The 115343-nt window shown below is 33.3% G+C and carries 89 protein-coding genes, 13 tRNA genes, 9 rRNA genes, 1 other RNA gene, 1 pseudogene and 1 riboswitch (2 of these 114 only partly in view); of the genes and pseudogenes, 25 read left to right on the top strand and 88 right to left on the bottom strand.

All coding sequences use genetic code 11. The features are described from left to right. The 3 genes from CC89_RS15065 to CC89_RS15055 all read right to left on the bottom strand — a co-directional run. Positions 1–912, bottom strand: partial view of a biotin--[acetyl-CoA-carboxylase] ligase gene (locus CC89_RS15065; RefSeq protein ID WP_035293388.1) — the 5' portion only. The gene continues 78 nt to the left of window position 1, outside the view; the window shows 912 of its 990 coding nt (coding positions 1–912); the start codon lies at positions 910–912; its stop codon lies beyond the left edge, outside the window. Between the two features lie 15 nt (positions 913–927). After that, positions 928–1359, bottom strand: coding sequence for a dUTP diphosphatase (gene dut, locus CC89_RS15060; protein WP_035293387.1), 432 nt, complete (start codon positions 1357–1359; stop codon positions 928–930). A gap of 249 nt (positions 1360–1608) precedes the next feature. Continuing rightward, on the bottom strand, positions 1609–2289 hold the full coding sequence (locus tag CC89_RS15055; protein WP_051931822.1) for a CPBP family intramembrane glutamic endopeptidase: 681 nt from the start codon (positions 2287–2289) through the stop codon (positions 1609–1611). 116 nt (positions 2290–2405) lie between these two features. Between CC89_RS15055 and CC89_RS15050 the strand changes: the two genes are divergently transcribed. Further along, the gene (locus CC89_RS15050) at positions 2406–3599 is read left to right on the top strand and encodes an MFS transporter (RefSeq protein ID WP_035293386.1); all 1194 of its coding nucleotides are present in this window, start codon (positions 2406–2408) and stop codon (positions 3597–3599) included. A 272-nt stretch (positions 3600–3871) separates the two neighbouring features. Continuing rightward, positions 3872–4243 carry a hypothetical protein gene (locus tag CC89_RS15045; RefSeq protein ID WP_035293385.1) on the top strand — a complete coding sequence of 124 codons (372 nt, stop codon included), beginning with the start codon at positions 3872–3874 and terminating at the stop codon, positions 4241–4243. Between the two features lie 274 nt (positions 4244–4517). Here the strand turns inward: CC89_RS15045 and CC89_RS15040 are convergent, their stop codons facing one another. The 9 genes from CC89_RS15040 to CC89_RS14995 all read right to left on the bottom strand — a co-directional run bounded on the left by CC89_RS15040 (position 4518) and on the right by CC89_RS14995 (position 15659). After that, positions 4518–4886 (bottom strand): nucleotidyltransferase family protein, encoded by a 369-nt coding sequence (locus CC89_RS15040; RefSeq protein WP_035293384.1) that lies wholly within the window; start codon positions 4884–4886, stop codon positions 4518–4520. 388 nt (positions 4887–5274) lie between these two features. Continuing rightward, on the bottom strand, positions 5275–5931 hold the full coding sequence (locus tag CC89_RS15035) for an HD domain-containing protein (protein ID WP_286161362.1): 657 nt from the start codon (positions 5929–5931) through the stop codon (positions 5275–5277). 147 nt (positions 5932–6078) lie between these two features. After that, a complete protein-coding gene (locus CC89_RS15030; RefSeq protein ID WP_035293382.1) occupies positions 6079–7032 on the bottom strand; it encodes a zinc-binding metallopeptidase family protein in 954 nt (317 codons plus the stop codon). A 319-nt stretch (positions 7033–7351) separates the two neighbouring features. Then, the gene (locus CC89_RS15025) at positions 7352–8350 is read right to left on the bottom strand and encodes a M42 family metallopeptidase (protein WP_035293381.1); all 999 of its coding nucleotides are present in this window, start codon (positions 8348–8350) and stop codon (positions 7352–7354) included. Then, entirely contained in the window at positions 8341–9381 is a 1041-nt protein-coding gene (locus tag CC89_RS15020; RefSeq protein WP_035293380.1) for a M42 family metallopeptidase, read from the bottom strand. The genes CC89_RS15025 and CC89_RS15020 overlap by 10 nt, the downstream gene beginning before the upstream one ends. 251 nt (positions 9382–9632) lie before the next feature. Next, the gene (locus CC89_RS15015) at positions 9633–10829 is read right to left on the bottom strand and encodes a mechanosensitive ion channel family protein (protein WP_286161361.1); all 1197 of its coding nucleotides are present in this window, start codon (positions 10827–10829) and stop codon (positions 9633–9635) included. Positions 10830–11203: 374 nt separating this feature from the next. Then, a complete protein-coding gene (locus CC89_RS15010; protein WP_035293379.1) occupies positions 11204–12700 on the bottom strand; it encodes a glycine betaine uptake BCCT transporter in 1497 nt (498 codons plus the stop codon). Positions 12701–13010: 310 nt separating this feature from the next. Continuing rightward, the gene (gene grdH, locus CC89_RS15000) at positions 13011–14321 is read right to left on the bottom strand and encodes a betaine reductase selenoprotein B (RefSeq protein WP_081897065.1); all 1311 of its coding nucleotides are present in this window, start codon (positions 14319–14321) and stop codon (positions 13011–13013) included. A 12-nt stretch (positions 14322–14333) separates the two neighbouring features. After that, positions 14334–15659: a glycine/sarcosine/betaine reductase component B subunit gene (locus tag CC89_RS14995; protein WP_035293376.1), complete on the bottom strand. Its 1326-nt coding sequence runs from the start codon at positions 15657–15659 to the stop codon at positions 14334–14336. A 725-nt stretch (positions 15660–16384) separates the two neighbouring features. On the opposite strand from CC89_RS14995, the gene CC89_RS14990 reads away from it, so the two are divergent. Continuing rightward, the gene (locus CC89_RS14990; RefSeq protein ID WP_035293375.1) at positions 16385–17038 is read left to right on the top strand and encodes a TetR/AcrR family transcriptional regulator; all 654 of its coding nucleotides are present in this window, start codon (positions 16385–16387) and stop codon (positions 17036–17038) included. Between the two features lie 224 nt (positions 17039–17262). On the opposite strand, the gene CC89_RS14985 is transcribed toward CC89_RS14990, so the two are convergent. The 6 genes from CC89_RS14985 to tsaA form a co-directional block, all read right to left on the bottom strand. Beyond that, positions 17263–17338, bottom strand: a tRNA-Lys gene (locus CC89_RS14985). Between the two features lie 10 nt (positions 17339–17348). After that, positions 17349–17465: ribosomal RNA gene (gene rrf / locus CC89_RS14980) — 5S ribosomal RNA — on the bottom strand. A gap of 155 nt (positions 17466–17620) precedes the next feature. Beyond that, positions 17621–20525, bottom strand: a 23S ribosomal RNA gene (locus tag CC89_RS14975). Positions 20526–20938: 413 nt separating this feature from the next. Next, positions 20939–22449, bottom strand: a 16S ribosomal RNA gene (locus tag CC89_RS14970). The 16S, 23S and 5S rRNA genes sit together here with 1 tRNA gene alongside, the layout of an rRNA operon. A 508-nt stretch (positions 22450–22957) precedes the next feature. Next, positions 22958–23701, bottom strand: coding sequence for a peptidylprolyl isomerase (locus tag CC89_RS14965; RefSeq protein WP_035293374.1), 744 nt, complete (start codon positions 23699–23701; stop codon positions 22958–22960). 81 nt (positions 23702–23782) lie between these two features. Then, positions 23783–24187, bottom strand: a complete 405-nt coding sequence (tsaA, locus tag CC89_RS14960) for a tRNA (N6-threonylcarbamoyladenosine(37)-N6)-methyltransferase TrmO (RefSeq protein ID WP_035293373.1) — start codon at positions 24185–24187, stop codon at positions 23783–23785. 571 nt (positions 24188–24758) lie between these two features. Here tsaA and CC89_RS14955 point away from each other — a divergent pair. Next, positions 24759–25700 (top strand): N-acetylmuramoyl-L-alanine amidase family protein, encoded by a 942-nt coding sequence (locus CC89_RS14955; RefSeq protein WP_051931820.1) that lies wholly within the window; start codon positions 24759–24761, stop codon positions 25698–25700. Between the two features lie 65 nt (positions 25701–25765). On the opposite strand, the gene CC89_RS14950 is transcribed toward CC89_RS14955, so the two are convergent. The 8 genes from CC89_RS14950 to CC89_RS14910 all read right to left on the bottom strand — a co-directional run bounded on the left by CC89_RS14950 (position 25766) and on the right by CC89_RS14910 (position 35784). Further along, complete coding sequence (locus CC89_RS14950) at positions 25766–26080, bottom strand: YbjQ family protein (protein WP_035293372.1); 315 nt, start codon at positions 26078–26080, stop codon at positions 25766–25768. A gap of 449 nt (positions 26081–26529) precedes the next feature. Further along, positions 26530–26605 (bottom strand) — tRNA-Lys (locus CC89_RS14940). Between the two features lie 10 nt (positions 26606–26615). Further along, a 5S ribosomal RNA gene (gene rrf, locus CC89_RS14935) occupies positions 26616–26732 on the bottom strand. Between the two features lie 169 nt (positions 26733–26901). After that, positions 26902–29806: ribosomal RNA gene (locus CC89_RS14930) — 23S ribosomal RNA — on the bottom strand. Between the two features lie 413 nt (positions 29807–30219). Beyond that, positions 30220–31730: ribosomal RNA gene (locus tag CC89_RS14925) — 16S ribosomal RNA — on the bottom strand. Between the two features lie 380 nt (positions 31731–32110). Next, complete coding sequence (locus CC89_RS14920; protein ID WP_035293370.1) at positions 32111–33544, bottom strand: MATE family efflux transporter; 1434 nt, start codon at positions 33542–33544, stop codon at positions 32111–32113. A 120-nt stretch (positions 33545–33664) separates the two neighbouring features. After that, positions 33665–34603 (bottom strand): GNAT family N-acetyltransferase, encoded by a 939-nt coding sequence (locus tag CC89_RS14915; protein ID WP_502685634.1) that lies wholly within the window; start codon positions 34601–34603, stop codon positions 33665–33667. After that, positions 34603–35784, bottom strand: coding sequence for an MFS transporter (locus CC89_RS14910; protein WP_035293368.1), 1182 nt, complete (start codon positions 35782–35784; stop codon positions 34603–34605). Before CC89_RS14910 ends, CC89_RS14915 begins: the two co-directional genes overlap by 1 nt. Before the next feature lie 516 nt (positions 35785–36300). Here CC89_RS14910 and CC89_RS14905 point away from each other — a divergent pair. After that, entirely contained in the window at positions 36301–36969 is a 669-nt protein-coding gene (locus CC89_RS14905) for a DUF4230 domain-containing protein (RefSeq protein ID WP_035293367.1), read from the top strand. A 224-nt stretch (positions 36970–37193) separates the two neighbouring features. Here the strand turns inward: CC89_RS14905 and CC89_RS14900 are convergent, their stop codons facing one another. The 4 genes from CC89_RS14900 to CC89_RS14885 all read right to left on the bottom strand — a co-directional run bounded on the left by CC89_RS14900 (position 37194) and on the right by CC89_RS14885 (position 42549). Beyond that, positions 37194–38477 (bottom strand): TraB/GumN family protein, encoded by a 1284-nt coding sequence (locus CC89_RS14900; RefSeq protein ID WP_035293366.1) that lies wholly within the window; start codon positions 38475–38477, stop codon positions 37194–37196. A gap of 255 nt (positions 38478–38732) precedes the next feature. Continuing rightward, the gene (gene purF, locus CC89_RS14895) at positions 38733–40091 is read right to left on the bottom strand and encodes an amidophosphoribosyltransferase (protein ID WP_035293365.1); all 1359 of its coding nucleotides are present in this window, start codon (positions 40089–40091) and stop codon (positions 38733–38735) included. Between the two features lie 37 nt (positions 40092–40128). After that, positions 40129–41442 carry a phosphomethylpyrimidine synthase ThiC gene (gene thiC, locus CC89_RS14890; RefSeq protein ID WP_035293364.1) on the bottom strand — a complete coding sequence of 438 codons (1314 nt, stop codon included), beginning with the start codon at positions 41440–41442 and terminating at the stop codon, positions 40129–40131. 115 nt (positions 41443–41557) lie between these two features. Beyond that, a riboswitch (TPP riboswitch) is annotated at positions 41558–41665 on the bottom strand. A 140-nt stretch (positions 41666–41805) separates the two neighbouring features. Continuing rightward, a complete protein-coding gene (locus CC89_RS14885) occupies positions 41806–42549 on the bottom strand; it encodes a tRNA threonylcarbamoyladenosine dehydratase (protein ID WP_035293681.1) in 744 nt (247 codons plus the stop codon). A gap of 194 nt (positions 42550–42743) precedes the next feature. Between CC89_RS14885 and CC89_RS14880 the strand changes: the two genes are divergently transcribed. Then, entirely contained in the window at positions 42744–44078 is a 1335-nt protein-coding gene (locus CC89_RS14880) for a phenylacetate--CoA ligase family protein (protein WP_035293363.1), read from the top strand. Positions 44079–44187: 109 nt separating this feature from the next. On the opposite strand, the gene CC89_RS19620 is transcribed toward CC89_RS14880, so the two are convergent. The 7 genes from CC89_RS19620 to CC89_RS20635 all read right to left on the bottom strand — a co-directional run bounded on the left by CC89_RS19620 (position 44188) and on the right by CC89_RS20635 (position 49329). Further along, positions 44188–45036 (bottom strand): permease prefix domain 1-containing protein, encoded by an 849-nt coding sequence (locus CC89_RS19620; protein ID WP_051931818.1) that lies wholly within the window; start codon positions 45034–45036, stop codon positions 44188–44190. 3 nt (positions 45037–45039) lie between these two features. Continuing rightward, positions 45040–45372 carry a PadR family transcriptional regulator gene (locus tag CC89_RS14870; protein WP_035293362.1) on the bottom strand — a complete coding sequence of 111 codons (333 nt, stop codon included), beginning with the start codon at positions 45370–45372 and terminating at the stop codon, positions 45040–45042. Between the two features lie 129 nt (positions 45373–45501). Beyond that, a complete protein-coding gene (locus tag CC89_RS14865; RefSeq protein WP_035293361.1) occupies positions 45502–46572 on the bottom strand; it encodes a pyridoxal-phosphate-dependent aminotransferase family protein in 1071 nt (356 codons plus the stop codon). A 203-nt stretch (positions 46573–46775) separates the two neighbouring features. Continuing rightward, positions 46776–46973: a hypothetical protein gene (locus tag CC89_RS14860; RefSeq protein WP_051931816.1), complete on the bottom strand. Its 198-nt coding sequence runs from the start codon at positions 46971–46973 to the stop codon at positions 46776–46778. 91 nt (positions 46974–47064) lie between these two features. After that, positions 47065–47250: a hypothetical protein gene (locus CC89_RS14855; protein ID WP_035293360.1), complete on the bottom strand. Its 186-nt coding sequence runs from the start codon at positions 47248–47250 to the stop codon at positions 47065–47067. A gap of 327 nt (positions 47251–47577) precedes the next feature. Next, positions 47578–49077: a carboxypeptidase M32 gene (locus CC89_RS14850; RefSeq protein ID WP_035293359.1), complete on the bottom strand. Its 1500-nt coding sequence runs from the start codon at positions 49075–49077 to the stop codon at positions 47578–47580. Positions 49078–49155: 78 nt separating this feature from the next. Then, positions 49156–49329, bottom strand: a complete 174-nt coding sequence (locus CC89_RS20635; protein ID WP_035293358.1) for a hypothetical protein — start codon at positions 49327–49329, stop codon at positions 49156–49158. A gap of 255 nt (positions 49330–49584) precedes the next feature. On the opposite strand from CC89_RS20635, the gene CC89_RS14840 reads away from it, so the two are divergent. Next, the gene (locus CC89_RS14840) at positions 49585–50838 is read left to right on the top strand and encodes a DUF1576 domain-containing protein (RefSeq protein WP_035293357.1); all 1254 of its coding nucleotides are present in this window, start codon (positions 49585–49587) and stop codon (positions 50836–50838) included. Between the two features lie 3 nt (positions 50839–50841). Beyond that, complete coding sequence (locus CC89_RS14835) at positions 50842–51183, top strand: hypothetical protein (protein ID WP_035293356.1); 342 nt, start codon at positions 50842–50844, stop codon at positions 51181–51183. Positions 51184–52221: 1038 nt separating this feature from the next. On the opposite strand, the gene CC89_RS14830 is transcribed toward CC89_RS14835, so the two are convergent. From CC89_RS14830 to dnaX, 18 genes are all read right to left on the bottom strand, one after another. After that, positions 52222–52761 (bottom strand): NAD(+) diphosphatase, encoded by a 540-nt coding sequence (locus tag CC89_RS14830; RefSeq protein WP_035293355.1) that lies wholly within the window; start codon positions 52759–52761, stop codon positions 52222–52224. Between the two features lie 123 nt (positions 52762–52884). Beyond that, the gene (gene sfsA, locus CC89_RS14825) at positions 52885–53580 is read right to left on the bottom strand and encodes a DNA/RNA nuclease SfsA (protein ID WP_035293354.1); all 696 of its coding nucleotides are present in this window, start codon (positions 53578–53580) and stop codon (positions 52885–52887) included. 348 nt (positions 53581–53928) lie between these two features. Further along, positions 53929–54004 (bottom strand) — tRNA-Gln (locus CC89_RS14820). 27 nt (positions 54005–54031) lie between these two features. Next, positions 54032–54103: transfer RNA gene (locus CC89_RS14815), tRNA-Glu, on the bottom strand. Between the two features lie 201 nt (positions 54104–54304). Then, a tRNA-Gly gene (locus CC89_RS14810) sits at positions 54305–54380 on the bottom strand. 48 nt (positions 54381–54428) lie between these two features. Then, positions 54429–54504: transfer RNA gene (locus CC89_RS14805), tRNA-Gln, on the bottom strand. A 5-nt stretch (positions 54505–54509) separates the two neighbouring features. Continuing rightward, positions 54510–54586 (bottom strand) — tRNA-Arg (locus tag CC89_RS14800). A gap of 15 nt (positions 54587–54601) precedes the next feature. Next, a tRNA-Gly gene (locus tag CC89_RS14795) sits at positions 54602–54675 on the bottom strand. Positions 54676–54685: 10 nt separating this feature from the next. Further along, positions 54686–54769 (bottom strand) — tRNA-Leu (locus CC89_RS14790). Between the two features lie 12 nt (positions 54770–54781). Next, positions 54782–54856: transfer RNA gene (locus CC89_RS14785), tRNA-Glu, on the bottom strand. A gap of 5 nt (positions 54857–54861) precedes the next feature. Next, positions 54862–54978: ribosomal RNA gene (gene rrf, locus CC89_RS14780) — 5S ribosomal RNA — on the bottom strand. A 226-nt stretch (positions 54979–55204) separates the two neighbouring features. Beyond that, positions 55205–58109: ribosomal RNA gene (locus CC89_RS14775) — 23S ribosomal RNA — on the bottom strand. Positions 58110–58421: 312 nt separating this feature from the next. Next, positions 58422–59932: ribosomal RNA gene (locus tag CC89_RS14770) — 16S ribosomal RNA — on the bottom strand. Positions 59933–60437: 505 nt separating this feature from the next. Further along, positions 60438–60692, bottom strand: a complete 255-nt coding sequence (locus tag CC89_RS14765; protein ID WP_035293353.1) for a pro-sigmaK processing inhibitor BofA family protein — start codon at positions 60690–60692, stop codon at positions 60438–60440. Between the two features lie 158 nt (positions 60693–60850). Further along, complete coding sequence (locus tag CC89_RS14760) at positions 60851–61123, bottom strand: DUF2508 family protein (protein ID WP_035293352.1); 273 nt, start codon at positions 61121–61123, stop codon at positions 60851–60853. Between the two features lie 104 nt (positions 61124–61227). Further along, positions 61228–61824 carry a recombination mediator RecR gene (gene recR / locus CC89_RS14755; protein ID WP_035293351.1) on the bottom strand — a complete coding sequence of 199 codons (597 nt, stop codon included), beginning with the start codon at positions 61822–61824 and terminating at the stop codon, positions 61228–61230. Between the two features lie 536 nt (positions 61825–62360). After that, entirely contained in the window at positions 62361–62702 is a 342-nt protein-coding gene (locus tag CC89_RS14750) for a YbaB/EbfC family nucleoid-associated protein (RefSeq protein WP_035293350.1), read from the bottom strand. A 178-nt stretch (positions 62703–62880) separates the two neighbouring features. Next, positions 62881–64524 carry a DNA polymerase III subunit gamma/tau gene (dnaX, locus tag CC89_RS14745; protein WP_035293676.1) on the bottom strand — a complete coding sequence of 548 codons (1644 nt, stop codon included), beginning with the start codon at positions 64522–64524 and terminating at the stop codon, positions 62881–62883. 229 nt (positions 64525–64753) lie between these two features. Here dnaX and CC89_RS14740 point away from each other — a divergent pair, with 229 nt between their 5' ends. Further along, positions 64754–65017, top strand: a complete 264-nt coding sequence (locus CC89_RS14740) for a metal-sensing transcriptional repressor (protein ID WP_035293674.1) — start codon at positions 64754–64756, stop codon at positions 65015–65017. A gap of 174 nt (positions 65018–65191) precedes the next feature. Then, the gene (locus CC89_RS14735) at positions 65192–67630 is read left to right on the top strand and encodes a heavy metal translocating P-type ATPase (RefSeq protein ID WP_035293349.1); all 2439 of its coding nucleotides are present in this window, start codon (positions 65192–65194) and stop codon (positions 67628–67630) included. Between the two features lie 271 nt (positions 67631–67901). Here the strand turns inward: CC89_RS14735 and ffs are convergent. Continuing rightward, an RNA gene (gene ffs, locus CC89_RS20055) (signal recognition particle sRNA large type) lies at positions 67902–68164 on the bottom strand. A 3-nt stretch (positions 68165–68167) separates the two neighbouring features. Continuing rightward, a tRNA-Ser gene (locus CC89_RS14730) sits at positions 68168–68257 on the bottom strand. 145 nt (positions 68258–68402) lie between these two features. On the opposite strand from CC89_RS14730, the gene CC89_RS14725 reads away from it, so the two are divergent. After that, a complete protein-coding gene (locus CC89_RS14725) occupies positions 68403–69881 on the top strand; it encodes a transposase (protein ID WP_035289274.1) in 1479 nt (492 codons plus the stop codon). 372 nt (positions 69882–70253) lie between these two features. On the opposite strand, the gene CC89_RS14720 is transcribed toward CC89_RS14725, so the two are convergent. Then, complete coding sequence (locus CC89_RS14720; RefSeq protein ID WP_035293348.1) at positions 70254–70934, bottom strand: Crp/Fnr family transcriptional regulator; 681 nt, start codon at positions 70932–70934, stop codon at positions 70254–70256. Positions 70935–71243: 309 nt separating this feature from the next. On the opposite strand from CC89_RS14720, the gene CC89_RS14715 reads away from it, so the two are divergent. Continuing rightward, positions 71244–71969, top strand: a complete 726-nt coding sequence (locus tag CC89_RS14715; protein ID WP_035293347.1) for an ATP-binding protein — start codon at positions 71244–71246, stop codon at positions 71967–71969. 233 nt (positions 71970–72202) lie between these two features. On the opposite strand, the gene CC89_RS14710 is transcribed toward CC89_RS14715, so the two are convergent. After that, positions 72203–72889 (bottom strand): TIGR00266 family protein, encoded by a 687-nt coding sequence (locus CC89_RS14710; protein WP_035293346.1) that lies wholly within the window; start codon positions 72887–72889, stop codon positions 72203–72205. Positions 72890–73233: 344 nt separating this feature from the next. Continuing rightward, the gene (locus CC89_RS20630; RefSeq protein ID WP_180964001.1) at positions 73234–73377 is read right to left on the bottom strand and encodes a hypothetical protein; all 144 of its coding nucleotides are present in this window, start codon (positions 73375–73377) and stop codon (positions 73234–73236) included. A 366-nt stretch (positions 73378–73743) separates the two neighbouring features. Between CC89_RS20630 and CC89_RS14705 the strand changes: the two genes are divergently transcribed. Beyond that, positions 73744–74400 (top strand): ABC transporter ATP-binding protein, encoded by a 657-nt coding sequence (locus tag CC89_RS14705; protein ID WP_035293345.1) that lies wholly within the window; start codon positions 73744–73746, stop codon positions 74398–74400. Further along, positions 74397–75161, top strand: coding sequence for an ABC transporter permease (locus CC89_RS14700; protein WP_035293344.1), 765 nt, complete (start codon positions 74397–74399; stop codon positions 75159–75161). Before CC89_RS14705 ends, CC89_RS14700 begins: the two co-directional genes overlap by 4 nt. Positions 75162–75260: 99 nt before the next feature. Here the strand turns inward: CC89_RS14700 and CC89_RS14695 are convergent, their stop codons facing one another. Beyond that, positions 75261–75950, bottom strand: coding sequence for a Crp/Fnr family transcriptional regulator (locus CC89_RS14695; protein ID WP_035293343.1), 690 nt, complete (start codon positions 75948–75950; stop codon positions 75261–75263). A gap of 108 nt (positions 75951–76058) precedes the next feature. Between CC89_RS14695 and CC89_RS14690 the strand changes: the two genes are divergently transcribed. Genes CC89_RS14690 through CC89_RS14670 form a run of 5 tightly spaced genes read left to right on the top strand, consistent with a single transcriptional unit; the run spans position 76059 to position 80315 of the window. Further along, positions 76059–77216 carry a 2-hydroxyacyl-CoA dehydratase gene (locus CC89_RS14690; protein WP_035293342.1) on the top strand — a complete coding sequence of 386 codons (1158 nt, stop codon included), beginning with the start codon at positions 76059–76061 and terminating at the stop codon, positions 77214–77216. Between the two features lie 25 nt (positions 77217–77241). Beyond that, a complete protein-coding gene (locus CC89_RS14685; protein ID WP_035293341.1) occupies positions 77242–77559 on the top strand; it encodes a hypothetical protein in 318 nt (105 codons plus the stop codon). Continuing rightward, on the top strand, positions 77556–78260 hold the full coding sequence (locus CC89_RS14680; RefSeq protein WP_035293340.1) for a 4Fe-4S binding protein: 705 nt from the start codon (positions 77556–77558) through the stop codon (positions 78258–78260). Before CC89_RS14685 ends, CC89_RS14680 begins: the two co-directional genes overlap by 4 nt. A gap of 11 nt (positions 78261–78271) precedes the next feature. After that, entirely contained in the window at positions 78272–79501 is a 1230-nt protein-coding gene (locus CC89_RS14675) for a 2-hydroxyacyl-CoA dehydratase subunit D (protein WP_035293339.1), read from the top strand. 4 nt (positions 79502–79505) lie between these two features. Beyond that, on the top strand, positions 79506–80315 hold the full coding sequence (locus tag CC89_RS14670; protein WP_035293338.1) for an acyl-CoA dehydratase activase: 810 nt from the start codon (positions 79506–79508) through the stop codon (positions 80313–80315). 259 nt (positions 80316–80574) lie between these two features. Here the strand turns inward: CC89_RS14670 and CC89_RS14665 are convergent. The 11 genes from CC89_RS14665 to CC89_RS14620 form a co-directional block, all read right to left on the bottom strand. Beyond that, positions 80575–80665 (bottom strand) — tRNA-Ser (locus tag CC89_RS14665). Between the two features lie 452 nt (positions 80666–81117). Next, positions 81118–81462, bottom strand: a complete 345-nt coding sequence (locus CC89_RS14660) for a cupin domain-containing protein (protein WP_035293337.1) — start codon at positions 81460–81462, stop codon at positions 81118–81120. A 230-nt stretch (positions 81463–81692) separates the two neighbouring features. Next, positions 81693–82142: a nucleoside deaminase gene (locus tag CC89_RS14655; protein WP_035293336.1), complete on the bottom strand. Its 450-nt coding sequence runs from the start codon at positions 82140–82142 to the stop codon at positions 81693–81695. Between the two features lie 381 nt (positions 82143–82523). Further along, positions 82524–82682, bottom strand: a complete 159-nt coding sequence (locus CC89_RS20050) for a Spo0E family sporulation regulatory protein-aspartic acid phosphatase (RefSeq protein WP_081897064.1) — start codon at positions 82680–82682, stop codon at positions 82524–82526. A 315-nt stretch (positions 82683–82997) separates the two neighbouring features. Further along, on the bottom strand, positions 82998–83573 hold the full coding sequence (locus tag CC89_RS14650) for an ArsR/SmtB family transcription factor (protein WP_051931814.1): 576 nt from the start codon (positions 83571–83573) through the stop codon (positions 82998–83000). 63 nt (positions 83574–83636) lie between these two features. Beyond that, positions 83637–84905: an MFS transporter gene (locus CC89_RS14645; RefSeq protein ID WP_035293334.1), complete on the bottom strand. Its 1269-nt coding sequence runs from the start codon at positions 84903–84905 to the stop codon at positions 83637–83639. A gap of 355 nt (positions 84906–85260) precedes the next feature. Beyond that, on the bottom strand, positions 85261–85503 hold the full coding sequence (locus CC89_RS14640; protein ID WP_035293332.1) for a hypothetical protein: 243 nt from the start codon (positions 85501–85503) through the stop codon (positions 85261–85263). Positions 85504–85620: 117 nt separating this feature from the next. Then, positions 85621–85986 carry a DUF3990 domain-containing protein gene (locus CC89_RS14635; RefSeq protein WP_207641510.1) on the bottom strand — a complete coding sequence of 122 codons (366 nt, stop codon included), beginning with the start codon at positions 85984–85986 and terminating at the stop codon, positions 85621–85623. Continuing rightward, a complete protein-coding gene (locus tag CC89_RS14630) occupies positions 85983–86198 on the bottom strand; it encodes a DUF3791 domain-containing protein (RefSeq protein WP_035293331.1) in 216 nt (71 codons plus the stop codon). Before CC89_RS14630 ends, CC89_RS14635 begins: the two co-directional genes overlap by 4 nt. A 183-nt stretch (positions 86199–86381) precedes the next feature. Then, a tRNA-Arg gene (locus tag CC89_RS14625) sits at positions 86382–86458 on the bottom strand. Positions 86459–86774: 316 nt separating this feature from the next. After that, a complete protein-coding gene (locus CC89_RS14620) occupies positions 86775–89351 on the bottom strand; it encodes a cation-translocating P-type ATPase (protein WP_035293329.1) in 2577 nt (858 codons plus the stop codon). 725 nt (positions 89352–90076) lie between these two features. Between CC89_RS14620 and CC89_RS14615 the strand changes: the two genes are divergently transcribed. Then, the gene (locus CC89_RS14615) at positions 90077–90781 is read left to right on the top strand and encodes a stage II sporulation protein P (RefSeq protein WP_035293327.1); all 705 of its coding nucleotides are present in this window, start codon (positions 90077–90079) and stop codon (positions 90779–90781) included. A 124-nt stretch (positions 90782–90905) separates the two neighbouring features. Here CC89_RS14615 and CC89_RS14610 read toward each other — a convergent pair whose 3' ends face one another. Continuing rightward, positions 90906–91358, bottom strand: a complete 453-nt coding sequence (locus CC89_RS14610; protein WP_035293325.1) for a metal-dependent transcriptional regulator — start codon at positions 91356–91358, stop codon at positions 90906–90908. 454 nt (positions 91359–91812) lie between these two features. On the opposite strand from CC89_RS14610, the gene CC89_RS14605 reads away from it, so the two are divergent. After that, positions 91813–92034 carry a FeoA family protein gene (locus CC89_RS14605; RefSeq protein WP_035293323.1) on the top strand — a complete coding sequence of 74 codons (222 nt, stop codon included), beginning with the start codon at positions 91813–91815 and terminating at the stop codon, positions 92032–92034. Between the two features lie 183 nt (positions 92035–92217). Further along, positions 92218–94329: a ferrous iron transport protein B gene (gene feoB / locus CC89_RS14600; protein ID WP_035293320.1), complete on the top strand. Its 2112-nt coding sequence runs from the start codon at positions 92218–92220 to the stop codon at positions 94327–94329. A gap of 1017 nt (positions 94330–95346) precedes the next feature. Here feoB and CC89_RS14595 read toward each other — a convergent pair. The 9 genes and pseudogenes from CC89_RS14595 to CC89_RS14555 form a co-directional block, all read right to left on the bottom strand. Continuing rightward, positions 95347–96711 carry a transglutaminase-like domain-containing protein gene (locus CC89_RS14595; protein WP_035293317.1) on the bottom strand — a complete coding sequence of 455 codons (1365 nt, stop codon included), beginning with the start codon at positions 96709–96711 and terminating at the stop codon, positions 95347–95349. A 449-nt stretch (positions 96712–97160) separates the two neighbouring features. Then, the gene (locus CC89_RS14590; protein ID WP_286161372.1) at positions 97161–98288 is read right to left on the bottom strand and encodes a sodium/glutamate symporter; all 1128 of its coding nucleotides are present in this window, start codon (positions 98286–98288) and stop codon (positions 97161–97163) included. 9 nt (positions 98289–98297) lie between these two features. Then, on the bottom strand, positions 98298–98765 hold the full coding sequence (locus CC89_RS14585) for a C-GCAxxG-C-C family protein (protein WP_035293311.1): 468 nt from the start codon (positions 98763–98765) through the stop codon (positions 98298–98300). Positions 98766–99116: 351 nt separating this feature from the next. Then, a complete protein-coding gene (locus tag CC89_RS14580) occupies positions 99117–101174 on the bottom strand; it encodes a methyl-accepting chemotaxis protein (RefSeq protein WP_035293309.1) in 2058 nt (685 codons plus the stop codon). Between the two features lie 240 nt (positions 101175–101414). Then, positions 101415–102638 carry an NAD(P)/FAD-dependent oxidoreductase gene (locus CC89_RS14575; protein WP_035293306.1) on the bottom strand — a complete coding sequence of 408 codons (1224 nt, stop codon included), beginning with the start codon at positions 102636–102638 and terminating at the stop codon, positions 101415–101417. 1 nt (position 102639) lies between these two features. Then, positions 102640–103086, bottom strand: coding sequence for a 4Fe-4S dicluster domain-containing protein (locus CC89_RS14570; protein ID WP_035293304.1), 447 nt, complete (start codon positions 103084–103086; stop codon positions 102640–102642). A gap of 35 nt (positions 103087–103121) precedes the next feature. Beyond that, positions 103122–105008, bottom strand: coding sequence for an anaerobic carbon-monoxide dehydrogenase catalytic subunit (gene cooS / locus CC89_RS14565; protein WP_035293303.1), 1887 nt, complete (start codon positions 105006–105008; stop codon positions 103122–103124). Between the two features lie 272 nt (positions 105009–105280). Continuing rightward, complete coding sequence (locus tag CC89_RS14560) at positions 105281–106813, bottom strand: GTP pyrophosphokinase (protein WP_051931813.1); 1533 nt, start codon at positions 106811–106813, stop codon at positions 105281–105283. 245 nt (positions 106814–107058) lie between these two features. Next, positions 107059–107250, bottom strand: a pseudogene (locus CC89_RS14555) (GGDEF domain-containing protein); the annotation flags it as partial. Between the two features lie 239 nt (positions 107251–107489). Here CC89_RS14555 and CC89_RS14550 point away from each other — a divergent pair. From CC89_RS14550 to CC89_RS14540, 3 genes are all read left to right on the top strand, one after another. Then, entirely contained in the window at positions 107490–108065 is a 576-nt protein-coding gene (locus tag CC89_RS14550; protein WP_035289157.1) for a DUF6431 domain-containing protein, read from the top strand. Positions 108066–108172: 107 nt separating this feature from the next. Next, entirely contained in the window at positions 108173–109432 is a 1260-nt protein-coding gene (locus tag CC89_RS14545) for a DDE-type integrase/transposase/recombinase (RefSeq protein WP_035289160.1), read from the top strand. Further along, complete coding sequence (locus tag CC89_RS14540; protein ID WP_035289163.1) at positions 109425–110228, top strand: ExeA family protein; 804 nt, start codon at positions 109425–109427, stop codon at positions 110226–110228. Before CC89_RS14545 ends, CC89_RS14540 begins: the two co-directional genes overlap by 8 nt. 123 nt (positions 110229–110351) lie before the next feature. Here the strand turns inward: CC89_RS14540 and CC89_RS14535 are convergent, their stop codons facing one another. From CC89_RS14535 to CC89_RS14510, 6 genes are all read right to left on the bottom strand, one after another. Beyond that, complete coding sequence (locus tag CC89_RS14535; RefSeq protein WP_185750768.1) at positions 110352–111128, bottom strand: GGDEF domain-containing protein; 777 nt, start codon at positions 111126–111128, stop codon at positions 110352–110354. An 85-nt stretch (positions 111129–111213) separates the two neighbouring features. Continuing rightward, positions 111214–111687, bottom strand: coding sequence for an HAD family hydrolase (locus CC89_RS14530; protein WP_035293298.1), 474 nt, complete (start codon positions 111685–111687; stop codon positions 111214–111216). A 4-nt stretch (positions 111688–111691) separates the two neighbouring features. Beyond that, on the bottom strand, positions 111692–112771 hold the full coding sequence (aroC, locus tag CC89_RS14525) for a chorismate synthase (RefSeq protein WP_035293296.1): 1080 nt from the start codon (positions 112769–112771) through the stop codon (positions 111692–111694). After that, entirely contained in the window at positions 112749–114377 is a 1629-nt protein-coding gene (gene aroA / locus CC89_RS14520; RefSeq protein ID WP_035293293.1) for a 3-phosphoshikimate 1-carboxyvinyltransferase, read from the bottom strand. Before aroA ends, aroC begins: the two co-directional genes overlap by 23 nt. Before the next feature lie 29 nt (positions 114378–114406). Further along, on the bottom strand, positions 114407–114703 hold the full coding sequence (locus CC89_RS14515; RefSeq protein ID WP_035293290.1) for an ArsR/SmtB family transcription factor: 297 nt from the start codon (positions 114701–114703) through the stop codon (positions 114407–114409). A 190-nt stretch (positions 114704–114893) separates the two neighbouring features. Continuing rightward, positions 114894–115343, bottom strand: the final stretch of a protein-coding gene (locus tag CC89_RS14510) for a permease (RefSeq protein ID WP_035293287.1). The gene runs 567 nt beyond the window's last position; 450 of the gene's 1017 nt are visible here — the last part of the coding sequence; the start codon falls outside the window, past its right edge; its stop codon occupies positions 114894–114896.

Below are 115343 nucleotides of genomic sequence, written 5' to 3'. Positions count from 1 at the left end.
TACAACTAATCTACCTTCTTCATCTATGGTTATTGCTTTAGCTTTTCTCACTTCATTTCTTCCTATAATCTGAATTTCTTTCCCTAATAATATAGACTTTTCCCTACATATAGCTAAAAACTTCTCTATATCTCCCTCTTTTACAAAGCTTTCATAAAGATTTTCAAAATTATTGAGTATTTTCCCTACTAGGGCTTTTCTATTAATACTCTTACTTTTTTCTATCTTTAAAGAAGTAGCTATGTCTCTAAGCTCCTTTGGGAAATCCTTTTCTTCTAGATTCACATTTATACCCATGCCTAATGTTACATAGTTTATCTTGTCCAGTTCTCCGCTCATTTCTGTCAAAATTCCACAAACCTTTTTACCTTCTACAACTATGTCATTAGGCCATTTTATATAACCTTCTATTCCCATTTCCTCTATGGCCTTAACTGCTGCTGCCGCTGCTACTTGAGTAACCATACAAACTTTAATTGGATCTATATCTGGTCTTAAAATTATGGACATCCATATACCCTTATTCTTAGGTGAGATCCAATTTCTACCTAGTCTACCTTTACCTTGGGTTTGCTCTTCGGATATGATAACAGTCCCCTCTGGCTGCCCCTCTACTGCTAACTCCTTAGCTTTTGTATTTGTAGAATCTATAGTCTCAAAATGTACTATATTTCTTCCCATATATTTTGTATGTAAGTATTCATCTATTTCCTCTCTCGTGAGACTATCTGGAGACTCTATTATTCTATATCCTTTTCTAGACACAGACTCTATTTTATATCCTTCTTCTTTTAAACTGTTTATGTACTTCCAAACTGCTGCACGAGTTACTCCAAATTTCCTGCTTATATCTTCTCCAGAGAGAAATTCCTGCCCTGAGTTTTTTAAAAGATGAAGAATTTCTTCCTTCATTTAATCACCTTCCTTCTATACTCCTGTAGAACCAAATCCACCCTTACCTCTTTCAGATGAAGCTAGCTCCGAAGTTTCCTCTACCTCTACCAAAAATACAGGTTTAATAATCATTTGAGCTATTTTTATACCTTTTTCAACCTTAAAAGAATTTTTTCCATGATTTATTAATATTACTCCAATTTCTCCTCTATAACCTTCATCTATGGTACCTGGAGTATTTAGAACTGTTATACTGTTTTTAAGTGCAAGACCACTTCTAGGTCTTATTTGAGCTTCTGTGTTCTTTGGTAATTCTATGCTTATGCCCGTATGTACAAGCTTTGTTTCACCAGGTAATATCTCTGTTTCATCTACTGAAAATAAATCTAATCCCGCATCTCCTTCATGAGCATACTCCGGCATTTTTGCATCTTTATCTATTAGTTTAACCTTTAATTTATACATAATATCTTCCTTTCTCTATTTAATAGGCACGTATCTTTATTCTTTTATTACTTTGATTATATATAATTATTTATGCAGCTCTCGCAATTATAAAATCACAATTAAAAATTAATGTTAAAACTCCTTTAGGAATTTTAATAAAATGCAAATTGAAGAAATTCATATAGAATTTCAACCTTCATTTTAATTTTACATTCTGAATTTAAAATTAAAAATTATAACTTTATCAAAATTCTGTGCCAAAGTTAATTATATTATACCAAACATCCTCATTCCAATTAACATTATAGCTGCGTCTGCTAAAATATGAACTATCCATGAGTTAAAAAAATTCTTAGATTTTGTATCTATATAATCAAATACAAATCCTATTGTAATTAACCCAAATAACGCTAATAGTATTAATTTTATATCAAACCAAGTTTTAAAAATAGCCATGTGGTACAAAGCAAAAAACAATGATGAAAAAACATATGCAGTTTTCTTATGGTTAATTTCATATAAATTCAAAAATATAAATCCTCTAAAAAAGAATTCTTCCAAAAATGAATTTCCAAAGGTTATGTAGGCCGCCACAAATAAAAAATTAACCGGTGTCACCTTAGATTTGTTTTGTAATTCCTGAGAAATGCTCTGTAGATTAATCACATCTTTTAATATAAAATAAGTAACTAAAATTACTATAAAGCTTATGCTCCCTAATATAATACCTATTTTAATATTGTTTTTATTTGTCTCTTTACATCTTAAAGAAGTGATTATATTTGATTTCTTATATAGTCTTATGTAAATATATGGTATAATAGTAAACACTACTATTTTTGCAATTGTCTTGGTTAAATAATCTACCTTCATTACCTGCTCTACATAGTACATGAAAAAACAGGCTATTACGGAACTTATGAGTATGTATTTATATTTTTTAGCCATAATATACTCCTCCCTAATTATATTATATCATACAATTTTTTTAAAATATAGACTACAATTATACAAAATTTACCTATATAATTATAAACATGTTACTATTTAGGAGGGGGATTTTTATGTTTAAAAAGATATTGCATAATAAAAACTTTCTACTCTTAACTACAGGCTCCTTTATCTCGTCTATAGGAGATTATTTGTACAACATTGGAATAACAATTTATCTTTATAACGCCACAAAATCTATAGGTTCTATAGCACTTATGTGGCTTTCTAGAGGGGCTTTAAGAATTCCAGTACAATATCTATCCGGTATAATTGCAGATAAATGCAATAAGAAGAGAGTCATAGTACTTACTAACTTAATTAGCGCACCCATTGCTTTACTTTTTATATTTGTTAGCAGCAAAAAACTATGGCTTGTTTATCTCTTAGCTTTTCTTTTACAGTCACTTAATGATATGGATATGTGCTCTGAAAATGCTATTCTTCCAAAGCTTGTTTCAAAAGATCATTTATCTTACTGCAATTCAATATTTTCATTTTTAGAATCTATAAGTATATTTTTATCGCCTGCTATAGGAGGACTTATTTACAAATTTATAGGAACGGACTTTTTGTTTATAATAAATTCCTTAACCTTTTTAATATCTGGTGTAACTTTTTTATTTATAAAATATAATCATGAAAATGAAAAAATTTACTCTGAAAAACTAGGTATTTTCAAAAGTGGCCTAGAAGGTTATAAAATTTTATGTAATTATTCCATAGTTAAAGGTATGTTCTTAATTTCCTGTCTTTATGGACTAATGGGTAGATTTTACGAAATATTCAAAGTAGCTGTGTCCGACACACTTTTAAATATGAATGCTGAAGGAATTATATATTTCGACTATGCACTGGCCATTGGTGGACTTTTAACGCCACTTTTTATGAAGCTATTGCATAAACATAAAGATTTTAATATATATGTAAAGACTTCTTTATGTATAAGTCTTGCATATATTGTATTTGGTTTTTCTAAAAACTCTATACTTACTTTAATTATCCTAGCAATATTAGGGCTAACTTGGAGCATACAAGGTGTCTATTCCAAAACTATAATACAGAAAAATATCCCAGCTGAATACTTAGGCAGAGTGTTTTCTTTCTATAAAATAATCCTAACGTTCTTTGCCATAATAGGCATACTAATATCCACCCCCATGTACAATATTATTGGCATTGGTATGTCATTTTTAGTATGCAGCATTCTTTCAATTTTATTGTGTGTATTTTTTACTGTTAACTCTAAGGCACATTCAAATAAATAGTAAGTCAGTATACTAGTCTATTTTGCGTCATACTTCGTCAGCAGAACCCGCCGATAGTTCTTAGCGGCGCATTCTGCTCCCTTGTCTGACACAAAATATACCAGAATCTTTCACTTGTTATTTTTTTTCATGTACCTAAAAGATATTCATAATTTCAGAAAAGCATTCCACCACCTAATAATAGTTTGAATATTGCGATAACTATTAAACTATGATAAACTGTAAAAGATATGTATTTTTGTAATGCTATACAACCGTATGGAGGTGGTTTTTTGAGCAAATTATTACGAAAATGCCTACTCCCTAGTATTATAGCCACTATTTTGATATTTTTTATGTACGAGTGGCTTTTTAAAAAAATTGAATTATCTATTATGGTCTGGTTATTTATTTTTATAGGTGTTTTTGCTTATATGTACTTAGCTGAATTTTATATTTCCAAAGAGGCAAATATATTAAAAAGAATCTTATTTATAGGATTAAATAATTTAATACTACTCATAACCGTATGCATGCTTCATAAAAAGTATGCTTTTTATGAAATATTAGATACCTCTAAATTTTTCATAATGGTATTTACATTTGAAACAGTGCATATTCTTTTAGAGAAAAAAAGAAAGAATAAGAAATATATTTATACCTAAAAATCGTTTTGATTATTTTATATCTGTGAACTACCTCCGAGACAAGCAACGGAGGTTTTCCGAATTTTCTATAAAATAAAGTAGTTTTATACTTTATTTATGCTTACATATCTGCCCTAAAACTTTCCCTTAATTCACCAAAATATTTTAAATTAGTTTTTAAACTTTCAAAAAACTCTTCATCTGTGGGCATTTTATATCTATGTGCTAATCTATTTCGTAATCTTCTAGATACGGTGTAAAATCTCCCACTAATTTTAAAATTCTATCCCTATTAATCAAACAAATCACGCTCCCTCAAACGAATGAAATCACTGTTCTCTCTAAAAAAGTTTTCAATAAAACTATAAAATTTCTCATAAGCATCGTTTCTACTATAAATAACCATAGCTTCATTTGCAATATTTTTTAATAATATTCTATTTGTATCCTTTGTTATCTTTACTAAATCCACTTCACAGTTTAATTTATTTTTTAAATCTTCTTCAAGCTCTAATTCCTCTTCTAATGTTAAATTTCCTATTACAAATATGTCATAATCCGAATATTCGTTGTAATCCCCTCGTGCCCTACTACCAAATATTCCGACAACGTCTACATTATATTTAGTTACTTCTTTTTCTATTATAATTTTTTCATTCATTTAACTCACCAACTTTCTAAAAATATTTTTCTATATTTATACCAATTATTCCTTTAGTAAACAACTAAAATTATGTTATATATAAAATTCTACCCTGGTGCGTCTATTAAATACATTAACCAATACCCGAAGGCATAAAACCAATATATGTATAATACATATATTATATCAAATTACTCTTGTAATAGTGATATTCATATTTAAATTCACATATTTTTCAATAATATCTTTATATACATTTAGAATTTGTAACAACAAAATTATTACTTAAAAATACTATAAATATGAAAATTCTTAGTTTTAAAAAAGTATGGGCACTTAATTTACCCATACTTTTTATTTTTAATATTAAATTTTTAATTTTAGATGCTACACTAATAATGAAAATCTAAAATTTAAATGTATTCTCCACAACTCCAGGTAATACGGAATATACGGATTTACCCATAAGATTTTCAAAGTGATCTTTTATGCTAAAAATAGCCTTCCACTTTGGAATTATATAATCATTTAAGCCATGACGAAGTGCCACATCTATAAGCCTTTTTTCCATAAGACAACATCCGTCTGGCAACGCTAAGGCATCACAGAATTGAATTAGCTTGTCATAATCGTGAAACTCTTGCTTCTCCACATAATCCTTTACAAACTCATATTCTTCATTAGAGCAATCCCATTCGCCAAATACAGACCTCATATCTTGATATGGAAATGAATGCGTAATACATATTCTAGCAGGAAGCTCATATCCTTTTTCCTTTAAGAATTTATACCCATCTATGCTGTGTCTCATACTAGTTACCCCATATCTCCTGCCTATATCATGAAGCAGCCCACATACTAAAGCAACTTCTTCATCTAAATTTTCACAGCTTTTAGCTATTGCCTTAGCAGCTTTACCCACATTAATAGAATGTTCAAACCAAGGCCCTGGATTTAATTTATTGGCCTCCTCTAAAAGTACCATAGCTTCTTTTTCCGTAGGTATCTTGCCAAAATCTACATTTTTCATTGTCAATTCCCCAATCTTATATTTTTTATCCATAATTTTAAATTATTTATTGTCCGCTATTGATTTGGGATTGTTAATTTATAATTATCAATTTATAATTTTGAACTTTAAATTATAAATTTTATACCTCATCTTTAATTTTCAATGTCAATTTGGATTTTAAATCCTGATCTTAAATTCTTAGTTTAGTATTCCACTTATTACTTTTATAGTATCTTCAATATCCTTAACATCCATAACTTCTGATGAAGAATACTTATATCTTAAAGGTATTGATAAAACTCCTGTTCTTATGCCGCCAACTTCTTTGTGTATTTTTCCTCCGTCAGTATTTTCTCTAGTAATTCCGTATTGAACTTTCACAGAAGCTTTTTCTGCTGATTCATCTAGTAAAGCTTTAACTCCAGCATCTATTATTAAGCTGGCATCCATTATACTTATTACAGGTCCATGTGAAAGCTTAATTCTTCCATCTTCACCTTTAACATCATCAGCCTTTATACAATCTAGGACTACACAATAATCTGGCTCTATAGCATAAGCTGCTGCTCTTGCTCCTCTTCCCTCTAATTCCTTTTGAGTAGAAAATACAAAATAGTATTCCTTGTTTAAATTTTTAGCTGCTTTTATAGCCTCAAGAAGTGCATAGCATCCTACTCTATGAAGATTTGGTCCAGTAACTTTTCCATTTATCTCTGTTACATGACCTGTAAAGCAGGCTACCTCTCCCTCTTTTACCCCTTTTAGCGTTTCTTCTCTACTACTTGTAAATACATCTACATATATATCTCTTTCTTCAGGTTTTTCCTTAGAAGCACATAATCTTCCCTTTGCTCCACTTTGGAATGTAATCATTCTTCCTAGTGAGTTTTTATAATCTGTATCTCCTACAGTACCCACTCTTACAAATCCATCATCTTCTACAAAAGTAGTCATAAATCCAGCTACATCCATATGTGTACATATCATAACTTTTTCTGATCCTTGTCCCATTTTTACAATTAAGTTTCCTATCTTATCTTCTTTCATTTCACAATTTACATCTTTAAGTTCTTCTTTTATTATCTCTTTTACTTCCTCTTCCTGTGCTGCAACACCAAAAGCACCTATTAATTTATTTAAAAGTTTTTCCATATATTTTATTTAGCAAGAGGTCTATCACATCTCCTACTAAAAATTCACTTCCTTTCCCTATATTCTTGGATTTCTCAACATTCCTTAACTCATTCATATTTTTAGCTTATTAATATTCACTGACTTCTTCATGTTTATTAAATTTCTATATAATTCATAAATCACTAGTCACCATTTATAGATGTATTACTTAAATCTTTGTCATGGACAGCAATAATAAAATAGGTATAACTTAAACACTTTGTCATAAATATCAATAATATAATAGATATAACTTATCCACAATATAAAATATTTTTCTGCATTTATCCACAAATTATTATAAAGTTTTTAGATATTCCTCCATTAACTTTACTGTATTTTCGTAATCATCTAAGCTTGCTACGGATACAGAAGAGTGAATATATCTACAAGGCACTGACACTGTAGCAACCTTTGCTCCGTCTCCTACAGTATGGATAGCACCTGCATCATTACCTCCAGCTATAGCTCTTCTTCTTTGATGATTTATGCCTTTTTCCTCAGCAACTTTTATAATGGCATCAGTTATTTCATTATTGAATATACTAGTCCTATCCATTATTGAAATAGCAGGACCTTTTCCTATTTCTGTAGCCATTAAATACTTTGGAACTCCTGACATATCCGCACAAATAGTTCCCTCTAAGGCTATACCTATATCCGGCTGAATATTGTAAGCTGAAACATATGCTCCTCTATCTCCAACCTCTTCTTGAACATTAAATACTCCATAAAGGTCACAATTATAATTTTCCTTTAATATTTCTATAAGCACTGCACAGCCCATTCTATCGTCAAAGGCTCTTCCCTTTACAAGTCCTTCACCAAATTTTGAAAACTTAGTATCAAATATAGCATACTCTCCTAGCTTTACTACTTTTTTAGTTTCTTCCTTGGAATTTGAACCTATATCTATGCAACACTTGTCATAAGGCACTGGCTTTTTTCTTTCATCCTTATCTTGAAGATGTATTGGCTTAAGACCTATAACTCCTGGAAGCTTTTTATCTCCTATAAGTACCACTTTAGAAGGTATTATCTTAGGATTTATTCCGCCAAGAGCTCCAAATCTTAAAGTTCCATCATCATTATATCCAGTTATTATAAAACCTACTTCGTCCATGTGAGCGTCTACTACAACTTTAGGTCCATTTCCTTTTTTATGCGCAATTATGTTTCCCATATTATCAACTTTTACATCATCTACATAATTTTTTATTTCTTCTTTAATAATATTTCTAACTTCTCCTTCATAACCTGAAGGTCCTACTGCATTACACAATTTTTCTAGAAGCATAGCAAGCCCTCCACTTCTTCCTCTTTTATTTCCTCTATAAACTTAGCTATTAGCTTTCCTGTATTTTTAATGTCTTCCATATTAGCTACCTCCACTGAAGTATGCATGTACTTTTCTGGAATAGATATTAAAAGTGTAGGTATTCCCCCTCTAGTTACTTGGATGTCCCAAGCATCTGTACCTGTGCTACCTGGCTCTACTTCTACACTATATGATATTTTATATTTATCAGCTGTATCCATTATTCTCTGTCTAAACTTAGGATGAATGTTAGGTCCTATACATATGCAAGGGCCATCTCCTAAGGTTCCTTCCTTTTCCTTAATTCCCATAGGTCCATTATCAAAAGTTACATCAATAGCTATAGCCATGTCTGGGTGTATATCGTAGCTGGACATCTTAGCCCCCCTATGGCCTACCTCTTCTTGGCAGGAGCATACGAAGTAAACATCTAAATCATGATTTACATTAGAAAGTTCTTTAGCGCAAGAATACATAGCTACAATAGCAGCTCTATCATCTATAGCCTTGCAGCTTACATTATTATTTAAAAGCTCATAAAAATCTCTTTTTAAAGTTACGAAATCACCTGTTTTAACAATTTTCTTTAATTCTTCAGTAGAATATCCTGTATCAATAAGAAGCTTATCTGCCTCCACTGCATTTACTCTTTCTTCTTCATTCATAAGATGAGGTGGCTTTATGCCTATAACGCCCTCTATAGTTTCCTTACCATGAATTATAACTTCTTGAGAAACCAAAGTCTTTGCATCTATTCCTAATGGTTTAAATTTCAAAAATCCTCTTTCACATATCTCTGTTATATTTAAAAATACTTCATCCGCATGTCCCATAAGCATAATGCTTTTATTGCCTTTACCTTTTTTATGTACATAAAGGTTATTTAAATTGCCTTCCTTTATCTCTCCATATTCCTTGAAGGCTTCTTTTATCTCTCCGTGAATCCAATTTTCTCTTCCACTTGGCCCATGAGAAGTACAAAGGTTCCTCAGTAAATCTATTTCCCTCATAATTAAACCTCCTTCTTTCGTCTGTAATTTATATATTTTATATTTGTAAAAAACCTTACTTTTCATATTTCTACACTTCATTCCTATTTCCTTTATTAATTTAGGAAAGGTTTACGGCTTTAGTAAAAATAAGGTGATGCTTTAATAAAAACAAAGTCGTGTATTAATATAAGTAAATTTCCCTTATATCAATACACGACTTTAATTTATACCAATATTAAATGTACAGAATTAACTCCATATAAATGATGCTATTCCATTCTATCTTTAGTCTCATCTTTAACTTTATCCTCTATATACACACTAGTACTAGGGAAAGCAATGGAAACACCATTTTTTTCTAATATACTCATTATTTTAAAATTTATGTCCTCTTTTATTTGCAAAAACCTAGCTAACTCAGGTGTATTTATATAGAAATTTAAAAATATATCTAAACTGCTAGGTGAGAATTTATCGAAATTTACTATCATAGATTCTTTATTTACCCAAGCATTGTCTTTTAACATATTTCTTATTTCATCTACAGATTTTTTGATTTTTTCCACTGGAGTATCATAAGTTATTCCAACGTTAAAATTAACTCTTCTCTTTACTCTTCTGTTCCAATTAGTTATAGGCTGATTAGCTAGAGTAGAGTTCGGAACCACAACCAATCCCTGTTCAAAAGTTCTTACCCTTGTGCTTCTAAAGGATATATCCTCTACAATACCTTCTACACTAGGAGTATATATCCAATCCCCTATATTAAATGGCTTATCCATAAGTATCACTATGCCTCCAAATATATTAGCTGCAGCATCTTTAGCTGCCAGTGCAAAGGCTAAACCTCCAAGTCCCAGTCCTGCGATAAATCCTTGTATATCATAACCCCATTTTTCTATAACCATTATAGTTGCAAAAGCAACAATTAAAAACCTAACTATTTTAGCCATAAACGGAAATAATATTTTATCCAAATTAAGATCAAACTTTTCTCCCATTTTATCAAATAATATTGATGAGCCTAAGGTTAAATTATATAGTCCCCAAGCTACAATTATAATTATTGATGAGCTAAAAAGTTTTTGCATAAAAGGCGAAACTGCATATCTACTTCCTAATAAGTTAATTCTCAAATAATATATAGAAGAATAAATGCCCAAAACTAGGAAGAACATACTTAAAGGTTTTTGAAATGCTGTAAATATTTTAGAATTTAATTCTGCCTTTTTTTTGCTAAATATTTTAAGCATTAAATTTAGTAAATGCTTAGAAAATATCTTCCGTAGAGCCATAAAAAACAAAAATATTATAAAAGCTATGCCTATTATTTTTAAAGTATCATAAGAAAAATACTTACCAAGTCCCTGAAATTTTTGAATAAATACATTTATAGATAAAATAGACTCCAAATCCATCACTTCCTTTTCATTAAAGTATACTAAAATTCGCTTAAGTATCTGCACATTAAATATAATTAACAATACTTTTTTAAAATCAATTTACTATTTTTAATTAATACTATTATCTAATTATATTTGAATTATATTTTAACACATATGTTTATATTTTTTAATATACTATTTTAAAATACTGATGATACAAAAACACACCCTTAAATAAGAGTGTGTTTTCACGTGTTTTAAATTTTTTAGAGATAGTTTTATTTTTTAGGTTTGATATATTATTAAAGTAGTTCACTAACATAAATAAAGTTCTTGATTTCAGATAGTGTTTTTACCCTATCTGAAACTTAGAAATCGCTATCCAATGGCTTGGTTCCCTTTATCTACCATTTCGATAAAATATGAGAGTACTATGGTAAGTAGCCCTGGATAAATTAAATTTTTTCTTCTCTTAAAGCTTTCATAAGGGATATACATGCAAATATCATTACAAATATAAATGGAAAGGCTGCTGCTACAGATGCTGTTTGAAGTGCTTTTAACCCTCCTGCAAATAAAAGAGCTGTAGCAAGTAATGCTTGTATAAGGCCCCATAATATTTTTTTGCTATTGCTTGGATTTAAGTCTCCTTCTGAAGTAAACATTCCTAATACAAAAGTAGCTGAATTAGCTGATGTTATAAAGAAAGTACATAGTAGGAATATGGCTATTAGCGAAACTATAACTCCCATTGGATAGTTTTTCATTACTGCAAAGAATGCTGTTTCCGGTTTTGCTGCAATAGCCTTTAATGCTTCTAATTTTGCTTTACCTGTAATTCCAAGATCCATTCCTAAGCTTCCAAATATGGAAAACCATACAAAAGATGCTATAGACGGTGCTACTATTACTCCCATTACAAATTCTTTTATAGTTCTACCTTTGGATATACGAGCTATGAAAGTGCCCACAAATGGTGCCCATGCTATCCACCATGCCCAATAAAATATCGTCCAACCATTTAACCATGAGTTGTCACCAAAAGCGTTTATACCTAAACTATCCTGTATAAAAGTTCCTATATATGAGCCCATACCATTAGTAAGGGAATTTATCATTTTTAATGTAGGTCCAATAAAGAAAGATAATACAACTAACAATACCGCTGCCCATAGATTAATATCTGATAATAATTTTATACCCTTTTCTATACCACTCACTGCAGTCCATATGAATATAGCTGTTACTACACCTATTATAGCTAATTGAACTAGTTTTGTTTCTGGTATATTAAAGATATAATTTAATCCACTGTTTATCTGAAGTGTACCTAGTCCCAAAGAAGTGGCAACTCCTGCTACTGTAGCAAAAACAGCTAAGATATCTATTAACTTTCCTATAGGTCCACTAACTTTTTCTTCTCCTAGAAGAGGTATGAATATACTGCTTATTAGACCTGGTTTATTTTTTCTAAACTGAAAGTATGCCAAAGCAAGACCTATTATGCTGTAGTTTGCCCATGGATGAAATCCCCAATGTTTAAAGGAAACCTTCATGGCAAAATCAGCAGCTTCTGCTGTGCCTGGTTTTATTCCTGGCGGTGCTACAAAATGTGATAATGGCTCCGCAACTCCCCAGAAGACTAATCCTATACCCATGCCTGCCCCAAATAACATAGCGAACCATGAAGCTGTGCTAAAATCAGGTTTTGAGTCATCCGATCCCAATTTTATCTTTCCATATTTACTAAAGGCTAAGCCTATGGCAAATACTACGAAAAATAACATAGATATTAAATATGTCCAACCAAAATTCTCAGTTAAAAATGAATATATTGAGCTGGCTGCGTCATTGAACTTATCTGGAATTGTAATACCCAATAAAACGATTGCAAATGTTATAACTAAGGAAATATAGAAAACTTTATTATCTTTAGTCTTTGACCTATTCATTTTATACCTCCCTTATAATATAATAACGACACTACCTATATGACTTGTAAAAATAGCTTGAAATTTATTATCCAGTGGCCTATCCATCGCTATCTGCCACCTTGCTAGAGGATAGTATGTTACGATAGATAGCCCATAGGATATAAGTTCACAAAACTAATATTACCCTGATACTCTACTTGTATTCTCTGAAAAGCCTACCCCACTATAGGCTTTCAGTTCATGCAACCATATTTTTATAGTTTCATGATGTTGTAAATTTTAAACCAAGCTTTCAATCATCTTATAAAATAACTTTCTTCTCTACACTTTAAAATTTAACTTTAAAAATTGTTTGTTCTTTTACATCTGTAGTAAGAGCATCTAGTGCTACCCCTACTCTGTGATAACGTAATTTCCATTGTTCTTCCTTAGTAGTTGCTGGGTCTCCCAATGGATATGGTATTGATATAGTTGGAACTATTTTGTTTGATCCAACAGTTTTTGCAACTGGTATTAAGTTAGCCATTTGTACTACAGGGAAACCTGCTCTTTCTATTTCTTTAACCATCGTTGCACCGCAACGAGTACAAGTTCCTCATGTAGAAACCATTATAACTCCATCTACATTAGCTTCCTTTAAGTATTCTACTATTTCTTTAGCCATTCTAGCAGCTTCAGCCTGTGTAGTACCTGTTCCTACTGTTGAATAGAAATAGTCATGAAGTTTTCCTATTTTTCCTTCCTTTTCATATGCCCTTAAAGCATCTATAGGGGCAATTACATCTGGATCCGCATCTGCAGCTGCAGGGTCAAAACCAGCATGTATTGTCTTGAAAACTCCTCCCTTTAAATCATCTACCCCAGCAATGTTATATCTTCCCCATCTAGTAGCTGATGCTGATTGAATTCTGTCTGGGTTATCTACAGGTACTATACCACCTGTGTTTACTAGAACAATAGTAGCTTTACTTAAATCCTTTATAGCTGGTGCTATAGGGACTCTATCTGCCTTAGGAATTGGAAGTTCTGTATTAAACTCCTCACCTTTTAATTTCTTAATAAGCATCTCAACAACTCTCTCTGATGCTGGTTTTGCATCAGAAAGCCAAACTTGATGTCTTATACCTCTTCCATAATATCCTTCTTCTTCAGCACTTAATAATTCTTCACCTTTTAATATTTTGTTTCCAAAGTTAGCCATAGCCTTTATATCTGCTTTCATCTTAGCCGCACTATGTCCACCTTTGAATACATACATTTCTTTCCTAAACATTTCTACTCCAGGATTTTCTATATGCATAGAGGTTATAACTGGTACATTAAATTTTTCCTTTACAGCCTTACATATATGACCGCAAGCTGCTCCATATCTTCCTGCTTGGAATGCTGGTCCTGCAAAGAATATATCAAATTCTAAACCTTCTAATTCTTTTATTATTCTCTCTACTGCTTCCTCTTGATGAGAGCCCATAAAGTTATCTCCACATATAATTGTATGAGTAACCTCTGCTTCTAACTCTGCATTAAGCTGCATAGCAGGTCCTACTAATCCTTTTCTTACTTCTGGTTCAAAATCTGCTTTATCTTCTCCACCAATTTGTCCAAAGAATTGGTTTACATACATTATAGCCTTTTTCACTTAAAACACCTCCTAGTATTCTCTCATAGTCTTAGGTGACCATCCTATTACTTGGTCTCCACAGAACATTGCATTATTTTCCATAATTATTGATCCATCTGGTCTTACAGAAGGCCCTAGTATTTCATCGCCGGCCCATCCTCCTGATAATCCATCTCTTCCCAATGACTCTAACTCACCTAATACTGTTTCCATTGGAGGTAACTCTATAAGTTCTGAAACATTTCCACAAGAAACTATAGCGTTTGCTTTTTCATCTAATGAAACAAGAGGTTGAGAGTTTCCATCTCTTCCTGTACATTCATTTGTTATTCCTACAGTCTTCACTCCTGCATCTTCTAATGCTGCTATACATGCTATAAAGTCTGCATCTGGATTTCCATATCCCTCTTCTGCAACTATTGCACCATCTGCTCCAAGTGATTTAGCCATTTGTGCTACAAATAGCGCTGATCTTTCCTTTTGTTCTAGAGCAACATTTAAGTTTGACATTATAACTCCCAGGAAGTTTATAGATTTTCCATGCTCCTCATATAATTTTTTAATAGTAGGACAGTTTTGGAAATCATATGTTGCCCATTTAGATGAACACGGCATAAAACTACCAGAAATAATAGCTCCATCTAAAACTTCATTTGGATGCATAAATGTAGGAACCATTCTATTTGTATCCCAACCATATAGCAAGTCATTATACCCTAGCTCCTCCATTTGAGATTGTGGTTGCATTACATATACCATTGAAGGTAATTTTTGTACCTCATCACTTCTTTTAGTAACTGGTTCTAATTCATATGTCTCTACTTCTTCAGGATTTAAATCCTTTACACACTGAGCAATAAATTCTGCAAGTTTATGTCCAGCCATTCTTAATGCTTTATTTTTCTTCTGTTGCTCTCTTTTTTCAAATTCTTCATCTGTATCTGCTACAAGAACTATATTCTTTAACTGAGAGAAGTAAGTATATTTCGCTCCTTCTCCACTCATATCTATTAATCCATCTTGGAATCCACCCCAGTGTTTACCCACAACTATAACTGAAGTTCCCTTTAGTGCATGTGTTTGTCCATATCCTGCTTGAGCTAATTCTCCTGTATATCCAGGAAATAAGGTCCTTCCATCTGGTCTAACTCTAGGCTCTATAGCCTCTTTAACAGGAACTAATCTTACCTTGTCTCCTGGTTTTACAATATAAAGCTCAGCTTCTGTTATGTGTTCATCCTGCATTACAAAATCCAAAGCCTCTCTTTTACTGATTGTTAAAATTCCGTCATTGTATGATGTCTTTTCCCCAAAGACAACATCTTTTACATAAAAGTTGCCTATTTCTAATTTCATTTTTCTGCACTCCCTTCATTTTTATACTACCCTAATTTGTTAACCAATAAGTTTATTAGTTATTTAATTACCTTAGAATCCTGCAGTTTTTTGTTACTTTTTATTATTACATATAACTTTTTATTACTTTTTGTTACTCTGATTATATCATAATCGTGATTATATATACAATCGGATTATCTAATAATCATGATTATATTTTCTAATAATTGAGTATTTTCAGTATTTAGAGCTTCATAAATTGATAAATATTATACTATTAATTGATTATTACTAAATTCATCTAATATTAATTTTCAAGAAATGGATTTAGCAATTATAATTTAGCATTAAACTTTATTTATAAAGATTATGCTTTTTAAAAATTATATTTCAATTTTAAATTACAGCTTTCTGCTAAATTATGTTATAATAAGTTGTTGCAATGTAATTGCCACCTACTCACAACAACTACAAAACTTGTGTTATATTTAATGTAACATTTTCAATAGGACAGTATAACATTGTTTTGATATTTTTATTTTTGTAAAATCTAATTCATTGAGTTATGAGTTGTGCAATAATACACAATATTATTGTTCCTAATTTTAACTATATATACTACTTTAAATTATCTTTTACATATTTAATCTTAAAAATAATATGATATCCATTTCCAACCTACAGTACATTAAAATATTTGGCATAATCATATTAAAATAAATTTTGACTTAATGGTGATAATAATGATTAAAAAAACTTTACAACAAAAAAGAATGATGAGCTATTTTATTGATGCAGCAAACCAAATAATCCAAAGCGATGGTATGGAGAATGTCACCATACGCAAAGTGGCTGATATTGCAGGATATAATAGCGCAACCTTATACAACTATTTTAAAAATCTAGACCACCTTATACTATTTGCTTCAATGAAATATTTAAAGGAATATGTTGAAAATCTTCCTGAGTATATAAAAGGAGCAACAAATTCTTTAGATAGGTATTTTTTGATATGGGAGTGTTTTTGTAATCACTCTTTTAGGAGACCTAAAATATATAATTTAGTATTTTTCTCTGAATTTAGCGATACTTTAAATGATACTATATCAGAGTACTATTCAATCTTTCCTGATGAATTAGCGGATTCATCCTTAAATCTAAATTCTATGCTACTCGGAAATACATTATATAAGAGAACATTATCTATTCTAGATAATTGTGTAAAAGATGGCTTTATATCTGCTGAAAATGTACATGAAATAAACGAAATGTCTATTTTAATATATCAAGGCATGCTTAATAAAATATTAAGTAAGAACCCACCCTATACTGTGGAAGAGAGTATAGATAAGACTTTAAAATATTTTAAACAAATAATAAAATCCTATTCAAAATAACCTTTATTTTAGATGTTAGAATAAATTCTAACATCTAAATATCGTTGTGAATTACCACCGAAACAAGCAACATTGCCTTCTTAGCAGAGAATTTGCTTTTTAGACTTCATTTAACCTAATCTTATATAGTTAAAATATAAGTTGTATAATATCTTTACTAAAACAAATGATAATATATATCAAATTAATATAAAAAAACGTATCTCTAAATGAGATACGTTTTTTGGTGATCTACCGGGGAATCGAACCCCGGACACCATGATTAAAAGTCATGTGCTCTACCGACTGAGCTAGTAGATCAAAATAAATAACCTGGCGACGACCTACTCTCCCACAGGGCTTCCCCTGCAGTACCATCGGCGCTTTGAAGCTTAACCGTCCTGTTCGGAATGGGAAGGGGTGTTACCTTCAAGCCATAATCACCAGATGCTATAGTTCTTAGGTCTTTAGACCTTAGACATATAGTACTCCTCAGCTCTGCTGAGCGAGTTTCCTTTAAAAGAACTTATTGTTCTTTCAAAATTGCACAGTGTGGAAAATCTTTTAATTGTCAACTGTCAATCACTAATTGTCAGTTATATTTTGATCAAGCCCTCGACTTATTAGTATCGGTCAGCTGAACATGTTACCATGCTTACACCTCCGACCTATCAACCTGGTAGTCTTCCAGGAGTCTTACTAGCTTACGCTATGGGAAATCTAATCTTGAGGTGGACTTCACGCTTAGATGCTTTCAGCGTTTATTCCTTCCCAACATAGCTACCCAGCTATGCCACTGGCGTGACAACTGGTGCACCAGAGGTTGGTCCATCCCGGTCCTCTCGTACTAAGGACAGCTCCTCTCAAATTTCCTACGCCCGCGACGGAAAGGGACCGAACTGTCTCACGACGTTCTGAACCCAGCTCGCGTGCCGCTTTAATGGGCGAACAGCCCAACCCTTGGGACCGACTTCAGCCCCAGGATGCGACGAGCCGACATCGAGGTGCCAAACCTCCCCGTCGATGTGGACTCTTGGGGGAGATCAGCCTGTTATCCCCGAGGTAGCTTTTATCCGTTGAGCGATGGCCCTCCCACGAGGAACCACCGGATCACTAAGCCCGACTTTCGTCCCTGCTCCACCTGTATGTGTCGCAGTCAAGCTCCCTTCTGCCTTTACACTCTGCGCGCAATTTCCGACTGCGCTGAGGGAACCTTTGGGCGCCTCCGTTACTTTTTAGGAGGCGACCGCCCCAGTCAAACTGCCCACCTAACAATGTCCCGTGACCAGATTCATGGCCTCCGGTTAGAATTTCAATACTGTCAGGGTGGTATCCCAAGGATGACTCCACAGAAGCTGACGCCCCTGCTTCTAAGTCTCCCACCTATCCTGTACAGACAATACCGAAATTCAATGCTAAGCTACAGTAAAGCTCTACGGGGTCTTTCCGTCCAATCGCGGGTAGAAGGCATCTTCACCTCCAATTCAATTTCACCGGATTTGTTGTCGAGACAGTGCCCAAATCATTACGCCATTCGTGCGGGTCGGAACTTACCCGACAAGGAATTTCGCTACCTTAGGACCGTTATAGTTACGGCCGCCGTTTACTGGGGCTTAAGTTCAAGGCTTTGCTTACGCTAACCAATCCCCTTAACCTTCCAGCACCGGGCAGGCGTCAGCCCCTATACATCAGCTTTCGCTTTAGCAGAGACCTGTGTTTTTGCTAAACAGTTGCTTGGGCCTATTCACTGCGGCCTACTCTCGTAGGCACCCCTTCTCCCGAAGTTACGGGGTTAATTTGCCGAGTTCCTTGACAACAATTCTTCCGCTGGCCTTAGGATTCTCTCCTCATCTACCTGTGTCGGTTTGCGGTACGGGCACCATTTTCCTCGATAGAGGCTTTTCTTGGCAGTGTGGAATCGGATACTTCGCTACTAAAATTTCACTCCCCATCACACCTCAGACTTAAGACTGAACGGATTTGCCTGTTCAATCATCCTAAGTGCTTAGACGCACATCCATCAGTGCGCACATCCTATCCTACTGCGTCACCCCATTTCTCAAACGGATCATGGTGGTATCGGAATATCAACCGATTGTCCATCACCTACGCCTTTCGGCCTCGGCTTAGGTCCCGACTAACCCTGAGCGGACGAGCCTTCCTCAGGAAACCTTAGATTTTCGGCCAATGAGATTCTCACTCATTTCTCGCTACTTATGCCAGCATTCTCACTTCTGTACAGTCCACCGCTCCTTACGGTACGACTTCAACCCGTACAGAAAGCTCCCCTACCATATACATTGTATATCCATAGCTTCGGTGGTAAGTTTGAGCCCCGGACATCTTCGGCGCAGGATCTCTTGACTAGTGAGCTATTACGCACTCTTTAAATGAGTGGCTGCTTCTAAGCCAACATCCTAGTTGTCTTAGAAATCCCACATCCTTTACCACTTAACTTACACTTTGGGACCTTAGCTGATGGTCTGGGCTGTTTCCCTTTTGACCACGGATCTTATCATTCGTAGTCTGACTGCCAGGATAAAAGTAAATGGCATTCGGAGTTTGATAAGGTTCGGTAAGCGATATGCCCCCTAGCCTATTCAGTGCTCTACCTCCATTACTCATTACCTGACGCTAGCCCTAAAGCTATTTCGGGGAGAACCAGCTATCTCCGAGTTCGATTGGAATTTCTCCGCTATCCACAGCTCATCCCATGGTTTTTCAACACCAACGCGGTTCGGTCCTCCGCGGAATTTTACTTCCGTTTCAACCTGGCCATGGATAGGTCACTCGGTTTCGGGTCTACAGCATGCAACTAATCGCCCTATTCAGACTCGGTTTCCCTGCGGCTCCGCACCAAAAGTGCTTAACCTTGCTACATACCATAACTCGCTGGCTCGTTCTACAAAAAGCACGCCGTCACACATGTAAAGTGCTTCGACAGTTTGTAGGCACACGGTTTCAGGTTCTATTTCACTCCCCTCCCGGGGTTCTTTTCACCTTTCCCTCACGGTACTTCTTCACTATCGGTCACTAGGTAGTATTTAGCCTTGGGAGGTGGTCCTCCCAGCTTCCCACAAGGTTTCACGTGTCTCGTGGTACTCTGGAGTAGATCTTACTTATATTTCTTTTACCTACAGGACTATTACCTTCTGTGGTAGAGCGTTCCAGCTCTCTTCGATTAGAAAATCTAAGCTTTTATGATCTATCCTCAACCCCTAAATCCGAAGACTTAGGTTTGGGCTCTTTCCCGTTCGCTCGCCGCTACTTAGGAAATCGATTTTTCTTTCTCTTCCTCCGGGTACTTAGATGTTTCAGTTCCCCGGGTTTGCCTCTGTATACCTATGAATTCAGCATACAGTACTCAGCGTAGCTGAGCAGGTTGCCCCATTCGGAAATCTGTGGCTCACAGGTTATTTGCGCCTACCCACAGCTTATCGCAGCTTATCACGTCCTTCGTCGGCTCCTAGTGCCAAGGCATCCGCCATGCGCCCTTTGTAGCTTGACCTGTATAATTTGTCAAAATCTCTGATTTTGTAACAAATTAACACTCATCAGCTCTGCTGATTGAGTTTCCTTAACTTATTTCAAGATCTTTGATTTTGTTGCAAATTAACACTTATTAGATTTAACTAACAAGTTTGTTTCTATAATTGATTCTCCAGTGAAATCATCACAATTGTAATAATTTCTACTTTTCTTCACTGTGCAATTTTCAAAGAACATAAGCAGATGTTCCAAATCTATGATTTGGTACAGTCGCTTAGTTAAACATAAGCAGGTATTCCAATTTTTAATTTGGTATAATCGCTTAAGTGTTTAACTTCATTTGAGAGATCTGGTCTCTCAAAATTAAACAGAGATATCAGTGAACTTGTCATAATTTATGAAAAGGTGACTTCCTTTTCATGTTCTCCTTAGAAAGGAGGTGATCCAGCCGCAGGTTCTCCTACGGCTACCTTGTTACGACTTCACCCCAATCACTAATCCCACCTTCGGCCGCTGGCTCCTTACGGTTACCTCACGGACTTCGGGTGTTACCAGCTCTCATGGTGTGACGGGCGGTGTGTACAAGGCCCGGGAACGTATTCACCGCGACATTCTGATTCGCGATTACTAGCAACTCCAGCTTCATGTAGGCGAGTTGCAGCCTACAATCCGAACTGAGATCGGTTTTTGAGATTTGCTCCACCTCACGGTCTTGCGTCTCTTTGTACCGACCATTGTAGCACGTGTGTAGCCCTAGACATAAGGGGCATGATGATTTGACGTCATCCCCACCTTCCTCCTGGTTAACCCAGGCAGTCTTGCTAGAGTGCTCAACTTAATGGTAGCAACTAACAATAGGGGTTGCGCTCGTTGCGGGACTTAACCCAACATCTCACGACACGAGCTGACGACAACCATGCACCACCTGTCTCCAAGTTCCCCGAAGGGCACTACCGTGTTTCCACAGTATTCTTGGGATGTCAAGTCTAGGTAAGGTTCTTCGCGTTGCTTCGAATTAAACCACATGCTCCGCTGCTTGTGCGGGCCCCCGTCAATTCCTTTGAGTTTTAATCTTGCGACCGTACTCCCCAGGCGGGGTACTTAATGTGTTTACTGCGGCACCGAGGTTGGACCCCCGACACCTAGTACCCATCGTTTACGGCGTGGACTACCAGGGTATCTAATCCTGTTTGCTCCCCACGCTTTCGTGCCTCAGCGTCAGTTACAGTCCAGAAAGCCGCCTTCGCCACTGGTGTTCTTCCTAATCTCTACGCATTTCACCGCTACACTAGGAATTCCGCTTTCCTCTCCTGCACTCTAGATGCCCAGTTTGAAATGCAGCACCCAAGTTGAGCTCGGGTATTTCACATCTCACTTAAACATCCGCCTACGCACTCTTTACGCCCAGTAAATCCGGACAACGCTCGCCACCTACGTATTACCGCGGCTGCTGGCACGTAGTTAGCCGTGGCTTCCTCCTCTGGTACCGTCATTATCGTCCCAGATAACAGAGCTTTACAACCCTAAGGCCTTCATCACTCACGCGGCGTTGCTGCGTCAGGGTTTCCCCCATTGCGCAATATTCCCCACTGCTGCCTCCCGTAGGAGTCTGGACCGTGTCTCAGTTCCAATGTGGCCGATCACCCTCTCAGGTCGGCTACGCATCGTCGCCTTGGTAAGCCTTTACCTTACCAACTAGCTAATGCGCCGCGGGCCCATCTCAAAGCGGATTGCTCCTTTGATTACAGAACCATGCGATTCCATAATTTTATGCGGTATTAATCTCCCTTTCGGGAGGCTATTCCCCTCTTTGAGGCAGGTTGCCCACGTGTTACTCACCCGTCCGCCGCTAATCCATCCCCGAAGGGATTTCATCGCTCGACTTGCATGTGTTAGGCACGCCGCCAGCGTTCGTCCTGAGCCAGGATCAAACTCTCAATTTAAAGTTTAATCTCAAACTCAAATTCACTGACTTTATGATTTACATCTTTATCTCTGTTTAATTTTCAAAGACCATTTTTCTCTGCCGCTTCAAGCGACTTAATTATTATATCATTTGTAAATTGCTTTGTCAACATATCTTTTAAACTTTTTTAAACTTCATAAGTTTGTTTTGAGTTTATAATTTGTCTTCAAAGCTCATTTTAAGTTAATCATCTTCGCCACATTTCAACGACGTATTTTATAGTATCATATATGTTGCATTAATTATAGCTTAGAAAATCCCATTGTATCAAATTAAATCATATATACTTTATATTATTAAATTTTTATACTATTTTCTGATACCGATACGCCGGGTAAAGTATAAATAAAAATGGGGCTGTCACACTAAGAATAACTCCTACGATATATTGTGTTAACCTTATACTTGCAAAACAATATATTGCATATGAATCTCTTAATGCGGCAGCCACATTTTCTAATTAATATAGCTATTTAATAACCTTATTATTGAACCTTAACATCATACTTTGATTTCAACTCTTCAACATTCTTTAAATATTTTTCACTTTGTTTATCTTGAAGTAATTTGTTCTTTATAAATTCTTTTACTTCATTTAATCCTTTTATACAACTTTCAGTTTTTTCTTCAACTTTTACTAGATGATATCCAAATTGAGTTTTAACAGGTTCACTTATAACCCCTTTTTCTATAGAGAATGCTACTTTCTCAAACTCAGGAACCATTTGCCCTCTACTAAAGCTGCCTAAATCTCCACCTTGTTGTTTAGACGGACATTTTGAATATTTTTCAGCTGCTTCTTCAAAAGCTAATCCTTCACTTATTTCTTTTGCAATTTTTTTAGCTTCATCTTCTGTATCAACTAATATATGTTTTGCTGTTACAGATTCAGGTGATTTAAATTGCTCTTTATTTTCTTCATAAAATTTCTTTATTTCCTCTTCAGCTATTTCAATTCCACTTAACATCTTTTGAACTGAATATTGTATTAATGCATCCTTTTTAATCATTTCCATCTGAGCTAGGAATGCTTCATCTTTTTCTTCTCCATTTTCTTTTGCACTATTATAAATTAATTCAAAAGATATCATTTGCTCTAATAATTGTTTTTTGCCCATTTCTGATGCATAATAACTTCTCTGGTTTGCTGGAACTCTCATTAAAGCGTTTTGCAAGTCACTTTCTTTTATTTCTACTCCATTTACAACTGCTAGAACTTTATTGTCCATATTCATTTTCTCCTTTTAATTTTATATGATATAAATATAATAACATATATATTAAAGCATGTGAAACTTTGTTTATATACCCTAAGGATTTAATTTCTCATTGTAAGGTTTTATATCTAAAACAGGGGTACCATCTAACATATCCACACCTTCAATGATTATCTTATTTTCTTCTACTTCCAATATTTTCACTATAGACATACCTATAGCATTAGGTCTTCTAGGCGATCTAGTAGCAAAGACTCCTTTTTTCTCATCACTCCAGGGAGTTTTTGTCATAAGATCAAAACTCTCCGATTTATTAAAATAAAACAGAACTATTATATATGTTAGCTTCTCTAGATCATTTAAACCTTGCTTATATTCATCCTTTATATGTATAATTGCTTTTTTATCTTTAGCATAAATACTTTGAGGAGGAATTTCTTTCAACTCTTTAAATGGCGATTTTACATATCCAATAGGATTAAATTCTATAATTTCCATAAGTTCATCTCCCATATTAAAATATTATATACACTTGTATTTAAGCTACCTTAAATTATAAATACTTAATATTAAGTATAACATACAACTTGCATACCCATATGCCAATTTAAAATCTAAATTACTAACTTATTTACTTTGAATTTATACTTTTTATTTGTTTTTATTTATATTATGATTATCCCACAATAAGGTACAATGTAGTGGAATTATGAAATTTCTCCTCCATGACTTGCATAAGAGCTCGGAACAATAAATTTAATTTAAGAAATTCTAATCTTTTAGCCATATAAAATTATCTAACGCTCACATTCAGCGTCCTGCCTCAGGTTCGCTAGCCTGGCGTCCTTTTAAGGCTTACGATAATTTTATCTGTCTAAAAGAAGAATTTCTAAAATTAAATTTAAACAGTTCCTTTGCTTCTTATGCAAGTCATTCCAGAGAAATTTCATAATTCAGGTAATATAATGCTTTTTGTGGTATAATCATATTATTATTTGAAATAAACCCATATTTGTGTAATAATTTTTTATATACTAAAAATTTAAAATTATACTATTTGGAGGTCCCTATGAATATTTTTATAAAAAAGTTATCTATTGCTTTATGTGCGCTATATATGAGTACACTTCTTGTTTCTTGTAATAAAACAAACATAGATATAAATACTGATATAAATGCTACTACAACTACAGCCAAACCTGAAGTTAGTACATCAACGGTAAAAACTAAAAATATCACTGCTAAAAAACCCATTATAAGCAAGCAAATCACCCCTTCAAAACCAAAAATATCAGATAAAGGTTCTAAAAATCCCAATGATAATAAATCTGGTAGAACTACACCTGACAGCAGTAATAAAACATTGCCGAAAGCTTCTACGAAATCTTTATCAAAAACTATAGTTATTGATCCAGGTCATGCAAATAGAAGCAACTTAGAAAAAGAAAAGTTATCCCCTAATTCTAATATACTTAAAATAAAAGATGGTGGTGGAGCTCAGGGAATTATAACCAGGACTCCTGAGTATGAAGTAAATATGATTGTAACTAAATTATTAAAAAGGGAGTTAGAATCAAAGGGTTATAATGTTATACTTACAAAAACAAGTCACTCAGAATCCTTAGGTAATGTAGATAGAGCAGAAATAGGAAACAAAAACCATGCAGATTTAGTTATACGAATTCATGCAGATTCCGCGGAGAATTCTTCAGCAAATGGCGCTTCTATGCTTGTACCTGCCGCTGTAGGGTATGCTAAAAATATATGCACTATAAGCCAAAAATACGGTCAAACCATATTAAACCAATTAACAAAAGAAGTTGGTATTAAAAATAGAGGTATAAGCATAAGAGATGATATGACAGGATTTAATTGGTCAAAAGTTCCGGTTGTTTTAATTGAAATGGGATTTTTATCAAATCCCCGAGAAGATAAACTTCTTAATTCACCAAATTATCAAGCCAAAATAGCAGCTGCTTTAGCCAGAGGAATATGCCAAAGTATAAAATAAGCGGCTCATAAATATAATAATAAAACCCTAAAGATAAAAATGTATCATCTTTAAGGTTTTATTATCTAATCTACAAATTTAACTGCTGTCCCATAAGCTATAACTTCTGCTGCCCCTTGCATTATTGCACTACTGGCATATCTTATATTCACAACAGCATCTGCACCTAAGCTTTCTGCCTCTTCCGCCATTCTCTTTGTAGCTATTGCTCTTGCTTCATCCATCATTTCTGTGTATGAAGTTATTTCTCCCCCAACTAAAGTTTTTAAACCGCTCATAATATCTTTTCCAGCATGTTTTGATCTTACTGTAGACCCTTTTACCATACCTATCATGCTTAAAGTTTTTCCAGTAATATAATCAGTATTTACTAATATCATCTTTTTTCTCCTCCTTAATCTCTTTAATCCTTTCGGCTGCATTAAAAATTAACACTCCCATTAACGCTAAAAAAATAATTAAAACCAACATTATAGCGAATTTATTAATAATACTTATTGAAGAAATTACACTTACAGCGTATAGCAGAAATATTAATAAAAAAATAATAGTTATTATTATAGTTATTATTATGCTTCCCATATAAATCTCCTAAAACTTTTATAGATTGTTATTCACTCTTACCATATTGATTCTTTCTTATAGAAATCTCAAAAATTCTAATACAAAAAAATTGAAAGCTTATTTCACATAGTAATAATTGGTTTATATGATAAAATTATATCATAATATAATAAAAAAATATAATCTTTTTATGTATCCATGAATGTTTTATTGTAATATTAACAATAAATATAAAAAAACGTACCTCTAAATGAGATACGTTTTTTGGTGATCTACCGGGGAATCGAACCCCGGACACCATGATTAAAAGTCATGTGCTCTACCGACTGAGCTAGTAGATCAAAATAAATAACCTGGCGACGACCTACTCTCCCACAGGGCTTCCCCTGCAGTACCATCGGCGCTTTGAAGCTTAACCGTCCTGTTCGGAATGGGAAGGGGTGTTACCTTCAAGCCATAATCACCAGATGCTATAGTTCTTAGGTCTTTAGACCTTAGAAATATAGTACTCCTCAGCTCTGCTGAGCGAGTTTCCTTTAAAAGAACTTATTGTTCTTTCAAAATTGCACAGTGTGGAAAATCTTTTAATTATTAACTGCCAATTATAAATTATAAATTATAAATTGTCAGTTATATTTTGATCAAGCCCTCGACTTATTAGTATCGGTCAGCTGAACATGTTACCATGCTTACACCTCCGACCTATCAACCTGGTAGTCTTCCAGGAGTCTTACTAGCTTATGCTATGGGAAATCTAATCTTGAGGTGGACTTCACGCTTAGATGCTTTCAGCGTTTATTCCTTCCCAACATAGCTACCCAGCTATGCCACTGGCGTGACAACTGGTGCACCAGAGGTTGGTCCATCCCGGTCCTCTCGTACTAAGGACAGCTCCTCTCAAATTTCCTACGCCCGCGACGGAAAGGGACCGAACTGTCTCACGACGTTCTGAACCCAGCTCGCGTGCCGCTTTAATGGGCGAACAGCCCAACCCTTGGGACCGACTTCAGCCCCAGGATGCGACGAGCCGACATCGAGGTGCCAAACCTCCCCGTCGATGTGGACTCTTGGGGGAGATCAGCCTGTTATCCCCGAGGTAGCTTTTATCCGTTGAGCGATGGCCCTCCCACGAGGAACCACCGGATCACTAAGCCCGACTTTCGTCCCTGCTCCACCTGTATGTGTCGCAGTCAAGCTCCCTTCTGCCTTTACACTCTGCGCGCAATTTCCGACTGCGCTGAGGGAACCTTTGGGCGCCTCCGTTACTTTTTAGGAGGCGACCGCCCCAGTCAAACTGCCCACCTAACAATGTCCCGTGACCAGATTCATGGCCTCCGGTTAGAATTTCAATACTGTCAGGGTGGTATCCCAAGGATGACTCCACAGAAGCTGACGCCCCTGCTTCTAAGTCTCCCACCTATCCTGTACAGACAATACCGAAATTCAATGCTAAGCTACAGTAAAGCTCTACGGGGTCTTTCCGTCCAATCGCGGGTAGAAGGCATCTTCACCTCCAATTCAATTTCACCGGATTTGTTGTCGAGACAGTGCCCAAATCATTACGCCATTCGTGCGGGTCGGAACTTACCCGACAAGGAATTTCGCTACCTTAGGACCGTTATAGTTACGGCCGCCGTTTACTGGGGCTTAAGTTCAAGGCTTTGCTTACGCTAACCAATCCCCTTAACCTTCCAGCACCGGGCAGGCGTCAGCCCCTATACATCAGCTTTCGCTTTAGCAGAGACCTGTGTTTTTGCTAAACAGTTGCTTGGGCCTATTCACTGCGGCCTACTCTCGTAGGCACCCCTTCTCCCGAAGTTACGGGGTTAATTTGCCGAGTTCCTTGACAACAATTCTTCCGCTGGCCTTAGGATTCTCTCCTCATCTACCTGTGTCGGTTTGCGGTACGGGCACCATTTTCCTCGATAGAGGCTTTTCTTGGCAGTGTGGAATCGGATACTTCGCTACTAAAATTTCACTCCCCATCACACCTCAGACTTAAGACTGAACGGATTTGCCTGTTCAATCATCCTAAGTGCTTAGACGCACATCCATCAGTGCGCACATCCTATCCTACTGCGTCACCCCATTTCTCAAACGGATCATGGTGGTATCGGAATATCAACCGATTGTCCATCACCTACGCCTTTCGGCCTCGGCTTAGGTCCCGACTAACCCTGAGCGGACGAGCCTTCCTCAGGAAACCTTAGATTTTCGGCCAATGAGATTCTCACTCATTTCTCGCTACTTATGCCAGCATTCTCACTTCTGTACAGTCCACCGCTCCTTACGGTACGACTTCAACCCGTACAGAAAGCTCCCCTACCATATACATTGTATATCCATAGCTTCGGTGGTAAGTTTGAGCCCCGGACATCTTCGGCGCAGGATCTCTTGACTAGTGAGCTATTACGCACTCTTTAAATGAGTGGCTGCTTCTAAGCCAACATCCTAGTTGTCTTAGAAATCCCACATCCTTTACCACTTAACTTACACTTTGGGACCTTAGCTGATGGTCTGGGCTGTTTCCCTTTTGACCACGGATCTTATCATTCGTAGTCTGACTGCCAGGATAAAAGTAAATGGCATTCGGAGTTTGATAAGGTTCGGTAAGCGATATGCCCCCTAGCCTATTCAGTGCTCTACCTCCATTACTCATTACCTGACGCTAGCCCTAAAGCTATTTCGGGGAGAACCAGCTATCTCCGAGTTCGATTGGAATTTCTCCGCTATCCACAGCTCATCCCATGGTTTTTCAACACCAACGCGGTTCGGTCCTCCGCGGAATTTTACTTCCGTTTCAACCTGGCCATGGATAGGTCACTCGGTTTCGGGTCTACAGCATGCAACTAATCGCCCTATTCAGACTCGGTTTCCCTGCGGCTCCGCACCAAAAGTGCTTAACCTTGCTACATACCATAACTCGCTGGCTCGTTCTACAAAAAGCACGCCGTCACACATGTAAAGTGCTTCGACAGTTTGTAGGCACACGGTTTCAGGTTCTATTTCACTCCCCTCCCGGGGTTCTTTTCACCTTTCCCTCACGGTACTTCTTCACTATCGGTAACTAGGTAGTATTTAGCCTTGGGAGGTGGTCCTCCCAGCTTCCCACAAGGTTTCACGTGTCTCGTGGTACTCTGGAGTAGATCTTACTTATATTTCTTTTACCTACAGGACTATTACCTTCTGTGGTAGAGCGTTCCAGCTCTCTTCGATTAGAAAATCTAAGACATTATGATCTATCCTCAACCCCTAAATCCGAAGACTTAGGTTTGGGCTCTTTCCCGTTCGCTCGCCGCTACTTAGAAAATCGATTTTTCTTTCTCTTCCTCCGGGTACTTAGATGTTTCAGTTCCCCGGGTTTGCCTCTGTATACCTATGAATTCAGCATACAGTACTCAGCGTAGCTGAGCAGGTTGCCCCATTCGGAAATCTGTGGCTCACAGGCTATTTGCGCCTACCCACAGCTTATCGCAGCTTATCACGTCCTTCGTCGGCTCCTAGTGCCAAGGCATCCGCCATGCGCCCTTTGTAGCTTGACCTGTATAATTTGTCAAAATCTCTGATTTTGTAACAAATTAACACTCATCAGCTCTGCTGATTGAGTTTCCTTAACTTATTTCAAGATCTTTGATTTTGTTGCAAATTAACACTTATTAGATTTAACTAACAAGTTTGTTTCTATAATTGATTCTCCAGTGAAATCATCACAATTGTAATAATTTCTACTTTTCTTCACTGTGCAATTTTCAAAGAACATAAGCAGATGTTCCAAATCTATGATTTGGTACAGTCGCTTAGTTAAACATAAGCAGGTATTCCAATTTTTAATTTGGTATAATCGCTTAAGTGTTTAACTTCATTTGAGAGATCTGGTCTCTCAAAATTAAACAGAGATATCAGTGAACTTGTCATAATTTATGAAAAGGTGACTTCCTTTTCATGTTCTCCTTAGAAAGGAGGTGATCCAGCCGCAGGTTCTCCTACGGCTACCTTGTTACGACTTCACCCCAATCACTAATCCCACCTTCGGCCGCTGGCTCCTTACGGTTACCTCACGGACTTCGGGTGTTACCAGCTCTCATGGTGTGACGGGCGGTGTGTACAAGGCCCGGGAACGTATTCACCGCGACATTCTGATTCGCGATTACTAGCAACTCCAGCTTCATGTAGGCGAGTTGCAGCCTACAATCCGAACTGAGATCGGTTTTTGAGATTTGCTCCACCTCACGGTCTTGCGTCTCTTTGTACCGACCATTGTAGCACGTGTGTAGCCCTAGACATAAGGGGCATGATGATTTGACGTCATCCCCACCTTCCTCCTGGTTAACCCAGGCAGTCTTGCTAGAGTGCTCAACTTAATGGTAGCAACTAACAATAGGGGTTGCGCTCGTTGCGGGACTTAACCCAACATCTCACGACACGAGCTGACGACAACCATGCACCACCTGTCTCCAAGTTCCCCGAAGGGCACTACCGTGTTTCCACAGTATTCTTGGGATGTCAAGTCTAGGTAAGGTTCTTCGCGTTGCTTCGAATTAAACCACATGCTCCGCTGCTTGTGCGGGCCCCCGTCAATTCCTTTGAGTTTTAATCTTGCGACCGTACTCCCCAGGCGGGGTACTTAATGTGTTTACTGCGGCACCGAGGTTGGACCCCCGACACCTAGTACCCATCGTTTACGGCGTGGACTACCAGGGTATCTAATCCTGTTTGCTCCCCACGCTTTCGTGCCTCAGCGTCAGTTACAGTCCAGAAAGCCGCCTTCGCCACTGGTGTTCTTCCTAATCTCTACGCATTTCACCGCTACACTAGGAATTCCGCTTTCCTCTCCTGCACTCTAGATGCCCAGTTTGAAATGCAGCACCCAAGTTGAGCTCGGGTATTTCACATCTCACTTAAACATCCGCCTACGCACTCTTTACGCCCAGTAAATCCGGACAACGCTCGCCACCTACGTATTACCGCGGCTGCTGGCACGTAGTTAGCCGTGGCTTCCTCCTCTGGTACCGTCATTATCGTCCCAGATAACAGAGCTTTACAACCCTAAGGCCTTCATCACTCACGCGGCGTTGCTGCGTCAGGGTTTCCCCCATTGCGCAATATTCCCCACTGCTGCCTCCCGTAGGAGTCTGGACCGTGTCTCAGTTCCAATGTGGCCGATCACCCTCTCAGGTCGGCTACGCATCGTCGCCTTGGTAAGCCTTTACCTTACCAACTAGCTAATGCGCCGCGGGCCCATCTCAAAGCGGATTGCTCCTTTGATTACAGAACCATGCGATTCCATAATTTTATGCGGTATTAATCTCCCTTTCGGGAGGCTATTCCCCTCTTTGAGGCAGGTTGCCCACGTGTTACTCACCCGTCCGCCGCTAATCCATCCCCGAAGGGATTTCATCGCTCGACTTGCATGTGTTAGGCACGCCGCCAGCGTTCGTCCTGAGCCAGGATCAAACTCTCAATTTTAAGAATTTAATCTCAAACTCAAATTCACTGACTTTATGATTTACATCTTTATCTCTGTTTAATTTTCAAAGACCAGTTTTCTCTGTCGCTTCAAGCGACTTAACCATTATAGCATTTAACTTTTTTCTTGTCAACGCATTTTTAGACTTTTTTCTTAACTTTTTAGTTTGTTTTAAACTTATACGTTGTTTTAAAAGTTTATTTTGCGTTGAACTTCTTCGCCGTGTTTCAGCGACGTGTTTTATAATATCACGTATATTGCTATGCTTTTGTACTTTATATCCACATATGATTATATTATTTTTTATTTACTTTAATTTATTCTGTTTTTCTTAATATTTAACATATGGACACGCTAGGAACAGTTATCATAATTTCAATTACACCTTTACCCTTTGCCACTTTCCACTTCTAAACCTAAAAAATAAAAGAGTACCTCTAAATATCAAGTCTATAGTCATAGCAATCCATGCTCCTACTAGTCCGTATCCCAAAACTATGGCAAAAACATAGGCTAGTGTTAATCTCACGCCCCAAATTCCTAAAACTGTTATAACTAAAACACTTCTGGTATCCCCAGCTCCACGTAATCCCCCTGCAAATCCCATACAACCGGCTAAAAATGGTTGAGAAATTGCAACTATTCTGAGACACCAACGAGCATTTCCTATTATTTCAGGATCCCTTGTGAAAAGTTTTAAGAATATATCTGGAAATAAAAAAAAGAAGATTCCCACTGTACCCATAAAAAGAGCACCCATTTTTACTGACATAAAGCCACTTTTTTTAGCTATATCTGGTTTCTTAGCTCCTAAATATTGTCCTACCAAAGTAGTTGCTGCTAAAGCAAATCCAAAACCAGCGTTAAATGAAAGCGATTCTGCTGTTAATGTTATTCTATGTGATGCATAAACTACTGTACCTAAACTAGCTACTATTCTAGCAAAAAGTAATTGCCCAAATCGCATGAAAAATTGTTCTATAGCTGCAGGTATTCCTATGTTAAATATTCTTTTTATTATTCTTAAATTTACTTTTAACTTATCCTTTAAATCTATCTTCACTAAAACTCTACTACTAAATACTAAATATAAAATAATACATCCTCCAATTACTCTGGAGATAGTTGTTGAAATACCTGCTCCTGCAACACCAAGTCCTGCACCAGGTATTGTGATATCTATACTTTTACCTACTAATGGCAAATTAAAAGAAACGTCTCTTGTTTCATATATTAAAAAGAAGTTTCCTATTATATTTAATATGTTGCATCCACCATTTATGTACATTGGAGTCTTGGTATCCCCACTTCCTCTCAAAACTCCTGACATTATCATAGTTATTATCATCATTGGAAGACCTAAACTTGTTATCTTAAAGTAGTTAGTTGATATAGGTATTACTTCCTTCTCTGCTCCCATTAGTATTATTATATTTTGGGCTAGAAGCAACGCTAAAGTTGTAAAAATAATGGCCATTAAAACACTCATTATTAAAGACTGCTTGGCCACTTCACCGGCTTCCTTAATCTTTTTAGCTCCAATAGCTCTTGCCACTAGAGCAGTAGTACCTACACTCACTGCTGCAAATATAGACATAGCAGTCATCATAGGCATATCACTAAGCCCTACTGCCGCAATAGCTGCAGCACCAAGACTTCCTACCATAGCCATATCCGCAAAGCCCAACAAAGTCTGCATAACCATTTCCATTATGGCTGGTAATGCTAATCTAAATGTATCCCTAGCTAGATTGTTTTCATTTAATTCTTTAATTGATTTTGAACTTTCCAAAGTATGTTTAGATTCTCCCATATGTACCCCCTATTATAACTGCCGTAAAAAATCATTCTCCCTTATACTATTTTACGTTAATTTTCCCAACATTTCAACAATTCTTGACTTTACATATTTGTAATACAACTTATTTATTTTTTACTTACTAACATTGTAAAAGCTTATATGGTCTCTCCATTTTCCATTTATAAAAAGATAATTTTTATTCAAACCCAATTCTTTAAAACCACAAGCTCGCAGTACACTTTGAGATTTACCATTGTCAACTAATGTAGACGCCTCTAATCTATGCAGTCCCATTTCCGTAAAGCAGTAGTCTACTACCAAGCTCAAAGCTTCTTTCATATATCCCTTACCTTGCTGCTCCTTATCAATAGAATATCCCACAAAAGCATTTTTAAATACTCCATATATAATATTTGAAACTTTTATAATGCCTACAAATTGTTCTTCTTCATATATTCCAAATTCTATCTCTACTCCATTCAGGTAATTTTTATAACTTTCCATAAGGTTTCTTTTTTGATATTCTAAAGAATAAAAGCTTTCATCTCTAGACGGTTCAAATGACATCAAATAATTCTTATTTCTTACATAGTAACTTAATACTTCATCTGCATCTTCTGGAGTTAAAACTTTCAAACTTATCTTTTTACCTTGAAGTTTTAAAGGTATTCTTCTTATATTACTTTCATAAGACCTATAATCTATTCCGAATATTAGTTTTGAAAATCTTTCCCCGTTCTCCTCAATACTATCCTCCAATATTCCTTCTAATTTAAATCCTAAATTAATAAAAGCCCTTAAATCCACTTCTTCGTTTACTATTACATTTATTTTATAAATATTCATTTTTTTAAACAGTGAAATCATCATTAAACTAAGAGCATTTTTTAAACTCTCATATGCTCTTTGGCTATATCTATAAAAGTTTAACTTGAAACAACAATATTTATTTTCTTTATCCAATTCCGTTATAAAAATCCTGCCTATTGTTATTCCTGCTGCATCTTTTATTATATATTCCTTATCCCTTCCATTGACTAGTTCTAAAAGTACACCGCCCTTTTCCATAATTACTTATCACTCCTACAACATAAAATGTCTTTTGTTCTTATATGTATAAGTGCCATAAAGATTATTGATATAAATAAGCTTATAGGTATTAAATAAAATGCATATCTATATCCTATGGTATCATTAAGCTTTCCTATAACTACACTAACCACCATATTTATTGCAGATGCTGCAGTTACCACAGTACCAGTTATGGCAGATACTTTTTTTGAAAATACCTTGCTTATGGTTAAAACTGTAGTAGGGAAAATTATAGAGAAAAATAATCCTGAAATTGATATTAAAATAAGTCCCTTTTCCCCCATGAAAAGAGCTAAAGTATATATTACAAATGCTATAAATAGAGATTTTATCATCGTATTTACATATCCAAATTTCTCTACCACTGCTCCTCCTAAAAGTCTTCCTAGTGTTAACATTCCAAAGAAAATAGAAAGGTATGTAGCACTGGTTGCTTCATTATATCCATATACGTTTTTAATATAATTTATAAGCCAACTACCCGTTCCCATCTCTGCACAAACATAAAACCCTAATGCAATAATGTAGAAAAATATTAAAGTCTTATCCACTTCTCCACTTTCCTTATTTTGCGATGCCTTATGTACATCCGGAACTTTCAAAAATATAAATATAACTAATAAAATTACAAATGCCACTGCCATATATAAGTAAATATTTCTCCAACTAACTCCTTTATTTATAAGATCTCCTGCCATTTTAGGCCCTACACTAGCTCCTAAGCCATAACAAAAATGTGTTACATTCATAAGTATTGCTTGAAAACTTAATAGTAACACTGGAATTAATGTATTTACAGCTATGCTTGTAAAAGCTAAACCTAAATTCATTATAAACATACCTAATAACAGAACTTCAAATATACTAGCTTTTATAAATATACCTAAAGAAACTATCATGGTTATTATTCCTATTGATAAAACCTTCTTTTGCCCTACTTTTTCACAAAGCAATCCTCCTATAAATGTAGCAATAACATACCCTAAAGAACCTATAAAAAGAAAAATTCCTATATTAGTATCTTTAACTCCAAATTCTGATTTAAACACAGGGATAAGTACCCCCCTTATATTTTCTGATATGGCATTCATAATCATAAGTAAGAATATAAAAAATATTATTATGAATGTACTTTTATTATTTGTTGCTTTTTTCTCCATACTAAAAACCTCCTTCCATAAATAACATTGTATATTAAACTGGTAAAATGTTAAATAAGTATTTAACATCTTTCTGTAAACCTGTTTCAAAATATAATAAAAATAGTTATGTTGATATTATAATGCTAAATAATTTCTTTTTTTATATACTTATTATATAATATTATTAATTGTGAACTAAAAAATATTGTTACTGCTGCTAAATAAATCTTTTAGTAACTATTCTTTAGGAATGTTATAGCATCATATTCTATACAGTATACAGTATACCGTATAGAATAATCTTATATTACCAATAAATTTAAATATAGATTTACTTGATATTAGGCACATTCAAATAAATAACAAGTCAGTATGCTAGTCTATTTTGCGTCATACTGCGTCAGCAGAACCCGTCGGTAGTTCTACCAAAGGCAGAACCTGCTTCCTTGTCTGACACAAAATATACCAGCATCTTTGAATTGTTATTTATTTTCATGTACCTTACACGTTGTATTATAGATTGGGGGGATTTTATTGAAAAAAAAGAATAGATTCAAAACTAAATTGATTATATTAGCTATATTGATTTCTACAATTTTAGGTATATATCTAGGGTATCGGATATTCAAGAAGCCATCAAAAGGAAATAAAACATGGATTCTTCCTAAAATAAATAGTTCTAAAAAAATATTAACTGAAGAGGCAATCATAAAATCTATGAGAGATAAGAGTGAACTTATAACTCTGGAAACATCTCTTCAGCAAAAAATTGTTATTGATGACAGCTGGGGAAGTTTTTCTTTATTTAAAAAAGTCCAAAACATAAATTTTTTTGGAGATGGAGTGTACTGTGTGGATCTTTCTAAAATAAGTAATGACGATATAAAAGTAGATAATAAAAAGAGAGAAATCACCATAAAGACATCCAAGCCTTATGTAAAAAATATAACCATAGATGAAACTAAAACTGAATATGAAACTGTAGAAAAAGGAATTCTCCGCTTTGGAGAAATAAAACTTGACCCGTCTGAATACGGCGTTATGATGAACGAAGCTAAACTTAGAATGGTTAACGAGATAAAAAAATCTGAAACCTTCAATAGAGCTGAAGAAAATTCCAAAAATGCTATAACTAACTTTTTACAGGGAATATTAAAGAAACAATCTTTTGAATCATATAATGTTAAGGTTGATTTTAAGTAACACTCTTTATGCTAAAATATGATCATTTTAATTGCTTTAATAACAAGCAATATAAATTTCTTTTACAGAGGCTACATAAATAGTTATACTAGAATGTAAAATATTTACTAAACATAAGTTTAAATTTAAATATTCATATTCAATAATTAACAAAGGCACATATGCCTCTAATTTAAGAGACTATGTGTCTTTATTAAACATAAATATCCAAAGCATTATAATTATCAATTTTTAAAGGGTTCAATTGACTTAGCATTATACACCACTACAAGATACTGAAAATACCTTATCAATGGTGCCTTTTCTAACTCTTTTTTTGTGTCTTCATTCCCTTCTTGAAAATACTTATAATCCTTTAACCTATAAAAAGGAGAGCCTTTACCCGATAATCTAAACATCATTAAATCAGATTTCTTAAAAGGTTTTATTAAATCAATTAAATTTTTATTAGCATTGATTTTTATTTTCTCATATTCAACCTCACCATCATCATTACTTTTTAGCATTAATGTTTCACTATTTTCATAAATAGTTTCAATAGATAACACCTTGTCTTTCACAGGTGAATTTCCATTATTCATAAAGCTAGCTAAATTATCGCCTATTTGATATACATGAAATGCTCCAAAATGACCATAATATTTACCTTTTTCTAGCGTTGAATATACTCTATTAAAATTCTCATACATTCTTTTTTCACGATACTTCATAGCATCATCATTCATTTCCCCCATTGCCAGCCAATGAAGGTTGTAATATAAATTATCAAGCACATATGTAAATTCCTTAAAATCTTCCTTAATAAATTTTTTATATAAATTTTCATTTTCCTTAATATCATTTTTTACTCTTAAAACACTTTCCTCTAATTTTAAATATGAATAATATGGATCTTTTTTAAAACTTTCAAAATCATTATTAAGCTCCATAGTAGTTTTTTGAGCTTCTGGTGGAATTTCTAATTTACTAGTAATTGTATTCAAGTATTCAAAGTATTGAAGTGGATTAGTATTTATATCTATACCTATTACTTTAATCTTTTCTTTTTCAGATAACTTACTATTAAATTTATATATTTCTTGCCACTTCTTATAAGACTGCTTATTAATAAACTGGGAGTATCCTGGATTCTTTATTAACCTGTCTAAACAAGACTTGTCTCCAGTTTTTAAATATTCATTTAGAATGATAGAATTACAATAGTTAGTTTCTACCAAATAGTATTTTATGTTCGCTTCTTTTTTAAAATATTTGAGAAATTTTAAGTCTAAGTCATCATTCACATTTACTTTATGGTATTCACCTGTTAAAAACACTTGATTATTTTCTAAATCCTCTTTTAATATATTAAAAGTAGAAAAATCATCATTATCTTTTATATCAAGACTTGTGCTATTCTTTTTTAACCACTTTTCTTCACTCATATCTTTAGATGATAAACTAAAGATAGCTATTAAAATTAAACTTGTTAATATAGTCACACCAAATATAACCTTAGATTTTTTCATAAACCTCTTTCCCCCGTCCTTTTACAGATGTGCTTTAGAAATTCTTCATTTAACCATCATATGCTATTTTGACCAATTTACCTATGTCTAAATGCTATCATACATAAAATAAAAAAAGTATCAAAAACTGCCATATTTCCTCAAAAAAATATATACATAATAATACAAACTATTTGCATTACCATGTATATTTCATATCTAAATATAACTAAATTTAATAATCACATATAAAGACAGATCTGTAAGTAAAAAACTTTATACCGCTGAATACTTCCCAGTAAAACATCCAGTGCAAAATCCCCCATTATGTTTAAGTTCACTTTTAAATCTTTTAAAACTTAAATATTCAAGGCTATCTGCTCCTATGTACTTTTTGATTTCTTCTCCAGAAAAATTGTTTTCTATTAACTCTTTAGAAGTTTTTATGTTTATTCCATAGGGACAAGTATATTTGATTTTAGGGGAAGCTATGCGTATATGAACTTCTTTTGCACCAGCTTCTCTTAGGGCTTTTACTATTACCTTCATGGTGTTGCCTCTTACTAGGGAATCATCCACTACAACAACTTTTTTATTGTATACTTTTTCTTTTAATACACTAAATTTTAGTCTAAGTAAATTTTCTCTATTATTATCTACTATAAAGGTTCTGCCTATATATTTATTTCTTACAATAGCTCTCTCATAAGGAATAGAAGCTTCTTTTGCATATCCTAAGGCATAGGGAATTGCTGAATCTGGTATTCCTATTACCACATCACACTTTGCTGGATACTGCCTAAATAACAATTTTCCTGTTTCTTCTCTAAAAGCATTTACATATATGTCATCTATAATACTGTCTTCTCTACTAAAATAAACATATTCAAAGGCACAGGTGCACAATTTGCAATTATTAGACACCATTGTACTTTTCATTCCTTTTTGGTTTATTATTATAAGTTCCCCTGGTTTTACATCCCTTAAAAATTTTGCTCCTAAACAATTTAAAGCACAACTCTCAGAACAAGCTATGTAGCTTTCCCCTAATTTTCCTATACATAGAGGTCTTATACCCATAGGGTCTCTTAGCACTATTAACTCTTTATCTAGTAATATTAATACGCTATATGAACCCCTAAGCTTTTCTACTAGCTTGATTACAGCTTTTTCTATACCTAAATGTAAATTTGCTTTTATAAATTTACCTATAACCTCTGAATCACTATTACTTTTAAAATATTGCCCATTTAGAGATTTTTTTATTTCATCTGCATTTGTTATATTTCCATTATGCACTACAGCAAAGCTTTTAGAATTTATTTTCTCTAAAAACGGCTGTGCACTGCTAATGCTAGGCTTTCCGCAGGTAGAATATCTTACATGCCCAATAGCTACATTGCCCTTTATTTCACTTAAAAATCTCTCATTAAATACCTCTGAAACCTTACCTATATTCTTGTATATATTAATCCTATTAGCATTAATATATGCCACTCCGCAACTCTCTTCCCCTCGATGCTGAAGTGATGAGAGACCAGCATAAATGGCAAGGCCCATGTGTATATTGTCTCTGTCTTCTGCATATATTCCAAAAACTCCACACTCCTCTTTAAACTTGTCCTCACCAGTCATGCTAGTCCCCCCTTATTTCTTAAATTGATTATTGATACTAGTCGTCTTCTCTCAAAACATTTATATTTTTACCTTCTAGAACCTTGTTCATGTTTCTTACTGCACACATTTTTCCGCACATTGTACAAGTGTGTTCATCATGAGGCATAGATTCTGCCCTATATTTTCTTGCCTTTTCATCATCTATAGCTAATTTAAACATTCCTTCCCAATCAAGCTTTTGTCTTACATCCGCCATTTGGTTATCCCAATCTCTAGCTCCTTTTACACCTTTAGCTAAATCTCCAGCATGAGCTGCTATTTTAGTTGCTATTATTCCCTCTTTCATATCCTCAAGATTTGGAAGTCTTAAATGTTCTGCTGGTGTTACATAGCATAAAAAGTCTACTCCTGCTCCCGCTGCAATAGCTTCTCCTATAGCACTAGTTATATGATCATAGCCTGGTGCTATATCTGTAACTATAGGTCCTAGTACATAAAATGGCGCTTCATGACATAATTTCTTTTCTAATAAAACATTTGCCTCTATTTCATTTAAAGCCATATGTCCTGGCCCCTCTATCATAACTTGTACATTTCTAGCCCAAGCTCTTTTTGTAAGCTCTCCTAAAATCATTAATTCCATTATTTGAGCTGGATCTGTTGAATCATCTATACATCCTGGACGACAAGCATCTCCTAGGCTTAGAGTTACATCATATTTTTCGCATATATCTAATATTTTATCGAAATACTCATAAAATGGATTTTCTTGTGAGTTTAGTTGCATCCATGCATATAGCAAAGACCCACCTCTTGAAACTATGTTCATACGTCTTTTATTTCTCTTAAATATCTCAGCAGTTTCTCTTGTAATACCTGAATGTATAGTCATAAAGTCCACACCATCTTCAGCATGCTTTTCTATAACTCTTAAAAGATCTTCTACAGATAAATCCTTAAGTTCTTTGTCATAAAATCCTACTGCATCATACATAGGCACTGTTCCTATAATAGCTGTAGACATGCCTATTAATTTTGTTCTAAATTCCTCTGTCTTTCCAAAGCAACTTAAATCCATTATAGCTTCAGCTTTCATATCTATTGCTTTCTTAGCCTTTTCTAATTCCAAATCCACATTACAGCAATCCTTAGATATTCCTAGGTTTACATTTATTTTAGTCTTAAGTCCTTTACCTATGCCTTCCGCATCTAATGCTTTGTGATTTTTGTTAGCAGGTATAACTATTTTTCCTTCTGCAATTAATTCTCTTAACTTTTCTACCTCCATATTTTCTTTTCTAGCTACAGTTTTCATTTGATCTGTTATTATGCCCTTCTTAGCAGCGTCCATTTGAGTTGTATAATTCATATTTACCTCTCCTTATCTCTTTTTATAATAAAAAAAGGAAGCATCTCTGCTTCCTCATAGTATAGGCTATATTAATAAAAAAACACACAATGTAGAAGTTGTGTGCTTTAAGCTATTAATAAAAGCGGTACTTCCCTACGTTAGAATTAACTAATTCAGGTTATGAGGGTTAGAGCAATATCTCAATCTCAGCCTGCAATTGCAAGCTCCCCTAGTAACGAATGTATTCAATTTTAATTTAACCTTATATAAAAATTATAACATAGCTGCAATTCTATTACAACAATCTAGAAGTTACTATTTTATATTTGCAAAATCATGGAGTTACACTTTGGATTAATCATTATCAAGTAAAGTCTCTCCCTATAGAGTATCAGAGACTTCTGCTATTAACGTTAAATCCTTTATAACTTCTCCGCCTATTATAAGCCCTGCACAAGACGGCACAAAGGATATACTTGAAGGCATTCTTCTGTTTTCATCCGTATCCTCAAATCCACACTCTTGAAGTTTAGGCTGCATAGGCATTTCCTCTGAATAAAGAACTTTAAGTTTCTTTACTCCTCTGTCCTTTAACTGCTTTCTCATAACTTTAGCTAGTGGACAAACTTTTGTTTTATGTATATCGCTAATTTTAAATTTAGTCGGATCTAATTTTTTACCTGTACCCATAGAACTTATAATTCTAACATCATGTTCATAACACCACTGCGCTAAATCTATTTTAGATGTAACTGTATCTATAGCATCCACCACGTAATCTACATCCTTAGTTACAAGCTCCGGTATATTCTCCTTATCTATAAAAACTTTGTGACATAGCACATGGCATTGTGGATTTATATCTAAAATTCTATCTTTCATAACTTCCACTTTTGCCTTACCTATAGTTGAGTTAAGCGCTATTATTTGTCTATTTATATTAGTTATATCAACTACATCTTTATCTACCAAAACTATAGTGCCAACTCCAGCTCTTGCTAATGCTTCACATACAAAGCCACCTACGCCACCTACTCCAAGTACCATGACTTTACTATTTTTTAATTTATCTACTGCATCTTTGCCTATTAAAAGTTCTGTTCTAGTGAACATGTTATCCAAAATAATCACTCCAGTTCTAATTACCTAAATATCTTTAACTTATTATTTACCATCCCTATTTTAACCCAAAAATTCACTGTATTCCATAACATTATATATAATAAATATATGGTAATGATTTAAAAACCACAATTTAGAAATAATATTATAATATACTGAATGATAATATAAAAAATGATAATGAGGTGATTTCTACGTTGATTAGATTAATTAAAGACGGAATTAGCTACTATAATCATAATAAATGGACTAGAGAGCAAGTTCTTTTGTACAGCCAAAAGAAATTTAGATATATATTAAAATACGCATATAAACATAGCCCATTTTATAAAAATTATTACACATGGAAGGGAATTAAATATAAAGATTTAGATGACATACCTATAAATGAAATTCCTACTCTAACCAAGGAACAAGTAAGAAATAACTTTTATAAAATTTCCACTGTTCCCATGGATTCATATTTAGTTAAGCAAGCTATTAAAAGCTCTTCTCTTCTTCCAAAAGTAAAAAATAATTATTTAGTCCATACCTCAGGGAGCACAGGGGTTCCTACTAATTTCCTATATGACAAAAGAGCTTTAGATACGCTGGAAGCTAATTTTGTTAGATTAAGCATAGAAGGTGTTAATCCCGTATCTCTAAAAGATTTTCCTATAAAAAGCCTCTATATAGCTCCTGTTGGAAGCGGCTACGCTTGCACAGCTCTTGCTGTATATGGTATGGAAAGATATAAATGTAAAAGCATTATTGTAAATGCACAAGATCCCTTAAGTCAATGGAAGGAATCCTTAAAAGATTTTAATCCTTGCTATATATCTGGCTATCCATCTTGTTTAAATATAATATCCTCCTTAGTGGAAAATAAAGAATTAAATCTTCATCCCAAGAAAATAATTACTGGTGGTGAACCCCTTACAAAAGAAAATTGCTTATACTACCATGAATTGTTTAATGCAGATGTAATTGACTATTACGGTTGCACTGAGTCTATATGCATAGGCGCATCTACTAACTACTACAACGGCATGTATTTATTTGATGATTTAAATTATATAGAAAAAGATGATGAAAATAGACTAATTATAACGCCTCTTTACAACAAAGCATTTCCACTAATAAGATATAAACTCACGGATATGGTTCTGAATTTTACCAAAAGAAGCTCTGGCCCATTACCTTATACACACATAGATAAGATAATGGGAAGACATGAAGAACTCATGTGGTTTGTAACCGAAAATGGAAATAAAGATTTTTTACATCCTCTTTTTTTGGATGATTTAAACGTAAAGGGAATACTAAAATATCAGTTCATTCAAGTAAATGAAAATAAATTTATTCTAAAATGTGTAAGTTCATCTAGAGATGCAGATTTTTTAAGTAAAAAAATAATCTCTCAAATAAACATATTCCTAAAAAATAAAAATATGAAAAATGTGAAATACTCTATAGATTTTGTAGATAGCATACCTATAAATCCTAAGACTGGCAAGAGTAAACTGGTTATAAAAGCTTTAAGTAAAAATTAAGCATAAATTGCTCTTCAATTTATGCTTAATTTTTATTTTGTCATATTGAACAATGCAGTAAAATACCCATATATAAAACTATTACCTTATGTCAATTATCCATCATTATTTAATTAAATAAATGAAATTTAAACCTACAGTAAAGCTTAATTCCTATCCATAAAACTAAAAGTGTTATACCTATTACAATAAAGCAATCAGAAACTTTATAATTAAACTTAGGTACTCGATATTCACTAGGAGGAAATATCATTCTTTTAGAATAGTTCTCTATATATTTGTAAATATGCTCCTTATATTCATATTGCACAACCCACTTTCCATTTGTTGCTGCTACTGTAGAACGATCATATGAACTTGGTGAATTAGCCATTTGCTTAGCATCATTAGGAAATACTATTTTAGCCTTCTTTATATCAGATGGATAACAATAATTGCCATATATCCCCATTTCTCCATTTTTTATAATTTTACTTTGTAATTCAGAAATATCTTCAATTTTAAATATAGCAAAATAATTAATATACTTATAGTCTTTTATAATTTCATCTATTTTAATTAACTCATCTTCTGTAATTGAGTTTTTATTTTCAATAATCTCCAAAACCCCTTTTGTTAATATTTTTTGTTCATTATGAAACTTTAAATCCTTTTGAGTCATAAAGACATATGAACTAACTCCTATTAACATACAAGTTATAGCTACAATAAAAATAAATTTAATAAATTTCCTTTGTTTATGAAAAATTTTAAATAAACCACTTGTAATTACACTAGTATCTCCAAATCTCTCATAAGCTATTTTTAGACTTTCTTCCTCTGTCTTTCCTTGTTTTTTTAATTCATTTACTGTTTCAATAAGATGGGATTTCATCTCTTCCTTTAGTTCATCTACTTCTTTTGACTTTCCATTAACCCCCTTATAAAGAGAATCAACAAATTCTTCAATACTCACCATACCCTAAATCCCCCCTAAAAATCTATTCATTATATTATTTAAAAAAACCCATTCTTCCTTCTTTTTACATAAGTATTCTTTGCCTTTAATTGTGTTTTTATAATATTTACGCCTACCTCCGCCGCTTTGTCCATCATACCAATATGATTCTACATAATTATTTTTCTCAAGTCTTTTTAAAGCTAAATACAGCGTACCCTCTTTTAACTCAAAATTCTCTTCGCTTACTTTTCTTACAGTTTGTGCCAATTCATAACCATACATGGGTTTTTCATTAAGCAAGCACATTAAGATTGTATCTATACACCCTTTTAATAACTCTTTATCAATTTCCATTATTTTCACCTCCCATGTATACTATAACATTAGGTACTCTATAATGCAATGTACTTTATAATAAAAAATATAGGATTGGATAATCCTATATTTTTATATTCTCTAGCTAAAATATAATTACTTATTTTGCTAAATTCTTATAATATCGTCTATATTTGATAACAGCTCTTGAACTTCCTGAACCGTGGCATCTCCCATGTGTCCTATTCCAAAAGTCTTTTCTTTCAACTTGCCATAACCATTGGATATAGCAAATCCTCTTTCTTTTAATTTCTTGTTTAACCCTTCTATATTTACATTTCTAGTATTTTTAATAACTGTTATAGTTTTAGATAAATGATTCTTATCTCCAAATATCTCAAAATTCTTTTCTGCCCAGTTTTTAACCACTTTAGACATTTCCTCGTGTCGCTTATATCTGTGATCTAAACCTTCTTTTATTATATTATCTAATTGATAATCTAGTCCATACATATAAGATATTGCTGGGGTAAAAGGATATTGGCACTTATTTCTTATAGCGTGCTCATATATATTAAGTAAATCCAAATAATATCCTCTATGAGTTATTTTATTTGCTCTTTCTATAGCTTTTCTGGAAAATGAACACATGGACATACCCGCAGGTAGCGCTAATGCTTTTTCAGTAGATGTTATACAAATATCTATACCTAACTTATCTACTTCTATCTTAGTACCACCAAAAGAACTTACTGCATCCACACACCACACTATTTCTGGATACTTCTTTATTATACCTTCCATTTCCTCTATAGGATTAACAATCCCTGTAGAAGTCTCATTGTGAGTTATAGCCATTAAATCATATTTTCCAGTGGATAAAACTTCATCTACAAATTCTGCATTAATAGCTCCTCCCCACTCTATTTCATATAAATCAACTGGTATATTGTTAGCTGTTGCTATTTCGTACCATCTGTTTCCAAAATTACCTATAGAAAAAATAGCTGCCCTCTTTCTAGTACAAGAACGTACAGCACCTTCCATAAGTCCACTACCTGAAAATGAAGACAATAATATAGCCTCGTCCGTATTAAATATTCTTTTTAACTTATAAACTACCCTTTCTTGAAGCTCACAGGCATTTTCGCTGCCATGTCCTACCAACGGCATAGCCATTTTCTGCAATACCTCTTCCTTAACTTGTGCTGAGCCAGTCATAAATCTTTTCTTATTCATATACAACCCCCACATTCTGACAAATGCCAGTTTCTATTCATTCATTTGTTAAAATTGAATATAATCCCACATTTAAATTTTATCACTTTGTTTAAATTTTCTCAACATTTGAAAAAGCTCAAAGTAATGCATGTAAATATAATAAAGAAGGTGATTTTACACCTTCTTTATTATGCATAAATTACCATTAATTTTTTTAAATTCTATGCCTGATCTAACCCTGCGACTACTTTATCATAAACATCGATATCACACTTATAATTTTTAAAGTGTTTACACTTCGCGCAGCTTTTGCTCATACTACTTCCAACACTGGAAACTAATCCACCCTCCGTTGGAGAAAATTCAGGACAGTTACTTCCCACACTCATAAGTTCGAACATATTAGACATTTCAGTCATATATACATCTGGTTAAGAAACTTGTAAAACTTAACCCCACTCCTTTCTATTTATTATATATAAATTAGTATTTCAAGTTTTATTAGTGAATTTAGTTTTGTCTTATTTCTTCCCTTACTTTATCAAATAAGTCTTTAATGCATCTTCCTCTTACAAAATTAGCACAATTATTGCAACTCTCTGCTAATTCACTAGAACTAGACATAAAACCCGTGTTTCTTGAAACATATCCTGGACAATTTTCTCCTATGCGCATCTTTAATTCATTAGAAACCATAAGCACAAATCTCCTTTCTTCTATTTACATTAAGTATTAGACCAGCAAATATACAAAATTTTAAACACTCTTTTGTATTTAGCATTAGAACTTTAAAATCCTGTACCTCTTTCATCTATATTTTCTATATTTACACTTATTATTTGTATCTTTTCTATATTTAATTCAAAATATAATCACCATTTTTAAACTAAACCTATTTGCTTCATTCTATAATGCCTAATTATTATACATAAAAAATAAGAGTTGTCTTTAAATCCATAAGAAATTTAACGGCAACTCTTATTATTCAGTTTAACTTAAATTCACAAAAAATCTAAATCAATTCTAGATATCATATACTCCAGCATATTTTTTATTTAAATATTCTATAAAGTACTTAGCAGTTAATTCTTCACCTGTAACCATTTTAATCAATTCTGAAGGCTTGTATACAGCTCCATGCTTATGAACATTTTCCTTTAACCAACTATGAATTACACCAAAGTTTCCTTTTTCTATTTGCTCATCTAGATCCTTAATATCATCTCTCATCTTATTTAAGAATTGAGCTCCATATAAATTTCCTAAAGCATAACTTGGGAAATATCCAAAATCTCCTCCTGCCCAGTGTACATCCTGAAGAACTCCTTCAGAGTCAATAGAAGGTTCTACTCCTAAATATTCCTTATATTTTTCATTCCAAACTCTTGGCAAGTCCTTAACTTGGATTTTTCCATTTATAAGCATTTTCTCTATTTCATATCTTATTATTACATGAAGGCTATAAGTAAGTTCATCTGCTTCTGTTCTTATAAGTGATGGTTCTACTAAATTTATAGCCTTAAAAAACTCTACAAAAGGAACTTCTTTATATTCTGGGAATCTTTCTTGAAGTATAGGATAGAAGTATTTCCAAAATTCTTTTCCTCTGGCTAAAATATTTTCATAAAATCTTGACTGGGACTCATGTATACCCATAGATGCTCCTGAGGCTAATCCTGTTGCTCTTAAACTGTCAGGTACGTCCTGTTCATATATAGCATGACCACCTTCATGTATGTTACTTAAAAGTCCGCTTATAAAATTATTTTTAAAGTAATGCGTTGTTATTCTAACATCCTTGTTGCCAAATTCAATAGTAAATGGATGCTCTGTTTCATCTACTCTTCCTGCTTCAAAATCATATTCTAGTTTTTCTAAAACTTCTTTTGAAAATTTATCCTGTCTTACAATGTCTATTTCTTTAGTTAAAATATTCTTATCTACTTTAACACTGCTGTTATTTATTTTGTTAAGTAATGCTATTATGGCATCTCTTAATTCTTTAAATACTTCATCTAACTTCTCAACTGTTATTCCTGGCTCGAAGAAATCTAACAAAGTATCGTATTTATTATCTTTATATCCCCAATATTCTATAAATTCTTTTTTAAATTCCACTATTTTTTCTAAATAAGGCTCAAATATAGAAAAATCATTTTTCTCCTTTGCCTCTTGCCATGCTGACTCTGCATTAGAAGTAAGTATTGTATACTCTTTATATTTATCCTCCGGTATTTTTTTAGTCTGATCATATTGTTTTTTGGCATCTTCTACCATGGCTTTAGTTACAGTATCTAAATCATCAAATTTAGAAAAATAGTCTAAAAATGCTTTCATTTCATTGCTGGTAGTGAGCTTATAAAGTTCTCCGGATAAATACCCTAAAACCTCACTTCTATATGGAACTCCTTTCTTAGGTACATAAACTCTCATATCCCAATATAGTACACTAGTTGCACAACCTAAATATTCAACTTTTCTTAAATAATCTTTAAATTCTCCAAGCTTTGTTTCAAATTCCATATAATTATAACCCCCTAATTTATATTTGTGTTTCTCTATATATAAATGAAAAAAAATCATTTATTTGCTTATAATTATTTAGTTGTTCCTTCCATAAGATAATACAGATTCTGTCTCTCTGCAATATCTAGTTATTAAGCACTCTGGTAAATTTCTAGGGCATCTTTTACACATACACTTATCTGTTAAAGTATCACACTCACCTTTTATATATTCTGGGCAACTTTCACAATTTTTAGGTATAACCTTCATTTTAATTCCTCTCTTGCTCTAATATATTTTTATAAGAACTCTTATAAATATAATGTTTATAAAGATTCTTTTTTTATTTTGTATTAATGTAATCATTTTGAGATATTACTATATATAACACCTTTAATTATATAATAGTTTTTATATTTTTTCACTTAAAGACTAGAAAATTCCTTAAATACTTTAAAACTATTACTCTGTTAAAGTAATTTATTGTATAATAAAATTACTTTATTATATGATTGGGGGATTCCTATGAAAAATGTAGTTAAAAGGAAAATTTTTAAGACCTATTATATATTAATAGCTTATTATATTGCTTTTATGTTATTTGCTTTTATAATAGACACTCCCTATAATATATTTAATGGATTAAAGTCAATTATTCTAGAATCAGACATACTTATAACAGACTATATTGCAATTGGTGGCATAGGTGCTACTTTTGTAAATTCGGCTCTACTTTCACTTATGTGTATAGGCATTCTTGTATATGTAGGAATCAAACCTAATGGCTCAACCATAGCTGCTCTGTCCACTATAACGGGCTTTGCCTTTTTCGGAAAAAACATTTTAAATGTATGGCCTATTTTCTTAGGAGTCTGGCTGTATTCAAAATATCAAAAGGAACCATTTTTAAATTATGTACTTATTGCTTTATTTGCAACTACTCTTTCTCCTACAGTAACTCAGTTTAAATATACTTCTAATTTTTCTCAAGTAGGAGCTCTTATTATAGGCATTTGCTTTGGAATTCTTGTTGGATTTATTTTGCCCTCCATAACTTCCTATTGTTTAAAACTGCATCAAGGATATAATCTTTATAATACAGGCTTCGCGGCTGGCCTATTAGGCACCGTTCTAATGTCTATACTTAGAGCTTTTGGAATAGATTTTAGAATAAGACTAATATGGTCTACAGGCAATAATTTACTTTTTGCAATATTACTATTTGTATTTTTTACATCGATGCTCGTTATTGGATATACTTTAGACAATCATTCATTTAAAAAATTCAAAGAATTATGTACACAGTCTGGAAGGCTTATATCTGACTTTTATATAATTTATGGCGATGGTGCTGTCTTTGTAAATATGGGTATACTAGGAATACTATGCACCCTATATATACTAATAATAGGCGGTGACCTTAATGGTCCTACTATAGGTGGAATATTCACCGTTGCTGGTTTTAGTGGTTTTGGTAAGCATCCTAAAAATACCATACCTATAGTATTAGGAACAACCCTTTGTTCTTTATTAAATATTTGGAAAATAAATTCACCTCAAATGGTTCTCTCCGCGCTATTTAGTACAACTTTAGCACCTATTGCTGGTCAATTTGGATGGCCTTATGGAATTGCTGCTGGTTTTATACATGTATGTATAGTAGCCAATACAGGCTTTCTTCACGGTGGGCTAAATCTTTATAATAATGGTTTTGCTGGAGGCATTGTAGCTATATTTTTAATACCACTCATAACCTCTTTTAGAAAGGATGATAAATAAGAAATGAAACACAACAATCAACGAAATATAAAAATAGTTAGTGAACTTTTGAATTTTTGTTACAGTAATGGCGGTAAAGACATGTCAATAGACGTTAAAACAGAAGAACATAGAACGTTAATTCATATAAAATCAAAAATAGAAAATTTAAGTGATAACACACTAGAAGTATCTAAAAAGCTGCTCAATGCCCCTAGATGTCATGAAATAGAAGAATACTATTGGAACTTAACAGGCAACGACGATACGGATTCAGAACTTACTCTTGTAGGAATGATGACAGATGAAACATCTATAGCTTATAAAGACAATATTTTAGAAATTAAAGTAGTAAGAGAACATTAAGAATATATTGAGACATAATACATTGAAGAAAATCTGATTTTAATTCCGTAATAAATGTGTAATTTGGGACTGTTCACAATACGCCAAGAACTTCTAAATGTCTCACAGTTAAAGCCCCTAAAGCTTTCAAACTCGCTTCTTACGGCGCTCAAACAATGAAAGCTTCTTAACGGGTCTTTAACTGTGAGACATAAGAAGTTCTAAGGCTAGTTCAATAGTCCCCAATTACACATTTATTACTACATTAAAATCAGATTTTTAGTTTAATATGTTTATGGTTGGAGAGAGAAGCCTACTAAAGGATGATTTTCCTCCACTATGTTACGGAAAATCTTTAATTAAATAAATGGGATAACAAAAAGCTATAACTGTTTCATTAAATGGAGTAGTTATAGCTTTTCTTTAAGGGCTTAAAAATTTTTTATTGGCGATAGCCAGCCTAAATACGTAGGCATGATTAGGATTTATATAAAAATATATAACTTTAATTGTTAGATAAATAAGAACTTGTAGATAAGTAATAAGTAATAGATAAGAAGTAATACCTCTTACCTGGTCTAAATTACAAATTCTGATTTGTACAAACAACTGCCTTACGGCAAAATCAATTGAATTTTAGTTATTATTTTAATAGGTACCATATAACTTTTCGAAAGGCTCCGCCTAAAAAATATTATGAGCGCCTTTCTATTTATAAATTAAAGATTTTCCATAGCGAAGCGGAGGAAAATCATCCTTTATTCAGCTGTGTTCCTCCTCTGATAGCCTATGCATGAACTGAAAAATCTGTCTTTAAGGTAACAATAAATATATTTTCTTAGACTATTGAGCTAGCTTTAGAAATTCTTTGTTTTCAAATTTCAATACCCGTTAAGAAGCTTTCATGTTTGAGCGCCGTCAGAAGCGAGTTTGAAAGCTTTAGGGGATTGAAATTTGAAAACATTAGAATTTCTTGGCGTATTGCGAACAGTCTAATAAAATATATTTATTGTGGACTTAAAGACAGATTTTTCTTATTGCACTTGCTTCACAATATTCTTATAGTTTGCAGTTTCCACTGTCACAGCGATAAGCTCTGTCCCCTGGATATTTAATTTCTCTTAATACCTTTCTAACTACTCCTTTTCCTATCTCATCTTCTGACATTTCACATAAAGCATCATCTATATTACTCCAATCTACCCATTCAACTTCTGAGGACTTATTTATTTCTCCATCTACATACTCTGCCATATAGGTAAGCATAATTATCTCCTTAGATTCTAAATAATTACTGCCTAAATATTTTATATTTCCTATATCTATACCCGTTTCTTCTTTTACCTCTCTATGCACCGTTTCCTCTACCGTTTCACCATTTGTTACATATCCTGAAACTAGCACTTTAGAATTTTTAAATATATAACTTTGTTTAAGTAAAAGAATTTGATTGTCTTTAATAACAGCTACTACTACACAAGGCTTAGGTGTGTCGAAATACATTATATTATCATGGGAACAATAAGGTACCCCACCTTCATCCCAACTATATTTTTCTTCAAGCTTCCTCCCACATAAAGGACAATATTTAAACTTCAATTTTTTCTCCCCCTCATTATATAATACATAGATCACTTATGTTTAAATTTAATAATTCAACTTTCGCAGTTATAAAATAAAAATGTAAAATTTAGAATGACGGATAAGACTCCTTTAGAGAATCTATTGTAACTCAACAGGTATAGCTTTCCTTAAAGTTATAAAATCTTCACCTACTTCGCAATCATAGGCATATATATCTACTCCATTAAAATAAGCCAATCTCACCGCTTCCGAAAATGCTCTATCCATTTCTTCATTAGGCATAAATCTTTTAACGTCCTCCATTTGAATTAAAAAAAGTACTCCTGCTCCATAACCCTTCTTCTTAGCTTCTATAAGTTCTAGTAAATGTTTCTTTCCTCTTTCTGTAGGCGCATCTGGAAACTTTGTAGTCCCTTCATCTTCTAAAGTTACGCCTTTCACTTCTAGATAATATTCATAACCATTATTATCAGTTAATTTAAAATCAAATCTGCTATTTTGAAAAAACTTCTCTCGTTGAACATTTGTATACATTGCTAAAGGCTTTATTCTTTTTTCCTTCAAGGCTTCCTCTACTACTTTATTAGGAATCTGTGAGTCTATGTTTATAAGCTTATTCCCTTTATATCCTGCTATTAGATCATATTTTGTCTTTCTTGTAGGATTATTTTCTTCTCTAAGTAACACGGTAGTCCCTGGTATAAGTATCTCTTTACACCTACCTGTATTAGGCACATGCACCATCTGCTCTCGTCCATCTATATAAACATAGGCTTGAAATCTGTTAGGTCTTCTTATAAATTCAGTTTTTATGATTTTCTTATCTGTTTTCATTTTTAATCATTCCTTATATATTTATTAACAATATTTTTTTTAATCTAAAATTTATCCACAGTATTATATACACTCTGTGTTTAAAATACATCAAATTTATATATTTTATTCACATAAGATAATAATTTTATATATTTTCTGTTTCTTATATGTTTAATTGTATCAGATATGAGCCAACACTGCTATAAAAGTAAATTTATCAATTTAGGCACATTCAAATAGATAACAAATCATTATGCCAGTCTATTTTGCGTCATCAGAATCTGCTCATAAAAAATAAAGCATTAAAACACACAGAAGTTAATCTCTGTATAATAAAAAAACTCTTGTTTTAAAACAAGAGTTTTTTGGCTGAGGTGGCAGGATTCGAACCTGCGAGATGCGGGAGTCAGAGTCCCGTGCCTTACCACTTGGCGACACCCCAATACTAATATTTCAAAAAAGTAAAAAATGACTCCTAGGGGATTCGAACCCCTGATGCCACCGTGAGAGGGTGGAGTCTTGACCACTTGACCAAGGAGCCATATTTCATCCGACATTTACAAATTATACTATAGTATAAAGTAATAGTCAAGATTTCAATTTATAGAAAAATGTAATAGTATATATATTTTCTATTTAATATTTTTATAGAATATGAGAATTGTCTTAGATATAACTAAGATTAGAACAAATTTATATATAAACAAAAAAAATCTGACATACAACGTCAGATAATTTTATATGGAGCGGAAGACGGGACTCGAACCCGCGACATCCACCTTGGCAAGGTGGCGCTCTACCAACTGAGCCACTTCCGCAAAAATATATATTAAAATTTAATAAGAGTTTCTCATAAGAAACTCTATTGGCTGGGATGGCAGGATTCGAACCTACGGAATGCCAGAGTCAAAGTCTGGTGCCTTACCACTTGGCGACATCCCAATGAATGGTGCGTCTTAAGGGAGTCGAACCCCTGGCACACGGCTTAGAAGGCCGTTGCTCTATCCTGCTGAGCTAAAGACGCATAAAAAATCATAAGTGGAGCGGGTGAAGGGAATCGAACCCTCGTGTCCAGCTTGGAAGGCTGGCGCTCTACCATTGAGCAACACCCGCTTAATATAATTGGTGCAGGTGAAGGGAGTCGAACCCCCACGCCGTAGGCGCTAGATCCTAAGTCTAGTGCGTCTGCCAATTCCGCCACACCTGCACAATATTAAAATGGTGACTCCTAGGGGAATCGAACCCCTGTTACCACCGTGAAAGGGTGGTGTCTTAACCGCTTGACCAAGGAGCCAAATAACCTGGCGACGACCTACTCTCCCACAGGGCTTCCCCTGCAGTACCATCAGCGCTTTGAAGCTTAACCGTCCTGTTCGGAATGGGAAGGGGTGTTACCTTCAAGCCATAATCACCAGATGCTTTTTAGTGTGCCAGTGTGCTAGAGGGCTAGTTTTGCCTACTCTAAATTTCTATCACTGCCACTTTTATAGTTTGCTAGTTGACTAGAGTTTAACTGACTAATAGACTAGCTTACTAAAGTTATAGTATATAAATTTTATATACTAGATTTAAACCTTGAAAGAACTTATTGTTCTTTCAAAATTGCACAGTGTGGAAGAATCTTTAACTATTCACTATCTTTTTGATCAAGCCCTCGACCTATTAGTATCGGTCAGCTGAACATGTTACCATGCTTACACCTCCGACCTATCAACCTGGTAGTCTTCCAGGAGTCTTACTAGCTTACGCTATGGGAAATCTAATCTTGAGGTGGACTTCACGCTTAGATGCTTTCAGCGTTTATTCCTTCCCAACATAGCTACCCAGCTATGCCACTGACGTGACAACTGGTGCACCAGAGGTTGGTCCATCCCGGTCCTCTCGTACTAAGGACAGCTCCTCTCAAATTTCCTACGCCCGCGACGGAAAGGGACCGAACTGTCTCACGACGTTCTGAACCCAGCTCGCGTGCCGCTTTAATGGGCGAACAGCCCAACCCTTGGGACCGACTTCAGCCCCAGGATGCGACGAGCCGACATCGAGGTGCCAAACCTCCCCGTCGATGTGGACTCTTGGGGGAGATCAGCCTGTTATCCCCGAGGTAGCTTTTATCCGTTGAGCGATGGCCCTCCCACGAGGAACCACCGGATCACTAAGCCCGACTTTCGTCCCTGCTCCACCTGTATGTGTCGCAGTCAAGCTCCCTTCTGCCTTTACACTCTGCGCGCAATTTCCGACTGCGCTGAGGGAACCTTTGGGCGCCTCCGTTACTTTTTAGGAGGCGACCGCCCCAGTCAAACTGCCCACCTAACAATGTCCCGTGACCAGATTCATGGCCTCCGGTTAGAATTTCAATACTGTCAGGGTGGTATCCCAAGGATGACTCCACAGAAGCTGACGCCCCTGCTTCTAAGTCTCCCACCTATCCTGTACAGACAATACCGAAATTCAATGCTAAGCTACAGTAAAGCTCTACGGGGTCTTTCCGTCCAATCGCGGGTAGAAGGCATCTTCACCTCCAATTCAATTTCACCGGATTTGTTGTCGAGACAGTGCCCAAATCATTACGCCATTCGTGCGGGTCGGAACTTACCCGACAAGGAATTTCGCTACCTTAGGACCGTTATAGTTACGGCCGCCGTTTACTGGGGCTTAAGTTCAAGGCTTCGCTTACGCTAACCAATCCCCTTAACCTTCCAGCACCGGGCAGGCGTCAGCCCCTATACATCAGCTTTCGCTTTAGCAGAGACCTGTGTTTTTGCTAAACAGTTGCTTGGGCCTATTCACTGCGGCCTACTCTCGTAGGCACCCCTTCTCCCGAAGTTACGGGGTTAATTTGCCGAGTTCCTTGACAACAATTCTTCCGCTGGCCTTAGGATTCTCTCCTCATCTACCTGTGTCGGTTTGCGGTACGGGCACCATTTTCCTCGATAGAGGCTTTTCTTGGCAGTGTGGAATCGGATACTTCGCTACTAAAATTTCACTCCCCATCACACCTCAGACTTAAGACTGAACGGATTTGCCTGTTCAATCATCCTAAGTGCTTAGACGCACATCCATCAGTGCGCACATCCTATCCTACTGCGTCACCCCATTTCTCAAACGGATCATGGTGGTATCGGAATATCAACCGATTGTCCATCACCTACGCCTTTCGGCCTCGGCTTAGGTCCCGACTAACCCTGAGCGGACGAGCCTTCCTCAGGAAACCTTAGATTTTCGGCCAATGAGATTCTCACTCATTTCTCGCTACTTATGCCAGCATTCTCACTTCTGTACAGTCCACCGCTCCTTACGGTACGACTTCAACCCGTACAGAAAGCTCCCCTACCATATACATTGTATATCCATAGCTTCGGTGGTAAGTTTGAGCCCCGGACATCTTCGGCGCAGGATCTCTTGACTAGTGAGCTATTACGCACTCTTTAAATGAGTGGCTGCTTCTAAGCCAACATCCTAGTTGTCTTAGAAATCCCACATCCTTTACCACTTAACTTACACTTTGGGACCTTAGCTGATGGTCTGGGCTGTTTCCCTTTTGACCACGGATCTTATCATTCGTAGTCTGACTGCCAGGATAAAAGTAAATGGCATTCGGAGTTTGATAAGGTTCGGTAAGCGATATGCCCCCTAGCCTATTCAGTGCTCTACCTCCATTACTCATTACCTGACGCTAGCCCTAAAGCTATTTCGGGGAGAACCAGCTATCTCCGAGTTCGATTGGAATTTCTCCGCTATCCACAGCTCATCCCATGGTTTTTCAACACCAACGCGGTTCGGTCCTCCGCGGAATTTTACTTCCGTTTCAACCTGGCCATGGATAGGTCACTCGGTTTCGGGTCTACAGCATGCAACTAATCGCCCTATTCAGACTCGGTTTCCCTGCGGCTCCGCACCAAAAGTGCTTAACCTTGCTACATACCATAACTCGCTGGCTCGTTCTACAAAAAGCACGCCGTCACACATGTAAAGTGCTTCGACAGTTTGTAGGCACACGGTTTCAGGTTCTATTTCACTCCCCTCCCGGGGTTCTTTTCACCTTTCCCTCACGGTACTTCTTCACTATCGGTCACTAGGTAGTATTTAGCCTTGGGAGGTGGTCCTCCCAGCTTCCCACAAGGTTTCACGTGTCTCGTGGTACTCTGGAGTAGATCTTACTTATATTTCTTTTACCTACAGGACTATTACCTTCTGTGGTGGAGCGTTCCAGCTCTCTTCGATTAGAAAATCTAAGACATTATGATCTATCCTCAACCCCTAAATCCGAAGACTTAGGTTTGGGCTCTTTCCCTTTCGCTCGCCGCTACTTAGGAAATCGATTTTTCTTTCTCTTCCTCCGGGTACTTAGATGTTTCAGTTCCCCGGGTTTGCCTCTGTATACCTATGAATTCAGCATACAGTACTCAGCGTAGCTGAGCAGGTTGCCCCATTCGGAAATCTGTGGCTCACAGGCTATTTGCGCCTACCCACAGCTTATCGCAGCTTATCACGTCCTTCGTCGGCTCCTAGTGCCAAGGCATCCGCCATGCGCCCTTTGTAGCTTGACCTGTTATCAGTTTACTAGTTTGTTAGTTGTCTAGCGACTAGTTACTGATTGTTTATTTTAATTGATTCTCCAGTGAAATCATCACAATTGTAATAATTTCTACTTTTCTTCACTGTGCAATTTTCAAAGAACATTAGTTAAACACTAACGTATTTAACTTCATTTGAGAGATTTTCTTCTACAATCAATCACTTAACTGATCATTGCTCATTGTTAATTGACCATTGTATCTGGTCTCTCAAAATTAAACAGAGATATCAGTGAACTTGTCATAATTTACGAAAAGGTGACTTCCTTTTCATGTTCTCCTTAGAAAGGAGGTGATCCAGCCGCAGGTTCTCCTACGGCTACCTTGTTACGACTTCACCCCAATCACTAATCCCACCTTCGGCCGCTGGCTCCTTACGGTTACCTCACGGACTTCGGGTGTTACCAGCTCTCATGGTGTGACGGGCGGTGTGTACAAGGCCCGGGAACGTATTCACCGCGACATTCTGATTCGCGATTACTAGCAACTCCAGCTTCATGTAGGCGAGTTGCAGCCTACAATCCGAACTGAGATCGGTTTTTGAGATTTGCTCCACCTCACGGTCTTGCGTCTCTTTGTACCGACCATTGTAGCACGTGTGTAGCCCTAGACATAAGGGGCATGATGATTTGACGTCATCCCCACCTTCCTCCTGGTTAACCCAGGCAGTCTTGCTAGAGTGCTCAACTTAATGGTAGCAACTAACAATAGGGGTTGCGCTCGTTGCGGGACTTAACCCAACATCTCACGACACGAGCTGACGACAACCATGCACCACCTGTCTCCAAGTTCCCCGAAGGGCACTACCGTGTTTCCACAGTATTCTTGGGATGTCAAGTCTAGGTAAGGTTCTTCGCGTTGCTTCGAATTAAACCACATGCTCCGCTGCTTGTGCGGGCCCCCGTCAATTCCTTTGAGTTTTAATCTTGCGACCGTACTCCCCAGGCGGGGTACTTAATGTGTTTACTGCGGCACCGAGGTTGGACCCCCGACACCTAGTACCCATCGTTTACGGCGTGGACTACCAGGGTATCTAATCCTGTTTGCTCCCCACGCTTTCGTGCCTCAGCGTCAGTTACAGTCCAGAAAGCCGCCTTCGCCACTGGTGTTCTTCCTAATCTCTACGCATTTCACCGCTACACTAGGAATTCCGCTTTCCTCTCCTGCACTCTAGATGCCCAGTTTGAAATGCAGCACCCAAGTTGAGCTCGGGTATTTCACATCTCACTTAAACATCCGCCTACGCACTCTTTACGCCCAGTAAATCCGGACAACGCTCGCCACCTACGTATTACCGCGGCTGCTGGCACGTAGTTAGCCGTGGCTTCCTCCTCTGGTACCGTCATTATCGTCCCAGATAACAGAGCTTTACAACCCTAAGGCCTTCATCACTCACGCGGCGTTGCTGCGTCAGGGTTTCCCCCATTGCGCAATATTCCCCACTGCTGCCTCCCGTAGGAGTCTGGACCGTGTCTCAGTTCCAATGTGGCCGATCACCCTCTCAGGTCGGCTACGCATCGTCGCCTTGGTAAGCCTTTACCTTACCAACTAGCTAATGCGCCGCGGGCCCATCTCAAAGCGGATTGCTCCTTTGATTACAGAACCATGCGATTCCATAACTTTATGCGGTATTAATCTCCCTTTCGGGAGGCTATTCCCCTCTTTGAGGCAGGTTGCCCACGTGTTACTCACCCGTCCGCCGCTAATCCATCCCCGAAGGGATTTCATCGCTCGACTTGCATGTGTTAGGCACGCCGCCAGCGTTCGTCCTGAGCCAGGATCAAACTCTCAATTTTAAGTTTAATCTCAAACTCAAATTCACTGACTTTATGATTTACATCTTTATCTCTGTTTAATTTTCAAAGACCAGTTTTCTCTGCCGCTTTAAGCGACTTAATTATTATATCATTTATTTTTTTTCTTGTCAACATATTTTAAGCTTCTTCTTAACTTTTCAGTTCGTTTTAAACTTATAGGTTATCTTAAAAACTTGCTTTGTGTTGAACTTCTTTGTCACATTTCAGCGACGTGTTTTATAATATCATGTATATACTTACGCTTTTATTACATATTATCCTATTTAATTATATTATCCTTTATTTGCTCTGTCTTTATTCATTTTTCTTATGATTTTATATACTGATACACTAGGAAAAGTTTTTTATATATTAAACTTGTATTTAAACATTTATCTCCCACCTTTAAAGGATGGGAGACTTCTTTTAAATATATTAGATTTTGTAAACCTATCATCTCTATCTATTTTCTTTAATGATATGGACTTCTTATAAGTACTTTAAATTATAGTAGATTTTGAAATATTATTAAAAATATTACTCCTGGAACTCCAAAGAAACCTGCTATTAATGCAGTAATAGCATTCACTCCTATACTTAATCCAAAAGCTCCTCCTACTAAATTCACTAAAATTAGCAATACCGCTCCCAATACACCATTAATTATTAACTTTAATAATATTTTAAGTGGCCATGCTAATAATTTTACCAGTATAACCATCAATACTATTCCTATTAAAAAATATCCTATGTACTCCACAACTTATCCCCCCTATACCTACTCTACTAAAAAATGCCCTTATACATATAGCTTATAGTAATTATTATACATCTTCTACATAATATATTACTATAATTATTTAATATAATAATTCTGCAGTCTACTACTAACTATATACATAATGATCCCTTCCCCTTTTAAACCACTTCATCACTTTCTATTAACAAATATGCATTCACCTTTATATTTTTGTTTTTAGCTTCATTTAAAAGATACATATACTTAGCTTGTGCCGCTGCTTCTCTATATATGGCATAATCAATCAAGTCAGGGTTGTGTGCCATCTGAAAAAATTCCCTAGCATCTTTTAATTCTTGCATAGCAAATTCTAAACCCTCTATTATTGTTCTTTGTTCCTTAGTATACTTAATTCTACTAAATATACCTTCTCCAAATTTTTTTTTGTTCATAAAAGCACTTCCTTTTAAATTAATACTTACTATAAATGAAAAACTCCCCACCTAGCGTCTATTTAAATTATTGACACTAAATGAGAAGTTTATAACTCCACTTACTATATTTCTTTTCTTCCTTCTAGAGCTTTTGATAAAGTAACTTCGTCAGCATACTCCAAGTCTCCCCCTACAGGAACTCCATGAGCTATTCTAGTTACTTTCACCCCTAAAGGTTTTAATATTTTCGATATATACATAGCTGTAGCTTCACCTTCCACATTAGGATTTGTAGCTACTATAACCTCTTTTACATCTCCATTTATTCTTCGTATAAGTTCTTTTAGTCTTATGTCATCTGGCCCCCTACCTGCCATAGGTGAAATAGTTCCATGAAGTACATGATAAACTCCATTGTACTCCTTAACCTTTTCCATAGTCATTATGTCTTTAGGTTGTTCAACTGCACAAATAATAGTTTTGTTTCTACTAGGATTTGAACATATAGCACAAGGATCCGTGTCTGTAAAATTACCACAAACAGAGCAATACTTTATAGTTCCTCTTGCCTTTACTAAAGCTCTAGCAAATCCCTCTACTTCTTCCTTAGGTAAATTTAAAACATGCAATGTAAGTCTTTGAGCAGTCTTATGTCCTATTCCAGGTAGCTTTGCAAATTCTTCTATTAGCTTTTCTATTGCTATAGGATAAAAATCCACTTCCTTCAGCTTTATAAAATCTATATAAGGTACATAAAAAGAAATATCAAGTCAAAGACACTGGTATATTTTGTGTCAGACAAAGAAGCAGTTTCCGCCTTTGGTAGGACTACCGGCGGTTCTGCTGACACAGTATGCAAAAAATAGACTAGCATACTGACTTGTTATTTATTTGAATGTGCCTAATTCATATAAATATATATGTCTCATAATCTTATGTTTTATAGATTTTATTCATACACTAAATCCTTTGTCTAACCCTAGATTTATAGTAATAATTAATAAGCTTAAAATTTATCATTTGCTTTATCCAAAGTTAAGAAAATAAATTAAAAAATATCCAAGCTTTTTACTTAAAACTTATTATTCATTAATCCAAAGATAAACTTACATTAATGGTTAGTGTACATAATAGCATTTTAATAACGCTATACCGTAAGCCAGCGGTCTCCTTTCCTTATTATTTTTATCATTATGCAATTTTCACTTGTATTATCTATATTCTAATATATTTATATCCTTAATAGTAATAAATTTTAGAACATTCCTGGTAAGTTCATTCCTCCAGTTATTTTGCCCATAGCATTAGCTGTGGACTCTTCCGCTTGTCTTAAAGCCTCATTGCATGCTGAAAGAATTAAATCTTGTAGCATTTCTACATCATCAGCATCTACTACTTCTGGTTTTATTTTTATATCTACTATTTGTTTTCTTCCATTAGCTACTACTGTAACAGCTCCACCACCTACTGTAACCTCAAATTCCTTTTCTTCAAGCTCTTTTTGCATATCTTCCATTTGCTTTTGCATCTTTTGAGCTTGCTTTATTAAATTATTCATATTTCCTCCACCCATTCCTGGGAATCCGCCTCTTGCCATAATCATCACCCGATTTCTAAATACTGTACAAACTTGTGGTACAATATTTTCATGCCATTAAAATAATTAGCATGGTGGTATTATATTATCTAACCACAAACCAGGCTTTTCACCCGCCTTTCTTTTAATATTTTCATTTATTATATCAAATTTTTTAAACAATAACCATATTCAACACTTACTCATCTATTATCTCTATCATTTCTTTTGGAAAATTCTCAGTTAATATTTCCTCTGGGGTTTTCTTAATTTTAACCTGTTCATCTACTACATATATAACTTTAACTTTTTCCTGAAGCACATCTGAAAAAATTTCATCCACTATCTTTCTGTTATCATCTTTTTCTAATCTTTTTTTATTAAAAGCAAATTCTTTATCATACTTTATCTGTATTATTCCGCCACTACAAGCAATAACTCTGCCTGTCATTAAAGAAGCGTAAATTACCATTTTTCTCTTAGCTTTAAATACCTCTAATATGTCTTTCCAAGATTTTCTTACTGCTTCTAAGGTTAAAGATGAATCTTTATTTATTTCTTCCACATATATGCTTCTAGATTCACCTACATTTTTGTCTTCCTTTTTTACTCTTCCTTTTATTTTTTCCTCTATTCTTTTTACTTTATTGTCCACATTATCATGAGAATCCTCTTCTACTATTTTTATATTTCCATGATTTATAATATTCTCAAGCTTATTTATTCGTGCTAACAATATCTCTTTAGAAGTATCATATTGTATTTTGCACATCTTTATTACTGCCATTTCTAAGTAAATTCTGCTTTGTTTACTCCATTTAGTCTGTTCTTCTGCCTCTTGAAGAATTCTTATATATCTCATGATTTCTTCAGTTCTAAGCTTTTCTGATTGCACTCTAAGCATTTGGATATTTTCACTGGACATATCCAATACCTCTTCTGGGTTTTCCGTAACCTTAACCATTATTAAATTTCTCATATGCTTTATCAAATCTCTTGTAAACATATGAATTTCTTTACCACTAAATACTATATCATCTATAATTTTTATACACTCTTCTACTTTTTTATCTATTATTTCATCAACTAATTTAAATAAATTATCATTAGTGACAAGTCCTAACATATTAATTAAGCTTTCATACTCTACCTTACCATCTCCCATAGATATAGCTTGATCCAATATGCTCAGTGCATCTCTCATGGCCCCATCTGATATTCTAGATACCAATGAAAGACTTTTATCCTCTGCAGACACACCTTGTTCATCTACTATTTTTTTTAGTCTTATGAATATATCTTCACTTTTTATTCTTCTAAAATCATATCTCTGACACCTAGATAATATAGTAATAGGAAGCTTTTGAGGATCTGTAGTTGCTAGTATAAATATTACATTACTAGGTGGTTCCTCTAATGTCTTTAAAAATGCATTTACCGCTCCCATAGAAAGCATATGAACTTCATCTATTATGTAAACCTTATATTTAGCTTCTTGAGGGGGATACTGGACATCATCAATTATATCCCTTATTTTATCTACTCCATTATGTGAAGCCGCATCTAATTCTGTCACATCTATAGCTATACCAGCATTTATTTTATTGCACATATCACACTGATTACATGGTTGCCCATCTACAGGATTTAAACAATTCACTGCCTTTGCCATTATTTTGGCAGTAGAGGTTTTACCTGTTCCTCTTGTACCACATAAAAGATATGCATGTGCTATCCTATTATTTTTAATTTGATTTCTTAATGTAATAGTAACATGATGTTGCCCTACCACTTCTTCAAAAGTTCTAGGCCTCCACTCTCTATACAATGCAGTATAAGCCAATCCCATTCACCTTCTTCTAAATTTACTAATAAGTTTTTACTTATATGTATTTTATTATACTAAAACAATAGTCTCTAGTAAAATTTATTTTAAGTAATTCTTTCAGTATGAATAAAGCAATAACTTCTTATACTTTAGTTGACTAGTTAATTCTAAAGGTGTAAAATACAAATATACCCCCTCCCCATATAGGGGGTCTGAAAGGAGAATTTTTATGGATAATATAAAAATGAATATAGAAAGAAAACAGGCAATGCAGCTCTTAAAAACCGCTAGAGGTCAGATAGATGGCATTATAAAAATGATAGAGGAGGGACGATACTGCATAGATATATCTAATCAACTAGTAGCAGCATCTTCTCTTCTTAAGAAATCAAACAATTTAATATTAAAACAACACTTAAACCATTGTGTTAAAGATGCATTCTTAAATAATAGTGGTGAAGAAAAGGTTGATGAAATAATTAAGGTGTTAGAAAAAATTACTAAATGATTTATTTTCAAGCGATTTATTTTTAAAACCATTATTGCAAATACTTAATATATTAGACAAATAGTTTTCCAATACTATTATCAATAAGAATGCATAGCTTTATGGATATGCGAAAATTTATTTAAATGGCGTAGGAAAATATGCGATGGAATTATAGAAAGGAAGGGATACCAATTGAATAAAGTTTTTAAAATTACAGGTATGTCCTGTGCTGCTTGTTCTAGGGCTGTAGAGCGAAAAGTAGGAAAATTAGAAGGCATTAATGAGGCTTCTGTAAACCTAGCTTCTGAAAAACTCTATGTGAACTTTGATGAAAATATATTATCTAAAGAAGATATAATTTCTGCAGTAGAAAAGGCTGGTTATGGTGCAGAAGAAGAAATTACAGATAAAAAAATAGTTATAGGTATATCTGGCATGACCTGCGCCAGCTGTGCCAAAGCTGTAGAAAGAGCAGTGAATAAAATAGATGGTGTATCTCGTGCAGAAGTTAATTTAGCTACAGAAAAATTGAATTTGCAGTATAACCCTAAAAAAGTAAGGTTGTCTACTATAAAACAAACTATAATAAAAGCTGGTTATTCCCCTATAGAGGAAAAGGATGCATCAGTAGATAAGGATAAAGAGAGAAAAGAAAAAGAAATTTTAAGATTAAAAAATAATTTTATAATTTCAATTATATTCACAGTACCTTTACTTATAATAAGCATGGGACATATGCTAGGAATGCCCTTACCCCACATTATAGACCCTATGCACAATCCTATGAATTTTGCCCTCATACAACTACTTCTTGTAATTCCTGTAGTTACAAAAGGTAAAAAATTCTACACTGTAGGTTTTAAATCTTTATTCAGAGGTAGTCCAAATATGGATTCTTTAATTGCTATAGGAACCTCCGCTGCTATAATTTATGGATTCTTTGCTATGTATCAAATCAGTATGGGACACATGGAATACGCCATGGATCTTTATTTTGAATCTGCATCTACTATAATTACTTTAATAACCTTAGGCAAATACTTTGAAGCTAAATCTAAGGGTAAAACCTCCGAAGCCATTAAAAAGTTAATAGGTCTTGCACCTAAAAAAGCTACTATAATGCAGGATGGAAAAGAAATAGAGATATCTGTAGACGAAGTAGAGGTAGGAGATATAATATTAGTAAAACCTGGTGAAAAAATACCTGTAGACGGTGAAGTAGTTGATGGATTTACCGCTATAGATGAATCCATGCTTACAGGCGAAAGCATTCCAGTGGAAAAAAGCAAAGGTCACAAGGTTTTTGCTGCAAGTATAAATAAAAATGGTACTATAAAATTTAAGGCATCTAAAGTAGGTAAAGATACAGCCCTAGCACAAATAATTAAATTTGTAGAAACTGCTCAAGGCTCTAAAGCTCCTATTGCAAGACTAGCAGATATAATATCTGGTTACTTTGTACCTACAGTTATAACTATAGCCTTAATCTCAGGTGTTGCTTGGTTTATATCCGGTAAAGATTTAATATTTTCCTTAACTATATTTATAGCAGTTTTAGTAATTGCTTGTCCTTGTGCTTTAGGCCTAGCCACCCCTACTGCCATAATGGTTGCTTCAGGAAAAGGAGCTGAACTTGGAATCCTTATAAAATCTGGCGAGTCCTTAGAAACTGCTCATAAAATAAATACTATTGTCTTCGATAAGACAGGTACTATAACAGAAGGGAAACCTAAAGTTACAGATATTTATTCAGTGGATATAAAAGATGAAGATTTGCTTCTATATGCTGCATCTTGTGAAAAAAATTCAGAACATCCCTTAGGTGAAGCCATAGTAAATGCAGCTCTAGAAAAAAATATGTCCCTTATGGACGTAAAGAACTTCTCAGCTATACCTGGCCATGGACTAAAAGCTACTATAAATAATAAATCCATACTTTTAGGTAATGAAAAATTAATGAACGATAATAATATAAGCATAGAGGCTCTAAAAAATAAATTAGATACTTTGGCCACTGAAGGTAAAACCCCTATGATACTTTCTATAGATGAAGAAGCTAAGGGAGTTATAGCTGTAGCAGATGTTATTAAAGAAAATAGCAAATATGCAGTGAAAAAGCTTCAAGATATGGGTATAGAAGTGGTGATGATAACAGGAGATAATAAGAAAACAGCTGATGCCATAGGAAAGCAGGTAGGAATAGATAGAGTTTTAGCTGAAGTTTTGCCTGAAGGTAAAGCAGAACAAGTTCAAAATATTCAAAAAGAAGGTAAAAAAGTATCCATGGTAGGAGATGGAATAAATGATGCTCCTGCCCTTGCTCAATCTGATGTAGGTATAGCTATAGGCTCAGGTACTGATGTAGCTATAGAATCTGCAGATATAGTGCTTATGAAAGATGATATTATGGATGTGGTCACTGCTATTAGATTAAGTAAATCCACTATTAAAAACATAAAAGAAAATCTTTTCTGGGCCTTTGGATACAATACTCTTGGTATTCCTGTAGCCGCTGGATTATTAACATTATTTGGTGGGCCACAATTGAATCCTATGATAGCCGCTGCAGCTATGAGTTTTAGCTCTGTATCAGTTCTATTAAATGCATTAAGACTTAAAAACTTTAAATAACATCCAATATGACCGTGAACTTAGGCTCCATATTCATGTTAGTAAAATTTATAAAGGCTATACAAAATAGAAATTCCTGTTTTGTATAGCCTTTTAATCTTAATTTATTATTAACTTAGCTTTCGCACATAAAATTCAAGCTCTATCAAAACTCTATATTAAATGAATAAAAGTTTTAATTTAAAATTTACAATGTAAAATAAAGGTTGAAATTCTCAGAGAATTTCTCCAATTTATATTTTATCTCATATTTTATCAAAAAATTAGAAAGTCGTGCAGCTTGCTTCGACAGTATTTTATGAGCGTTACCTATACAGTTAACTCAAGCCAGGTTGTTCCACGGCACACGAGAGGTCTTACTTACCGCTGCTTCCTTCCGGATCTGACGGGGTTCATAAGTTCTCGTTGCGTGGGACCCAGCTCTCAACGCCACTTATATAGGCCAGGCCTCACAAAATAAAGCCTCGGCAAGCATTCGACCCTGCTGTAGCGGATTGCAGGTACAGGGCACCGCTAACTCCCCGTCTAGCACGACTATGGCGGAGAAAGGGGGATTCGAACCCCCGATAGAGTTTCCCCTATACACGCTTTCCAGGCGTGCTCCTTAAACCACTCGGACATCTCTCCATGCTTATAAATTTATTAGTCGATTGTGAAATTACACAACCGTTGATTTGCCTATCTTTTTAGCCGATAGGCTTTTATATTTTCCTCCACTGTGAGAAAATAAATGTAACCACACAAAATATTATCCACAGAGGAGGAGAATTACATGTTTTGTATTAATAAACTTAAGCAACTTAATATTTTTGAGCAGTTAACCGAACTTAAAGACCTTAGAAAAAAGCAACCTGTAGGCTTCATCAAATTACTTGCTGATAATTTTGATATCCAATCTTTTATTCCAGAATCTTTTACTCAAAAATACTATGCCGATTTAGGCAGAGATAGGAAATATAATCTTTCATCAGTGTTATCTGCTTTAATTCTAATGCAGATATTTCATATTCCTACTACTGTTCTGTTAAATCTTTTTCTTATATTTTCTACTGAAATAAGAGAATTTTGTTGCTTCTATGATGATATTCCTGATGAATCTTTTTTCAGTAGATTTAAAACGGATTTTGAAGGTGATCTTGCCGACTTATTTAATTCAATGGTTCCTCAAGTCATTGATATTTGTAACAATATCAATGAATCTCTTCCTGATGATTCACCTCATAAAAACCGTAATTATCAACTTATATATGATACTTCAGGTTTAAAACCAAGAGTAAAAGAAAATAATCCCAAAACTCTTGTTTCTGAAGTAAATAGGGTAAAATCCTATGCTAAAGCTACCAATAACAAACAGCTCAATCCTTATGCTGTCGCATATAAGAACATGCCTAAATTTGCTTTTGCAAACCATAGTATTAAGCTAGACTTCGTAAATGGACATTTCGGCTATTTTTACAAATTTGGTCTAATTACTAATGGTTGGGGCATTCCGTTGAATATCAAATTTTTTGATGAAGATTTTTATAACCCTATTGATAAAGAATTTGAAACTCCTAAAGAGCAAAAATATTGCTATGATAATGCTTCTTTAAAACCAGTAATTAAGCCATTCTTAGAAACATTAAGTAACACCTCTAACTTTAAATTTAAATATTTCTTAGGTGACTCAGAATTTGATAGTTATGATAACTTTGGTTTTCTTCAACAATGTGGCTTTGAAAAAGTATTTATACCTCTTAACCCTCGTAATCAAAGTAACAGTAAAATAGGTGATCTTGAATATGATATAGAAGGTGTTCCTCTATGTCCTTTAGACAAAACCCCTTTTAAAGCTGAAGGTCCTTGTAAAGGCAAAAATAGAAGCTTAAGATTCAAATTTACTTGTCCCAAAGCCCATAGGGATAAAAAAGGTAAGTGCTATCATACTTGTGAAAATCCATGTACTGATAAAAAAAGTGGTCGTATGACTTATGTTTATCCCAATAAAGACTTTAGACTTTATCCTGGTGTTCAAAGAAATTCTAATGAATGGGACGATGAATATCCTAATCGTGCATGTATTGAACGAACTCTTTCATCGTTAAAATCTAACCCATGCATTGAATCACCAAGAACTTTAAACACCGCAACTATGCGTGCTGACCTGTGCCTAACGGCTATTTCTAAACTCATAAATGTTATACTAGCTTACGCTATAAATAAACCAGAATACATTAGAAGTATAAATAAACTTCTTAAAATAGCTTCATAATTAACATATCCACAAATAAATATCTTTCCACATGCTACGCATACCTTTTTAACAAAAGGCTTTTTGTCGTGTCTTTTTTTGCACGCTTTTAAGCCAAATCTTAAAAATTATCCACAGTTTTTATTTTTCAATTCTACAAGCCACTATATAAATTTATTTATATTCAATTGTAACATTAATGATTATACTATAATTCATATGCCTTTTCAAGTGTATATATTATGGTATATTTTTACATAAGCATTTTTAACCTTGATATGTGGTTCTTTTAATGCATAAAAAGTTTGAAACTTATTATACATGAATACATTTATAATATATCTTACTTTATTAAAAGATGTGAACAATACAGTATTATCTAAGGCATAAAAGTTATTCTAAGAATATATCTTCTAATAAGGCTATATTAAGTATTTTTATAGAGTTTTTATAGAAATCTAGTATTCCTTCTTCTTTCATTTTTATAAGCTCTCTAGAAAGGGATGGTCTTGGAATTCCCAAATGCTCCGCAGTTTCTTTTCTAGAATAAGGCAAATTAATAATATTACTTCCTTGCTTTTTATACTCATCAAATATAACCCCAGCTATTTTTTGTCTTAAAGTCTTATAAGACATATTTTTAATCTTTCTATTCAACATTAATATTTTATTAGATAAAATGCTCATAAAATTATTTAATATTTTTTCTTCCATAGAGCATAATCTTATTATATCTTCTTTACTTATAAATAATACCTTCGAACTATTTGATGACATTATAGTTGCAGGATACTTATTGGTATTTGAAAAAATAATAGCCTCCCCAAAAGTATTTCCTATGTTAAGTCTATCTATTGTTACTATTTTTCCAGAGGCATATATCTTTTGTGCCTCTACAGCACCTTCTATAACTATACCTATCTTAGAGCACAGTTCCCCTTCTGTAGCTATTACTTCTCCTTTAGAGTAACCATTAACTTTACATTCTACATCATGAAGTACTTTGCTTATTTTATCTTCATTTATGTCCCTAAATAAGTAACATGACTTTAATGTACCCAAATGTTTATCCAAATGTTTCACCTCTTTTATTTAGTACCTTAACTTCTGCCCATAAAATTTTAATGTTCAATTATCAATGAAGGTTAAAATTTCCATGAAATTTTTTCAATCACTTACGCCTCTCAATTCTCAACTCTAACTAGCTCCCAAGGGAGTTTTTTTCTTAATTGTGCATTGATCATTTGTACATTGATCATCACTCATACCTTTTGCTTATAACTATGAAAGTTCAATTAGTAACGGATGTTACAGATTTTATTATTAAATTTTAATATACTAACATTAGAGAAACAAAAGAGTTATTATAAGGAGGAAACAGTATTGAAGAGAAAAATTGTTAATATAGATGAAAAAAAATGTAATGGTTGTGGTTTATGCGTAACTGCATGCCATGAAAAAGCTATAGAATTAGTAAATGGTAAAGCAAAGCTTGTAAGTGATATATATTGTGATGGCCTTGGCGATTGCCTTCCACATTGCCCAACTGGGGCTATAGAAATAGTAGAAAGAGAATCCGAAGCTTATGATGAAAAAGCCGTAAAAGCCAGACAAAAAGAATCTCATAAGGAACCATTACCTTGTGGATGTCCAGGTACCGCAGCTAAAAGTATAAAAAGATCAGCTACTAACTCTGTAAAGTTAAATTCCATAATTAAAAATACCTCTGCTGAAGAAACACCAGTATCTCAATTAACTCAATGGCCAGTTCAATTAAGATTAATAAATACTAAGGCTCCTTATTTAGAAGGTGCAAATCTTTTAATAGCTGCTGATTGTACTGCTTATGCTTATGGAAACTTCCACAGAGATTTCATAAAAGACCATATAACTGTAATAGGATGTCCAAAGCTAGACGACAATCAATACTATAAAGAAAAATTATCAGAGATATTATCAAACAACAATATAAAAAGTATTACTGTTGTTAGAATGGAAGTACCTTGCTGCAGCGGCATTGTAAGTTCCGTTAAATCTGCAATGCTAGAGTCTAAAGTTATAGTTCCATATAGAGAAGTTATTATAGGAACTGACGGAAGAATAATTTAATTCCTATTCACCAATCCCTAATTCCCAATACTGGATTAGTCACTAGTATTCGATTAACCCCTAAGCCATAATTTCCAGTCACCAGCTTTTTAATAAGTTGTGGTTGTTTGGAAATAATGTGGGAGAGTTTAAACAATGATCAATGTATAAATGATCAGTAATCAATTAAGAAAATTCTATTAGGATTTCAAACTTTATTGATAATTAATCATTGAACATTGATCATTATTTTTTTATTCTCTATGTCCTGTAGCAAAATATGAAGATAATTGACCTGCCAAATTATTTATAGGCATAGTTTGAAGATATACCTTTCCTGGTCCTGTTAAAGTAGAAAGGAATAATCCTTCTCCTCCAAAAAACATGTTTTTGAATCCCTTTACCATAGTTACGTCAAAATGTACAGAAGGTTCAAACATAGCAATATTACCTGTATCTACTTTCAATGTTTCCCCTTGTACTAGAGAATACTCCTCTACATGTCCATCAAATTCTAAAAATACTATTCCAGGTCCTGTTACTTTCTGAAGTATAAAACCTTCTCCTCCAAACAAACCTGAAGATAATTTTTTTCTAAAATGAGTAGCTAGTGTTACTGTGCTCTCCCCTGCTAAAAATGCAGATTTTTGACATATTAAACTTTCTCCTGCTTGTAAGTGCTTTGCTACTATTTTTCCGGGAAATGAAGATGGAAACGCTATTTTACCAAGACCGCTAGTACATGTAAATGTATTTAAGAATATAGACTCGCCAGAAAAAGCTCTCCCTATTCCTCCAAAAAGTCCACCCTTCATATTTGTATCCATATCTATATTGTCACTCATCCACCCCATGGCCCCAGACTCCGAAACTACTTTTTCACCGGGATTAAGTTCACATATAACTACTGGCAAATTACTACCTTTTATTTCATATCTCATAATCATTTGCGAAATTTTTTAATCTCGCTACCTCCCTCCAATGGTATTTCTAAAGAATCTAACCTTATGCACATTCAAATAAATAATAAGTCAGTATGCTAGTCTATTTTGCGTCATACTGCGTCAGCAGAACCCACGGATAGTCCTACTAGCGGCGGAACCTGCTTCCTTGTCTGACACAAAATATACCTGCATCTTTGACTTGTTATTTATTTTCATGTACCTTACGCTTTTATACTATTATATAACATTTGTTTACTTATTAACACTATAATATATCCATCTTTCCCATACTCTGTGACAATAAAACCGCCATGAAAATTACATCCCTTGGCGGTTTTATTTTAAAAATTCTTAGATATTTCTCTCTCTAATTTCCTTATATCTTTTAATCTAAGCCTCGTTTCTTTCATTATTTCATCCACATCCTCTCCGTCTATAAGCATTTGCCTTGCTCTTTCCATAGTAGGTGTATGTGTATCTTTCATATTGTCCACTCCTTTAAATTTTTTTCTTAAACAGTGTATTTTTATCCTTAAATTAATGCCCTTTCATCATCCGAGATGAACAATGGAGTTTTTGGAGCATTTTTCTATAAAATAATACCAATGTTATTTTTCTCATATATGATAATTTTATTCATATGTAAATCATAATTCACAACTCAGTATTTATTAATAAAACCTTTTACGCATTTTTAAAAATCTCAATATTTTATTTAACATTATTTTAACGCCAAATAGTTTGTAACAACGTTTATATAATACTATAATTAAAATAACGATTTTCTGTATGATTATTAATATATCTATGCTTTAATAATAAATTTAAAAATGTATGCTGAGGAGATAAAAATGAACCTTTTACAATTTAAAAATGTCTATTATAATTCTGATGAAAAATTAATATTAAAAAATATATCTTTTAATGTGGGAAAAGATGATTTTATATCAATAGTTGGGCCTTCTGGCGGTGGCAAAAGTACATTATTAAAACTTAGTAGCCATCTGATAAGTCCCTCTAGTGGCACTATTCTATACAAAGGAAAAGACTTATTAGAGTACAATCCCATGAAATTACGACAAAATATATGCTACTGCTTTCAAACACCTTATCTTTTTGGGAAAGATGTGAAAGAAAACTTAGCATTTCCATATAACATAAGGGATTTAGATGTCGACTTCGAAAGAATTGAATATTTATTGCTACTATTTAACTTAGATAAAAATATTTTTAACAGACAAGTAGAGAAACTTTCTGGAGGAGAAAAACAACGTATATCTTTAATAAGAACCCTGCTATTTACTCCTGATGTACTTCTTTTAGATGAAGTTACCTCAGCACTAGATGCAGATAATACTCTTATTGTAGAAAAGGCAATAAAGAAAATAAATGAAGGGGGCACCACCATACTTTGGGTAACTCACAACTTAGAACAAAGTAGAAAATTTGCCAACAAAGTATTGACTATAGAAGGTGGGCAAATTAAATCCTTGGAGGTGATAAAATGAATTCTATAGCAAACTTAAATATCTCCTCGTTACTTATAGCATCTTCATTAATATTAGTATCGCTTTTTTTATCTTATTCTCAAAAACTTAATCTAGAAAAGGAAACAATTATAGGCGTAATTAGAGCCATTATACAGCTGACAATAGTAGGTTATTTGCTTAAAATTATATTTGGTCTTAAAAATCCTATTTTCACTACTTTACTTCTCTTATTCATGGTATTTAACGCCTCCTACAATGCAGCTAAAAGAGGTAAAGGAATAAAAAGTGCAATGTCTATATCATTTATATCTATATCTGTAGGCTCTTTATTTACCCTTGCAGTACTTTTAATGGCCGGAGCTATTAAATATCAACCTTATCAAATCATACCTGTAGGTGGAATGATAATAAGTAATGCCATGATATGCTTGGGATTATGTTTTAAAGAGCTAACCTCCGGATTTAAAAACAGAAGAGAGGAAGTAGAAACAAAATTAGCATTGGGCGCTGACATATTAACCTCTTCAAAGGATATAATTAGATCTTCTATTAAAACAGGAATGATACCAACAATAGATTCAACTAAAACCTTAGGTATAGTAGCTTTGCCAGGCATGATGACAGGACTTATATTAGCCGGCACTCCTCCTATTGAGGCTATTAAATTTCAGCTTATGGTTACATTTATGATGCTTTCCACCACAGCTATTTCTTCTTTTGTAGCATGTTATTTAGCTTACTCCAAATTCTTCAATGAAAGAAAGCAGTTAATACTCTAATATTATCAAATAAAGCCAAACAGGAAATACATTTATTTATAAATCCAAAACAAAATTTAATATGTATCTTGGAGTTACCCCGACCTGTTCCGCGTAAGTCTATGACTCTGAATAAATACGCTTTAATTCCTCAACATCTGTTATTGTAATGCTTTTTGCGTTATATTCAATTAACCCTTTTGACCGCATTTTATTTAGCTCACGTGACAGTGATGGACGCTGGATTCCAAATTTTTCAGACAACTCTTTTTTAGATAGGTTCAAAAAAATAGTTGTACTTTTTTGAATTCTATACTCATATAGCAAAAATTCAATAATGCATCTCCTAATGGACTTTGTTGACAGCGTCTTGATCTTACCACTAAGAATTAATGTTTTATCGGAAAGTGATTCAAGGAAATTTTGCAAAAACCTATCATTATGGCATAAATATAGAATCAGCTGCTTGCTTAAATGTAGAATTTCAGTATCGTATTTCGTGATAATCGTCAATGGATAAGTATTATTACGTGAAAATAATAAATTTTCTCCGACAGAATCCCCAACTGTAAAATTGCATATAACAGACATATCCCCATTTGTGTCAATTTTTTGAATTTGAATCTGTCCATTTAAGACAATGTCAACACCTGTACAGCATTCTCCCTGAAAGTAAACGACGGCATTAGAAGAATATGCAGTTACATTAGCAGGATATTTTTTGAATATTTCACTTAATTCCTCGTAAGTTAATCCATTAAAAAGCTGCGTAGTAATCAACAATTTTATGATATGCTCAAATTTTATCATTTTTCCCTCCAAAAAGTAACCGTGGTTACTCTTTTTTTCTGAGCTTTATTATAATATAAAAAATAAGATAAAGCAAATACACGAGATATAAGAAGGGGGATTATTAGAATGAACGACATACAACATAAGCAAATTGAATCAGTAAATTCTATACTAAGTAAAGAATTTTCTGATATGTCTATGTCTTATTTTTTGAATGTATGGAAAGAGTATTGGAATAAAAAAATCAATTCAGATATTCCTAATATTGTTGTTATAGATACGGGTATACCAGATATTTATATACGTGCCTTAAACATAAACACACATTACATTTTTGGGGGGGTATATCAGGGTAATTCTGCTGTGCAGGAAGTATTTCCTCAAATTTCCGATCCTATTATTAAATCAGCATTTAGCTTACTAGTTTCGGAATATAACCCTCAGGAACAGCAGTTAACGGTGGTGATGCCTGTGCACAATATTACCGCCCGTAAAGCTTTGCCGTTTCTGTCGGAGGCCAAGTTTAACGTCCTTTCTACAGAGCAAAACATATTTCTTTCAAAAGAAATTTCTGATCAATTTATTGATGAACAGAACGAAGTATGGTACACATTGCAACAGGCTGTTCAAAAAGCTGTTCCTGCAAAAGAATTGCTGCAATATGCCGAAGCAATAACCTATGCATACCATGCGTTAGTAAAACTGGAGGAATCAAGCTGCCCTACATTTATTACATCCTTCATTCGTCAGACTTATTATATGGTGTCTGATTTGGAGAAATGGAGTATAGAGGTTGAGCATCTGGCAGAAAGGTATCCTAAAAATCTTAAAAGCTCATTGTTGCTTCTTACTGGCTCACCAATTTTGTTTCCAAATACGAAGCTGCTTTCTATTCTTCAAAGTTTGAGCCTTAAAAAATATCAAAACCATTGTGCTATTCCAAAGCCCTGTAATTATGATACTTTATTAAATTCAAAAGGTTTGCCTGTAAATTTATTGTACAACCAATTACATGAAATCCATTATCAAGCGGTTAAACAGGATATTAGCCATACCTTTTCTGTTAGCGCAGCAGAAATAAAACATAGTAACGGGGTTATTTATCATTTATTAAAAGGGCAGTTATTCTATGCTTATGAAGCGGAACAAGTAGAAAAAATATGTATTGATAATGGTATTCCCTTTGTTTTAATAGAAACAGATTACACGGATACCGACACCGAACAAATAAGAATAAGACTTGAGGCTTTTGCGGAACTGCTTAGGCAGCCATCTGCAAAGTAGCACGAAATAGAAAGGGAGTGTTTATATGTATCATCAATTAAAACAAGCTAATTTACGCTTAAATATTTACGCAAAGAAGCATCTACCGCCCAATGCAATAAAGCGCTTGCGGACTGCTGCTGTAGTAATTGCCCTATTGTCTTTGATTGTTTTTAAATTAAAGCAGGGGTTTAGAAACAAAAATGTTATGTCCCTGCGAGCAAAGACAGGGTATTCGCTTTTTTCAATGCTAAGCGTTATAGCAATTGCCGCGCTGACCGCTTTTACTGTCTATATTTCATACCAAAGAAAAAGAAAAGTAATCCGAGAACTGCCTATATTAGGACAGGAGGTAAAAAAATGAAAAATAACAAAATTACCTTATCTCGCTTCCTATGCTTGCTGATTGCCGCCCTCTTTTTCATATTTTGGATTAAGGGATTTAGCATAGTTCTTCTCTTGGTAAGCCTTGCTTTCACCTTGCTGTTCGGGCGTTTATGGTGCGGCTATATCTGCCCGTTAGGTTTTTATCAAGAACTTTTATCCCGTATCAGAAAGAGATTTCGTTTGCCGTCCATACACCTTTCTCCAAAAACAAAAGGTATTTTAAAACCGATAAAATACCTAGTACTGGCAGGATTTATTGCCAATGCCGTTGTATTGGGAGTCAGGCCTATTATTTATCTTCGACCTGACCTTGCGATAGCCAGCCCAAACCTCAAAATATGGGATATTGTTCTTATGGGAATTATCACAGGATTTTGCTTTTTCAATGAACGCTTTTTTTGTAAAATCTGCCCGCTGGGTACCTTAAGAGGGTTCGCAAATAAAATCAGCATGGGTAAAATTAAAAAGAAAGGATCAGCATGCACCCATTGTCGAGCTTGTTACGAGAATTGTCCTATGGATATTAAGGAAATTTTTGATGACAGAAGCAAAACAAATTTTGTTCATGCCGATTGTATCTACTGCATGAAATGTATTGAAGCCTGTCCTGAACCGGATGTGCTTTCCTATACCGTAGCCGGTAAAAAGCTCTTATCATCAAAGAGAAAGATTAAATAGGAGGTGCCAATATGAATGAAAAAGCATTAGAAAGATTTAAGCGAAACGTAGTGCGTATTTCCAGTGGTACATTGAATCAACTGGATAATGCGAACGACTTGCAGGAGATGACTTATTTTACAAATATACTTAAAAACACTTTTACAGACTTCTCTGAAAATCCAAACACCTATATAGGAAGCTATTGCGTAATGGTGCCGGATGAATTGATATATGCCTTTGGCTATACACCCATGCGATTATGCTCCGGACACAATGTAGCAGCAATGCTTGGAGATGAATTGGTACCAAGAGATGCCTGTCCAGTTATAAAGGCATCAGTAGGATTTCAATTTATGAATATTCTGCCTATCTACAAGCAATGTAAAGCTGTGATTTTGCCATTCACCTGTGACGGGAAAAAAAAGAGTGCTGATATTTTGGCAAAAAAATTGCCAGTTATTCCTCTGCCGATTTCTACAAATAAATCTGTGAAAGGGTTTGATGATGATTATAAAAATCTAATTGCTCTCACCAAATCCTTGTCCAGTCTTACAGGCAGAAAACTGTCCAATAAAAAGTTAATAAAAGCTTATAAAATGATTCGGGAAGCACAAGATGAGGTTTATCTACTGACTCAATTGCTTGCCGCTGATCATCCTCTGCTAAAAGGTAGTCAATTTTTTGCGATTGTTAACAGTTACAATTATGCCAACATTGAAGAATGGACGATGCAACTCAAAAAACTGAACCAGATACTGATTCGTAAAAAAGAATCAATACCCATAGCAAAGCGTAAAAAGGTCAGAGTTTTTTTAGCCGGCTCACCGATTATGTTTCCTAACTTTAAAATACCGTTTTTGCTTGAAAAACTTGGAGCTCATATTGTAGGTGATGAAACCTGTATGTCGGGAAGAATGCTTTATGATCCAGTTGTGCCGGATAATTACAGCACAGATGGTATTTTAAGAGCGTTAGCAGCACGGTATATTTCAGCATGCACTTGTCCTGTCTTTGAGCAAATGGACGATGCTATGTTGAAATTAGGGGAACGAGTGAAACAAACTAAGGCAGAGGGAATTATCTACCATGTTCTTCGCGGGTGCACACCTTATGATTTTGAATTGTCAAAAGTTGAAAAACTAGCACAAAAGTATAATATACCAGTTTTAAGGATAGAAACAGATTTTTCTATAGAGGATTTGGAGCAGGTCAAAATAAGATTGGAAGCATTTATAGAAATGCTTGAACAAAGGAGGTAATAGAATGAATTACTATTTTTTGGGAATGGATGCAGGATCAACTTACTTAAAGGCGGCACTGATAAAGGACGAAGAAATAATCTCCACAGCCGTACTGCCCACTGGGATAGACTGTGAAAAAACCGCTGAAACACTCATGAATAACATCTATACAGAAGCCGGTATTAATCAAAATCAAATTAAAGCAATTACTGCTACTGGCTACAGCCGACGAAATATTGAAGTCGCCGATAGTACAATTTCTGAAATAACCGCCCATGCCAAGGGGGTGAAACTAACATCCCCTTCTGGAATATGTCCTCGTCTTTTAATCGATATTGGGGGGCAGGACAGCAAAATTATAAGCCTTAATGCTGACGGACAAATTATCAATTTTACAATGAATGATAAATGTGCTGCCGGTACCGGAAAATTTTTAGAAGTGGTTGCTGATTTGTTGGAAACCTCAATTGATCAAATTGCTTCTCTAGCTAAAAAAAGTGAAAACCCCTGTCAAATCAATAGTACCTGTGCAGTTTTTGCACAAACAGAAGTCATTTCTCTTTTAGCACAGAAAAAAAGTCGTAACGACATTTTGGCAGGAATGCATCGCTCCATGGCAAACCGTATAGCTAAACTTGCCAGAAAATATAAATCCAACGGAGATATTTTGATGACCGGGGGCGGTGCTAAAAATGAAGCCCTGCGTTTAGCTTTGGAGGATGAATTATTGTGTGATATCCATGAAGCAAATTATCCTCAATTTAATGGAGCTATAGGTGCCGCTTTGATCGGAAAGCAAAATTATGAAAAAAATAAAACCCTAAATGATTAGTGTTTTCGATGTCAATCAGTGATTGCGGTAAAACTCACCTGCCAAAGAAAAAACGACACTTTAGCGGTTCTTTCCCTATGCCTAAACTATTTGAAGAAACCCTCCAAACCCGTGAAGTTTGGAGGGTTTTCTTATGTGTTAGTCTATACAGTTCACACCGCTGTGTATTGTTGCAGCGACATTAACGCCCTCCAAAGAGAGCGTAGAAGGCTGAAAAAAAGGAAAAACCTGTTGCAGACATTAACCGCAAACAGGCTCATGGCAGAGGCGGTGAGATTCGAACTCACGTGCCGATTGCTCGACAACCTGATTTCGAGTCAGGCTCGTTATGGCCACTTCGATACGCCTCCATATTTTATTTTAATGCACCAAGCCAGCGTAGAAGTTAAAGCAAGTGACCGAGTGGATTTCAAGTGATGCACCTTCGACCTCTCGGACAACTCTCCAAAATTATTACTCTAATATTCAGTTTAATTTTATCACAAACGGTTGCCTTTATCTAGCCACTTTAATTTTTAACTCAATTTTCAAATGGAAGGTTAACGGTTCTTTATTACCTTAATTTCCATCAATATATTAAATTATCAAAATGTATACATATTTCCTATGGTCTTATAAAATAAAAAACACCCTACTTTCAAATTTTTGTAATCTGGCAGTAAAGTGTTAATATTAAATTTAAGTACACTCAAAAGAGATGGTATAACTCTTTAAGTGAAGCTTTTACGATAAATGAAAAATAAATGGATTTGACATAAATACAGTGTTTGTGAAAAAGATATACTAGGAATATATTAATTATTTACTCTAAGCTAAATACCACAGTCAAAAGCATCTTAAATCTTTCTGTGGCTAACAATGCATGTGGTACTTGAGCAGGCATGACTATAGTTTCTCCCTTTTTAACATTGAACTTTTCTTCTCCTATAGTTATTTCAGCTTCACCATCTAATATGTAAACCATAGCATCTCCACCAGCTGAATGGGAACTTATTTCCTCGCCTTTATCAAAAGCAAATAATGTAACACTTAAAGGTCTTCCCTGTGCTAAAGTTCTACTTATAACTCTTCCTTCTTGATAATCCACAAGTGCTTCCATTTCTAACGGTTTTGCAAAATCTATGTTTTTTATAAAATGTTTGTTCATAATATTTACCTCCCACAAATAAAATTTCGAGTATTTAACTCAACTTTATTTTACTATTTAACACTGATTTAATCCGTAACACCTGTTACCAACTGTTAAATATTTCTGTTGTTCGTAAATATTCTTCCCTGTTCTATCAAAAATATAAATGCTAACTTTAAAGCTAGCATTTACAAAATAAAATATGAGGTTAATATGATTAAACCTTAAAAAGGTACAATGCGGTGGAATTATATACAATTTCTCTTTTTCTTAAAAAAATCCTTAAGTAAATCACTACATTCTTCACTATATATCCAACTTACATCTATCATGGTATGCAAGTGTGGATTTTGAACTATATTTATAACAGAACCGCAAGCCCCTAAAGTAGGATCAAAAGTACCTATATGTATTCTTTTGATTCTACTAGCAGTTATGGCTCCTGCACACATAGGACATGGTTCTAGAGTTACATACATTTCACATCCATTTAATCTCCAAGACTTTAAAATTTCACTAGCCTTCCTTATGGCTAAAATCTCTGCATGGGCAGTGGGGTCATTTAATGTTTCCCTCAAATTATGTGCTCTGGCTATTATATTCTTATCTTTAACTATTATGGCTCCAACAGGAACCTCATCTAGTTCTAATGCTTTCTTTGCTTCCATCAATGCTTCATACATAAAATAATTTTGCATAGAATTTTTCTCCTTAAAGTATGTATTAATTATTATTTATATATATTAGGTACATGAAAAGAAATAACAAGTCAAAGATGCTAGTATATTTTGTATAAGACAAGGAAGCAGGTTCCACCTTTGGTAGGACTATCACCAGGTTCTGCTAACGCAGTATGACGCAAAATAGACTAGCATACTGACTTGTTATTTATTTGAATGTGCCTTAGTAGTTTAATATTACACTTTTTATAATTTATAGTCATAAACTTATTAAGTTATTCTGAATCTTATCATATTTTGCTACTAATTTTAATAAAAATATTTATTAATTTACTCTCAAACTCAACAAAAATTTTCTTAATAGTAACGCCATTCTTAGAAAAACTTATATTAAATTAACTAACCCATATAGGTGGCAATTAAATCATCTAACTGCCTACTTACCCTAAGTATTTGTTCATCAAGTCCTATTTTATCTCTTTTACATACTAAATTATTTAATAAACCTCTCACCTCCTCTATTTGTTTTGTTAAATTCTTTCTGCCATCTTCTAACATTGGCTCTCCCCCTAAAACAAATTTAAATCCTTATCATATTTTCTATTCTTTTATCATACCTTTTAACATAATTATAGCATCTTTTCGCCTTTTTGTAAATTATTCTATTTTTTCAAAATATTATCATATATGTAATATTATATCAAAAGTCGACATGTAAGATGTATTTAAGTAAGATATTTTGTTATAAAAAAGAACCCTCTAAAAGTATTTTTAAATACATTTTTAGAGGATTAATTGCAAAATAAAAGACTATGTAATTGAATATATAATTTACTTCAACTACATAGTCCTTTTTAATTATTTTTTCTTTACTTAGTCCACTGTTCTGTATAAATTAAAAAATACATTATATTTTTTAATTTCCTTATCTTCCCCCGCCTTTTGGTGTTTATCAATAAATTTATTTATATAATTATTGAACTCTAAAAGTTCATCATCACTGCAATATATACTAGCAGCCCTAACGTCTCCCTCACCCTTAGTAGTTACATTGGAGTATTTATCTATTTGATTTAAAAATTCTGCCTTTGCATTATCAAAGACTTCCGCTATTATTTTTTGGCTCTCAGATAACATAAGTTTCTTTATAGGTTCCTCCACCTCTTTAGTACTCTTTATATCAAAACTATCAGCTACCAACTCATAATACTTAGCTATAATTCCATTTATCTCCTCAGTATGAGAAAGTCTTAATATTCCCACCTTCTCTAGTTTTTTTACATGATAATATACCTTAGCTGGAACTTCGCCTAATGTATCTGCTATTTGCTTTACTGTAGCTGGATTTTTTATATCTGAAAAACATTTTAAAATTCTATATCTATATGGATCTGAAATAGCCTTTATTTCTTCCATAGTAGTTAGGGTACGAACCTTTTTATCAGACATTTACTATCACCTCTTACCCTATTATACATTAATTTAATTAATTATATCTATATTGTACAATCATTAAACAGCTTTGTCAGTTTCCAAAATTTTAAAAACCTTTAAGGATATTGATACTAAACATATAAAGATCCCCATAATCAGAAATAACAACGACATAGATACATATTCAGTTACTACTCCCGTTAATGCATTACCTAAAGGAATTGTAGCATAAGTTATCATTACCATAAAAGAGCTTACGCGGCCTATTATCTGTTTTTCAGTATTCATCATAAAGTATGATTGAATAGGAGCTGATACTACCGGCATTACAAATCCAAATACGAAAAAGCATGATATAGTTAATATGGTAGCTGACTGCCCAATTCCCACTATATTACCAGGTAAGTACATCAATGCGTAAGTTATACCCATTACGAAAAATCCTATTATTATTAATAAAGTCATTTTAACCTTGGAACCAAACTTCCCTATAATTAATCCACCTAATATGGTTCCTAAGGAAATAGCCACACCAATATAACTTAATGTTTCCGCGCCACCTTTTAGTATGTCTTTTGTAAACACCGGTAGCAATACTGAAATAGGTGACAAACCAAAATTAATTATGGCAAATAAAATTAATACATTTCTTATCAGTTTATTTTCTTTAACATATATAAAGCCAACTTTTAAGTCTTCAACATAATTTTTAATATTCATTTTCTCTGCTTTCACTTCATCCTTAGGCAAATTCATAAAAATCATTAAAAAACCTGCAAAGAAAAATGTTCCTGCATCTATAAAAATTGCTCCTGATATGCCAAATAAGGCAATAATTGCTCCAGCTAAAGCAGTACCTATAAGTTCTGCAAATTTATATGCAGAAGTAGCAAAAGAATTTGCTGAAAGAAATTGGTCCTTCTGTAATATCAATGGCATTATAGACATTACGGCTGGAGACATAAGAGTTTCCAATGTAGAATTTAATGTGGTAAATAAAAATAAATGCCATACATGAAGTTTTCCCATTAAAAATAACAGTGCCGTTACAGATACAATTAACCCTCTTCCTATATAGCTCATTATTACTAATTTTCTTTTGTCCAATCTGTCTGCCAATACACCTGCAAAAGGCCCAAAAACTATGTTGGGTATGGCATTTACTGCAAAGATACTTCCTAGTAAAATCTTTGACCCTGTAAGCATGTAAACCATCCATCCGTAAGCTATACTATCTACAGAATCTCCAAATCTCGAAACAAAATTAGCTATTAATAGAACCGTGTAGTTTTTACATAAAAATAGCTGACTAATAAGTTTTTTGTCTTTTATAGTACTTATCTCCATGATAAATTCCCCCTACTTATCATTAAAATAATCTTAACGTCAAAAACATTTTAACGTTAAGATTATTTTAACATCGTTTTTTTACTCTGTAAAGACTTACTTGTAAAATATTTCATTTATTATTTCAATTATATTTCCTTATAGTATTACGGACTATAATATCAACATATTAAGCATTCAAAAAAATAAAAAGAGCTAGTAAAAAACTTACTAACTCTTTTAATCCTTGCAAGCATTACTCTTATATTTACAGTAAACTGGTGTGCCCGAGAGGAATCGAACCTCCGGCACGCGGTTTAGGAAACCAATTCTCTATATTTAACATATAATACAACATTAATTTTTTCGATTAGTGTTAGTGAATTAAGTCATTAGGATAGCTTTTATGACTTTTAATACCATACTCTAGCATTAATTCATCTGTTAGGTATTTAACGCCTTTACAATGCAAATCTCCCACTCCCTCACTTATTAATTCATAAGTTTGTGATTTATAGAAATAATCCATACTTTCCTCTAAATCCTTACCTGTTTTCTTGGAGAATTCTAAAATTATATTCTTATATAAAGATTGCAGTAATGTTTTGTTTGCTAACATATTCTACACTTCCTTACTTTCTTCATACTTTAAATACCTATCAATAATTTCTTGATTAATAATACAAATTTGTTGATTAGGTTTATAATATTGTAGTCTCTTCAACGCTTCATCTTTTTATATTAAATTATCCTGATAGAGTTCTATTGTATTATATACTCGATCATCAGCTATCCCACCTACTACCATGTGGTATTGTAAATAAATATTACTTCCTGCTCTACATCCTAATATAAAATCTAGCCATTCTATATCATAACTTAAAAACTCTCTAACCTTATATATTTCTTTAACTTTATCTATATCTAATTTATATATATTTAAGTATCCATTCTTTCCTCTTCTTTTAAATTTATTTGTCCAATTAATTGCCTGTTCTTTAATTCTCGTTACGTAAAAACCTTTACCAAAATCTAAAGCATCCCTTGAAAAAGATACATGAGGATTGTCTACAATACAGTAAGAACCATGATATACTATCAACTCAATGCTCCCCTTTCCTTCAATACCTCAATTAAATCCTGTACTATATAGTGTTTACTTTGAGAGTGTAATGGTTCGTAACATGGTATGATATAGTCATCTAAGACATTTGTATCTTTAATTAGTTTATATACTTTTTTAGCATTTATCCCCAGGCTTTCTGCCAAGCTTTCAACACAAAAAATAGTAAACTCTAATTTTCTCTCATTCACTCCATACACCTCCGAAAATACTCATTTTTATTCTTTATCTTATATATATTATAACCTTTATTTATCTACTTTAAAATATATTCATATTAATTTGGAAATAATTTCAGTAAATGGTTTACACTTATTGTTTATATTAAAAGTAATTTTAAAGCCTGTAACAGATTAATGTTACAGGCTTTATCTTGGTGTGCCCGAGAGGAATCGAACCTCCGGCACGCGGTTTAGGAAACCGCTGCTCTATCCTACTGAGCTACGAGCACATATATAATTATCATTTCTTTACTATTCTATTACACTTTATATTCTTTGTCAATTAGACATTAACTTCTTCTATAATCTGTAAATTTGCCCAGCAATAAATTCACTAGAGGATAACATATAAAAATAGACGCACTTATAGAATAATCCCTAGTCATTAATTTTATTTTGATAAATATAATGGTTGTTATAGTAAAAGGTTGAAATTCCTAAAGAATTTCTTTAATTTATATTTTAATAAGAGCTCCTTTTTGTATAGCGTTTTAAGTTTTAATAACCTATCCTAACACCAAAAGGAACTCCAAATTTTACTTCAATTTATTTTTCTGCCTTTTTATTTTTTATAAATTTTACTATTTCCCACCATATGCCTGCTAATATTCCCGTTAAAGAAGATAACAAAAACATATTAAAATTTAAACTTCTAGTGTTAAATATAGTATGAAATATAGGAACATACACTATAACTAAAACCATCACTAATGCAAGAGCATTCACAACTAATCTAGCAGTATTTTGTTTTTCCTTAAATATATGAATCAAATATTCAGTGTTAGATCTATTTACCAAAACCATGATTACATTGGACATAACTAATGTAATTAGCGAGAAACTTCTAGCTGCATCTACATGAACTCCATTATCTACTAAGTAGTGAAATGGAAGAAATGCTGCTAAAAACATTATTATCCCTTGAGATAAAACTTTAGATAACATACCTGCTGTAACTAAAGGTTCCTTTGGAGACCTTGGGGGTTTTTGCATTATATCTCGTTCTGCCTCTTCTCCTTCAAATACCAATGAACAAGTAGGATCAATTATAAGCTCTAAAAGTACTATGTGCACAGGCAAAAGCACTTGAGGTAAATTAAAAACAGGTGAAAATAATGCTAATGCAACAATTGGAATGTGAATTATCATTATATAAACCATAGCTTTTCTTATGTTATCATAAATTCTTCTTCCATCTTTAACTGACTTAACTATAGTAGTAAAATTGTCATCCATTAATACCATATGTGCAGCTTCCTTAGCTACATCCGTTCCTCTTTTACCCATAGCAACTCCAATGTCTGCACTCTTAAGGGCTGGTGCGTCATTTACGCCATCTCCTGTCATAGCTACAATATCTCCATTTTTCTTTAAAGCCTTTATTATTCTCATTTTATGCTCTGGAACCACACGTGAAAATACATCGCATCCCTTTACAGCTTCACATAGTTCATCATCTGTCATGCCATCCATTGCTTCTCCAGTTATAGCACAATTATTGAATGAAAGCCCTATTTCATTTCCTATAGCCATAGCAGTTTTACTATAATCTCCTGTTATCATTATTACTCTAATGCCAGCTTCTCTACATAAATTTATGGCCTCTTTTACCCCTTCTTTTGGAGGATCTTGAAGTCCTACTAAACCCTTAAACTCTAAAGTGTATTCTTCTAAATCGTCTTTAACTCCTATACTATGTCCATCTGCAAAAGCTAGTACCCTTAAGCCTTTTTCAGCCATTTTATCTACATGTTTCTCTACTTTTTTTTCTTCTTCCCTACTAAGATTGCACAAAGGTAATATTGTCCCTGGTGAGCCCTTAGCCGCTACATAGAAGTTATCTTCATCTTCTTTATATATATTAGCCATTCTTTTTGTTTTAGGATCAAATGGTATTTTGTTAACTATTTCTATATGACAACCAAAATCCTTACTATCTGTAGATTTTGCCATATTATCAATATAATCTTTTGTATTTTCCTCCAATTCTTTCATACTATTTATACACTTTTTTGCACTATTTACTATAGCTTTTTCCATAGGGTCATATGGATCCTGCTGGCAAGATCTTATCATTAAATTGCTAAGTTCCTTATCATTTAGATCCTCTATATTAATTATATTGTTCTTATAAAGCACTTTTTTAACTTCCATGGAGTTTTTAGTTATGGTTCCAGTTTTATCTACAGCTAAAACTGTAGCAGCTCCCAAGGTCTCCACTGCAGAAATTTTTCTCATGAGAGTATTATTTTTAGCCAATCTAAAGGCTCCTAAGGATAAAAATACAGTTAAAACTACAGGAAATTCTTCAGGAATTATTGCCATGGCTAAAGTTATACCTGAGAGAATGCTTTGTATAATGTTGTGATTATATACATACGTTAATCCTATAACCAATAAACATAAGCAAAATCCGGCTATAGCAAGTGATTTTACTAAATGCTGTGTTTTCTTTTGAAGCGGTGATAGCTCTTCTTTAGCTTCACTAACTGCCTTACTTATCTTTCCGTATTCTGAATTAAACCCTGTATTCACAACCCTAGCAGTACACGTACCAAATATACTTAACGTACCTGCATAAACCCTATCTTTTCTCCAATATTCAGAAGAACTATTTTCTAACTTCTCTTCCTCTTTAACAACTTTAAAAACTGGCTCTGCTTCACCAGTTAAAATAGATTCATCTACAGAAAAATTAGATACTTCCAAAACATCACAGTCAGCAGGTATTCTTTCACCTTCCTTTAAATATACTATATCACCTGGTACAAGTTCAAAGCTTTTTATAGTCTTTTTCTTTCCATCACGAAGTACTATAACTTCTGGAGTTGTTAATTCCTTTAGGGCATTTAAAGTTTTTTCTGTCTTCCACTCCTGTATAAAGGTAATGGAAGCCACAAACACTACAAACACTAACATTATGCAAGCTTCTTGAGCATCTCCTAATAATAAATACAATATGGCTGTACCTACTAATAATAAAAACATAGGCTCTTTAAATACACCAAGAAATTTCTTTATGGCATTTGATTTTTTCTCTTTTACAAGCTCATTTAGCCCATATCTTTGTTGGATACTTTTAACTTCACTGGAGCTTAATCCCTTAATAATATTCCTTTCCATTTTTATACCTCACTTTTAATTATATAGATCTTATATAATATTGTATGCATGTTTATCATTTTTGTTTCAATTGATAATAACATTATTTTTAATATATCACTATTATTCAGACATTTCAAGTTTAAATTAACTTATAATTGCTCTCAATTGATAACGAGATTCTATATTAAATGTTATTTGTTACCATTCGCAATGATAATTTGTATATATTTAAGTTCAACTTTGGTATATAAATTTTAAGTTCGGCATTAGATGAATAACCGTTCTTCATTTAAAATTTATAATGTGAACTTTTCCCAAAATTGTTCTATGACAATTAGCAAAACTCAGTAAGACAATATCAGTTATTGTTCCTTTGTAACCCTTTTTAGTAGAACCTTTTATAAATTCTGCAACATGCTTTAATACCGGTTTTTAGAAGTATAAGAAGAATCTAATGTTAAATAAAAATTGTCTTATTGGCAATTTTTTTTATAAAATACTTTTATGAGATATATGCTTCACTCTTGTTGTTAAAGTTTTTCTGCAAATTAATTTATACAACAAAATGTAAAGTTTGTCTCTATTTTTTTATAAATTTTTCAACTGTAAATATATGTTATGAAATTTTCTCAACTAAAGTTACGGAATAATATAAATAACATATGCATAATATTTTAAAATAGAAGTATCGACTTTCAATAACTTAAATTAAACTATAATCAAATATGAAAGGAAGTATGTAAATGAAAAAGATTTATAAAAACATAGCGATTCTTACTTCAGCATTCACTTTAATTGCCGGATTTGCATATTCAACAATAGATAGTAAGAAGTCAGCTGCAGCTACAAAATATGAACCTACTAAGATTGACAATAAAAATTTAGCTAGTAATAGGATATCAAAATCAGCTAAATCATCTAATGTACTAATTTATACATCACAACCAGATGAGAAATATGTAACTGGCAAAAAAACAACTGATATAGGGAACTTATTAAGTAGTAAACTTAATGAAAAAGGTATGAATAGTGATTTTATAAATAATAAAATTACTAAAGAAGCTCTAGAACCTAATAAGAAATATATTAGTTATCATGGTGTTGTACGCAAATTTGTAACACAAAATGTTAAAGATTATAACAATAGTATCCTTTTAAATATACGTCGTAATGATTTTCCTGAAGAAGATATAGTAATTGCACTTGTAAAAAACAACCCACATTATGCAGAAAATAAGAAGTTTGCTGATTCTCTAGTAGAACAATTCAATAAATTAGGGCAAAGAGTACGTATAAATTACTATGGTGGAAATAATAATTCTTTAAATCAAGATTTATCTAATCAAAGTATATCGCTTGCGATTGGCAATAATCAATCTAATGATAGTGAACTAAATAAAACTGTAGACGCAATAGCTACAGCCTTGCAAAATGTGCAAGATAAATAAGAAAAAGTTATTGTAGCTAATTGCTTACAATAATACTGAGGTATAAATTTTAAAAGAAACGCTAGTGGTAAGCACTAGCGCTTTTTTTAAGTTATTTTTTAGGCTCAACACCATAACTTGAAAATTAAAATTTAGATATGAATTTTGTTTTTATCTCCTCATTGTCCTCAAAAAATTTAACTAGTTTTTTTATTCCTAAAAGCGTTTCATCGTCTATGGTATGCTCTATTTTTTCCGTTTCATCTAAAACTTCTGAAACCTGTAGCAAACTTAAGAATCTCTCAATAGTATTATGTCTATCTAACAAAAACTTTCCTATGGTTTTGCCCTTATCACTTAAAACAACTATCCCGTACTTTTCATATTTAACTAAATCAATTTCAGCAAGCTTTTGAATCATTTTTGTCACAGATGGAGGCTGAACATTTAATGCTTCTGCTAAATCTCCAATTCTTGTGTAACCATTTCCAAAGGACAATCTGTACACCATCTCTAAATAATCCTCCGCAGAAGCCGTTAATGCATTGCCTTCCTTTTGCATATATTGCCTAAAGGTGAAAAATTCCTCTTTAGCCATTTAATCACTTCCCTCTAAAGATATCACTTAATCCTATGACAAAATTTCCAAACATATAACTACATGTAAAAAAATATACAAGTTCAAATATCAAATATTAATGTTGCCTATGGTAGCCCTTAACTTATTATCTGAAACCCACCACTTGCCACTTTCAACTAATCACCTAAAATTTTCAACTTATTATTTATAACTTATCGCTTGTCACTCATTAATAATTATTTATAACTGGCCAATTATAAATCCTAATTTTAAACAATCTGATATGAAAATAATCCCTTAATGATATCATTTTATTTATATACTATATCTAGTAACACCTTTAAAGGCCATTCCATAATATATATTGTGAAAGTTAGTTTAGGTTAACTTAATTAGACTTGATTAAATTAACCACCACTGACACAGCCCTTTAAGGGTTTCCCAAACTTTATATAAATGGAGGTAATAATCAATGAACGTGCTTTATAATGTTTCAGAAGGATGTGTAGCTGAAGTAAAATGCTTATGTTCTAAAGGTCTTATAAGGGAAAGAATGTTAGCTCTTGGTTTAACTAATGGGGCATTGGTAAAAGTCATACGAAAAGGTCCTGCAGACAATCTTACTGTATATGATATAAGAGGGGCTATGATAGCTTTAAGAAAAGAAGAGGCTTCGCTTATATATGTAAAGTAAGTTAAGCATTATTTAGATTTATAACAAAATAAAATTTATATGCTAAATTTGTCAAATCAATACTGTGTTTGCTAAATTAATGCTGACTTTACCAAATCAATGCTATTTTTTAAAATTAATACTAAGTTGATTTTCGCAATAAAAAATCTTCTATTTATTATTAATGTAAAAAGGAGTTTTTATATGGGTCTTACTTTTCAATCTACCGGTAAAAATTCTATGAAAGATATGTTTAAAGTTGAAAGAGAGAAAAACAAATATATAATTGCCCTAGCTGGCAACCCAAACACAGGAAAAAGCACTGTTTTTAACTCTTTAACAGGACTCCATCAACATACAGGTAACTGGCCAGGAAAGACCGTGACCAATGCCAGAGGAGAATTTTCATATAAGGAAAAAGAGTTTATACTTGTGGATTTACCTGGCACCTACTCATTATTTGCGTCCTCTGTTGAAGAAACAGTGGCTAGAGATTTTATATGCTTTGGAGAACCTGATGCAGTAGTTGTAGTTGTGGATGCTACCTGCCTTGAAAGAAACTTAAATTTAGTATTTCAGGTGATGGAGCTGACAGATAATGTAGTTTTGTGCATAAATTTAATAGACGAGGCAAAAAAGAAAAACATAAAAATAGATGCTAATGAAATAGAAAATGAACTGGGAATACCTGTAGTTCTAACTGCAGCTAGAAATAATGTAGGTATAGAAGATTTAAAAGAGACTTTATACAATTTACCAGAAAAAAGTATAAACTCTAATAAAAAAAAGATTAGCTACGTGGATTCTATAGAAAATTTAGTGGAAACCTTAGAGCCTATATGCCAAGAAAATGTACCCTTTATCAATTCCAGATGGTTATCACTCAGACTTATAGATGGAGATAAAAGCTTTTTTAACTCCATGAGCCAATATATAGATAAGAATTCTTTAGAAAAGCTTACTATAGAATCTAAAAAAATCATTTCAAATATAGACAAGGAAAAAATTAGAGAATATATAACAGAAGAAAACTATAAATCAGCTGAATATATAAAAAATAAATATGTAAAGCAGGACCATAAGAAATTCTCTAGAGATGCAAAGATCGATGATATCATAACTTCCAAGAAATTTGGAATTCCAATTATGCTATTAGTTTTAGCATTGATTTTTTGGATTACCATTGAAGGCGCCAATGTGCCATCACAACTTCTTGCTAAAGCTCTTTTTGGCTTTGAACATATGCTAACAAAGTGGTTTACTAAAATTAATGCTCCTGTATGGCTCCATGGTGTTCTAGTATTAGGCCTCTACAGGACATTAGCTTGGGTAGTGTCTGTAATGCTTCCCCCTATGGCTATATTTTTCCCTTTATTTACATTACTTGAAGACTTGGGCTATTTACCAAGGGTGGCCTTTAATCTAGATCATCTATTTAAAAAAGCATGCGCTCATGGTAAGCAATGCTTAACTATGTGCATGGGGTTAGGTTGCAACGCTGCTGGAATTATAGGCTGTAGAATTATAGAGTCTCCACGTGAAAGATTAGTAGCTATAATAACTAATAACTTTGTGCCATGCAATGGAAGATTTCCAACATTAATAGCTATTTCTTCTGTTTTCTTCGCCGCAACCATGAAATCCTCTGGAAAGATAATTCCTGCTATTTTTATAACTCTCATGGTTATAGTTGGTGTTATGGTTACTTTGCTTGTATCCTATATTCTTTCAAAAACCTTATTAAAAGGAGTTCCCTCCAGTTTTACACTTGAACTTCCTCCTTACAGAAAACCTCAAGTAGGAAGAATATTATATACATCCTTAATAGACAGAACTATATTTGTTTTAATGAGAGCTATTTTAATTGCTGCTCCTGCTGGAGCATTTACGTGGATACTAGGAAATATATATATAGGTGACTTAAGTATTATAAACCATTTGGCTTCCTTCTTTGACCCCTTTGCAAAACTTATGGGGCTAGATGGATTTATACTTATGGCCTTTATATTAGGTCTCCCTGCTAATGAAATAGTATTGCCTATACTTCTTATGTGTTATCTTTCTACTGGTTCCATGATAGATTTTGAAAGTATCGAATCTTTAAGACAAATTCTATTAAACAACGGCTGGAACTATCTTACGGCTATAAATGTGATGCTATTTAGTCTTTTACACTGGCCATGTGCTACCACTTTAATGACCATCAAAAAGGAAACTGGCAGCTCAAAGTGGACCTGGGCTTCTGCTTTAATTCCTACGGGAATTGCTATAGTAGTGTGTATGCTCACTACGGGAATCTATAAATTATTCACTTAGAATATATTGTGAAGCAAATGTCATAAGAAAAATCTGTCTTTAAGTCCACAATAAATATATTTTTTAAGACTGTTCGCAATACGCCAATAAATTCTAATGTTTTCAAATTTCAATACCCTAAAGCTTTCAAACTCGCTTCTAACGGCGCTCAAACATGAAAGCTTCTTAACGGGTATTGAAATTTGAAAGCAAAGAATTTCTAAAGCTAGCTCAATAGTGTAAAAAAATATATTTATTGTTACCTTAAAGACAGATTTTTCGGTTCATGCGTACATTGCTTCTAGAGGAGAAGGCCTCCTAAAGGATGATTTTCCTCCGCTGCGCTACTGAAAATCTTTAATTTATAAATGGGAAAGCGCTCATAATATTTTTTTAGGCGGAGCCTTTCGTTTAGTCCCTAGTCATCAAATGTTTTTTAATACTAGGTACTAGGTTATAGTTTCTAGATGTTGGAATTTATTGTTATAATACATATTTATGTTTCTTAACCTATATGCCGATCATTCATTATAAATCAACAGGCTCACGCCAAAAAAACTTTTAAGTGTTAAACTTCTGACTAACAAATAATTGCTTGTCAAAATAAAGTACTAAATAAGACCTAATATATTTCGCCGTGAGGCATTGATTTATATAAATCCTAATCATGCCTACGTATTTAGGCTGGCTGCCGCCAATAAAAGATTTTCCATAACGTAGTGGAGGAAAATCATCCTTTAGTTAGCTGTATTCCCCCATAGATAGCTTATGCATAAACCGAAAAATCACACTTTAAGGGAGTGAAAGAATTGGAATTTGGGACTATGGAACTAGCTTTAGAACTTCTTATGTTTGCAGATTTCAATTCCCGTTAAGAAACCTTCTTGTTTGAGGGACGCAAGGAGCGAGTTAAGGTTTTAGGGAATTGAAATCTGCAAACATGTAGAAGTTCTTAGCGTATTGTGATTAGTCCCAAATTACAATTGTTTCACGGACTTAAAGTGTGATTTTTCTTACGGCACTTGCTTCACAATATTGTTATATTTCATGTACATCTATTATTTCCATTATGCTACTAAAGTCTTTAGAAGAAAGTCCCCTATCCAAATATTCCGCTTCTCCCACTTGATTGTCATAAGGATCTATTCTAAAAAAATTCTTACTTGGCACAAATTCACCTTGAAAATCTGAATTGGCAACCATTCTGAAAGGATCTAAATTTCCGAAATAGAAATTCCACCTTTTTGTGTTTCCTTTCCTATGGGAACTGCCTCCAAAGGACAAATCCCCAAAAATCCATCCATAAGGTTGTATGTAAAATTGAGCCCAATCATGACAGCCAATAAAATGTGGATTTACATAAAGGCCTGATTGCCATCTTGCAGGAATTCCGGATATTCTACATAAAGTTATAAATAAAAGTGCCTGCACTCCACAATCGCCTTTTAAATTATAAGCAGCATATTCTGGTATATTAATAATGCCTGCATAAGGTCTTACATAAGAATATTGAACATTGGTAGTTATATAATCATATATTTTCCTAGCTTTTATTAAAGGATTTACCTCTTCTCCAACTATCTTCTTTGCTAAATCCTTTAAAAAAGGTGTAAAAACTATATGAGGAGATAATTCACCTGTATAAAAATCTGGCTGATTTTTAAAAACTCTAGAAGCATCTAAATTATTGTATTCCATAGAATTTTCATAGGAGTATTCTACAGTAAATTCTTCTTCCCCTTGAACGTTTTTTTCAAAATATACTGTTCTTTGTTGACAATCTTCCGGAGCTATAAAACCACCATTTGGATTAGTGGATATTATATTAATATTTTTTATCTGTTTACAAGGCTTAGGAATAGGCAAATGAACTCTTATTTTTTCACCTTTTCTTACAGCCTCTTTATTGAGCTTTATACCTGTTTTGATATGTATAAAATAACTTTTATGTCCCTTTTCTATTATTTCATTTACCACTTTGTCTAGTAACTGTTGCTTTTTTTCATCATTTTGGTCTTTTTTGTCCTTCTTTAATGTTCTATTAGCCATTTCAGGACAAACGCCTAAAATTGTATTTAAAAATCTTTTGTGAAACATAACCTTGCCATCTATATATACCCAATCAGCAAATCTCTCATCTTTTAAGTTTTCTAGCTCTTCCATAGAAAAATCTTTTATTTTTTCACAGCACATTTTTAGAGCTTCTTCAGAAGAATATATATACTCTTCTTTTATAATATTCATAACGTGCCTTTGGTAATTTAATCTTTGCTTTAACAAATCGGATATATTTCTTTTTTCGTATATATCTATTAACTTATTTGCTCTAGTAAAATCCCCGTACATTACATATTTCTTAACATCCTCTGGCAAATCTACAACTAAAGATTTTAAAATATCCATATTTACCACCCTTTATCCCTATATTTTAATTTAGGTACATGAAAGGAAATAACAAGTCAAAAATGTTAGTATAAGGAAGCTGGTTCCGCTGACTCAGTATGACCCAAAATAGACTAGCATACTCAATTGACTTATTGTGACTTATTATTTATTTGAATGTGCCTTATATCATTAAATCTTCTATATATATAAGCGATTTCCTTTAACAAACTTGAAAATAGTTATAAAAATTTTATATCATAAATAATACAAAAAAGAAGCCATGTATGTGAAAATTTATTTCATACACAGCTTCTATTTTTAGTACTATAATCTATATATCACTATATACGTATTTGTATATTTTTTCGTTTTATATACGTTTTCTTAATGTTTTACTTAGAATAATAATATCATATTTTTTATATATAATTTCTTTGTTTATTTTTTATACCAACAGTTGAAAATTCCTATAAAAATAAATTTATTATAAATGGATTAACTACTGTAATAAGCCATGCTCCTACTGGCGGAACTGTAAATAATGCCAATGGAACTGCCCCATCCTTTTCAGTGAAAACTTGAATTGAAGACATAGTGCTAGCTGGCATACCCAAACTAAATCCTATTAAGCCTACAGAAGCATAAAGTGCTAGTACATCTTTTTTATACATACGAAAAACTACGTAATAAACAAATAGAATTAAAATTATAAATTGAATCAAAAGCACCACTAAACTAAATACTGAAACATTCTTTATTAAAGTTAAATTAAACATGGCAAAATTAGTCACCAATAACATTGAAAGGCAGAAGTTTCCTAAAATATTTACCGGCGGCACCTCTACTTTTGAAATCTTAGTGCCATCTATAAATTGTCTAACAAAAACGCCTGCAAGAAACCCGCCTCCTGCAGGATTTATGTAGTTACCTATTCCTAATTGAGTTGGTAATAAACCTAAAGTTATACATATTAAAAATAAAAACATATATTTTAAAAATTCCATGGGGCTTAAGCTAGGAGCAGGTATTTTTACTGTCTTAGACATATCTACCTTTGACTTCATTTTATAAAATAGAACTACTCCTACAATAGTAGCTATATACAATGTAAGTATCGATATACCCTGTATTTGAGGTAAATATGCTTTGCCTGCTTTTAAATAATTTGGAGCTGTCTTTACTAAAGTGTGATCCCCCATTAAACTAATAGAGCCCACCACTAAACTTTCTGCAAAAGATCTTCCAAATACTTTTCCAATAAGCACTGCTACAATATTTTGAAAAAATGCTATAATGATGGTTATTACAAAGTATAACATTTGAGACTTTATTCCCTTTTTTAATATAGTGGTTAAATCAAACCTCATTCCAATAGAAGCAAAGAACCCTGCCACAAAAACAGGTAAAAAACTGTATGTAAATTTAATAGTATAAGATTTACTTATAAGCATAATAATTAAAGCAAATACTAATCCCCCTATTAAAGGAGCTGGAATATAATACTTACTAAATACAGGCACCCTTTTCTTAATTCCATACCCTATGATTAAAAAAGCTACAAGAAAAGTTAAAGTCTGAATCCAGTTAAATTCCATTTTAATCACCTAGTCCTTCTTTATAGTTTTAGCTATTTCTTCATCTTCTAAAAATTTCTCTGCTACAAAAGCTGCAACTTCTCCAGTTATTTTTACACAGTGACATTTTCTATCTGGTGAAGCAAATTCAAAATTTCTAGTCATAACTCTACAACAAGTACTTCCATATAGTTTTTTTATATGATCATGTAATGAAGCTGCTACTGGAAACATTCTTTCATTCATTTTATCCCCATGCACTCTACCATAAACCATTCCTAATGCCATTACACCACCACTGACAGCTCCACAAAGACATCCTGATTTTCCAACGCCTACTGGAAAACCTGAAGCTAATTTTGTAACGGTTTCTTCATAAGGCTTGTCTAATAGCTCATTAATAGTTTTAACTACTGCCTCTGAGCAGAAAAACTCTCCTCTGTCAAAATATCCTTCTGCTGTTTTTCTTACCTTTTCTAAAAATTCCTTGTTATCCATAAAATACCCCTCCTATGTATATCATTTATGCTTATTTTACTGAAATCTCATCCCTTATACAAATAGAAAATTTAAATATATATTAAATTTTCTATTTTAAATTTCTATACCTCTATACCTATTGTTTTATACCCTTTACCATTTTCAGCTAACCTTATATCTAATTATTGGAGTTAAAATTAGGATTTCATGTGCAAAAATTCATAAAAAAATACCAACAATACAATGCCTCAAAGATTAAACAAAACTAACCTTTGAGGTACATTACATTGAATTGGTACTTATATCTACACTAGTTTTATTTATATAAACAAAAGGGCAAGTATATTACACTGATTTAATGACTTTTATCTATAGTTTAAATTTATTTACGGAATTCACCATATCCTTTGTCATGTTATTTAATACATTAGCAGTGGCAGACACTTCTTCTGAAGATGCGTTCATTTCCTCTGCCGCAGCAGCTATCTCCTCTGAGGATGCAGAAACCTCTTCCGCTACAGATGATACTCCTTCTACCTTTTGCAGTATATCATCTTTTTTACTATTTACTTCACCAGTCATATCATTTACACCTTGTATTTTAGGCATAACTTCTTCTATTCCATTCATTATATTTTTAAAGGCACTTAATGTTTTACTCAATATACCTATTTGAGTTTCTATGTCTTTATCCATAGTAGATGTCATTTCTGAAACTGTATCTGTCTTTTTAAGTATATCATCTATTCTAACATTTATTTCTCCTGCTGAATTTTTGCTTTGTTCAGCAAGTTTTCTTATTTCTTCTGCTACCACTGCAAACCCTTGACCTTTTTCTCCTGCTCTTGCAGCTTCTATAGCAGCATTTAGGGCTAAAAGATTTGTTTGATCAGATATATTATTTATAAGATTTGTTATTTCATTTATGTCCTTTACACTCTTAGAAAATCCTTCTATATACTCTGCTAACTCTTCAAAAGACTTTTCAAACTTCTCAGTTATACCAACATATTCTTCCATTGCATCATTACTATCTTTTGCTAAAAAGTTTATTTTCTTTGAAATACTATTTATATCTTTTATAGCTTCAATAGTTTTACTAAGTAAGTGATCAAAGTCACTAAGATTACCTGTTATCTTTATTAAATCCTCTGCTTGGTTGCCTGTTCCCTTAGCCACATCCTGTATAGCTACAGAAACATTAGTTGATGCTGATGACATGCCCTCTGATATATTTGATAAGCTTTCTGATTCATTACTTATGTTTTCTGCTACATTTTTCACACCCAAAATCAATTCCCTCAAAGATGTTTGCATTTTAGAAAGAGCATTAGCTATTTGTCCTATTTCATCTTTAAGATCTAAAAATTCTTCTGGCACATCCATAGTTAAATTACCATTAGAAATTACATCTAAATGATTTACTGCTTTTTTTATAGAATTTACTATTTTGTTTATGACTAAATATATACATAGTAATGTCACTATTCCTGCAATTATCATTATTATTATAGATCTAATAAGAAGGCTCTTTACAGGAGCGTAAAGTTCGCTTTCCGCCATATATATTCCTATTATCCAGTTAGTAGTTGGAATTGATTTATAGTATATTCTATACTTTTCACCATCTTTTTCAAAGTACTCTTCACCATTTTTAGAGGATAATATATTCTTACTGACTTTAGCTAAACTGCTGTTTTTTTCTTCTTGAATCTTAGTTTTTAGTATTTTGCTCTCATCTACACCTGCAATATATGTTCCACTGCTCTCTATAAGAAGTGCTCTTCCAGTCTTACCTATTTTTATATTTCCAATCATGTTCTGTATAACACTTATATCTATATCCGCAGTAGTTACTCCTAAAGGCTTTTTATCTTTATCTAAAAAAGGAGCTGATGTTGTCACCATTGCAACTTTACTTACCTCATCATAATATGCTGGTGACCAGACTATTTTTTCTGAAGTATTTAACGCGTTTTTATACCATTCTTGATTAAAATAATCGTATTGGTCATTATTGTAATCATCAGTATATACTGTTTGTTCACTTTTCTTATATGCATAAGGCCCAAAGCTTTTTATTTTAGCATCAAACTTATAAGGTTCAAACCATATTCCGCTACCATAAGTTTCCTTATTTAAGCCAGCAGCCTTTTTTAATATTTCTTCATATTCACCTTTTTTATATATTTTATGTGATGTTTCTACACTTTTTGCCAACATTTCAGGAATTTTAGCATGTTTCAATAGTATTTTTTCAGTACTCTCCACCTTACTATTTAAATTATTTGTCATGCTTTCTTTTATTTGTGCATTTATTATTTTCTTACTACTTATGTAACTAACAGCAGTTATTGTAGCCATAGATACCACAACTAATGGTAAAATAATAGCTAATACTTTTCCTAATATACCCTGTTTATTCATCTTTTCCTCCTAAAATTAGATTATATATTCTATTAGTTTTTATTAATCTCTAATAATATCGTAAATTTGACCTTTTTCATTAGCGTAAATTCCAAATTTTATTACTTTTTATCTAGTTTATTTAAATTTATATAAAAAAAGCTATCTCAAATATTACTACTTTGAGATAGCCTACTATCATGGATTATATTATTTTTTATTGATTATTTACTATTTGTTGTACATTATTTATCACAATTATTAATTATAGGTAAATTCACCATTATCCTTAATATGGAAAAAATCCGAAAAATTTAGTTCAAATATATCCTTTTTTATGCTACTAATATTTATCTTATTTTTTATTAGCTCTGTAAATACTCCACAATATGAAATATCACCTTGAAATATTGCACCATATATTATCCCGTCTTTGTGTATGATTTTTTTGTATAAATGATTTTTATCAACTACCTCTACCATATAACTACTATTTTCTGGTTCTACCATTCCTAAAGATACTGTAGGCACACTGAAAAAGCTCATAGAATTCTTTAATCCAAAATTATCTTCTAAATATTTTTCTTCACCTGCCATATTATAAGCTGCAACCTTTCCCTGTTTAACGGCTATTGGCCAAATAGGTGCTGTAAAAGTAACATCTCCAGCTGAATATATATCTTTTACTGATGTTTCACATCTGTTATTTATAACTATACCTCTTTCTATCTTTATTTCCTCACTATTTATAAAGTCTACATTAGGTCTTACTCCTGCTGCTACAACTATTATGTCACATTCTATTTCCTCTCCATTAGTAAGTTTAGCTCCCTTTATACTACCCTCTCTATTTAGTATTGCTTCTCCAACCCCTATACCTGTTGAAATTCTAACATTATGGCTCCTTAATAAATCTTCATAAGTTTTAGCTGCTCTTTTATCTAACTGCAAAGGAAGAATCCTCTCGCCCATTTCCACTAGTTCTACCTCTACACCATTTTCTATTAAACCCATGGTGGCATCTATTCCCACAAGTCCTGCTCCTATTACTAAGGCTTTTTTTATATTCTTTGACTGCTCCTTTATAGCTTTTGCATCTTCTATATTTCTTAAGGTATAAACACCTTTTCCTTCCTTTAAATTTTTAATAGGAGGAATAGCTGCATAAGAACCTGAAGCTATCAAAAGTTTGTCATAAAACTCCTTATACCACCCTTGTAATTCTACACACTTGTTCTTTATATCTATATTCCTAACATTGATACCCTTTATCCATCTTATGTTGTATCTTTCCATAAAATCTTCTTCCACAAAAGATAATTCTTCTAAACTTCTCTCTCCACCTATATAATGATGAAGTAAACATCTGGAATAAATATTTTGATCTTTAGATAGTATAACTATTTGACTATATTTATCCAGTTCCCTCAAGGTTTTAGCTGCAGAAAGTGCAGCTGCACTAGCTCCTATTATTACATACTTCATACTACTGAACCTCCTCTATATAAATAGCTCCAGTAGGACAATTTTCAACACATCTAGGTGTTTCCCTTTCACTACATAAATCACATTTTATTATAACTTTTTTATCATTATTACTTGGCTTTAGAACTCCATAAGGACAACTCATAACACACATAAAGCAAGATGCACATTTATCCTCATTGTAAGAAACTATTCCTGTTTCAAGGTCTTTTGTCATTGCTCCAGTAGTACATGTATTTACACACTCTGGGTTATCACAATGTCTACAAAATATTGGAGCTTTTTTACCATACATATCTATTTCTATATGATTTCTGCTTTCACTTTCTGTATTTTCAAGATCTAATTTTACTATGGATTTATCTTCTAAATTATGTTCTGCCATACAAGCAAGAACACAATTTAGACACCCTTCACACAAATCCTTATTTATCATTATCCTTCTCATAAATACTTCCCCCTGACCTATATAAATACAGTAATTTATTTAAGCCCTAATTTTTTTCTTCTATCAATAACTATAGCTTCTAATTTATCTGCAGCTGCTTTAACATCATCCTCTATGATTAATTGTCCTCCTGTTAATTTTTTAAGTTCTTCTGTTAATACCTTAGTTACCACCTTACTTCCTCCTATAAATGGTGATATAGCAAGATGTAGTGGCAAGCCAAGTGCTAAACCAAAAGCTCCATCTGCTAAAGCTTGTTCTTCTAACCACTGTGGTGCTGATAATACTAATGGAAGCTGTGGAATGTCTATTCCTAATTCCTTAGCAAGCTCTGTAGCTACAATTTCAAGTCTTCCTATAGCAAGACATGGCCCAAAATTCAAAACTGGTGGAATTCCTAAACTTTCACATACTTCTCTCAAATTATCTCCAGCAAGTTTTGAAGCTGATGGTGACATAAGTCCTACATTTTCAAGTCCTCCGCTAGAACATCCTGCTGAAAGCACTATAATATCTCTCTTTATAAGTTCCTTAGTTAGCTCTACTGTAAACACATCATGCCCCATGGCTGTTAAGTTAGAACATCCAACTACTCCAGCTACCCCCTTGATTTTGCCAGAAGCTATTAAGTCTAGTAGTGGCTTCCATGTTCCACCTAAGAAATTTTTAAGAGAAATCTCACTTACCCCTGTTATAACATCATCGCATCCATGATTCATTGGTATATTTATTTTAACTTTTCCACATCTTTCTTTATAACTTTTCATAGATTCTTCTATGATATATTCGCTGATTTTCTCTCTTTCTTCAAAGGAATACTCTACATATTCTGCATTAGCTTTCTTAGCTACATCATCCAAACAAATATTTTTAACCTTTAGCTCTTCACATATAGGCTCAATACCTGGAAGTGTACAATTAAACTCTGACACTACAACATCTATGGCACCAGTAGCTATTAATGCTTCACTAGTAAAATTATTTCCTGCATGACCTGAGAATACTTCTTTATAATGTTCTCCTCTTAACTGTAAATCCTGTCCTACACAAGTACATCCTACTAATCTAAAGCCCTTAGCTCCTACTTTTTTAGCCATATCCACCACATCTTCTTCTATTAATCTATCTTGAAGATGAGATATTATTGAGTGTTGATGACCTGTTATCATTATATTTATATAATCCTTATCTATCACCTTAAATCCAACCTTGGCCGGTCTTATAACTGGCTCTCCAAGCATAACATCATTTAAAAGATTAGTAAGTGTAAGCCCGTAAAGTCCAGTAGATATGCCTAAGTTTAAACAATGTAAAAGCATTTCTACTGGGTCGCTGTTTAAGTTTGTAGAAGTCTTTACTACTGCATCGAATACCTCTGATTTTGCTCCTCCAGGAAGTATATTAAGCTTCTTCCAGTTTTGAAACCTTGGCTTATAAGCCATCTTTTCTACTATCTCCATTTTTTCATATCTTGGCTTGTATAAATCTCTTAAAACTGCTTCTCCAACCAAAATAGCTTTTTTATGCATGTCATTTTCATTTATCTGGAACATTTCAGCTAATCTATTTAAGGCTGCTTCTCCTTTTATTTTCCCTTTAGATTCACCTAAAGCTTTTAAATTTCTTGCAGTGTTTTCTACTATATGAAGATAACATCCAGCTCCAGCTGCCACTGCTCTTAAAAAGTTTCTAGCTACTATAGTGTCTGCATTGGCTCCACACACTCCTCTTGGTGATTTCGGTGTAACCCTACAAGGTCCATTAGCACATAATCTACAGCAAACTCCTTGTTGTCCAAATCCACACTTAATTTTTTGAGTTTCTACCCTGTGGTGTGAAGTCTCCAAATCCATTTTTGATATAAATCCTTCCAATACCTTATCTGCTGATGCACAAGTTTTACAATTTCCACATGATGACATAACATACCCTCCTTATAATTTAAACCTTTTTGGTATAATATTGTTTTAATTAAAAGTTTTATTAGTCATACAATAATTTATATTTACCTTCTCATTAGATTCGTTTTTAATTTTATTAATCTTATTAAACTACTTTTAATGTATACTTATTTAGTACAGTTTTAATATACTACTTTACAATAAAAATGTCAACAATAATAATTGTAAAATAATAATTATTATTGTTGGCTATAAATTTTATTAATTCTTATTTAAGCTTTACAATATACATTTTATAATGATTGAATAACATTTAGAACTTCTTCTTTTTTTATTTCACTAGACTTTTCCAATTCATTTACATAACTTAAAAGTTCTTTACTTGCTTTTATATTATTGCAGCATTCTTTAAATTTATCGATTAATCTCCAAATATCTTTTATTTCTATTTCATAACCAAATTCACCAAATATCTTCAATCTTAAAAGTTTCATAAATACTTCTTCTGTTTTTTCCCATTGCTCATAGGAGTTTATATTTTTACATATTACTTTTACCATATACGTTGTTATTTTATTTACGTTCTCTATTTTTTCTTCATATATAAATTCTATAGAATTTATTTCTTTAAAACTACTTGCTATTTCCATAATCACTCTTTGTCTTATATTATCAGCCTCTTCTTCTTTAAAAGAATTGTATAGCTCCATAAACACTTTCTTATTTCCAAACCTATCTTTTAGGAAATTTATAAAGTTTTCAAAGTCCTCTGCGTTGTTTCCTAATTCAATTTGAAATAGCATTCTAAAAAATAAATTCCAATTAAAATCAGAATTTATATTACCTAATATAGCCTCTCCTAGTATACTTGAAAATTCATCCTTAAATTCTACTTCCCTTTCAAAAGTTATTTTGCTATTAAAGTCTATTCCATCCTTGCTAATATCATTTAATCTATTTAATGTTTTTAGCAATGTTTCATTGTAATCATCTAAATGTTCAGCATTATTTGTTCTAAATATATATTCCATTATTATATCGCAGGATTTTCTAAAATCCATTATAAAACCAATATCCTTTTTAATTTTAGATGAGAAAATATCATAAATTATTTTGGAAAGCATCATTTCCATTTGATGTTTCCGAACAGCAGCATCTACAGAATTTGCTTTATTAAACTGATTATATAGTATAAGAAGCTGATTATCTATCATTGAAAGATTTTTTCTTATAGAATCCATCATTTCTTTCATAAACTTATCTGCTAACATGTAATTATAATTTTTATATATAATTTTATGTTCTATTTCACCCCAAAATATATCTACCAATGATTTTATTTGAAGTTCGAAGTTGATCTTTGCGTTTTCAACTTCATATATACCGTCTATTCTATATATTTCACACCCATTTTTTTGCGTCTGAGGCTGTTTTCCTCTTAAATCTAATCTTATATTAGGATTTGAAACATTGTAATAAAGTCCATCCCCATGAACCATATTAAAGTTTTTCTTTATGCTCTTATACATTTTATTTTCATCTTCTATAAACCTGCATTCAATTCTAACCCCTATTAAATCTGATAGATGTTCAAATAATTCTTCTGGATAACTATATTTTTTGTAATAGCTATTTCTAAGTATCTTTTCTTTTAAACTTGCTGAAGATTTCACCCTTGAACTTATATTTAAATACCCTTCGCTATCATCTAATATAATCTGTTCCAAGTATTTTTCTATATAATTTGCTGCATGTTCTAAATCATCTCTCCATTTATCTAAAATCTCTACAACTTCATCTATGAATTCAAACATCTGCAATGCCATTTTATCACTCCTTTAAATCTCTACGGTATTACATTATACATTAATGTTTTTTATAAAATTACTATTAACTATAAAACTCAACATATAAATTTACTAACTTCTACCTAGTAAAATCTTCAATGAAATTTTATCTAATTATAACAAATGTTTTTTAATAATTTATGAATGCGTAGAAAACGCATAGTAAAAACCATACTTTCAGTATTTAATTAAAATAAAAAGAGTAATCCCCTAGAATTACTCTTTTACCTCACAACAGTTTTATTTCTTCCACTATTTTTAGCTTCATATAAACTTTTATCTGCTTCTTCAATGAAATTTTCAATTCCACTCTTTTCTTTATCAATGGTATGTACCCCAAAGCTTAATGTTAATTTAATTTTTAAGGAATTATATGTAAACTCCTTTTCTTCTATGTAGTGCGTCAAAATATAGCTTTTGAAAACTGCATTTCTAAGTCAAATTATAACTATAACTCCAATAACTATCCAGTAATTAAATGCATTTTAAATAATCATATTATTGCTAAATAAAACCTCCTAATGACTTGACATCATTTGGAGGTTATTTTAAGCTTATTATAAAAACTAGAGAAAGGAAAGGGAAGAACCCCAAGCCGTGCAAAGCGAAGGTTCTTCCCTAAAAATAAGAGCGTAAGCTCTTACAACCTATTATTATGATAAGATTATTTTCACAACTATGCAAGTGTTTTAAACAAATTTCTTTTGAAAATGAGATAAATATTTTTGAAGAGTATATGAAAACGGTTAATTCAGAGGCTTTGGTATGTCCAGTCTGCGGATCTAAACACGATCTATCCCTATTTGCCTCTTATAAACGCCATCTTGTGACTTATGATAATAATGAAGTTCACGATAATATAATAACTATCAATAGATATATTTGCCCGTCATGTGGACATACTCATGCTATCCTACCTTCGGTAATTGTGCCCTACATGTCATTTAGCTTTAAATTTACTGTGTCTATTATTCATGATTATCTTGTACATAAATTTACCTCTGTAGAAGCTATGTGTGAACATTATTGTATAGCAATATCCACATTCTATCGAATTTTAAATAAGTTCAAAAAACATAAACAACTATGGCTTGGACTTCTACAAGACAAGCTTATTTCTAATCTAAGTTTTATACAGCGTGTTATAAATAGTACCTTTATTGAAATTGAAACCTTTATAACAAACTTTTTTAATAGAAACGGCTTATCCTTTTTTCAAGGAACATCATAATTAAGCTATAGCTATATACTTTTTATTTTATTTTATATATACCACTTAATACGATAATGGATATTATAATTTCCCCATGATAGCATTTTTATAGAGGTGATGTTGAAATGAATAACAAAGAAATGATTGAAATAGCTTCTATTAGACTAGCACTAATAGCTCCAGCTATAAATAATACTTATACTGAAAGCTCGAAAATTGCTTACTATAGACGTGTTGCTGCTACTCCTGTAAAATTACCTAACGGTAAGTCAGTTTTATATAGTCCTGGAACACTATCTAATTGGGAATCAGATTATAATAGGTTTGGTTTTGATGCCCTTCTACCGAAGACGCGTAGCGACATAGGGAAAACCAGAAAGTTAAATGATGTAGCTATAGAACAGATATATATGCTAAAAAATGCATTTCCTAAAATTAATGCTACTCTTATATATCATAAACTTATCGAAGATGGCTTTATCAATGAAAAAAATATATCATTATCTACAGTTCAAAGATTTATAAAAAATAATGATCTTAAATCTGCTAGATGCATAAATATGAAAGATAGAAAAGCCTTTGAAGAAGAGTTTGCAACTGGCATGTACCAAGGTGATACATGCTATGGCCCGTATATTACTGAAAATGGCATACGTAAAAGAACATATCTAATTATGCTAATTGATGATAAATCAAGACTTATCGTTGGCGGAAGATTCTTTTACAATGATAACTCTTATAATTTTCAAAAGGTACTTAAAGAAGCTATCGCTAGATATGGCATACCTAATAAACTTTACTTGGACAACGGTTCTCCTTATAAAAATGAGCAATTAAGTCTTATCTGTGGATCTCTTGGAATAGTAGAACTGCACACTATGGTAAGGGATGGAGCATCCAAAGGAAAAGTAGAAAGAAATTTTAGAACATTAAAAAGTAGATGGCTAAACACTCTAGATGTAGAATCTATATCCTCCTTAGCGGAGCTAAATGATGAGCTATTCGCATATATAAACAAGCATAATGTAACAGTACATTCAGCTACATCTCAACGTCCGATCGATAGATATAAAAGCGATTTAGCTCATGTTAAGGTAGCTACTGATAGTGAGTGGCTGGATAATTGCTTTATGAATCGCATACAACGAAGAGTTAATAATGACTCAACCATAAGCATTGATAAAATATCTTATGATGTACCTATGCAATTTATAGGACAGAAAGTTGAAGTAAGATATTTACCTGATGATATGGATAATGCATATGTATATTATGAAAATGCTAAATACAGCATTAGAAAAACAAATAAGATTGAAAATGGTAAAACCAAACGCAGGAATGCATTTACTATAGACTATTCAAAGGATGGTGTTAAAAATGTTTAAACAATTTTATGGTATGACAATGAATCCATTTGAAAAAGGCATAAAAGAAAAAGATGCCTATATGTCAAATGATCTAAAAGAGATGATATCAAGACTTGAGTATCTTAATGAAGCTAGGGGAATCGGCTTATTTACAGCTTCACCAGGTAGTGGAAAAACCTTTGCCTTAAGGTGCTTTGCTAAAAAAGTAAACCCTAATTTAACAAAGGTTATATATCTTTGCTTTACCACTGTAACTACTACTGAGTTCTATAGGCAATTTTGCATCTCCTTAGGAATTGAACCTTCTTCTCGTAAATCTGACATGTTTAAGAGCATAAAAGACTATATGGAAAGTATGAGTACAGATAAACGTGTGCATTATATATTAGTTTGGGATGAAGCACAATATCTAAATAATGATATTTTAAAGGATTTAAAGCTACTTATGAACTTCTCTATGGACTCAAAAGATTGCTTTTCCTTAGTTTTGATAGGACAACCTGTGTTAAATAATATCTTAGAAAAGCAGATACACGAGGCATTAAAACAAAGAATAATAATAAATTATAATTTTGAAGGATTTTCTGAAATTGAAGCTTTAGAATATATTAATTCTAGATTATCATTAGCAGGGGCTTCGCCAGAAATATTTGATAATAATGCTGTTTTGGCTGCATATAGAAGCTGTGCTGGCTCTATAAGACGCTTAAATATGATATTAACTAAGGCTTTAATAATAGGTGCGCAGCACGAAAAAAACGTAATCGATACTGATATAATAATGGCTGCCGCCAATGAAATATCACTGCATTAAAATCACAAGGAGCGCTAGCTCCTTTTTCTTTTAGGTGCAAAATGATTTTTCATTAAAAATAAAGTGATTTTGTAGAAATAATTTGACGTAAATTGTACTATAATTATAGAAATAAACTGACGTTTAAATTAGGAGAAATTTGACGTTTAACACTTCTATGATTTTTCTTATTTTTTCAGCCACTGTATAAGCACCTTGTCCTGTAGTATCGTTCAATACAATAAAAAATTCTTCTCCACCATATCTAGCCACCCAATCGCTGCTGCGTCTAATATTTTCTTTTAAAATATTGGCTACATCCTTTATAATCTTATCACCTATGGAATGACCATATGTGTCGTTAATATTTTTAAAAAAATCTATATCTGCCATTATTATTGATATTGGTTTATTTTCTAGTATATTATTACTCACATCCACAGGCATTCTTTCATTTATATATCTTCTATTATATATTCCTGTCAATTCATCTATTATAGCCAGCTCATTTATATCTCTTATTATATTTTTAAATTTTGTTATGCTCTTTTCCCTATCTTCTGAGAAAAAACCTTTTTCCGTTATATTTTTTAATATTTCAACTACATATTTTTTAGAGTCTACAATTACTGGAGCTGCAGTTATTAAAAATACCTTTTCTTTATTGTATTCAACTTTAAAAAACGTATCTTCTTCATTATATGCCCTCATAGAAATGCAGTTTTCACAATACTTTCCACTTCTCCAAAACTCATAACAATTTTGGCCTTTTGAAACCTCATTTTCGCCTTCTACGTATAAGGTCTTTTTTCCCTTAGGATCTACTATTCTTAAAACATCATATAAATTTTTAATTACAGATAAACTTTCTTTTATATTTTTCACTGCAATAAAAAAAACCTTATTATCACTATGCTTCACAGCTACACCCTCCATTTTTATCTTCTCTAAATACCAATAAAATATACGGTTTCTCAGATATCATCAATCTATTTCTACTTAAATTTTATATTCTCAGCGTAGCTTTAATTCTGTTTGGGTTCAATAAAAGCTCTACAGCATCTACTGAACTATTTACTACTATATCTGCCTCTAGTAATGTTTTTGAATAACATCCCTCACTGCCAAGTATGGCAATAGATAATTCGCTACTTTTAAACATATCTATATCGTTTCTGCCATTACCTACAGCTATAGTGTTATCTGCCCCTAATCTTTCAACTACATTCTTTTTTTCCTCTAGCGCATCTCCCTTTGCGAAAATCTCTATATTAACTGGAAGATCTCTGCACTGCTGTGCCACAGAACCATTAGTATCAGCCGTTAACACATATACATCTAGTCCTAAATCCTTCAAGGCATGAATTCTTTCCCTTATTCCCTCTACTAAAACTCCATCTTTTGCTATGGTTCCGTTAAAATCAAACACTACATTTTTAATCTTCAGTTTTTTATATCCTGGTATATCTAACTTAATCATAATTTTACCCCTCTTTTATCAATTCTAGTATAGCCATAGCCGCTACAGCTTCTATTACTGGCACAGCTCTCTTAACAATACATGGGTCGTGTCTTCCTTCTATCTCTAAAAGGGTGTTTTCCATTTTAGAAATATCCACCGTTCTTTGAGGCTTGCCTATGGATGGGGTTGGCTTCACTGCTACCCTAAATACAATTGGCATGCCGTTTGTTATTCCGCCAAGTATCCCCCCGTTATTATTGCTGTAAGTTTTAATAGTATTTTCTTCTACATAAACCTCATCATTTACCTCTGATGCCTTTAGCTTAGTGATTTCAAAACCCAATCCAAATTCAACTCCCTTTATAGCGGGAATTGAAAACAAAAGCTGTGATAGAGTGCTTTCCACAGAGTTAAAAAAAGGCTCCCCAACTCCAGCCTTAACATTTAAAATAGCACATTCTATTACTCCACCTAGAGAATCTTTTTCTGCCCTAGCCTTTAATATTTCTTCTTCCATGATTTGTTTTTTATTTATATCTATTAGGGGAAACCTTTGAGCTAAAAGACTTTCTATGGTTGCTTTATTTAAATTATCCTCATTAAAATAGTCATCTTCAATATTTTTTATGCTTTTTATGTGACTGCCAATTATTATATTTTGTCTTTTAAGAATCTGCTTTGCTATTGCTCCTGCAAAAACCAGCGGTGCCGTTAATCTTCCAGAAAAATGTCCTCCCCCTCTGTAATCATTAAAACCATTATATCTTATTTTTCCCGTGTAATCAGCATGAGAAGGCCTTATTATTTCTTTAATTTTATCATAATCCTTGCTCTTTTTATTGGTATTTTCTATAAATACACACAAAGGAGTGCCTGTGGTTTTTCCCTTGAAATATCCACTTAGTATTTTAAAACAATCTCCTTCTTTTCTTGTGGTAGAAAGCTTATCTTTGCCTGGAGCTCTCCTTGTCATTTCCCCTTCTATAAAATCCAAATCCAATTCTATACCTGGCTCCAATCCATCTATAACCATGCCAATGCCCTCTCCATGGGATTCTCCAAATATAGAATACTTTATTTTATTTCCCCATATTCCACTCAAGTACATCACCACCTAATTTTTTAAAATCCTCCCAAAAATCTGGATAGGATTTTTCCACAACTTCACTATTTTTTATTATTAAAGGCTCCTGACAAAGGCTAGATGCTATGCCTAAAGCCATAGCTATTCTGTGATCGTTCCAACTTTCAACTTCTCCGCCTTTTAATTTACTGCCTCCGTTTATAATCAAGCCATCCTGAAGCTCTTTAATGTCTCCTCCAATTTTATTTAATTCACAAGCTATAGCATGTAATCTGTCGCATTCCTTTATTCTAACTCTTTGGGCATTTATAATTTTTGTAACTCCATATTTTGCGGTGCCGGCTACTGCAAGAATAGGCACTAAATCTGGTATTTGGGATGCGTCTATAGTCATAGTATCCCTTTGTGAAGTATTTTCAAATGTTTCTTTGATTAATTTTGAAAAATTATTTCTAATAAAATCTGTTTCATCATCAAAAGTTTTGTTTTTTTCATTAATTAATTTTAAATCTGTTTCATCATTAAAAATCCCATTTTTTTTATTAATTAATTTTAAAGTGGACTGAATAAAGCTTTCATTTATAGTTAAATTCCCGCCCATCTTTCTTATAACATTCAATATTTCTTTATCTCCCTGAAGAGAATTTATATCTAAATTTTCGCATTTAATACCTTCTCCCAGTAGGCCTCCTATAAGCCAAAAAGCAGCTTGAGAAAAGTCACCTTCTACTTTGTATTTTCTACTTTTATACTTCTGATTTCCCTTTATATAAAATTCCTTGTAACCATTGTTATCTATTTCTATCCCAAACTTTTTTAACATGTCTATGGTCAAATCCACATAAGGCTTGGATTCTAAATTAGATGTTATGATTATTTTTGAATCTCTATCTAACAGTGGAAGTGCAAACATTAAACCTGTAATAAACTGAGAGCTTATATTTCCTTTAACGTAAAAATCTCCAGATCTTAGCTTTCCTTTTATACTTAAGGGCAGTTTTCCATTATTGTTTTTATAAAATATATTTTGCTTATTAAAAATACTGTAGTACTCATCTAAAGGTCTTTCTGGAAGTTTTCCTCTTCCAATGAAAGTAACTTCATCTTCCCCTTGAAGCAAAGCTATTGGGGTTAAAAATCTAAGAGTAGACCCAGATTCTATACAATCTATAATTTCATTTTGTATTTTTATATTGCTAGTTCCTTTTATTTTTAAAGTTACTTTTCTCGCATCATTTATATATTCCATTGAAACTTCTTTGCTTATATTTTCCTTTTCAACATCGCTATTTACATATTGAACTTCATTTTTATTATTTATTTCTTTTAATTCAATTTTACTATCTATCTTTTCCACTTCATTTTTATTATTTATCTTCTCTGTATTCACTTTATTATTTGCATTTTTGGTTTCAATTTCATTATTTATCTCTTCTATCTTAACTCCAAAATTCTCCATTCCTTCTATGGTTGCCAATATATCTTTGGAATACTCTATGTTCTCTATAATACTTTCCCCATATGCAAGCCCTGCAGCTATTATAGCTCTATGTGCTAGGCTTTTAGAAGGCGGGATTTCTATAGTTCCTTTTAACTTTTTAGGGATAATTTTAACACTAGACATAACATCATCCTTTACCAACTCATTATTTACTACTTAGTTGCATTATCTAAAAGCTTTTGAACGTATTTCTCCACACTTTGTAATATATCCTTTATATCGTCGCTGTACAAACTATAATGCGTCTCCAGCCCAACCTTTTCACTTTTTAATATTCCCGCATCTTTTAAAATCCTAAGATGCTGGGAAAGATTTGCTTGGCTAAAATCAAATTCCTCATTTAGTTTGCAAACACATTTAGGACCCTTATAAAGAAATTTTATTATTTTATATCTAACTGGATGTGCCATAGCTTTAAGCACATTTATTGTAAAATCATCAAAATTCAAATCTATATCCTCCTTTTAAAATCCTTTCAAAATCAGCATAAAATTAAGTTTTGTATTTAGTATAGGCCACTTACTATATCATTTCAATATGGATTTTATTTGAAATTCTTATTGATGAAAAAAGGACCCTTAGTAGGCCCCATTAAAATTACAAATATTTTTATTTCTTCTGCTGATGGAACTCCATTATTTACACAAAAATATATGAGTATATATTAAATGAATATCCTATTATTATTATTCCTATGGCAACTATTGTTACAAACACATACAATAACTTGCGCTTTACAACTTTGCTAAGCATAATCATTGATGGTAGAGAAAGTGCTGTTACAGCCATCATAAATGATAATATAGTTCCTATACCTACGCCTTTGGCAAACAATGCTTCTGCTATTGGAATAGTTCCAAATATATCTGCATACATTGGAATTCCAACCACTGTGGCAAGTATTACTGCGAATGGATTTTTACTACCAACTACATTTTCTATTACAGATTGAGGTATCCAGTTGTGAATTGCAGCTCCAATACCTACCCCTATAAAAACATATAACCAAACTTTATGAATTATATCCGAAACTTGCCCTTTAGCATAAGATATTCTTTCTTTGCGGTTTAATTCAACTACTTCAGCATC

Origin of the sequence: Clostridium sp. KNHs214, assembly GCF_000744935.1 — a bacterium.
GTDB lineage: Bacteria > Bacillota > Clostridia > Clostridiales > Clostridiaceae > Haloimpatiens.
This window is presented reverse-complemented; position numbering and strand designations above follow the sequence as displayed.

What these genes read in the sequence shown, in the direction of transcription:
- dut (WP_035293387.1), bottom strand. Translation starts at nt 1,359, where the DNA reads ATGTATAAATTAAAGGTTAAACTAATAGATAAAGATGCAAAAATGCCG.
- CC89_RS15055 (WP_051931822.1), bottom strand. Translation starts at nt 2,289, where the DNA reads ATGGCTAAAAAATATAAATACATACTCATAAGTTCCGTAATAGCCTGT.
- CC89_RS15050 (WP_035293386.1), top strand. Translation starts at nt 2,406, where the DNA reads ATGTTTAAAAAGATATTGCATAATAAAAACTTTCTACTCTTAACTACA.
- CC89_RS15040 (WP_035293384.1), bottom strand. Translation starts at nt 4,886, where the DNA reads ATGAATGAAAAAATTATAATAGAAAAAGAAGTAACTAAATATAATGTA.
- CC89_RS15035 (WP_286161362.1), bottom strand. Translation starts at nt 5,931, where the DNA reads ATGGATAAAAAATATAAGATTGGGGAATTGACAATGAAAAATGTAGAT.
- CC89_RS15030 (WP_035293382.1), bottom strand. Translation starts at nt 7,032, where the DNA reads ATGGAAAAACTTTTAAATAAATTAATAGGTGCTTTTGGTGTTGCAGCA.
- CC89_RS15025 (WP_035293381.1), bottom strand. Translation starts at nt 8,350, where the DNA reads ATGCTTCTAGAAAAATTGTGTAATGCAGTAGGACCTTCAGGTTATGAA.
- CC89_RS15020 (WP_035293380.1), bottom strand. Translation starts at nt 9,381, where the DNA reads ATGAGGGAAATAGATTTACTGAGGAACCTTTGTACTTCTCATGGGCCA.
- CC89_RS15010 (WP_035293379.1), bottom strand. Translation starts at nt 12,700, where the DNA reads ATGAATAGGTCAAAGACTAAAGATAATAAAGTTTTCTATATTTCCTTA.
- CC89_RS14995 (WP_035293376.1), bottom strand. Translation starts at nt 15,659, where the DNA reads ATGAAATTAGAAATAGGCAACTTTTATGTAAAAGATGTTGTCTTTGGG.
- CC89_RS14990 (WP_035293375.1), top strand. Translation starts at nt 16,385, where the DNA reads ATGATTAAAAAAACTTTACAACAAAAAAGAATGATGAGCTATTTTATT.
- CC89_RS14965 (WP_035293374.1), bottom strand. Translation starts at nt 23,701, where the DNA reads ATGGACAATAAAGTTCTAGCAGTTGTAAATGGAGTAGAAATAAAAGAA.
- tsaA (WP_035293373.1), bottom strand. Translation starts at nt 24,187, where the DNA reads ATGGAAATTATAGAATTTAATCCTATTGGATATGTAAAATCGCCATTT.
- CC89_RS14955 (WP_051931820.1), top strand. Translation starts at nt 24,759, where the DNA reads ATGAATATTTTTATAAAAAAGTTATCTATTGCTTTATGTGCGCTATAT.
- CC89_RS14950 (WP_035293372.1), bottom strand. Translation starts at nt 26,080, where the DNA reads ATGATATTAGTAAATACTGATTATATTACTGGAAAAACTTTAAGCATG.
- CC89_RS14920 (WP_035293370.1), bottom strand. Translation starts at nt 33,544, where the DNA reads ATGGGAGAATCTAAACATACTTTGGAAAGTTCAAAATCAATTAAAGAA.
- CC89_RS14910 (WP_035293368.1), bottom strand. Translation starts at nt 35,784, where the DNA reads ATGGAGAAAAAAGCAACAAATAATAAAAGTACATTCATAATAATATTT.
- CC89_RS14900 (WP_035293366.1), bottom strand. Translation starts at nt 38,477, where the DNA reads ATGAAAAAATCTAAGGTTATATTTGGTGTGACTATATTAACAAGTTTA.
- purF (WP_035293365.1), bottom strand. Translation starts at nt 40,091, where the DNA reads ATGACTGGTGAGGACAAGTTTAAAGAGGAGTGTGGAGTTTTTGGAATA.
- thiC (WP_035293364.1), bottom strand. Translation starts at nt 41,442, where the DNA reads ATGAATTATACAACTCAAATGGACGCTGCTAAGAAGGGCATAATAACA.
- CC89_RS19620 (WP_051931818.1), bottom strand. Translation starts at nt 45,036, where the DNA reads ATGGTGAGTATTGAAGAATTTGTTGATTCTCTTTATAAGGGGGTTAAT.
- CC89_RS14870 (WP_035293362.1), bottom strand. Translation starts at nt 45,372, where the DNA reads ATGGAAATTGATAAAGAGTTATTAAAAGGGTGTATAGATACAATCTTA.
- CC89_RS14865 (WP_035293361.1), bottom strand. Translation starts at nt 46,572, where the DNA reads ATGAATAAGAAAAGATTTATGACTGGCTCAGCACAAGTTAAGGAAGAG.
- CC89_RS14860 (WP_051931816.1), bottom strand. Translation starts at nt 46,973, where the DNA reads ATGACTGAAATGTCTAATATGTTCGAACTTATGAGTGTGGGAAGTAAC.
- CC89_RS14855 (WP_035293360.1), bottom strand. Translation starts at nt 47,250, where the DNA reads ATGGTTTCTAATGAATTAAAGATGCGCATAGGAGAAAATTGTCCAGGA.
- CC89_RS14850 (WP_035293359.1), bottom strand. Translation starts at nt 49,077, where the DNA reads ATGGAATTTGAAACAAAGCTTGGAGAATTTAAAGATTATTTAAGAAAA.
- CC89_RS20635 (WP_035293358.1), bottom strand. Translation starts at nt 49,329, where the DNA reads ATGAAGGTTATACCTAAAAATTGTGAAAGTTGCCCAGAATATATAAAA.
- CC89_RS14840 (WP_035293357.1), top strand. Translation starts at nt 49,585, where the DNA reads ATGAAAAATGTAGTTAAAAGGAAAATTTTTAAGACCTATTATATATTA.
- CC89_RS14835 (WP_035293356.1), top strand. Translation starts at nt 50,842, where the DNA reads ATGAAACACAACAATCAACGAAATATAAAAATAGTTAGTGAACTTTTG.
- sfsA (WP_035293354.1), bottom strand. Translation starts at nt 53,580, where the DNA reads ATGAAAACAGATAAGAAAATCATAAAAACTGAATTTATAAGAAGACCT.
- CC89_RS14760 (WP_035293352.1), bottom strand. Translation starts at nt 61,123, where the DNA reads ATGAACAAAAAAAAATTTGGAGAAGGTATATTTAGTAGAATTAAGTAT.
- CC89_RS14750 (WP_035293350.1), bottom strand. Translation starts at nt 62,702, where the DNA reads ATGGCAAGAGGCGGATTCCCAGGAATGGGTGGAGGAAATATGAATAAT.
- CC89_RS14740 (WP_035293674.1), top strand. Translation starts at nt 64,754, where the DNA reads ATGAATATAGAAAGAAAACAGGCAATGCAGCTCTTAAAAACCGCTAGA.
- CC89_RS14725 (WP_035289274.1), top strand. Translation starts at nt 68,403, where the DNA reads ATGTTTTGTATTAATAAACTTAAGCAACTTAATATTTTTGAGCAGTTA.
- CC89_RS14710 (WP_035293346.1), bottom strand. Translation starts at nt 72,889, where the DNA reads ATGAGATATGAAATAAAAGGTAGTAATTTGCCAGTAGTTATATGTGAA.
- CC89_RS20630 (WP_180964001.1), bottom strand. Translation starts at nt 73,377, where the DNA reads ATGAAAGATACACATACACCTACTATGGAAAGAGCAAGGCAAATGCTT.
- CC89_RS14705 (WP_035293345.1), top strand. Translation starts at nt 73,744, where the DNA reads ATGAACCTTTTACAATTTAAAAATGTCTATTATAATTCTGATGAAAAA.
- CC89_RS14700 (WP_035293344.1), top strand. Translation starts at nt 74,397, where the DNA reads ATGAATTCTATAGCAAACTTAAATATCTCCTCGTTACTTATAGCATCT.
- CC89_RS14695 (WP_035293343.1), bottom strand. Translation starts at nt 75,950, where the DNA reads ATGATAAAATTTGAGCATATCATAAAATTGTTGATTACTACGCAGCTT.
- CC89_RS14690 (WP_035293342.1), top strand. Translation starts at nt 76,059, where the DNA reads ATGAACGACATACAACATAAGCAAATTGAATCAGTAAATTCTATACTA.
- CC89_RS14685 (WP_035293341.1), top strand. Translation starts at nt 77,242, where the DNA reads ATGTATCATCAATTAAAACAAGCTAATTTACGCTTAAATATTTACGCA.
- CC89_RS14680 (WP_035293340.1), top strand. Translation starts at nt 77,556, where the DNA reads ATGAAAAATAACAAAATTACCTTATCTCGCTTCCTATGCTTGCTGATT.
- CC89_RS14675 (WP_035293339.1), top strand. Translation starts at nt 78,272, where the DNA reads ATGAATGAAAAAGCATTAGAAAGATTTAAGCGAAACGTAGTGCGTATT.
- CC89_RS14670 (WP_035293338.1), top strand. Translation starts at nt 79,506, where the DNA reads ATGAATTACTATTTTTTGGGAATGGATGCAGGATCAACTTACTTAAAG.
- CC89_RS14660 (WP_035293337.1), bottom strand. Translation starts at nt 81,462, where the DNA reads ATGAACAAACATTTTATAAAAAACATAGATTTTGCAAAACCGTTAGAA.
- CC89_RS14655 (WP_035293336.1), bottom strand. Translation starts at nt 82,142, where the DNA reads ATGCAAAATTATTTTATGTATGAAGCATTGATGGAAGCAAAGAAAGCA.
- CC89_RS20050 (WP_081897064.1), bottom strand. Translation starts at nt 82,682, where the DNA reads ATGTTAGAAGATGGCAGAAAGAATTTAACAAAACAAATAGAGGAGGTG.
- CC89_RS14650 (WP_051931814.1), bottom strand. Translation starts at nt 83,573, where the DNA reads ATGTCTGATAAAAAGGTTCGTACCCTAACTACTATGGAAGAAATAAAG.
- CC89_RS14645 (WP_035293334.1), bottom strand. Translation starts at nt 84,905, where the DNA reads ATGGAGATAAGTACTATAAAAGACAAAAAACTTATTAGTCAGCTATTT.
- CC89_RS14640 (WP_035293332.1), bottom strand. Translation starts at nt 85,503, where the DNA reads ATGTTAGCAAACAAAACATTACTGCAATCTTTATATAAGAATATAATT.
- CC89_RS14620 (WP_035293329.1), bottom strand. Translation starts at nt 89,351, where the DNA reads ATGGAAAGGAATATTATTAAGGGATTAAGCTCCAGTGAAGTTAAAAGT.
- CC89_RS14615 (WP_035293327.1), top strand. Translation starts at nt 90,077, where the DNA reads ATGAAAAAGATTTATAAAAACATAGCGATTCTTACTTCAGCATTCACT.
- CC89_RS14610 (WP_035293325.1), bottom strand. Translation starts at nt 91,358, where the DNA reads ATGGCTAAAGAGGAATTTTTCACCTTTAGGCAATATATGCAAAAGGAA.
- CC89_RS14605 (WP_035293323.1), top strand. Translation starts at nt 91,813, where the DNA reads ATGAACGTGCTTTATAATGTTTCAGAAGGATGTGTAGCTGAAGTAAAA.
- feoB (WP_035293320.1), top strand. Translation starts at nt 92,218, where the DNA reads ATGGGTCTTACTTTTCAATCTACCGGTAAAAATTCTATGAAAGATATG.
- CC89_RS14595 (WP_035293317.1), bottom strand. Translation starts at nt 96,711, where the DNA reads ATGGATATTTTAAAATCTTTAGTTGTAGATTTGCCAGAGGATGTTAAG.
- CC89_RS14590 (WP_286161372.1), bottom strand. Translation starts at nt 98,288, where the DNA reads ATGGAATTTAACTGGATTCAGACTTTAACTTTTCTTGTAGCTTTTTTA.
- CC89_RS14585 (WP_035293311.1), bottom strand. Translation starts at nt 98,765, where the DNA reads ATGGATAACAAGGAATTTTTAGAAAAGGTAAGAAAAACAGCAGAAGGA.
- CC89_RS14580 (WP_035293309.1), bottom strand. Translation starts at nt 101,174, where the DNA reads ATGAATAAACAGGGTATATTAGGAAAAGTATTAGCTATTATTTTACCA.
- CC89_RS14575 (WP_035293306.1), bottom strand. Translation starts at nt 102,638, where the DNA reads ATGAAGTATGTAATAATAGGAGCTAGTGCAGCTGCACTTTCTGCAGCT.
- CC89_RS14570 (WP_035293304.1), bottom strand. Translation starts at nt 103,086, where the DNA reads ATGAGAAGGATAATGATAAATAAGGATTTGTGTGAAGGGTGTCTAAAT.
- cooS (WP_035293303.1), bottom strand. Translation starts at nt 105,008, where the DNA reads ATGTCATCATGTGGAAATTGTAAAACTTGTGCATCAGCAGATAAGGTA.
- CC89_RS14560 (WP_051931813.1), bottom strand. Translation starts at nt 106,813, where the DNA reads ATGGCATTGCAGATGTTTGAATTCATAGATGAAGTTGTAGAGATTTTA.
- CC89_RS14550 (WP_035289157.1), top strand. Translation starts at nt 107,490, where the DNA reads ATGATAAGATTATTTTCACAACTATGCAAGTGTTTTAAACAAATTTCT.
- CC89_RS14545 (WP_035289160.1), top strand. Translation starts at nt 108,173, where the DNA reads ATGAATAACAAAGAAATGATTGAAATAGCTTCTATTAGACTAGCACTA.
- CC89_RS14540 (WP_035289163.1), top strand. Translation starts at nt 109,425, where the DNA reads ATGTTTAAACAATTTTATGGTATGACAATGAATCCATTTGAAAAAGGC.
- CC89_RS14530 (WP_035293298.1), bottom strand. Translation starts at nt 111,687, where the DNA reads ATGATTAAGTTAGATATACCAGGATATAAAAAACTGAAGATTAAAAAT.
- aroA (WP_035293293.1), bottom strand. Translation starts at nt 114,377, where the DNA reads ATGTCTAGTGTTAAAATTATCCCTAAAAAGTTAAAAGGAACTATAGAA.